This is a genomic window from Paenibacillus sp. Z3-2, from assembly GCF_054161325.1.
The window spans coordinates 5,823,236-5,938,578 of record NZ_CP096397.1 but is presented as its reverse complement, the minus strand read 5'-3'; the positions used below and the strand labels follow the sequence as shown (position 1 = coordinate 5,938,578).

The following is a 115,343-nucleotide window of genomic DNA, read 5'->3' as shown; positions in this document are numbered from 1 at the left end:
TGGATCTGATGATTTATCGTGAGAAGGAAATGTATCTGAAGGCCCGTCGGGATGATCTGCAGAAGCGTGCCAAAAATGTGGAAGCTTCCGTAGAGCGTGCCGAGACCATCGGTTCGCAGATGGGTGTTGTACTCGAGTACCTGTCAGGTGAACTGGGTCAAGTGACCCGGATCATCGAATCCGCCAAAAATCGACAAATGATTGGTTTGAAAATAATTTTGGCCCAGGAAGAAGAGCGGAAACGCATTGCTCGTGAGATTCATGACGGGCCTGCGCAGATGCTAGCCAATCTAGTGCTTAGGACGGAAATTGTAGAAAGAATGCTCATTAAGCAGGATTTTAAGATGGTCCAGGCCGAAATAGTAGATTTGAAAGGCCAGGTTCGTTCCAGTCTTGAAGAAATGAGAAAAGTAATTTTCAATCTGCGTCCTATGGCACTGGATGATCTGGGGCTGATTCCAACGCTTCGGAAGTATGTGCAGGATTTCGAGGTAAAAACGAAAATCCGGTCGCTTTTTGAAACAAGAGGTAAGGAACATCGTTTATCTTCAGCCATGGAGGCTGCGATCTACCGCCTCGTGCAGGAAGGTCTGTCGAATGCTGCAAAGCATGCTTATCCCACATATGTTGTAGTGGAAATTACATATCAGGCTCAGCTCGTCAAAATTGTCGTTCAGGACAATGGGCTTGGGTTCAAACCGGAGCTTCTTGCGAAGAAAAGCAAGGATCATACCCACTTCGGTCTGATTGGGATGAGAGAACGGGTTGAACTGTTAGAAGGAAGAATAGAGATTGAATCCGGAGAAAATCAAGGAACCAAAATAGTAATTCATATCCCGACAAACGTGGATAAGGGGAAGGAGTAGCAGGATGATGGAAAACCGTGATACTGGTAAAGCATCAATTAAAGTTCTTCTGGCTGATGATCATCAGCTGTTCCGTGAGGGACTGAAACGCATTTTAAATATGGAGGATGACATTGAGGTCATCGGCGAATGCGGCGATGGTATCCAAGTGCTCGAATTCTGCAATCAGGATAAACCTGATATCGTATTGATGGATATTAACATGCCGATCGAAAACGGGGTTGAGGCAACGGAGAAATTGCGTGAGCTGTTCCCTGATGTCAAAGTGATAATCTTGTCCATTCATGATGATGAAAGTTATGTATTTGAGACGCTTCGTAAAGGGGCTAACGGATACTTGCTGAAGGATATGGAGGCCGAGTCTCTGATCAATGCGATTCGTTCCGTGCATGAAGGACATGCGTTCATTCATCCGAAAGTAACCGGCAAACTGATCATGCAGCTGCGTCGTATGACGTATCTTAATGAAACAGGGGCAATGAGTGAAGGAGCTTCGAAGGAAGCAGGCGTTAAATTTGTCGCTGGCGACAATAACCCGCTCACACGTCGTGAGGCTGAAGTACTGCGCTTGATGGCAGAAGGTAAGAGCAACAAAATGATTGGTGAATTCCTGTTCATCAGTGAAAAAACGGTAAAAAACCATGTCAGCAGTATTCTGCAGAAGATGGAAGTGGACGACCGTACACAAGCTGTAATCAATTCGATTAAATATGGTTGGGTTACGCTCTAATAGCCTATATGTTCTTAAAGCAGTGTTTTTATCGGAAGTCAGTCCATTGGTTGGTTCAACCTGATGAAGTATAGATTGGTGTACACTCGCGCCCTTTCCAGAATGTTGGATTGGTCTGCGGGTTAATGGACTTTATCGCTGTGAATGAGCAAAGTGTGAAGTTATGCGGAACATATGTTCAAGCTTAGGCGTGAATGAATGACCTGGCCTGTCTTTCTTCGTCCGGTGTCGATCAGAATGGAATATGAGTGATAGGAGTTGCAAGTGTAACCCTTCAGAAAGTACAGCATATACTGCTGTATACAGGGATGTTCGCCATGGGTGAGCATGACCTTCCGAGGAGGTGCAGTTGCCATGGTTGCTCATCTGACTATGATTCTGCTCATATACTTCCTGGCGGCAATGGCCGTTCATGCCATGCACCAGCGCCATCTTTCCCGTCCGGAATCTGAAGGCTTCGAGCAGATCCTGCTCATCCCTTCCAATCAGGCAGGACGGATCGAAGGCACTGTAAGAGCACTTTGCCGGGAATTGTTGTACCGTGGAAAGAGCTTCAGATTAACAGTTGTCGCTGATCGTACAGAAGCGGAAACGATTACGATTATTGAAAAGCTTATGCAAAGGCAAGGAATGGAGACATCTTATCTGCCTGCTGTCCCTGCTGATATTGAACGGGTAGCACAGACCGATCACACGTTTCGCTTGATTGATTTGCGTGAACCAAAGCAATAAATCAGGGTGTGAACGGAAATGGGATGGGCATTTCGCAGATCTACAGTGAAAAGATTACAGCAGAAGCTGTAGTCTTTTTTTGTAATTGTAGCCAAGTCTGCTTTTAAATTAAAAATGGGTTTTTATGCAATCTATGGTTATTGTCTGGATGTGGTGAATTCTTGGTCAAAGAAATAAGCTTTTCGAAGTCAGAACTCTTAATTTAAAAGTATAGACGATGCAGGCTGGAAAAAGTTTCGCATGATAAAGAAAGATTCTGGTTATTAGAAGAATTAGTATGTGTGAACCAGAGATGATAGATCAATTCATAAAATGCACAGCAGACTCTTCCATTATATTGACCTCTGGAATACTAAACCATATAATGACTTAAAATGGATGTTTAGCGCGGGAGAAGTGTGTTTCTGGAAGGGGGTATCTTCTTGAGCATATTGGATATGACGATTCGAACAGAATTTTTACATTACATAGAGGAGAATAAAATCCTTCTGTATCATTTTGCAGAGAAATCTGGCATTAACTCTGGAACGCTAAGCAGAGTGATTAACGGTTCACAGCCTGTATCGGTGAAAATTCTGGATATCATGACAGAATACATGGGATTGGAAGAGGGATATTTTTATGAACAGTATGTAAGTGAGTTGTTTGATGATTATACGATGAACTGGAGAAGACTCCGTCCGTTTATCATGCGGTGCGCTGAGCTTGGGAAAAACGATTGTATTGAACGAACTGTGGATCTAATGATGGAGAATCCTTCGTATATCCAACAACTGTTTGATTGTGCCGAATCATTAAACGCTGAAGGGAGCGCAGCGGCTGCATTAATTATTTATCGTAAAGTGTGTGAAGGGGAACGGTATCAGCATGCCGAACGATTGGCGATTTGTCAGTATCGAATATTCAAACTCTCGATTACTGATGATCAGCAAAAAAATCTGGAATATGCAGTGCAATTCGATCCTTATGTCGTGCGTCTTAATGAGTTGGAGCAACTGGATGCGCTGAAGGATCTGATGAATCTGTACCTTTCATTGCGCCGATGGGATAAGGCGGAGCAACTGGCAACACGAATGGGTAAACTGGCGAGGGTACAATATGAAATCAAACATCAACGGATTAGAAGGGGGAAGAGTTATCAGGAGCCTTCCAAACCTTTGTTTGGTTATATTTTATACTCGGATTTGATTAAAGGGTCCATTGCAGAAGAGCAGAATGATTATAATCAGGCACTACACTATGTCTCAATTTACGAAAATCAGGACTGGATTATGGAGAGTGATCTTGAGGCGGAGCTAACGAAAAAACAGTTTCGGGAGTGGGCAGTAGCCAATAGATATCTCTATCAGATTCTTGCAGGTAAAATAGATGTTTTGGATGAGTATGTGGAGTATTTATCAGTAAGAGAAAACGAGATTCTGCGTGGAATGTTCAAGCTCATTAAAGCAGCCAATACGCATAATATGAATATTGACCATGTGTTGGAGCGTTTTAAAATAAATATATCATCTCATATGTTCACTCAGGAGAACGTGGGCTCTTATACTGACCAGATTATTGATGATCGGTTTGCGATATTTTTAATGGATGTAGGTGATTATTATCTAAAATCCAATCGTGTTCAGATTGGAGTTCAATTTGTCTTGGATAGCTTGTCAATTATTGATCGAATTAACAATGATGCTAACGTGATGAGTCAGTTGTTACGATTCCAGTTGAAACGTCTTCTGTTATAAAAGGAAATCATTTTTTCATCAAATTAATGGCGACTAATATACTTGGTGGAGAGATGGTGGTTAATCTCGTATATTTTTTGTATATCTAATGGAAATCTATGTTTTTACATAAGAGGTTACAATGTTTTATAGAGGTGAAGATGCTATGAAACATGTTGCGAGTGAGCAAGAAATCGAACTGGAACGTGAAAGGGAAAGCTTGTACACATTAACAGCGATTTATGGTTTACAACATCCAATCGTAATTAAGCAATCCGAGATTTTGGATGAGTTGATTAATCGGTATAATCGAATGATTCTCAGGCATCTCCAAACTAAGTAATACATAACCAGTTGCTGGACAATTCAGACCAACATGATTGAAGTAAACGTACATCGTAGAATAAGGTCCATCTCTCTTTATATATAAGTTTCCGGTCATAGGTTGTTAATGAAGTGGTTCATGAGGAGAATGATCTAATGAGACAGCAATACAAAAAGAAAATGATTTTTTTGATAACATTGATCCTGGTATTGAGCCTTAGCTCAAGCAAAGTAATTGCAGAAGGATATAAACAAGATGGAGAAGTCCCCGATATATATGGTACGACACCTGAAACGACATTTACTTTTGAGGTGAATGGTCAGATTCTACAACCTGGCGAGTCGATCTATATTGAGACAGCTCCTGATCAGCAACCTGTAATTCGAGTTGGGAAATAAGCTGTTTTTTGAATGGCTGAATTTGTAGAGTAGCGTTTCAGTTGATATAGTAATAAGTAGATTGATCATACGAAGATTGAATATGGACATGAAGCACATGCTCCGGCGAACAGCCGGGTTGGCATGTGCTTTTTTTGCTTTCGGAAAATGTGCGATGGGGGAGGAGCGTAAATGAAAGTTTTCTTATATGTATGCCGTGTACGGGAAGGGTGGAGCATGATGTTGTCTCTCGATATTCGAGTGGATGTAGCTTGGTGGCTAGAGGGGGGAAGTGGGCGACATGTGCTGCGCTGGTTGTTGTTGGATCCAGCGTTGCCGTTAAGTCAGGCATCTTGGTTGGTTGAACATTTTGAGCTGGAGCGGGGCATGGATCAGTGGGGCGAGCGCGAATGGCAGAGTTATCTTGCGCGGAAGCTGGATGTGTATGAACTGGCCTCGGGGGAAACAGAGGCCAGGAAAGCTACAGCGGGCAAACCGGGGAGTGCCGCTGTGCGTGGTGCTTTGGTAGGCGGGATGCCGGAATCGTATCCCGCCGGGCAGTGGGCTCAGCTGGAGCGGGACGCGGCCCTGCTGGCTGAGCGGATTAGCGGCCGCCAATTACTGGCGGCCGAGGCGGAGGCGTTGCTGGTGGATACCGCCCAGCCGCCAGGGGAATGGCGCGCGGCTGCGCAGCTCGCGCGCTTGCACGGGCGGCTGAGCATCACAGCCGCCCTTGAAGGGCCTGCCACGCGCCGTCGGCACGCGTGGCTTGGACGCGCGCGGAGCGCGCCCCGCTGCCACCGTTGTGGCAGCGAAGCCAGGCAGCGGGTGCCCTGCGCTGCCTGCGGCCTGGCGGCGTGCGCCTACTGCGAGGCTTGCCTCGCGCTGGGGCGCAGCCGTGCCTGTGCGCTGCTGCTACGCAGTGCAGCGCAAGGGGCCGTGCCAGGGCGCGGCGAAGCACCGCGTGGCACGGCCTTGGCCCCCACCGGCGGCGGGCTCGCCCGGTGGGGGCTTAGCGCAGCGCAGAGCGCCGCAGCAGCCGCGGCGCTTGCGTTTTTGGCCCGGCCACCCGCAGGGGATGGGCCGGGGCGGTTTTTGCTGTGGGCCGTGACCGGGGCCGGCAAGACCGAGATGATTTTTCCACTGCTCCAACATACATTGGATCGTGGTGGACGAGCTCTGGTCGCTACGCCACGCAGAGACGTGGTGCTGGAACTGGCTCCGCGTCTGGCGAAGGCTTTCCCGGACACCTCAATCGCTACCCTTTACGGAGGTAGTGACGAACGCTGGAAAGACGCTCAGCTCACGCTCGCGACCACACATCAACTGATGCGTTTTTATCAGGGATTTGATCTCGTCATTATCGATGAACTGGATGCTTTTCCCTATCACAACGATCCCATGCTCGCTCACGCGGCGGCATCCTCTTGTAAACCGGACGGGAATTTTGTTTATCTATCTGCCACACCGCCTGCTCGGCTCCAGAGGGAAGCAGCACAGGGGAAACTCACTCATGCCAAAGTTCCAGTACGTTTCCATCGTCATCCTTTGCCCGTGCCAAGATGGATCAAGATGGCTACCGTTGCTGAATGTATTAAGAAACGAAATCTTCCTTCTGCCTTGAAGACTAACATCCAAATTTCATTGAAGCGCGACGCCCAAATATTTGTTTTTGTAACACGGATTGCCCAGATTGAGGCGTTTGTGAACCTGATGCGTCGTGCCTTTCCCGCAATCCATATCGAAGGAACTTCATCTCAGGACCCCGATCGCGCTAGCAAAGTTACAGCTTTTCGTGAACGCACGATTCGTCTGCTCGTAACGACCACAATTCTGGAGCGTGGCGTGACCATTCCACGCAGTGATGTTTTTATATTGGATGCAGACAATGGTCTCTTTGATGAGGCATCGCTGGTTCAGATGGCGGGTAGAGCAGGGCGTTCCATGGATGATCCGGCGGGTAGAGTGGTCTTTGCATCATCTCGTCGGACACGCTCACAGGTGAAGGCCGTTGCACAGATTCGGAAAATGAACGCTATCGCTCGTCGCAAAGGCTATCTGCATTCGCCATCCCAAACATAATCGTCTTCTACCAAGTTTATATCCTAATTTCACATTACATTCACCAGACTGGAGGTTTGCATCCTAATGTTCAACTGGCTCAGCAACATCACGGATCACGCGCAGTACTTGACTCAGCGCCTTCACCAACTGCTCGCCCCACCGGGAGCGACTTGTCTGACATGTGGCATTCGGGCGATCCTTTCTCCACTCTATCCAGATATATGTCTACGTTGTGTGAAACAGATTCCATGGATTCGTTCCATCCGTTGCCTGCGTTGTGGTCGGGGTGTCGGTTGCCCGGACTGTGCTCGTCCACACATGCAAAACCGTTCTTTTATCTCCAACCGCAGCGCCGTACAATACAACCCTCTTATGAAAGAATGGATAGGCATGTACAAATTCAGAGGCCATGAACGATACGCGCCGCTCTTAACCGCGCTGTTGATTCAAGCTTTTCAAGCGATGAGCGATGAACGAAATTCTGTTTTGGCAAAAGAACCCCCAGCCCCCGTGGCTCGTCCCGCCACGCCTGCTCAACAAAAGAAGCCGCAATGGCGGCCTGACGCGGTCACCTATGTTCCGGTGAGCAGCGAGCGCCTGGCCGAGCGCGGCTTCAATCAGGCGGAGCGGCTTGCAGCAGGACTTGCCGCCGCCTACCGCCTACCCATCGTTGATTTGTTGCAGCGCCAGATCAACACCACCAAACAAAGTTTCAAATCACGCGGTGAGCGTATTGAAACGATGAAGAACGCTTTTTCCATCAACCCGGATGGCATGGAGTTAATTGAAGAACTGTACAGGGAATTTTATCTGCCAACACAGATGAGCATGTCACATGCCAAACCCATACAGTTACTGCTAATCGATGATATATACACAACAGGTAGCACTTTGGACGCTTGTGGGCGGGTTATCCTAAATGCCGGCTTCTCCATGGAGAAGCCGGTCGAGATTTACACACTGACACTGGCAAGATCCTAATTAATAAATGGACTTGTTTACTATTTGTGGAATACTTTACTTCTTAATATAAGAATAATATGCTCAACGGGAGGAGATTGAAGTGTTATTTTAACCAAAGTAGCCATGAGTGGGCTTTCGTATATATGCATCCTGTTCCCTCTTTTGTTTTGCAAATAGACTATGGCTTCATCAGAGAAAATAAGGTAATGTATAGTTATTATCTATTCGGAAATGGAAGTTTGAGAGGGGCGTTTTAGCGATGAATCTAGGTAATTGTCCTCGCTGTGGTAAATTATATGCGTTGAATTTTCGAGATGTATGTTCGAACTGTATTAAGGAAATGGAACAGGAGTATCAGATCTGTGTAGATTATTTGCGTGAAAACAAGGGCACCAACATACAGGAACTATCTGATGCAACAGAAGTTTCGATCAAAACCATTACCAAGTTCATCCGAGAGGGACGGATTTCCATCGAAAACGCCCCGAATATGATGTATCCTTGTGAAGTATGCGGCACATTGATTCGTGAAGGTCATATGTGTGACTCTTGCCGTAATCGTTTGACGAAAGACTTAGCAGGAGCAGCTCGTGAAGTAGGTCAGAAGGATAACGGCAATATAGGCGGACGAACCTACAATGCTCTCGACAAACTGCGCGATTAATAGGAGCGAGGGCTCAAATACATGTTTTGCTATAACAAATGTTTTGAAACGTACCGATAAACTTATTAAAGATTATCGGTTTTTTATATTATCCTAATCATTTTGATAACATAAAGTTAAAGTGAGAAAAACGTATATCGTCGTAAAAACCTAATGTGGAAGGAAGTGCAAGTTAAATGAAAATCAATGAACCGAGTAGGATTGGCGCCATCAATTCATATCAGAGGAACGTTGAAAATCAGCAGGCTGATGCCAAGAAGAGCCGCCGTAAGGACGAAGTATCCATTTCTCCGGAGGCGATGAAGATGCTTGAGGAACAAAGTCGTACACAGGATGCAGGACGCATACAACGGCTACAGGAGCTGAAAGAACAGGTCAGTTCAGGAACGTATCAGGTAGATAGCAGCAAGCTTGCTGACAAGCTGCTGCCGTATTTTAAGTCTTTTGATAAGGAATAGGTGATCACGTAATGGCAGCACTGGACAGATTGATTGCAGTTTTGCAGCAAATGGAACAAAGTCACCGCGATATGCTGGCACTCAGCGAGGTCAAGAGACAGGTCATTGTCAAAAACGATGTGGATGAACTCATTGCCCTCCTCAACAAAGAATCTCGATTCATGAAACAACAGGAGCCATTGGAGATCGAGCGGCAGAGCGCAGTTCACGAACTGCTACAGGAGCGAGGCATCAAGTCCATGCTGAACCTGAATATCACCGAGATCTCGAAGCTGATTTTTGATCCGGCTGACAAACTGCGATTGCTTGAAGTCCAGAAGAAGCTGGCGGGAACACTGCATGAATTAAAAGAAATTAATCAACTGAATCAAAAGCTGATTGAACAATCGTTGATGTTTATTGATTTTTCAATGGATATCTTCGCTTCAAGACCAGAGCAGGATGCCACTTATCAGCATCCTGCCGATAAGAACGGAAATACAGGGCGAATTGGTATGTTTGACACACGTGCCTGATTAATTAGGGGGAAACCAGGTGACATCTACATTTCATTCAATCGAAACGGCTAAACGCAGTTTGTTCACACAGACGACAGCTCTTAGCACAACAGGTCATAACGTAGCGAACGCTAATACGGAAGGCTACTCGCGTCAAAGAGTAAATATGCAAGCAGCTATTCCGATGGAGCCGTTTGCCTTCTTGCATAGCACAACACCGGGACAACTTGGAACAGGGGTAGAATTTGATTCGATCACTCGCGTTCGTGAGAAGTTTCTAGATGATCAATACCGTAATGAGAATACAAACTTCGGAAGTTGGACCATTCAACGTGATACGTTGGAGAAACTGGAAGCTATTGTGAATGAACCATCTAATACTGGTTTTCGGACAGTCATGGATAACTTCTATAAATCCTGGTCAGATCTAAGCAAAAATCCCGAAGATGTCACTGCTCGCCGAATTGTGAAAGAAACCACTCTGGCTCTGACAGATGCAATGAACCAAATAAGCCGTCAACTGGATGCACTCAGCGAGGACTTGGATAGTAACATTGCTGTGAAAAGTAGTGAAATTCAAGGATATCTAAGTAATATTGCGAATTTGAATGGTGCAATTGTTAAGATTGAATCGCTTGGCGACAATGCCAACGATTTGCGAGACCAACGTGACCTCATGGCTGATAAGCTATCCAAAATCATTAATATTACGGTTACAGACTCTCCACAAGGATACGCTGTTCAGATGAATGGACAAGCACTTGTGACAGGTGAAGCTGTTCAGACAGTAGTAGATTCTGCTTTTTTGAATGCCGCATATACGGCAGGTACTTTAACGAACGGTGAGGTTCACGGGATGATTAAATCTCGAGATACCTTGGTAAACGATTATCGGGAACAGATGGACGATCTGGCTAATACGCTTGCCAACGGAGAAATTCAGATTACGCTGCCAGCAGGCTCTGTCCTTCCTAACAATACTGTTCTGAATGGTGTGACTTACACGGGTGCTTCACGCACACTAACTACTGAACTAACCGTTACTGTTAAAGGTTTAAATGGTTTGCACCAACTGGGGTACAGCAAGGATGGAACAACATCTGCTGGATTGCCATTCTTCACATCATCTAATGGAGCTGGAATAATTACAGCGGGGAATATTTCATTAAATGCCGCTATTGTAGAAGATCCGAACAAAATTGCAACTTCTTTGCGAACAACTACTGATACTGCAGGAGCGGAGACCGTAATTACGGGGAATAACACACTTGCTCTTTTGCTTGCTAATCTGAAAGATACACCGATGAAATCAACGGATGGTCTTCGTAATGCGACTATTGGTGCGCAGTTTAGTGCGATTGTAGGTCAGTTAGGTGTTCAATCTCAGGAAACTGCACGTCAAACATCCAATTCGGAGTTTCTTGTTGAACAAGTTGATATGCGTCGTCAGTCGGTTAGTGGCGTATCCCTGGATGAAGAGATGACCAACATGATCAAATTTCAGCATGCCTATAGTGCATCTGCACGATTTATGACGACATATGATCAATTGCTCGATAAATTAATTAATTCCACAGGCGTGGTAGGTCGATAAGTAGAACGGAGGTAGTTTGAACGATGAGAGTCACCAATAACATGCTAAGCTCGCAATTACTGCTTAACCTGAACCGGAACGCACAACAGATGAATAACACACAAGTGCAAATGGCAACAGGCCGTAAAATAAATAAACCATCTGATGACCCGGTGGGTATTACGTATTCCCTTCGTTATCGCGCAGAACTTTCTTCGAATGAACAATATCAAAAAAACGTAGATAGTGCTGTATCGTGGCTGGATTTTAATGAAACAGTCTTGACTCAGGCAGGAGATGTATTACAGCGGGTACGGGAATTGGTTGTACAAGGTTCGACGGGTACCAATCCGCAATCAGCTTTAGACAGTATTAATGAAGAGATGAAGCAGTTAAAAGAGCAAATGGTTGATATCGCCAATAGCAAACTCAACGGGAAATATATTTTCAATGGCGAGACGTACGATACGATGCCTTATAATTTCCCAAAGGATACTGAGGGTCGCTTGGATACAACCGATGCCGGAGACATAGTAACTGACCCAGGCAAAATTAAATTTATTGTTGGTGAATCCGTGCAATTACCCATCAATATTACTGGAAATGAAGTATTTGGTTCTGCTACAGAGGATGATAATATTTTTGTGATGTTTAATACCATTATCGATTCATTAACGGAAGGTGATCAAAAAGAATTGTCTGATCAACTGGACGTTATTGATAGTCGTGTAAGTAAAATCTTAGCTTATCGCGCTGAGATTGGAGCCAAAACGAATCGCGTAGAACTGATGATGAGCCGTCTGGATGACTTGGGCATTAACTTGACTGATTTGCAGTCTAAGGTGGAAGATGCGGACTTTGCCGAGCTTGCCATGCAGTCTAAAATTCAGGAAAACATCTATAATGCTTCTTTATCCACAGGGGCGAAAATAATTAGCCCTACACTGGTTGATTTTCTAAGATAACGAAAGGCAGGGGTAATCATTGAAGACTCTTCCTATCGTTCAGATTCGCACGACGCCGACTGTATTAAATTTTGAAGCGAAGCTAGGGGAGTATTCTATACGTCAGCCGAAGGCAGAGCTTCAGATGCAGACTAAACCTGCTCAGCTAACTGTGGAGAGTTATCCAATTGAGCTGAGTATAGATCAGAGTAGAGCCTTTTCCGCCTATACAGGTGGTACAATGGCTGAAATGAATGATCGGATATATTCCGGGATTCAGCAGCTATTTCTTCAAAATTTGGGTGAACGTGTTGAGCAAGGAAACCAGTTGGCGGCCATTCATAAGCCGGGTAACACAGTTGTCAATATCGTGGGTTCAGATTGGCAGGCGAGACCATTTCCGGAGTCACGTGGACCCGCTTCGTCGGACAATGTTGATGTTCGCTTCACGACCCGTCAGCCTGATCTTCATTATGAGCCAGCCGTTTCCGAACTGAATGTCATCGTGAACAAACCGGAGATTGAATACCATCGAGGAATATTCGATGCTTATGTGAAACAATATGGATCCATACAGTATACCCCACCTGCGATTGACATGGGATTATAGGGTATAATGTTGAGCTATACGGTCTACAAACCGCTATGGCTCTTTTTTCTATCTATCTTATATTAAAAGGAGGCGTTTAATATTCATATTCAGACTGCGTTATGGGGAGAAATCGAGTTACCCGAAGAGGAGATATACCATTTCCCGAAAGGTCTGCCTGGCTTTGAGGAAGAAGATACTTTTGTCATTGTTGCTTGGGAGGACACCCCATTTAACTACTTACAATCGGTGAGGGAGCCTGCATTGGCATTTCTACTCGCTAGCCCGTTTATGTTTGTACCGGATTACAGTTTTGAATTATCGGAAGCAGATAAAGAAGAACTAGAGATACAAGATCAGGTCTCGGTGTACTCCATCGTGACAATCCAAGCGGAAGCTAATAAGTCGACAATGAATTTACTTGCACCAGTTGTTCTCAATCCTGAGAAACGAGTGGGCAAACAAGTAGTTCTCCATCAATCAAGTTACGAAACACGTCATCTCATATGGGCAGCCGATGAAGTCGCATCAGTGAAGGGTGGAATCTAGCATGTTGGTGCTCTCGCGAAAAAAGGGTGAGTCCATCGTTATTCAAGATCATATTGAAGTCACTGTGTTGGCAGTAGAAGGAGATATTGTCAAGTTGGGGATCTCGGCACCAACCCACATTGATATCTTCCGTCAAGAGGTGTACACAGCCATTCAGGAAGCCAATAAGGAATCGGCAACACCACTTGCAGCGAACATTGAAGCCTTTATGGAACGGCTTCGGAATGAGGATAAGAAAAAAAATTAAAAAAATTACATTTTGCTATAAACAGTTGCTCACTTCCAGTCGATATATTATTTAGACGCTGCTTCAGCAGGGCGGCCGACCTTAATGTCGCAGCGTTTACCACAAGGATGTGGAACTAACTTATTTCAGGGAGGAAACACCAAATGATTATCAATCACAATATCACAGCGCTTAACACGCACCGTCAATTATCTGCAAACACTTCTGCTACAAGCAAAAATATCGAGAAACTGTCTTCCGGTCTTCGTATCAACCGTGCCGGTGATGACGCTGCTGGTCTCGCAATCTCCGAAAAAATGCGTGGTCAAATCCGCGGTTTGGACATGGCTTCCAAAAACGCTCAAGATGGTATCTCTCTTATCCAAACAGCTGAAGGCGCACTGAACGAAACACACAGCATTCTGCAACGTGTTCGTGAATTGGCTGTTCAATCTGCGAATGATACGAACACTGCTTCCGACCGTGAAGAACTTCAAAAAGAAGTTCAACAATTGAAAGATGAAGTGGATCGTATTTCGAACAACACTGAGTTCAACACTAAGAAATTGTTGAATGGTGACTTGTCTTCCCAATCCTTCAAAAAAGAGACAGCAGCAGTTGCAAGTAAAACAGGTGACTTTGCTGTAGAAATCACTTCTACTTTGGCGGCTAATGCGTCCGACGCGGCTGTTGTTACTGCAGACGATACTTTTGTTCTTAAAGTAACAGGATATGATGCATCAACTGACACTTATTCTTACAGTGTTACTCCAGAATCAACAGGTGTTGCAACTGACGCTACCTTCACTGCAGCCGGTGCTGCTGCTGATGCAGTAACCATTGGTGGTGTTGACCTTACAGTGGACAGCACAAAGATTAAAGTTGGAGATTCCTTCACAGTGGTAACTCGCCAAATGCAAAATCAAACTGCAGGTGAAACCAATGAAATCAATTTCCAAATCGGTGCTAACTCTAACCAAACCATCAGTGTAGGCGTGGAATCAATGAAAACTGGTGATTTGTTCCTGAAAAATGTAAACATCTCTACACAAACAGGTGCAACTGCAGCAATCTCCACACTGGATGATGCAATCAAAAACGTATCTGCTGAACGTTCTAAACTGGGTGCTGTTCAAAACCGTTTGGAGCACACAATCAACAACTTGGGTACCTCTTCCGAGAATCTGTCAGCTGCCGAGTCCCGTGTGCGTGACGTAGACATGGCAAAAGAAATGATGGAGCAAACCAAGAACAACATCCTTGCTCAAGCTGCTCAAGCGATGCTTGCTCAAGCGAATCAACAACCACAAAGTGTTCTGCAATTGCTTCGTTAATTTTCGTCGGATATATTATTTCGGCAATAGACTCCAGAATTTCCTGGGGTCTATTTTTTTAAGCCTAATTTTAGACATATTTTAAAATATATAGTTGAAATGGAGGGAAATACCTGAATGGTAAAGCAACTATTTAGAAAGTGGACTATTGTCTGCATGGTTATGGTGCTGGTAATGACAACGTCTGTAGCTTATGCAACGGATGTTGTCATTGAGGATCCGACACCTGACTTGACGGCTCCTGCAATTAACAGCATTAGTGTGTCCAGTAATGAATTGACCCCTACAGCACCTGTAAAGGTCATTGCAGATATAACGGATGATCTCTCTGGGTTTAGTGATGGTTATATCACTTATACCAAACCGAACAATCAGCGGTTCAATGTGGCATTTGTATATAATGCAAGTAGCAAGCTGTTTGAAGCTGATATTAGAGCAGCTAGCAATGATGTAGCAGGCTCCTGGAAAGCAACAACAATCTTTCTGAGAGACAAGAAGGACAATACCATTAATCTAAGTCATAATTCTACTCAAACGAATGGACAGAAGATTGATTTTACACCACTGCATTTGAATGTAAGTGGAGTAACACCTACGCCTCAGCCTACGGACAAAGAAGCACCGGTCTTACATTCGATTGAAGTGAATACCAATCAACTAACCGTAGGTGACAAATTACAACTGACTGCTGAAGTGACGGATAACGAATCCGGGGTAGCTTCAGTAGTAGCGTATTACAGAACACCTAGTGGCAAGACGAAATCTATTTCCTTGGCGGCGACTGGGAACAACAAGTTTGTCGGTTCTTATACGATAGGGAAATATGATGACAGCGGGGAATGGGTTCTTGCTTCGGTAACAGCGCGGGATCGAGTGGGTAACTCTAAAACGTATACAAGTTACCAGGACCGAAATAACAAGACAGTTAACTTCAATAACTGTTTGGTTGTGGTCAGTGGCACGACGGTCGACAACGAAGCACCAGTACTTCATGGCATTTCGGTAACTTCCCGCGTGGTGCATCCGAATGAGAAGATTGAAGTACGAGCGGAAGTGACCGATAACGAATCCGGTGTGGGCACAGTAAGAGTAACATACAAGAAACCGGATGGAAGCACAAGCACGATTGATTTGCGCAAGGATGCCACAGGTCAATTCGTCGGATCAGTGACGGTCGGTCAGTATGAAGAACGGGGGCTGCGGACTTTAACCTCGGTATACTTGAGCGACATATTAGGAAATAGTCGTACAATCACTAGTTATACTGACAATAACAACCAGCTGAAGACATTTGAGCATTGCACTGTAGAAGTAACGGGAACAACACCAGACTGGGAAGGTCCTGAATTTACGTCTGGCTCCATTACGGTCAAGCAGATTTCCAATATACAAGCAGAAGTCATCCTGACGGTTGGCGTCGAAGACCTCTTGTCAGGTGTCGCAAATGGGACACTGACAGGACAATATAAGAAGCCAAGTGGCAGAACGATTAACTTGAATTTCACGAAACTTGGTGGAGATAAGTATACAGCTACTGTCCCAATTGACAAGTATGATGAGTTGGGTGAATACGTGCTGGCTAGTCTGACTGTGAGTGATAATGTCGGTAACACCAGTATAGCTAAAGCGCTGGGGGTTTCCCCGTTATCCGAGTTTAATTTTAACGTACTGGGCAAAATTACGATCACACCAGGTACACCGAATAGTATAGCCGTAACGGCTCCAACAGAAATGAATCGCGGGCAAAGTCATCAGTTGAAACCAATCTTGGAATATAGTAATGCCGCGATTGCACCTCTGGATATTACGAACGATCCATTAACCAAGTATACGTCATCTGATACGACATTGCTGACGGTCAGCTCACAAGGGTTCATTCAGGTGCCTGCGAATGCGGGTTCAGGAACTGCAATGATTGAAGTGACTTACGGGAACGTCCGTAAAACCGTAGAAATTAGAGTCAATGGTGGAGCAACAGAATCATATCTGTCAGTGACTCCACTAATGGTAACAATGCACTCCGGCCAAACGGAACAAATTAAAGTTGTCGAAATGAATGATGGTGAACGCAAAGATGTAACTAAATCTTCGAGCGGCATCACCTATACAAGCAGTAATCCCGCTGTAGTTACGGTTACTGCTGACGGATTGATCCAGGCAACTTCGGGCGATCAGCAAGGAACATACTACATTAATATGACTTACAAAGGTTTAAAGGCAACGACAACAGTGAAGTTGTCCAAACCTGTAGTCAAATCTCTTTCAATATCACCAACGGAAGAGACCCTTTCTCTGACCAATAACAAACTTCAATTGGTGCTGAAAGCACTCATGAACGATGGAACAAGCAAAGATGTCACCAAGGAATCAGAAGGGACTAAATACACCTCGTCAGATCCAAAACGCGCTCAAGTAGATGCGAATGGGTTGGTGGTTATTCCGCCAGACGCCATCACCGGTACTGTTACGATCAAAGCTACGAACAGTAACATGGTCGTACAGAGTGTGCTTACCATTGACGGAAATCCGGAACTTACGGGCATCAAGATTACGACGGATAAGCTAAGCGTATTCCCGGGAGAAGGGAAGCAGCTAGCTGTCGTAGCCACATACTCCAACGATACGACAAAAGATATTACTGCAAGCAGCTTAGGGACTACTTATACAAGCAGTAATCCGGCACGTGCCCTGGTGGACACAGAAGGGAAAGTTACGATTCCCAAAGATGCTTCTCTAGGCACAGTGGTTATTACGGTGAATTATGAGACATTCCGTACGACAGCAGTGCTGAATGTAGTTAAGGATATCTCAAACGACATTCTATCCATCGAGGTCGATCCTGCTACGCTATCCTTGATGCCTGAAGATACGCAGCAAGTGAAGGTAACTGCGAAGATGGGGAATGACACGCTGAAGGATATTACGGCAAGTAATGCAGGAACGACATATACAAGTAGTAATTTAGAGCGCGCGCTGGTGAATACGGAAGGGCTAATTGCGATTCCAAAAACAGCAACGGCAGGAACGGTCGTAGTGACGGTCAAAAATGGCTCTTTCCAAAAGTCAGTTGTTTTGACGATTACTAACGATCCCGCGAAAGAACTTAAATCGATATCAATCAAGCCCAATCCCATTACACTGTACGCAGGTAAAGAGCAGCAGGTAACGGTAACAGCATTAATGGGAGATGGCAGTGAGAAGGATGTAACTCACGATGAAAGGATTAACTACACTAGCAGCATCCCGGCTCGAGCAGCAGTTGACGCAGCGGGATTGGTCACTATTCCGACCGATGCTTCTCTAGGGACGGTTGTCATCACGGCTAAGGTTGGAAATGCCCAAGCTTCAGTTACAGTGACTATTGAACCGGATCCATCAACGGTTGTGAAAGGTTTATCGATCACCCCGAATCCATTGACACTTCAAACAGGAGCAACTCAGCAGTTGACCGTAATGAGGGTCATGGGAGATGCAAGTGAAACTGATGTAACAGGGAGTCAAGCAAAAACCGTGTATAGTAGCAGTAGTACAGAACGTGCCGCGGTGAGTGCCGAAGGATTGGTTACAATTCCAGCGTATGCTCCAGCAGGTACAGTGGTCATTACCGCACAAAATGGAACCCAAAAGGCGACCGTGACTATTACGGTAACCCTAAATCCAGCCACTGAGATCAAAAGCTTGGTTATTAATCCGAACCCAATTACAACGTACCCAGGCAAAACGCAGCAACTAGCAGTCGTTGCGAATATGGGAGACGGCAGTGAGAAAGAAATGACTAATTCTAAAGGGGTTGAATACACGAGCAGCAATCCAGCACGTGCATCGGTAGATACAGCGGGGCTAATTACCATACCGACAGATGCATCTCTGGGCACAGTAGTGATCACCGCTAAGATTGGAACCAAGCAAGCTTCGGTTACAGTGACGGTTGAACAAGATCCATCAACTGTCGTAAAAGGTTTATCAATCAATCCGAATCCATTGACACTTCAAACAGGGGAAACCCAGCAGTTGACCATAAAGAGGGTCATGGGAGATGAAAGTGAAACCGATGTAACTGCAAGTCAAGCAGGGACCGTATATAGTAGCAGTAATACGGAGCGTGCTGTAGTGAGTGCAGAAGGACTTGTTACGATTCCGACATATGCATCGGCAGGTACAGTCGTCATCACGGTACAAAATGGAAGCCAAAAGGCCACATTGGTTATTACGGTAACCCTAAACCCAGCCACTGAGATCAAAAGTTTGGTCATTAATCCGAACCCACTTACAATGCATGCAGGTAAAACGCAGCAACTGGCAGTCATTGCGAATATGGGTGACGGCAGTGAGAAAGACATGACAGATTCTGAAGGGATTCAATATACAAGCAGCAACCCAGCACGTGCATCAGTCGATGCAGCGGGGCTGGTTACCATTCCGACAGATGTATCTCTGGGAACGGTAGTGATTACTGCTAAAGTTGGAACCAAGCAAGCTTCGGTTACAGTGACGGTTGAACAAGATCCATCAACTGTCGTAAAAGGTTTATCAATCAATCCGAATCCATTGACACTTCAAACAGGGGAAACCCAGCAGTTGACCATAAAGAGGGTCATGGGAGATGAAAGTGAAACCGATGTAACTGCAAGTCAAGCAGGGACCGTATATAGTAGCAGTAATACGGAGCGTGCTGTAGTGAGTGCAGAAGGACTTGTTACGATTCCGACATATGCATCGGCAGGTACAGTCGTCATCACGGTACAAAATGGAAGCCAAAAGGCCACATTGGTTATTACAGTAACTAAAAATCCAGCCACTGAAATTAAGAGTTTAGCCCTCACTCCGAACCCGATTACCATGCACGCAGGGAAGACGCAGCAATTAACGGTGCTCGCGAACATGGGAGATGGTAGTCAGCAGGACATGACTAGTTCCAAAGATATTCAATATACAAGCAGTATCCCGGCACGTGCAGTAGTTAACGCATCAGGGCAGGTAATGATCCCGAGAGATGCAACACTTGGAACGGTAGTCATCACCGCTAGTATTGGAACTTCCCGAACTTCGGTCACGGTAACCGTTGGGAATGACCCGGCAACGGAAGTCAAGGAATTGTCGATCACGCCAAATCCATTGACCATCCAGACTGGGGAGACGATCCAACTGACCGTGAAAATGATCATGGGAGATGGCAGTGAGAGAGATGCAACCACCAGTGCAGCTGGAACGATATACATGAGCAGTAATACAGATCGTGCTCTGGTGAGTGCGGAAGGATTGGTTACGATTCCAACGTATGCATCAGCAGGCACGGTAGTGATCACTGCTAAGAATGCCAAGCAACAAACGACACTTATAATTACAGTGAAGAAGAACCCGGCGACTGAGATCAAAAGTATGGTCATCAGTCCCGACCCGATCACTATGCACGCAGGCAAAACGCAGCAATTAACGGTGCTCGCGAACATGGGAGACGGTAGCCAACAGGACATGACCAATAATAAAGATATTCAATATACAAGCAGTATCCCGGCACGTGCAGTAGTTGATGCAACAGGGAGAGTAACGATTCCGGGAGATGCCACGCTCGGTACAGTAGTGATTACCGCTAGTATTGGCACTTCCCGAGCTTCTGTTACGGTAACTGTTGGGAATGATCCTGCGACAGAGGTAACTAAACTCGTATTTAACCCTGAATCACTAGCATTGCAGACGGGTAATTCCTATCAGTTAACCGTTAGTGCTGTTATGGGAGATGGAAGTCTAAGAGACATTACTTCCAGTAGTCAAGGAACCGAATATTTCAGTACTAACCTTGCACGAGCAATAGTGAATACGGAAGGGTTCGTTACCATTCCTGCCAGTGCAAGTGCAGGAACAGTAGTGATTACTGCCAAAAACGGCAAGTTGCAAACCACTATTCTTATTACGGTGAGCAAAGACCTATCCTCTGAAGTCAAGGGGATTCATGTTACTCCAAGCAGGGCTACATTAGCCATTGGAGGGAATCTGCAATTAACCGTAATGGGAACGATGGGAGATGGAAGCTTCAAAGACATCACTTCGGGCAATGGCACGCTTTACACAAGCAGCAACGTTGCCCGCGCAATGATTGACGCAGATGGTCGGATTACCATCCCATCTAACGCTACTTTAGGTTCAGCTACAATAACAGTTAGGAACGGAAGTATAACGTCATCAGTAGTGTTAACCATAAGTAAAGACCCAGCTTCGGAGATCATAAGCGTTACGATTACACCAGAGGAAGTTACATTGACCGCTGGCAGTACACAACAGTTGTCATTCAACGCTTTAATGGGGGATGACAGTCTGAAAGATTTAACGAGCAGCTCTACAGGAACCACATATACGAGCAGTAACTCGAGTCGGGCAGCGGTTGATTCCGAAGGAAACATCACGATTCCGGCAAATGCCACGCTTGGAACGGCAACGATTACAGCTAAAAACGGTAAATTTAGCAAATCCGTTGTCATTCGAGTTGTTAAATAGTAGTCATTAAAGCTGGTTTACTGGAAAACAGGGTCTTTCGTATAAGAAAGACCCTGTTTTTATTAGAAAGATTTATTTTCGATCAATAATTTGTCAAAGAAAATCTGTTCTGAACTAAATATAGAAATGGAATTGACCGATATAAAGGATACAATACAAATTTGTCGGGGGTTATCTGAGTGAATATACAATTTTCGTTAACCACAAGCGCGGCAACTAGAGGTACTTCAGAACCAGCACTTTCAGCTGAGTCAGCTTCTTCAGTATACAGTACGGATAAGATTCGCAATCTTAAGGAACTCACAGAAAAAGGACTACAGGGAGTGTCGGTCCCATTTGGTGAAGAGCAGCTGATTCGTAATATTGACAAGGCTCTGAGAACCTTGGAAGGACCAGAGACTACGCTGGACGTCAGCATTCATGATAGGACACATCAAATTATGGTCAAGGTTCTAAATAAGGATACTGGAGAAGTTATTCGAGAGATTCCACCTGAGAAAACGTTGGATATCGTAGCAAACATGATGGAATTGGTAGGAATTATCGTTGATGAAAAAATATAAGGAGGACTAAATATGGTATTAAGAGTAAATGGCTTCTCAGGATTTGACGTTGATGGTACCGTCACTAAACTGATGCAAGCCAAACGAGTCCCGCTGGATAAACTAAACCAACAGAAAACAATCCTCAACTGGCAGCGGGATAGTTACCGTGAAGTAAACAGTAAGCTGTTTAATTTTAAGCAAAACAAGCTGACAGATACATTCAATAAATCAATGGCAATGACTACGCTGCAGTCTACAGTGACTGGCAACACATCTGCTATTAAAGCGGTGGCTACCCCAAACGCATCAACGACTCCTATGACGGTTACGGTTACGAAGCTTGCTACGAAAGCAACTATACAACCCCAAGGTCCCATGGAGGTAACACCTGGAAAGAAAGCTTCGCTCTCGACTAAATTAAACGAACTAAGCGGGAGCGGTAATATTGATGAAACAATGAGCTTGACGATCAACAAAACGGAAATTAAATTTGCCAGTACAGATACCATTTCTACTGTAATTAGCAAAATCAATAGTTCGGCAGCTGGTGTGAATGCCTCTTATGATGAAGTGAGTGGAGAATTCTCACTAAGTGCCAAGGATTTTGGTAGCGCAAATATTGAAATAACACAAAGCAATGCTGACTCTCCAATGCTGCAATTGTTAAAAGTCGATCCTGCTGCTGCAGGGGCAGTCATACCAGCTCAAGAGGCCGAAGTTAGTATAACAACAGTGTCATTAAATGGTACAAAAGTAACAGAAGAATTTACCTCAAAGACGAATTCGTTAACCGTAAATGGAATTACCATGACTTTATTAAGTACTACAGCAGCTACGGATCCATCAATAATAAAGACAACAGCAGATCCTACACAGGCAATTGACACCATTAAAGCTTTTGTTCAAGATTACAATGATTTATTAAGTTTCTTGAACACCAAGGTCGGTGAAGCCAAATATCGTGACTTCCAGCCTCTTACAGATGCACAAAAGGAGTCGATGAAGGAGAGCGATATTACATCCTGGGAGGCCAAAGCGAAGAGCGGTTTGCTAAAAAATGATGGCATCCTTAACTCTGCAATTACTTCCATGCGATCTCTTATTAGTGGTAATATGGGACAGTTAAGTGCGATGGGTATTACCACTGGTGAGTATTCTGAGGGTGGTAAGTTATATGTAGATGAGGATAAGCTGAAGAATATGCTTGAGAATAATCCCCAGCAGGTAATAAACCTGTTTCAGGGAAATTCCGAATCCAAGAGCGATGGATTGTTCAGTAAAATGAGCAGCGCCTTGACAAATACAATGCAGAATCTGGCAAATCGTGCCGGTACGAACAGGTTCAGCGGTGATCTGACCGGTACATTCACACCGAGTAGTGTAATGGGAAGAAGATTAAGAGAATTTGATGCTCAGATCCTCACGCTTACGACTCGATTAAATGATGCAGAGACACGTTATTATAAACAATTTTCAGCTATGGAAACAGCGATTAACAGACTCCAGTCCCAGTCGTCCAGTTTGTTTGGTGCATCGTACTAAAGTAGGTAAAGGGTGAAAGCAATTGATTACATCTCCTTATGAAAAATATCGTCAGTCATCCGTTCAAACTTCTACGCCTGAACAGCTTCTTATTATGCTTTATGATGGGGCTATTCGCTTCATACGTGCAGGGATTGATGGCATGAAGCATCAGGACTTGGAGAAAATAAATCTAAATTTGGGAAAGGCTCAAACCATAGTTAGTGAACTCATGTCTACTCTGGACTCTTCTATTGAAGTTTCCAAAGGACTTTCAGCACTATATGAGTATGTGAACCACCTCCTATCCCAATCGAACGTAAAAAAAGTTCCTGAGCCTGCTGAGGAGGCCTTAGGGTATCTTACAGAGTTGAGAGAGACTTGGGCACAGGCAATCAAGATTGCGGGAAGTCAGGAGAAGGGTCATGGATGAACGTATTGGTGAGCTTGAAACTTTAACCCATCAGATGCTTCTCCAGATTAATCAAGTAAGTTCGGAAGAATTTACAGATTTTATCGAAAAACGTCAAGGGCTAGTTGATGATATCCTTCATATGGTTGAGGAGACGCCGCTAACATCTGAGCAGCAACAGCGTGTAAGAGCGATCCTTGAGCAGGATACACTTCTTCTTGGGAGAATGAATAGTTTGAAGGATGAGGCTGGCAGCTGGCTTATGAATCATGGACAAGCCAAGATGCAGCGGAATGCATACGAAGCAGGATATACCCCTGAGAGTCTATTGGTAGATAAAAGAAAATGAATATACTAGATCCCTATGTGCAGTTGAATACTGAACTGGGGATCTTAATATTTTTATGAAGTGTGAATTCAACTAGTTGGCAGACATCATGTAAGAATTCAAAAAATCATAATCTTCTTATAATTTCCTCGTTGTAAACCACTCTATCTTAATTGGCATTAATTCCTCCCTCTATATTCAACAACCATGACGATCCATTTTCCATCTCCAAAGATATAATACTTTTGTAAAAAGCTAGGTTGTGAGTACTCATAATTATATGGTAATTTCATTGTGATATGATACTAGGGTTCCAAAGAAATTATTAGGATTAACAGTATTTAATAACATCGATATACATAATACCCCACCTTTCAACACAATCACCAATTAACCCACAAAAAATTCCAAGAAAACATTTACGTTTCCAATTGACAATGGATAACTTTGGATGGTATTATCTGAATTGTGGGCAGAGGCTAAGGCCAAAAGCTTCACTTCATTTGATGACGAAGGGAATGTTAGTGCATGCAAGGTAAAGTAAAATGGTTCAACGCAGAAAAAGGTTACGGTTTCATTGAAACTGAAGACGGCGGCGACGTATTCGTACATTTCTCCGCAATTCAATCCGAAGGATTCAAAACTTTGGAAGAAGGTCAATCCGTAGAATTCGACATCGTCGAAGGCGCGCGTGGACCGCAAGCAGCTAACGTAATCAAATTATAATCATCCGGACAATCCGACCTACATATATGGTTAGATGGTTACCAAATTGAATTATCGCTAGCATCAGACTCCGGTACGTTCCGGGGTCTTTTTTTGTTTTGATAGATTCGAGATTTAAGGATCATCCGAGGAACATTATTCTAAAGAATTTGATAGATTTAAGAGATAGATTGAAGTTCATTTTACATAATAGATTGAGTATGCTCGAAATGGGTTAATTACATCATCAAGCGCCTAATAAGACATAGCATGTAAATTTGCGATTATGGCTGAATATGATGAAATATCGCGAAATATGGCGTTATGCCTACGTTGGCAGATGTGGCTTGAACAGATGTCATTATTCGGTCACCGGGAGTTTTTACATGGCGCTTACATTCGTGTTATAATGAAGTGGCAAAGGAAAAAGGAGGAGTGCCCTATGAATTTAAGTATTCGAGGTCAACAAATCGAGGTTACTGATGCTTTGAAGGATTATGTCGACAAAAAGTTGAGTAGACTCGAGAAGTATTTCGATGCACCCCTTAACTCTGACGGTGCTGTTACATTGAGCACGACGAGAGGCTTGCATACGGTAGAGGTGACGATCCCTTTGAAAGGCATTGTGCTCCGCGCTGAGGATGAGAGCGACGATATGTACGCATCCATTGACTCCGTGGTAGACAAGCTGGAACGTCAGATCCGCAAACATAAAACAAAAATTAACCGTAAGTTCCGCCAGGAAGGCAGCCTGAAAACACTCTTCGTTGAAGATCCAACAGGCACTGTAGCTACAGCTGAACTGGATGCGGACACGGATGAAGATGATCTGGAAGTTGTACGGACGAAACGCTTTATGTTGAAACCAATGGACGTGGAAGAGGCAATCCTCCAAATGAACATGGTTGGTCACAATTTCTTCGTATTCTCCAACATTGACAGTGAAGAAGTTAGCGTTGTTTATAAACGGAACGATGGTAAGTACGGGTTGATCGAACAAGGTTAATCTTAACGTACAGGATCATCGGATCGGACTTGCATATGAATATCTAAATTTCAATAATGAACACAGGAAAGGTAGTTTCCTGATTAGACTTAACAAGAGCTTCCATCCCTTAGGGGATGGGGCTCTTTTGTGCGTAAAGGGGCTGGGAAATGACCTTTGGAAATAAAATGGTGAAACTATTCCCTATGCTGCTGCGTCTAATAGATAGTAAGAAGAAGCACAAACTGTGCAATGATACGACCAGATTCAGATGGTTACGAAAATATTCGTACACATGCATTCGAGAACTGGATATTGAGATTTCCATCCAAATTTACCATAAAAATTCGTTGGCAGGGCAGTCTACCGTGCAAAATCAAACATGGCAATCGATGGCTTCGGCTAACGACTATGATTTTTTGCACTTAAACTCGATTTGAGATCCTTCAGAAGTTCAAAGAAGTGTGCCGTGGCGTGTTGCGGCGACCCTTACAAACTGTTACAATTTATGCAAAGAGAATCATTGTCCTGATGGAGAATTGTCAACGAATGATCGCTAATCATAATCAATGACAGGCACAGCACCATGAACATGATTCGCAAGGCTCGGGCTTCGGCTAGTTTTTAATAACCGAATCCGTTTGAATACCGAATCAGCTTCATGAGGAACCCTTGGCAAGCCTGAAGTTGATTCATCATATTACTTATTAGCATATGATTTGAATTTGATTTTTACACGGATGACGAAGAGGGCAGAAATGACCTGTAGAAGCGAAGCGTTCGCCTTTATCCCCGGATTTAACCCTCTGAGAAGAGAGTTTAAAAGAAATCAGGGGATAACAGCGATCGAAAGGACATTCTGGCAACTGAGTTGACGAAGTGTAACCTTCATTAAGCTCAAATCATATTGTTTGTCACCCCCGGGCAAGTGGATGCAACATCCATCCGATGGTGTCGCGTGGCGGCAACAGGGGGTCTATTCTGTTTTGCACGAAAGGGGTATACCATGCTAGGACTTGTCAAAAAGATCTTCGGCGACATGAACGAACGTGATGTTAAACGTCTGATGAAGACGGTCGATGTGATCAATAAACTGGAACCACAATTTCAGGCGTTGTCTGATGAACAACTGAAAGGTAAAACGGACGAATACCGTGCTCGTATTGAAAAGGGAGAAACGACAGATGAACTTCTTCCAGAGGCATTTGCAACTGTACGTGAGGCATCACGCCGTGTACTGGGCAAACGTCACTACGATGTACAGATGCTGGGCGGTATCGCTCTGCATGAAGGCCGTATTTCCGAGATGAAAACGGGTGAAGGTAAAACGCTGGTAGGAACACTGCCGGTATATCTGAACGCATTGATGTCCAAAGGTGTACACGTGGTCACGGTCAATGACTATTTGGCACAGCGGGATAGCCAGGAAATGGGACAAATCTATGAATTCATGGGCATGACGGTAGGGGTTAACCTGAGCGGTATGGACCATGCTTTGAAACAACATGCCTATGCATGTGATATTACGTACGGAACGAACAACGAATTTGGCTTTGACTATCTGCGTGACAACATGGTGCTGTACAAAGAGCAAATGGTACAACGTCCATTGTTCTTCTGTATCATTGATGAAGTGGACTCCATCTTGGTCGATGAGGCGCGTACGCCACTCATTATCTCTGGACAAGCTCAGAAATCGACGGACATGTACTATTCAGCAGACCGTTTTGTGAAGCGACTTGTTCCTGAAGAAGACTTTACGGTAGACATCAAGGTGAAATCCGTAGCGTTGACTGAGGCGGGCGTAGCAAAAGCAGAGAAAGCATTTGGTATCGAGAACTTGTATGATCATGCCAACGTTACACTTAACCATCACATCGTACAGGGGTTGAAAGCCAACGTTATCATGCGTCGCGACGTGGATTATGTGGTGAGTGATGAGGAAGTCATGATCGTCGATGAATTCACAGGTCGTCTGATGTCCGGACGTCGTTACAGTGATGGATTGCACCAGGCGATTGAAGCTAAAGAAGGCATTGAAGTACAGAACGAGAGCATGACACTTGCTACGATTACGTTCCAGAACTATTTCCGGATGTACCGTAAACTGGCGGGTATGACGGGTACAGCGAAAACCGAGGAAGAAGAGTTCAAAAAAATCTACGGTCTCGAAGTACTGCAAATTCCAACCAACCGTCCGAACAAACGGGATGACATGGCAGATGTCGTGTACAAGAGCATCGATGGCAAGTTCAATGCCGTTGTGGAAGAGATCGTGGCACGCCACAGTAAGAACCAGCCGATTCTGGTAGGTACAGTGTCCATCGAGAACTCGGAGCGCCTGTCTGACATGCTCAAACGTCGTGGTGTAAAGCACCAGGTGCTGAACGCCAAGTACCACGCTGAAGAAGCAGAGATCATCACAGGAGCTGGACAAGCAGGTGCAGTAACGATTGCAACCAACATGGCTGGACGGGGTACGGATATTATCTTGGGTGAAGGTGTAGCTGAAGTAGGCGGCCTTCATATCATCGGTACAGAGCGTCACGAATCACGCCGGATTGATAATCAGCTGCGTGGTCGTGCGGGACGTCAGGGTGACCCGGGTTCAACACAATTCTACTTGTCACTCGGTGATGAATTGATGAGACGTTTCGGTGCAGACAATGTATTGAACATGATGGAGCGCCTTGGTTTTGAAGAAGACCAACCGATCGAGAGCCGGATGATTACCCGTGCAGTAGAATCGGCGCAGAAACGTGTTGAGGGTAACAACTTTGACGTACGTAAAGTCGTTCTCCAATATGATGATGTAATGAACCAACAACGTGAAATTATATATAAACAGCGCCGCGAGGTACTGGAATCCGAGAATATCAAACAGATCGTTATGGATATGATCAAGCCATCCATTGAACGTATCGTTGGGGCACATTGCAGTGACGATATTCCGGAGAACTGGGAGCTACAGGAAGTTGCCGATTACATGAACAGCAAATTGCTGGATGACAATTCGGTAACGAAAGATGATCTGTGGGGCAAGGAAGCAGAAGAGATTATCGAGTACCTGTTTGAGAAAGTTCAGAACAAGTACAATGCACGTGAAGAGCGAATTGGCGAAGAGATGGTTCGTGAGTTCGAGAAAGTGGTTGTGCTCCGTGCAGTAGACAGCAAGTGGATGGATCATATTGATGCGATGGATCAGTTGCGTCAAGGTATCCACCTTCGTGCCTACGGTGGTACAGATCCACTGCGTGAGTACCAGTTCGAAGGCTTCGAGATGTTCCATCAGATGATTGCTTCGATTCAGGAAGAAGTAGCAACATATGTGATGAGAGCACAGATCGAGAGCAATCAGGAGCGTCAAGCGGTTGTTGAGGAAAGTCAGATCTCGACAAGCGGTGAGCCTGCTGAGAAACGTCCAGTGAAGGTTTCTGACCAAATCGGACGTAACGATCCATGCCCATGCGGTAGTGGCAAGAAATTCAAACACTGCCACGGTCAAGAGTAGTTAAAGGTTTTTATATACACTATAGTGTAAAAAGTTGAACCTTGATTTTACACCATAACGGAGAGTGCAGAAGCAATCTGAAGAAGCGGAGCGTTCGCCTTTATCCTCGGATTTTACCCTTTTGTAAGGGAATTAAGAAAATCTGGGGATAAGAGCGATCGGAAGATGCTACTGCAATCGGAGTGATATGGTGTAAAGAATGCTGGCTCAACTTAAATAGCATGACATGAACGGCTCCTCGCAGCCGGGTATTCCATAGGATGAAGTGAAGGATGCAAAACCGGTTAATGGTGCATAGTTATAATAATATGACCATGATCATGGAGAAGAGATATACTGATACACCAGTAATCTCAACACCAGGTGGCGCATCGGATACTTGATCTGGAGGAATGCCCTGGATGCGGGGAGCTTATCTTAATGAAAAGAGGAATTGCACATGATCGATCCAAACGTGAAGCATGACCTGCGTGAAATAGGCAAGAAACTAACAAACCTTAGGGGGTCTCTTTGACTTAGATCTGAAGCAAGAGATGATCGGAAACTTCGAAGTGAAGATGTCTGCCCCGGATTTCTGGGACGACAGTGACAAGGCACAATCCGTAATCGCTGAGCTAAACGCGGTGAAAGGGTCTGTGGATCAATACACCAAACTTCAACAGGATTATGATGATGCAGTGATGATGATAGAGCTGGCGGACGAAGAAGGTGACGAAGACCTCGCAGTCGAGATTGGTAACAGTATTACAGCGATCGTGAACAAGGTTGCAGAGTTCGAACTTCAACTGCTCCTGAATCAGCCGTACGACAAGATGAATGCGATTCTGGAGCTTCACCCGGGTGCGGGTGGCACTGAGTCCCAAGACTGGGGACAGATGCTTCTCCGGATGTATACACGTTGGTCCGAAAAGCGTGGATTCAAGGTTGAGGTACTGGATTATCTGCCAGGTGATGAGGCTGGGATCAAGAGTGTTACGTTGTCGATCAAAGGACATAACGCTTATGGGTATCTGAAAGCCGAGAAGGGTGTACACCGATTGGTGCGGATCTCTCCTTTTGACTCATCGGGCCGTAGACATACGTCCTTCGTATCCTGTGATGTGGTACCGGAGATTGATGATACGATTGAATTGGACATCCGCACAGAGGATCTCAAGATCGATACGTATCGGGCAAGTGGCGCGGGTGGACAGCATATCAATACCACCGACTCTGCCGTGCGGATTACTCACCTTCCGTCAGGTGTGGTTGTAACGTGTCAGAATGAGCGTTCACAGATCAAGAACCGTGAGCGTGCGATGACGATGCTCCGTTCGAAATTGTATGAGCGTAAAATTGAAGAGCAAAAACAACAGCTGGATGAAATCCGAGGAGATCAATCGGATATTTCATGGGGTAGCCAGATTCGCTCCTATGTGTTCCATCCCTATAGTATGGTAAAGGATCACCGTACAAGTGTAGAGACTGGAAACACAGGAGCAGTAATGGACGGCGACCTCGATGCATTCATCGATGGTTATTTGCGCAGCCAGATTAAAGTGGAAACCGACTAATATAAGTTCCTGTATGGACCCATACGTGTAGGCGTATGCTGGTGTGTACAGGAGCTTTTTTTGAGTTTACAGACAAAAGGAGAGCAAGATGACATGCAACAACGATCACAACTTCACAATAACCGCAAAAAGAGGATAACTAGCCTTATTCCACTCAATGGCCCATGGAGGAACGTAGTGGATACGGTATCCATCATTGTAGGTTCGTTTTTAATCGCAGTGGCCTTTAATTTATTTTTATTACCGAATCAGATCGCTTCGGGTGGGGTGTCCGGGTTATCCATCCTGGGCAAAGAGTGGCTCAATCTGGAGCCGGCATACACCCAATGGGCGATTAACATTCCACTTCTGATCGCGGGTTTCCTGCTCATTGGGAAGCAGTACGGTGTTCGTTCAGTACTGGGAAGTATTGTCCTGCCACTGTTAGTCTATCTTACGAAAGATTGGGCGATTCCAACAACGAATCCGTTACTTGGTTCACTATATGGGGGAATTGGAGTCGGTCTTGGGATCGGAATTGTATATCGAGGTAGAGGATCAACAGGTGGCATGAGCATTCTTGCCAGAATCGTGCAGAAATACAGTGGACTTAGTTACTCTCTCTGCGTTGTGATTATGGATGCCACTGTTATTATTATGGCTGCTTTTGTATTATCGTTGGAACAGTCTCTCTATGCGCTGATTGGGTTGTATGTTACCGGTAAAGTGATCGATGCCGTTGAGATGGGGCTAGGCTTTTCCAAGGTGGCTTATATTATCTCCAACCAGACGGAAGCGATTAGCAAAGTGATTCTGGATGACTTGGATCGCGGATTGACGAAACTGGAAGCCAAAGGCGGTTACACCGACGATCAACGAACAGTACTGATGGTAGTGGTTGGGCAAAATGAGGTTCCTAGACTCAAAGCGTTAATCCGGTCTGTGGACCCGGGAGCTTTTGTCATTATCAGTAACGCGCACGAAGTGCTCGGCGAAGGCTTTAAGCGGGGAGAACATGTGTGACAACGTAAGAAAATAGCGAGTGAGCCGTGTAGGCTCATAAGTTTGGAAGTTCAAGACAAGTAAAAAAACAGGCACATCCTCTCCGAAATGACGGGAGAGGATGTGCCTGTTTTTTTTACTATTACAGAATCGGAGACAGCAGACGGGAAATCGCTTCTTTGAAGCGGATGATCAGACTGCGTTTCTTGTATTCCTCAAGCGTCATCTCCCGCGATACATGCAGGTCGTGCTCAAAGGTATGTACAAGTGCTGTCGCAATCGTCTCATCGTACATAAAAGCATTAACCTCAAAGTTCAACCGGAAACTGCGGTAGTCAATATTGGCAGTTCCCACGGATGCAACCAAGCTGTCAATGATAAGCGTTTTGGCATGAATGAAACCATTGTCGTATATAAATACTTTTGCGCCAACCTTTAACAACTCACCAATATAAGATAGCGTAGCCCAATATACGAAAGCGTGGTCGGGTTTATTTGGAATCATGATCCGAACATCAATGCCGGACAGACACGCGAGACGAATAGCTTCGAATACACTGGCATCCGGGATAAAATAAGGCGTTTGAATCAGAATCGAGTGTTTGGCCCCGTTAATCATCTTAAGATAACTGTTCTTGATATGCTCGATCTCTGCATCCGGTCCACTGGAGACAATCTGCATGGCAATCTTTCCTGTGCCCTCGATATGAGGGAAATGCGCGGGAACATAAGGTGTGTCGTGTTGCTTGGACGCTTCATTCCAATCCAGGAGAAAACGGGTCTGCAGCGCATGAACGGCGTTCCCTTGAATACGCAGATGTGTGTCACGCCAGTAACCGAATTTCGAGTTCAAGCCGAGATACTCATCTCCAACATTAAACCCGCCCGTGTATCCAAGGTTACCATCGATAATGACAATCTTCCGGTGGTTCCGGTAGTTCATACGCAAGTTGATCAGACTGAATTTGGATGGGAAAAAGACTTCAACCAAACCGCCTGCTTCGCGTAATTCTTTGAAAAAGCGTTTCGATACCCGCCGTGATCCTAGCGCGTCATACAGTAATCGGACTTTGATGCCTTCCCGCGCTTTGCGGATAAGTGCATCCCGGATTCTTTTGCCCAGACGATCGCCTCTATAAATGTAGTATTGTACGTGCACGTGATCCTGAGCCGCTTCGATGTCGTCCAAGAGCCGCTGGAATTTGTCCGTTCCGTCTGTAATAATCTCGACCGCATTATCCTCGGTTAACAGAGCGCCGTTCTGCTTCAGATTCATATAGATCATATCCTGACTGCTCTCGGTGGCCTGGTTGCGGAAAGGCGTACGGTTATCTTGCAACTGCGCAAGCTGGTTCTCGATACGTTCCTCAAGCCCGAGTTTCTTGCGTTCTTTCCACTGGAAAAGCCGATATCGGGTCAGATTCTGACCGGTTAATAGATAAAGTACAAACCCAAACACCGGAATAAAGTTCAAGACGAGCAGCCAAGCCCAGGAAGCGCTAGCATCCTTCCGTTCGAAGAAAACGACTGCTGCGGCAAAAATAATATTCAGGCCCAGGAGTACAATAAGTAAAATGGATTCGATATGCACTATAGTCCCCCACGTCTCATAATGACCATCATGAATCTATTCATATGTCCTTGATTAGCAGGTTAGTTATGAATGAGACCCTGATTGTAATGTTTCCTACTAATACGTATTTTAACAGATGTATACCTATTCGTCCCGGATGTTAGAAAGATATGTCGGAATGGATGGAAATCCATGTGAAATTGATGATAGAGTGTTGTATTTATATAACCAGAGTCGTATAATAATACACAAATATGCATATAAGCGACGGAATTGCTGTGTTCGGACCTTATTAAGGGATGGCATAGCACAAGTAGCGCATACATCGAGATTGGGGGAGCGAGAGTGAATAACAAATTAAAAGTGGCAATCGTCGGTTCCACCGGCTACGGCGGGGTGGAGCTGATTCGTTTTTTCCAGAACCATCCGCTGGTTGAAATCACATCGGTGATCTCATCATCGAGCAGTGGTGAGTCCATCGCAGATGGGTTTCCGCATTTGACGGACGTGATTTGCAGGCCACTCGACGGCGTCGATTCGGCTGAAATTGCGAGTCGTGCGGATCTGGTATTCACAGCGACCCCGTCTGGCGTAAGTGCAAAGCTCGTACCAAGCCTGCTGGCAGCAGGGCTTAAGGTCATTGATCTGTCTGGTGATTTCAGACTGAAAGATGGGGCAGTGTACGAAGAGTGGTATAAACATCCGGCACCCCCAGCGGATTTGCTGGAACAGGCGGTATATGGCATGGCTGAGGTGTATGGCGAAGAGGTGAAGGGACAGAATTTTATATCCAACCCGGGCTGTTATCCAACGGCTACACTTCTCGGACTGATTCCTGCAGTAGAGGCAGGCTGGATTGATCCTTCTACCATCATTATTGATGCCAAATCAGGTGTGTCCGGAGCGGGACGCGGAACAAGTCTGACGAACCATTATGCAGAGATGAATGAGAATTTCAAAGCCTATAAACTGAACAAACACCAACATATTCCCGAGATCGAACAAGTGCTTGGCAATATAACGGGAACGCCTGTAACGGTTACCTTTACAACACATCTGGTGCCAATGACACGTGGAATCATGAGCACGATGTATGCAAGTCTCGTTGGGGAACACAGTGACCGCGAGATCGTGGATTTGTACCGCAAATATTATGAAAATAAACCTTTCGTACGTGTACGTGAACCAGGCATCTGGCCTTCGACCAAGGAAGTGTACGGATCGAACTATTGTGATATCGGATTTGCGGTGGATCCTCGCACAGGACGATTAACGATTATTTCGGTCATTGACAACCTGGTGAAGGGTGCTTCCGGGCAAGCGATTCAAAATATGAACCTGATGATGGGATGGGAGGAGAACCTCGGGCTGAACATGACACCGGTATATCCATAAGGAATGGAATTCATGAGGGTACTGGAACATTCGATGTAAAAGTGCATTCTCGGAGTCACTTAGGGAGATCGGACCAGGTTAAGCAGGCGATCATCAGCATATAGCTGAACGCATACGGGGGATATGATATGGGAACGAATGTGGAGCAACAGACTTTTACCGTGGTTGAGAATGGAACAATTATAACTCCTGCGGGATTCACTACGGGTGGACTTCACTGCGGGTTGAAAAAAACATCACGCAATGACATTGGAGCGATCCGCTGTGATGTACCAGCTACAGCTGCAGCTGTGTATACAACGAACGTGTTTCAGGCGGCGCCACTCAAAGTAACGCGCGAAAGCTTGAGCAATGGACGCCTTCAGGCTGTTATCGTTAATAGCGGCAATGCCAATGCATGTACAGGGCAACAAGGTGAAGAAGATGCTTATGCAATGCGTTCGGCCGCTGCGCGTGAGTTGGGTGTGGCAGAAGAGGACGTTGCTGTGGCTTCTACGGGTGTCATTGGGGAATTGCTCAAAATGGATGCTGTGCATTCAGGCATCAAGGCGCTTCCGGAGCAACTGGGCAAGGAGTCGAATGAAGCGGAGCAATTTTCACAAGCGATTCTGACAACGGATTTGGTGAAAAAGGAAGCCTGCGTCTCCGTTATGGTTAACGGCAAGACGGTTACGATTGCGGGTGCCGCCAAAGGCTCGGGTATGATTCATCCGAATATGGCGACAATGCTCGCTTTCATGACCTCTGACGCGGTCATTGGTGCAGAAGCGTTGCAGCGCCTGCTGCGCCAGGCAACGAATCATACATTCAACATGATTACCGTCGATGGGGATACGAGTACGAACGACATGTTGGTAGCCATGTCCAGTGGATATGCAGGCAATGAAGAGCTGACGGTGGATCACCCGGATTGGGACGCATTTGCAGCTGGATTCACCTATGTATGCCAAGTGCTGGCCAAAGCCATTGCTCGCGATGGCGAAGGAGCAACCAAACTGGTTGAGGTAGAAGTTACCGGTGCGGTAAGTGATGAGTCCGCACAAGCGATTGCCAAAACCGTCATCGGGTCCAGCTTGGTGAAATCCGCCATGTTCGGCGCGGACGCCAACTGGGGACGGATTATTGCAGCCGTAGGGCGTGCAGGACAGCCGGTGAACCCGGATACGGTGGATATCCGTTTGGGAGAGATCTCGGTACTCGCGCAGTCCCGTCCAGTCGTATTCGACGAAGAAGAAGCACTGGCCTATTTGCAGACTGATACAGTTCGCATTGTGGTGGATCTGCACCACGGCGAAGGAACGGCTACAGCCTGGGGCTGTGACCTAACGTATGACTACGTACGAATTAACGCGGCATACCGCACGTAATAGTTTGTATTTAGTTTTAATAATCTAGCAGCTTCATGATTGAAAAGCTGCTTTGCAAAAATATGTATAACATCTATAAGGATTAAACTTTTTGAGTTAGATCCTTAACGGGGATAGTGAAAAAGTCGGAATCGATTCTGAAGAAGCGAAGCGTGCGCCTTTGTCTCCGGGTTTTCCCTTTAAAAAGGGAATCAAAAAAACCTGGAGACAACAGCGATCAAAAGAACGATCCGAATTTGTAACGGCTAGACCCGTCTAACATGGATTTATTAAGTGTTAAGCCTTTTAGAATATTTGAACGAAAGGAGTTGCTCTCTTGAATTCAACATTGCCAAATGATAGTACCGCAACGGAAGCGGGCACTGAGAAGCAGATGTTTGTCATGAAATGTGGAGGCAGTACGCTTGCAGCATTGCCAGAATCGTTCTTTGCGGATTTGCGTGATTTGCAGTCTCAAGGTACGCAGCCAGTTATCGTACATGGTGGAGGTCCTGCAATCTCGGATAACCTGGCGAAGCTTGGTATCGAAACCGAATTCGTTAACGGCCTACGCAAGACGACTGAACCTGTGTTGGACGTAGTAGAGATGGTCCTGGCAGGCAGCATCAACAAGCAGATCGTGCGTTTGATTCAACGTGTTGGTGGTCATGCACTAGGCGTATCCGGCGTGGACGGTGGTCTGATTCAGGCGAAGCCCGTATCGAACCACGCAGAGATCGGTTGGGTAGGCGATGTCACTGGTGTGAACGCAGAGATGATCCAAGGCATCGTGAACATGGGGTACATGCCGGTTATTGCACCAGTTGGTGTAGACGCAACTGGACAACGCTATAACATCAACGCAGATACAGCTGCGGGTGCAGTAGCGTCTCATCTCGGAGTCAGACGTATGATTGTTGTGACTGACGTTCCTGGCATCATGAAGAACGTAGGTGGCGAGAAAAAAGTACTGCCATCCGTATCTGTACAAGAGATTGAGGACATGATCCAGACCGGAGAAATCTATGGCGGCATGATTCCTAAAGTGCGTGCAGCAATCGCTTGTATCCATGGTCAAGTACGTGAGGTCGTCATCGTAGACGGCAGCGAACCCCAAATCCTGAGCCGCGTACTTGGCGGAGAAATCATCGGGACAAGAATCATCCGTATGCAATAATTTGCTCTCGATGCGCTAGGGTCTTAATAGCCTTATATTATATATAAAAATATGTGCCCGGCTTTTTTTATAAGAAATCTAATATTACACGATAACGTAGAGTGCAGAATCAATCTGATGAAACAAACAGGCGAGAACGGAGAGGACAGAAATAACCTGAAGAAGCGGAGCGTTCGCCTTTATCACTGGATTTCAACCTTTAAACAATTAATTAAAGAAATCTGGAGATAACAGCGATCAGAAGGTTGTTCTGTCATCGAAGTGGAAGTATGCATACGTTCGAAGATGGTTCTGCAATCGGAGTGTTCTGGTGTAAATAAGGGCTCTTATATGATTGTCAGGGCACCAACAAATAAGGAGTGATATGGTGATGGCAAAAGGCAACGAACAGCCAGGTTCTGGCACAGCGGTAGCGGGCGTAACAGCAACAGGTGCAGCGGTGCAGACGGAAAGCTCGCTTTTCCAAACGTATGCACGTTATCCAATCAGTCTGGTCAAAGGTAAAGGCAGTTGGCTATGGGATGACCAAGGTAATCGCTATCTCGATTTCATGTGCGGACTCGCTGTAACTAGCCTGGGCCATGCACCGGAGAAAGTCGGAGCCAAGCTGAAAGCTCAGATTGATGAGTTGTGGCATGTGTCCAACCTGTTCCAGATTCCGGGTCAGGAAAAGGCAGCAGCATTGCTGACAGCCAATACATGCGCTGACGCGGTGTTCTTCTGTAACAGTGGTGCCGAAGCGAACGAAGCAGCTATCAAAGTTGCACGTCGTTATCACCAGAAGGTGAAAGGCACGGATCGGTATGAAGTAATTACCTTTGCCCAGTCTTTCCATGGACGGACGCTTGCAACACTGACAGCAACTGGACAGGATAAGGTGAAAGAAGGATTTTTGCCATTGCCAGCCGGATTTGTAACTGTACCTTTGCATGATATTCCTGCACTTGAAGCAGCGATCGGACCGAATACAGCAGCTATTATGCTGGAGATGGTTCAGGCCGAGGGTGGTGTATATCCGGTCGAACCGGAATTCGTCAAACATGTACGGAAATTGTGTGACGAGCACGGATTGCTGCTGATTGTCGACGAAGTACAGACTGGAATGGGACGTACAGGCAAACTGTTTGCGCACGAGCACTACGGCATTGAGCCAGATGTGTTCACTGTTGCCAAAGGCATCGGCAGTGGTTTCCCTGTGGGAGCAATGCTGGGTAAAGGTTTCTTGCGGGATGCGTTCACGCCAGGCAGCCATGCGACAACATTTGGTGGAACACCACTTGCTTCATCCGTTGTGATTGCAACAATCGAGACGATGCTGGAAGATCGTTTGCCAGAGCGTGCAGCGGAGATGGGTGAATACCTGATGAACTCCCTGCGGAATCGTTTGGCGGGTAATTCCTTTGTGAAGGAAGTTCGTGGCCTGGGATTGCTGGTCGGCATCGAATGTGCTGAGCCGGTAGGCGATATTGTACTTGCTGGGCAAAAACGCGGTATCTTGTTTGTCTCCGCAGGACCGAATGTGATTCGCTTGCTTCCGAACCTGTACGTGAGCAAAGAAGAGATCGACGAGGCGGTATCCTTGGTAGCCACATTGATCGAAGAGCACGTAGCTGCGAAAGCCTAACATAAAATGAGAACCTTTCTGTCTCGGGGCCATTACCGGCCTCGAAGCAGAATGAGATGATGAATCCCTGTAGCCGCGCGGTGAACTTGCGGAAGATAAACTTGAGAAGCACTAAGACAAGATGAGAATACTGCTCTCTCTTCTGCCCATGCGGGTGCAGGGAACCGGAAATAAGGAGGACGTTATAGATGACAGCACAACAGACGGAAAAGATTCAAAAGATTGATCTGAGAGGCCGGGACTTTATCGAATTCACGGACTACACAGCCGAGGAGATTCGTTATCTGCTTGATCTCGCGATTGAGATTAAAGGCAAGCAAAAAAGCGGTGTGCCCTTTCAACCATTGAAAGGCAAAACGATCGGACTTATTTTTGAAAAATCATCCACACGTACACGTGTATCCTTTGAAGTGGGCATGTTCCAATTGGGTGGACACGCACTTTTCCTGAGCAAAAATGATATCCAGCTGGGTCGCGGGGAAACAACACATGATACTGCCAAAGTATTGTCCCGCTACCTGGACGGCATCATGATCCGTACCTTTGGACACCATAATGTAACTGAACTGGCAGAGCATGCTGATGTTCCAGTCATTAACGGCCTGAGCGATGCGGCGCATCCTTGCCAGGTACTGGCGGACTTCCAAACGGTGCTGGAGCACAAAGGCAAGCTGGCAGGTCTGAAAATGGCCTACATCGGAGATGGCAACAATATGGCGCACTCCCTGATGCTCGGTGCAGCGAAGATGGGTATGCATGTTGCTGTAGCAACGCCAGAAGGCTATGAGCCGGATAGCGCAGTTGTGGAGCAGGCGCGCATCATTGCACAGGAGAGCGGTTCTGAAGTGACTGTAACGTACAGTGCACAAGAAGCAGCGAAAGATGCAGATATCGTGTATACGGATGTATGGGCGAGCATGGGCTTTGAGGAAGAGCAGAAGATTCGTGAGCAGGCATTTGCGGCATATCAAGTGGACGAGGAATTGATGAAAGGCGCGAAGCCGGACTACATGTTCTTGCACTGTTTGCCAGCACACCGCGGCGAAGAAGTGAGTGCTGGTGTAATCGACGGACCGAACTCCCTGATCTTTGATCAGGCGGAGAATCGCTTGCATGCACAGAAAGCATTAATGGCTGCGTTAATGAGCGAATAGATGCTGTTTGCCTTTATGGGTTGATTTTAGGCACAGATTTCGCGATGATAGATAAAAGTTTATAGCAACTGATCTTGGGGAGGACCACCACACATGGCTAAGGAAAAAATTGTACTCGCGTATTCAGGCGGGTTGGACACATCTGTAATTTTGAAATGGTTGAAAGAAACGTATGATGCAGAGATTATCGCATTCACAGCGGATATTGGACAAAAGGATGAATTGGACGGTTTGGAGGAAAAAGCACTGGCAACAGGCGCTTCCAAAGTATACATCGACGATCTGCGCGATGAATTCGCAAAAGATTTCATCTATCCGATGTTCCAGGCGGGTGCCCTCTATGAAGGACAATACCTGCTCGGTACAAGTATCGCTCGCCCACTGATCGCTAAACGCATGGTGGATATCGCTCGTGCAGAAGGCGCTACAGCCATCGCTCACGGCGCTACAGGTAAAGGAAATGACCAAGTTCGCTTTGAATTGAACGCGGCTGCACTGACACCAGACATTAACGTAATTGCACCTTGGCGTCTGGAGGAATTCCGTAACCAATTCCCGGGACGTGCCGAGATGATTGCTTACGCTGAGAAACATGGCATTCCGGTAACCGCATCTGCAGCTAAACCATACTCGACAGACCGTAACCTGCTGCATATCAGCTATGAGAGTGGTGTGCTCGAAGATCCTTGGTTCGATCCAAGTGCGGACGAGAACAAAGACATGTTCCTGCTGAGCAGTGCACCTGAAGATGCACCAGATCAAGCAGAATATGTTGAACTGGAGTTCGAACAAGGCGACTGTGTTGCACTTAACGGTGAGCGCTTGAGCCCGCTGCAAGTGATGGAGCAACTGAACGAGTTGGGTGGCAAACATGGTATCGGCCGTGTAGATATGGTTGAGAACCGTTTTGTTGGTATGAAGAGCCGTGGCGTGTACGAAACACCAGGTGGAACAATCCTGTTCACTGCACATCGCAAAATGGAATCCATCACGATGGACCGTGAAGTGATGAACCTGCGTGATAGCCTGATCACACGTTACAGCACACTGGTATACAACGGATTCTGGTTCGCACCGGAACGTCTGGCGCTGCAAGCGCTGGTGAGCGAAAGTCAGAAGAACGTTACAGGTACGGTTCGTGTGAAACTGTATAAAGGCAACATCATCGGCGCAGGCGTGAAAAGTCCTGTCAGCCTCTACAATCCGGACATCGCAACGATGGAAGCTGATCCAACGCAAGCCTACGATCAAGGCGATGCAACAGGCTTTATCCGCCTGAATGCACTGCGTTTGAAAGTAAACTCTGGCGTGGAGCAAAACAAGAACTAATTTTAACCTGCATCATAGAGCTACACCAATATAAATGATAAGGCAGGCCGTTCTTGCACATCTGGCAGGAGCGGCTTTGTCCATGAGCGAAAGGGGAGTACTCACCGTGAGCAAGCTGTGGGGAGGACGTTTTACGAAACAAACCAATCATTTGGTTGAGGAATATACGGCATCGATCAATTTTGACAAAGCTTTGGCTGAAGAAGACATTCAGGGCAGTCTGGCCCATGTGACGATGCTGGGCAAATGCGGCATTCTTCCGGCTGAAGATGTAGAGACCATCAAAGAAGGTCTGATCACCGTTTTGCACAAAATCCGTGCGGGTGAAGTGGAATTCTCCGTATCGGACGAAGACATCCACATGAATATTGAGAAAAACCTGATCGAGACGATCGGCCCTGTAGGCGGTAAATTACATACAGGCCGTAGCCGGAACGATCAAGTTGCAACGGATATGCACTTGTACCTGCGCGAGCGCGTGGTTGGATTCGTGGGCATGTTGCATTCCTTGCAGGAAGCACTGATCGGACAAGCGAAAGATAACCTCGATACAATTGTACCGGGTTATACGCATCTTCAACGGGCACAGCCAATTCTGTTCGCCCATCACTTGATGGCGTATGTATCCATGTTCCAACGGGATGCGGAGCGTCTAATGGACAGCTATAAACGCATTAACATCTTGCCGCTGGGTGCAGGTGCACTTGCGGGGACAACTTTCCCGATTGATCGTCATTTTGTGGCGGAACAACTGGGCTTCGATGGCTTGTACGAGAACAGTCTGGACGCAGTAAGTGACCGTGACTTCATCGTCGAGTTCCTGGCAGCGGCTTCTCTTATCATGACTCACTTGTCCCGTTTGAGCGAAGAGTTGGTACTGTGGAGCAGCACGGAGTTTGGTTTTGTTGAACTGGATGACGCATTCTGCACAGGCAGCAGCATCATGCCTCAGAAGAAAAATCCGGACGTTCCCGAACTTGTTCGTGGTAAAACAGGACGTGTGTACGGTAACCTGATCGGCTTGCTGACGGTACTGAAATCTCTTCCACTGGCTTATAACAAGGATATGCAGGAAGACAAAGAAGGCATGTTCGACACGGTAGCGACGCTGGAGGGTGCATTGCAACTATTCGCTCCAATGATCGCTACAATGACTGTGAACAAGGATCGGATGCGTCAAGCGGTCAATCAGGATTTCTCCAACGCTACGGATATTGCCGATTTCCTCGTGGGCGAAGGCTTGCCTTTCCGTCAAGCGCATGAAGTAATTGGTAAAACGGTGCTGTACTGCATCCAGAACAGCAAGTATTTACTGGATCTGACGATTGATGAGTTCCGTCAATTCTCACCACTGTTTGATGACCGGATCTATGATGTGCTTCAACCGGAAGCGGTAGTGAACGCTCGTAATGTATACGGCGGAACAGCCTCCGGTCAAGTTGCTGAAGCCATCGGACGCAGTGAGAAGGTACTGGAAATTACTGAGCAATGGATTACAAACCGCGGTTAATACCACTGCTATTATAGGTATCCTTACAGATACGACAGTACAACAAAGAAGCAGGCCAGAGAACTTCGTTCTCAACGCCTGCTTTTTCTGTATTACAGCGATCTAGATACATTCAATTCAACAGCAAGCGGAAGGTTGTTCTGTCATCGGAGTATTATCCGCAGTAGCTCCCAATGCTCCACTAGTCCCGCTTGGGCAAAGGCAACCATCTCAATACATCCTGAATCTTCGCATCCCAATAACCCCAATCATGCCCACCTGGTTCTTCCTCGTATGTCAGTTCGAATTCCGTCTGTTCACAGGCTTGGCGGAAGGTTTGATTATCCTCATACAGGAAATCTTCCGTTCCGCAACATTGGTAGAGCAGAGGCTGCTGGCCATGGCTTTCTTTTAACAAATGAATCAGATCATTCTCAGTGGCAGCCACTTGCGGTCCGAAAATCCGTTGTAACTCAGTCTGTTGCAATGCTGAGGATGCGTTTCTATCCATATGTGCAGACATGTCGAGTGCTCCAGACAAACTGGCAGCTGCAGCATATTGATCTGGTTTACGAAGGGCCAGCTTAAACGCGCCATAGCCACCCATGGATAATCCTGCAACGAAATTGTCCTCCCGTTGATCTGACAGCGGGAAGAAAGAACGAGCAAGTGCGGGCAGTTCTTCACTGATAAAGCTCCAGTAACGTCCGCCTTCTACCATATCTGTATAGAAGCTGCGATGTACCTGTGGCATAACAACAGCGATCCCGAGGTTGGCCACATAACGTTCAATGGAAGTCCGGCGCAGCCAGATGGAATCATCATCAGACAGACCGTGCAACAGGTACAGGGTTGGGTGCAGTCCTTTGCCGGTCACATTCTTCATGCCGATCTGATTGTGGGTTTGTTGCGGTAGAATGACATGCATGCTGGTACTTAATCCAAGCGTATCAGAATAAAAATCACATTTAATTAGTGCCATGAGTATAAGAAACCCCTTTCATAAGTTCGTTAACTACGTGTTCTGACATGAGACGATGGGATGAAGTTCGGATGTCTAGAACTCCAAAGTGTTTATATGTAACAGGTTATACGCATTGCTCTTCCATTGCAATAACAAGATCAGTTTACAACGTAACAATGTTATGTTACACTCGTTTCAATAAAAAGGGGGACCATATATGACGGATGATTTGATCTCCAAGAAAGAATTGTTGGACCTGACAGGAATCTCATACGGCCAGTTATACCGCTGGAAGCGGAAAAATCTCATTCCAGAAGAATGGTTCATTCGGAAGTCTTCCTACACCGGACAAGAGACCTTTTTTCCCAAACAACAGATTTTACTGCGCATTGACAAGATTCTCAATATGAAAGACGGATTATCGCTGGATGAGCTGGCAGACGTGTTCTCACCTACGTTGGGTGAAGTGGAGATGTCTACAGAGCAATTATTAGAGCGAAACATTATTTCGCAAATCTCGCTGGATCTGTTAAAAGAAGCAGGTCGAGAACCACCGCTGTATGCATTGGAGCGGATTATGATGCTCTACGTCCTTGATAAGCTGTTAATGAGCGGAGATATTACTCGGCAAGAGGGTGCTTTGCTGATCGAAGTGATGTCCGAACATTATTACCGTTTTACAGGCAAACCCAGCGAACTCGTGCTTATTCGTAAGATGGGTGTTCCTTCATTCATGCTGGTAACAGCAGGAACGGAGTTTTATTTTGACAATGGTGTGAAGGTAGTTCTTAGGCAGCCCATGGGAACATTTATGGAAGAATTAAAACTCAAATTGGGATAAGGAGAGGTTCATCTATGGTAGAACGTAATAAGCGAAATGATCTGAACGTGGCGGGCATAAGTCAAACGGCAGGCGGGGAGTTTCACCGTGTATCTATTGATGGCATGGCTAAGATGAATGGTAACCTGGACTGCACCTCTATGGAAGTAAATGGAACATTGAAAATGCACGGCGCTTTGAGCTCCGAGAGTGCAACGATTAACGGGATGTGCACGTTGAATGGCCCTTTGACCAGCTCTCGTGTTCGTGTGGATGGCATGACTACGATTAACGGAGATCTCCATAGCCCTGAGCTTGAAGTGAACGGGAAGTGTACTGTACGCGGAAGAGTGGATGGGGAGCGAATTGATATTGGCGGTGTGATCGATATTGAGGGAGATGTTCAATGCGAGTCCCTGAATGTACAGGGCAATATGAAGATCAGCGGCTTTCTGAATGCAGGAACGGTGGAGATCAGGCTGCATACCTCTTCTTCGGCCAAAGAGATTGGCGGAGAGCGTATTGATATTCGTCGTAAGGAACAACAGAATGGTTTTTGGAAAAGTATTGGTCTGGGTGGTACCCCTTCATTCAAGACATCCTTAATTGAGGGAGATGAGATTGTACTGGAAGACACCGAGGCTGATATTGTTCGGGGAAGCAACATTCATATCGGTCGTGGCTGCAACATCAAGCTGGTCGAATATTCAGGTGAACTTGAGGTTGATCGGGATGCCAAGGTGGGCAGCAGTCAGCGGATTTAAAGTTTGATTTGGAGAGTAAGGGATGAGATGGACATGATAATAATCATGAGTGTTCATAGGATAAAAAAATGGATATCAGCATCGTTGGGGATGCGTCCTTCAACGACGATCTATATTGTGATCGTTTCAAATGTACGGGTACATCGGTCATATACGGATCACTTGAATCCACAGATATTAAAATCACGGGAACTCTTACCCTGACAGAGCGAGCGCAAAGCAATCGGTCCTTGGACTGATTAACGAAAACTTCTTTTCGGACATACTAATGCAGTCATATGAATAGAGCGTGAATGGAGAGATTGAGTACAATGGTTGCACGTAAAAACAGTATTGGATTGGTGCTGGCAGGGCTACTGCTCAGCATACTCATGGCTTCGATGGATAATACCATTGTGGCCACGGCGATGGGGGATATCGTCGGGAAACTGGGCGGACTCGACAAGTTCGTCTGGGTGACTTCCGCGTACATGGTGGCTGAGATGGCGGGAATGCCGATCTTCGGTAAGTTATCGGATATGTATGGCCGGAAGAAGTTTTTTGTATTTGGTATTATTGTGTTTATGCTTGGCTCGGCACTGTGCGGAACGGCAACGTCTATTGTGGAATTGACGATGTACAGAGCGATTCAAGGTATTGGTGCAGGTGCCCTGGTGCCGATTGCATTTACGATTATGTTTGATGTTGTTGCACCAGAATCACGCGGCAAATTGGGTGGATTGTTTGGAGCCGTCTTTGGGCTGTCCAGCGTATTTGGACCCCTGCTCGGTGCTTACATTACCCAGTATGCAACATGGGAATGGGTATTTTATATCAACCTGCCACTCGGCTTGATTGCATTTGTGTTTATCGCATTCTTCTACAAGGAGTCTCATCAGCATCAATCCCAACAGATCGACTGGCTGGGTGCTGTAACGCTGATCGGTGCTGTTGTGTGCCTGATCTTTGGTCTGGAACTGGGCGGCAAGACGTTTGCCTGGGGTTCCTGGCAGATTCTTGGCTTGTTTGCCGGATTTGTAGCACTAGCGCTGCTGTTCCTGTTTGCAGAAACAAGAGCCAAGGAACCGATCATCTCCTTCGGCATGTTCCGCAACCGGGTCTACTGGTCCAGTAACGTTATTGGTATGTTCAGTGGTGCGGCGTTCATTACAGCATCCGTGTACATTCCGATCTTCATACAGGGAGTACTTGGTGGTAAAGCGACCAACTCCGGTCTCGTACTTTTGCCGATGATGCTAGGGTCTGTTGTGACGGCGTCCTTGGGCGGGGTGTTGATGACCAAAATCAAGTATCGCAATATCATGATCCCTACGTTGGCCTTGCTTGTCATTGGACTTGGATTGCTGACTACGCTGGATGAGAATTCTTCCCTTTGGACGATACGCATATACATGGTGATGGTTGGTCTTGGTGTCGGTGCTTCGTTCTCCGTACTTAGCAATGCAGCCATGAATGCGTTTGAACCGCAAAGACGCGGAGCAGCAAGCTCCACACTTAACTTTTTGCGTTCCCTCGGTATGACGATGGGCATTACGGTCTTTGGTATCGTACAGAGTCAGGTATTTACACGCAAAATGAATGATGCCCTCGCCGGTTCAGCTGCGGAAGCAGGCGGTGCTTCAGCGGGCGGTATGCCTCAGGGAGTGAATCTGACCGATCCACATGCGTTGCTCTCACCAGAACTCAGACAGGCGATTCCGCCTCAGGTGCTGGATACCATCACACATGCACTGTCTTCTTCCATCGTGCAGTTATTTGCCTGGGCAACGATCCCGGCTGCCCTCGCATTGATTGCGTCCTTCTTCATGGGGAAAGAGAAGATGGTCGTAGGGGAAGAGCAGGGCGAATACACAGGAGGTCACTGAGCCTTTATTTAGCAAACTGTAAGTTACGGTACAGCGGCTAATCGTAGTTTATGACAACTCGAATAACCTATCTTAAACCATAAAAAGACACACTTCTGGCGTATCCTCAAAAGGGATGGGAAGTGTGTCTTTTTGTTTTCGGTAGGATCAGCTTATCCTTGAGTGACTGAATTATGGATTGAGCCTAAGGCTGTTTCGTATCGCTAATGCCGTCCTCGACGACAGAAGGTCCTTGTGGATCAGGTAAGCTGCTATGACCAGAGCGGGCAATCAGACGATCCTGGGCTTTGTACGTATCCCGTGTAATCGTTTTGGATTCGACCACTTTGCCGTCTACACTCTTGGTTCGTACCGTCTCAACAATATATCCAGGCTGTCCGTCTTGCAGTACCTGCTGTGCACCATCAGGCAGTACATTACTGGATACATACTTTACTGGAATACTTAATGTTTCAATGGTGCGAGATTCAAGGGCATAGCTGACGTTTTCCGGGAATGTGCCGAAAAATTTCACCATCAAACTTCGGTTTTTCACTTCGGCATGGATCAGCAAAGACTTGCCTGTATTGTTTTTGAAGCGAAAATTAATGGCTCCTGAGGCAAAGGTGGCATCCAATCCTTTCGGCAAGTATTTGACGGGCAGGGAGTGGTTGCGACGCTCAACAATATCGAGACCCGTCAACAGTGCTGCGTTATACACCGTACTGGATACCTGGCAGATTCCACCCCCAATCCCGGGGGTCAGTCTTCCGTTCATAATGACCGGGGCCTCACGAAACCCATAATCCTTTTCAGCTTGACGGACGACCTTCTCATAATCGAACACGGCATCCGGGGGCAAAATCATACCGTTAATCGCTTCCGCGGCTGCGCTGACATTATGTATGCGGCCTTCACTACTATTGCCAAGACCCGTGGAGAACTGGATGATCTTCCGGTCAATGCCTTCCTGGCGCAGGGATTTAAGGGTTACTTCGGGTTTCAGCGTATACAGCGGTATCTGGATCAGCAGTGGGGCGGGTTTCTCATCCGGGTTCAGTACGCTGAAATCCCGATGCAGCTCCGTCTGAATGAGACTTGTAAGTGTATCCCAATCAATCCGGCGGACGCCCTTTTCCGGGATATACTGGACTTGATCACTTGCGGTAATGCGGCGAACAGCGTTCGCAGGTGTACCGAAGGTTTCTTTTTCCCAGGCAGGGCTGAGATGTTCTTGCAGTGGTCGTAAGTTGTAGGTCATATCCAGAGAGAACTCTTTCGCAAAATGATATCGTGCATATGCACGTTCCCATATATCACCTTCCTCAAGCTGCTGTATTGCGGACTCAAAGCGGTTAACGTTGTAGCTCACTCCCACCTGGGCTGTGGTATACGTCATAGTCTTGTGGTCTGGGTCAGTTAATTCAAGGGTGACAGGCCAGTCCTCCAGCTTTTGGATCCGTTCATCGAGTGCATGCAAAACCTCCTTACGGTCCTTCCCTTCTACCGCCCAGCCACCAACATGGACGTCTTTGGGCATGGCAGGCTGATTCACATACATATACAACAATCCATAGGACGCGGAGCCGATCAAGAGCATGGAGAATAGAATAATGACCGTCAGATGTATTTTTTTCATAACCGTACGCTCCTTTATACTTCAGTTGTTCCCGACTTTGTAACACTTTCTATATATATGATCCAATGCAGGAAAACTTTCGGGTACTCAATAGGTAACAAATTTGTTACAATAAACTTCATATGAATCCATGCTTCACCATCAAAACAGGGACGACGTGGATTTTTTCCTGATGAAATTCAGGTCTTTTTAAAGGAAATGCCGGGATTGTGTCGAAATGATAATGGCTAACTATGCGAGCAGGAAGTGATGATGTGATAGAAATGCAGGACGTGTGGAAGACCTACGCCAATGGGACCCACGCATTACAAGGGGTGTCGGTGAAGATCGACCGCAATGAATTTGTCTATATCGTTGGTCCGTCCGGCGCAGGCAAATCGACATTTATGAAATTGATGTACAGAGAAGAAGTTCCGACCAAAGGACAAATATCCATTAACGGATTTAATATTGGTAAGTTGAAGCCAAGAAAGATTCCTTATGTTCGCCGTAATATCGGTGTTGTGTTCCAGGATTTTCGCCTGCTGCCACGGATGACAGCATTTGAGAATGTGGCATTTGCGATGGAAGTTATTGAAGCGCCGAAGCGTCATATCAAAAAACGGGTGATGGAAGTGCTCGATTTGGTGGGACTGCGGAGTAAGGCAAATCGCGAACCTTCACAGCTCTCGGGTGGAGAACAGCAACGTATTGCCATTGCACGGGCTATCGTCAACAACCCATCGGTTATTATCGCGGATGAGCCTACAGGTAACCTTGATCCAGAGACGTCATGGGGCATTATGCAACTGCTGGATGAGATTAATTTCAGGGGGACAACCATTGTTATGGCGACCCACAACAAAGATATCGTAAACACGATGCGTAAACGGGTAATCGCCATTGAACGTGGACAGATTGTACGGGATCAGATGAGAGGGGAATACGGTTATGAATTTTAGCACTCTCTTGCGCCATCTGCGGGAGGGATTCAAAAACGTATTCCGCAACGGCTGGATGTCTGTAGCCTCCATCATGTCCATTATTGTGTCGCTGTTGATTCTTGGCGTGTTCATGTTGCTGGTGCTCAATGTAAATTCCATGGCGAACCAGGTTGATAGCCAGGTGGAGATCAGCACATTCCTCGAACTGAATGTGGACGATAACCTGCGTAACACACTGGAGGAAGAAATCAGCGCGATGCCAGAAGTAAGTGAGATCCGTTTTGTTTCCAAGGAAGAAGGACTCAAGGAGTTCCGTGAACGTCTTGGAGAGAGTGCAGATAACGTGCTTAGCGGTTTCGATGTGGATAACAATCCACTGCCGGAGACCATTGAAGTTGAGGTCATTGAACCGGAAACCGTGACTTTTGTGGCGCAAAAAATCGAAGCCTTGAACGAAAAGCACCCGGAGAAGCCGATCATGAAAGTGAACTACGGCAAGGAAACGGTGGAAGTATTGTTCAAATTTACGAAACTAGTCCGTAATATCGGATTTATTTTTGTCGGGGGACTCGGTCTGATGTCCATGTTCCTGATCTCGAATACGATTCGCGTAACGATTCTGGCCCGTCGCCGGGAGATCGGCATTATGAAGCTGGTTGGCGCAACCAATACCTTTATTCGTTGGCCTTTCTTTATTGAAGGTGCACTCATTGGATTTATTGGCTCGGTCATTACGGTTGGGGTGCTGTTCGTTGGATACAGCCAGTTGATGGCCACGTTTGGTCAGGATGTATTCATGCAGATGCTTAACTTGATTCCGCTCGGCGAAATCTGGCTACTGTTTGGAACATTGTTGATCGGACTCGGTGTGCTGGTAGGTATTTTGGGAAGTACACTGTCCATTCGGAAATCACTCAACGTTTAAACTTGTTTTCAACGATCGAATTGCAGAATATGTCGAAAAGAATGGTAAAGCAGGTTCATTCATGGACGCTGTTTGACGATATGTAGGAAAGACGGAGTCGTTTAAGATTGAAGAAAGCAAAGAACATGCTGTTCACCACCTGTGCAGGTTGCTTTCTTGTGAAATCATAGGATGGGGGATCATCATTTTGAAAAAAACCGCTTCGCTGCTGGCCTTTACGTTATTGGCCGGTATGACGCTTCAACCTTCTGACGGATATGCCAAGAGTAGCATCAGTGATATTGACCAGCAGATTCAGCAACTGGAGAACAAGGCAGCTACTGCCAAGCAAGAGCAGAAAAAAGCCGCTTCCAACAAAAAGGAAGCTCAGCATTACAAGAACAAAACCAATGCTTATCTGAAGGTTGTCATGGAACAGATCAATGTCGTTAGTGATGAACTGGCCAGCGTATCCTTGCAGATCGAGAACACGGAGGAAGATCTCCGTACAACCAAGAAAGACCTTCAAGCGGCAGAAGAACGTATTGTTGCAAGGGAGAAACTTTTGGAGTCACGTGTGCGTCTAATGTATACGGACGGTGCTGTATCGTATCTGGATGTATTGTTGTCCTCCACCAGCTTCACTGACTTTCTGACCCGTGCGGATTCACTCAAAACGATCGTGGATCAGGATCAGCATCTGCTGGATGAACATAAAGCGGACAAGCAACTGGTTGTGGACAAAAAGGCAGAACTGGATGTGCAATATGCAGAAGCCAAGAGTCTGTATGCACAGAAGAAACAGCGCAAGTCCCAATTGAATGAAAAAGAAGCGGAAAAGCAAGTGCTTCTCGCTTCATATGATGCTAAGATTGAAGAATCAGAAGAGCTGACACAAGAGCAGGAAGATGTATTGATGCAGATTGCCAGCAAACGTTCGGCACTTCTTCAAGAGAAAAATAAATTGCGTGAACAACAGGCAGCCGCCGCAGCCAAAGCAAAAGCAGCAGCCGCCGCTCGGGCGAAAGCTGCAGCGAAGACGCCAACCAGAGTCAGCTCGGATAGCAGCAGTGAGGTCACCTATTCATCCGGGAACGGTATCTTCTCAAGACCGGTATCTGGAGGACGCATTTCTTCTCCATTCGGTCCCCGTACCCATCCAATTACGGGGGTAGTGGGTAAGATGCATAACGGTGTTGATTTCGCTGTTCCAACGGGAAGCTCAGTTTATGCTGCTTCTGGCGGCATCGTAATTATGGCTGAATGGTATAGCGGCTATGGCTATACGGTTATTGTGGACCATGGCGGCGGGTTATGGACGTTATATGGTCACTTGCGCGAAGGTGGATTTAAAGTCAGCAAGGGTGACACCGTGAGCAAGGGTGATACCATTGCTGAGTCAGGAAACACAGGGAACTCTACTGGACCTCACTTGCACTTTGAAGTACGAGACAATGGTACAGCAGTCAATCCAATGAATTATCTGTAAATTCCTTGTCCCCAGACCGAATGGAAAAAACATATTCCGTACAAGCTAGACATATACTAAGCTGGCATGTTTAGGGAATGGATTCCGGCAACAATGGAATCTGACACGCTTCAAAACTAAAGGCGGTGACAAACGGATGATGAAGAAAAGATCGGCGCTACTGCTTGTCATTGTGGGTCTCCTTGGCGGTAGTATGCTAACCCTGGTATTGATGACTTATCCAGGAATAGCGAGCCAGACTACAGCGGGCGAAGGTTTGCTGGCCAGTGTAACCGGCAATACGCAGCAGAAGAACGATATGAAGAAGATTGAAACCGCGATGGATTTGATCTCAAGCAACTATTATAAAGACGTGGATCAGACCAAATTGGTTGACGGTGCGATCAACGGCATGATGGAATCCCTTGGTGATCCATACTCCAACTATATGGGGCAGGAAACGGCTGCCCAGTTTGAAGAGTCGATCGAAGGTTCATTTACCGGTATTGGCGCAGAGGTATCCTCACAGGACGGAAACGTCGTTGTTGTTTCCCCGATCAAAGGATCACCTGCCGAGAAAGCGGGTATTCGTGCGAAAGACATGATTATGTCTATAAACGGAGAATCCCTGCAAGGTTTGGAACTGAACAAGGCTGTTAACAAAATCAGAGGTCCAAAGGGCAGTGAAGCGAAGGTACAAGTCAAACGTGCTGGATCTTCAGAACTGATTGAATTTGTTATTGTACGGGATGACATTGATCTGGAGACCGTATATGCGCACATGGAGGATGGCGGAATTGGCGTTATTGCGATTACCCAATTCTCTCTCAATACAGGTGATCGCTTCAAGGAAGAATTGGCGAAGCTTGAGAAGCAGAACATGAAAGGTCTGCTCATCGATGTACGTAATGACCCAGGCGGTGTACTGCAAGTCGTCATTGATATTGCTGAACAGTTCGTTCCTAAAGGCAAGGTTATTGTGCAAGTTGAAGACAAGAACGGCAAAAAGGAACAAAGTAAATCGAATGGATCAGCCAAAGCATATCCAATCACAGTCCTGATGAACAAAGGTAGCGCGAGTGCGTCGGAAATTTTGGCTGGTGCATTGCAACAGTCAGCAGGCGCTAAGTTGATCGGTGAAAATTCCTTTGGTAAAGGAACCGTACAGACGAGTTATGACAAGCAAATGGGTGACGGCAGCTTGCTGAAAATTACCATTGCCAAGTGGCTCACTCCGAACGGGGACTGGATTCATGAAAAAGGAATCAAACCGGATATTGCGGTAGACCAACCGGATTACTTCTCGGTGGCACCGATTAACAAAGAGAAGTTACCACTTAAATATGATAGCAATAGCACGGATGTGAAAAGTGCGCAGACGATGCTGAGAGGACTCGATTTCAAACCGGATCGTGTGGACGGATACTATGACCAGAAGACAGAAGAAGCGGTCAAGGCATTCCAGAAGCAAAAAGGCATTCAGGCTACAGGCCAGATTGATGAGAAAACCGCTGAATCACTCGAAGCGGCTCTGATTGAACGTATTGCCAATCCTCAATATGATGCACAGCTGAAACGCGCGATCGAAAATGTCTCAAAGGATATTTCGTCCGCAGTGTCGAAGCCATAAAGAAGGCTGATTTTCAGCCTTCTTTTTTTCTGAACCGGCTGAAGGAGAGGGGTGACCGACCACAATGGAATGGGTATGGCCGTGGTTAACTACATTAGGGGAAGCTTTGTTGCAGTTGTTTATTCAGCCGTTTTATTATATTGCGGTGATCCTGATTGCGCTGATCTATCATCGTCAGTTACTGCAGGAGCGTAAATTGTTTCATGTCCGTTTGCAAAGCTCAATAACACAGACGATTCGTGCGGTACTCGGAGGCATACTCATCGGTACCATTGTCTCGATCGTGTCCCTATTTCTCGGTGCACATCTTACACTGGGAAGTCTCATATGCATATGGGCTGCAACGCTAGTTCTGTCCTTGTTCCGTATCCGATATCTGTGCTTTGCCTATGCGGCCGGGTTGCTGGGTGTGTTGCAATTTGGTTTGAATCTGGCTTCAGGCTGGCAACCATCGGGTTGGTTGGGCAGTATCACGGAGACGCTACGTTCTCTGGATATGCCTGCACTGCTTGTCTTGGCGGCTCTTCTACATATGGGTGAAGCCATGCTGGTACGCATGCAGGGGGTATCGATGGCATCACCGCTTCTCTTCGAGGGAAAACGCGGGAAACTGGTTGGCGGATATCAACTGCAACAGTTCTGGGCCATTCCCCTACTGATTCTTGTTCCGGTCACAGGAGGTGGCGCAGAGCTGGCATGGAATCCGCTTATGAATGCAGGACATAGTTACATGCTGGTTGCGCTGCCGATCATGCTCGGATTTGGTGAGGTAACGCAGAGTATGCTTCCAGGCCAGAAGGTGCAGATCTCGTCAAAACGATTGATGCTCTATGGGACAACCTTGCTCGTGTTCAGTTTGCTTGCTGCATGGTGGTCTCCACTCATGGTGGTTGCAGCGCTGATTGCATTTGTTGGACATGAATTTCTGGTATGGTACAGCGCGTTTGAAGAGCAAAATCGCAGTCCGATATTTGTTCATCCGCAGCACGGGTTGAAAGTATTGGCTGTTATTCCGGAGAGTCCTGCTGCAGATTTGGGGATTGAAGCCGGAGAGACGTTGTACAAGGTGAATGGTAAGTTGGTTCATTCGCCGGAAGAGTTGCATCGTGCACTGCGGATGAACCCGGCTTTTTGCAAACTTGAGGTGCGCAATCACCAAGGAGAAAGCAAGTTCATGCAACGAGCGATCTATGAAGGGGAGCATCACCAGCTTGGGGTCATTATGGCACCGGACAATCACGAGGTCTGGGCGATTCGGTTACGTCCACTGACACTGTTCCATATCATTAATCTCAAGTTGTTTGCCCGCCTGAAAAAACCACAAAGGGACGAAGCTCCATTGGCGTTACCGCCAGCCCCTGTGGCCAGTGATAAAGGGTCCATAGAGATGTAACTAAGCATACGTGATGAAGTATGTTGCATAAATCAAGCAATGAAAAAAGGTATTTCCGAGCGCCGTCGCAGGCAAGGGAAATACCTTTTTGTTAGTTTTTTAACATAAAAATGGCGATTTGGGTCCGATCACGCAAGCTCAGCTTACCGAGAATATCCGTGACATAGTTTTTGACCGTGCCTTCACTGAGGAACAGTTTGGCTGCAATTTCTTTATTGGATAGTCCTTCCGATATGGCCTCGGCAACCGCCAGCTCCATACGTGTCAGTCCATAGGCTTCGATTGGATGATGTGTCGGGGAAGTTGGAGAAGGACGAAGAAGGCCTGTGAGCTTGCGGGCAATATCCGGATGAATTAACATATCGCCATTATGTACGGTCTTGATGCCTTGAATGATCCGCTCAGGGGGGACATTTTTGAGTAAATAACCACTTGCTCCATTCTGCAATGCCTGAATAATATACTCATCGTCGTCAAACGTAGTCAGCATTAGCACCTGGATTTCAGGAAATCGTACCTTTATGCGATATGTACCTTCGACTCCGTCACATTCCGGCATCCGGATATCCATTAAGACCACGTCCGCAGGCGTACCTGCCTCAAGCAATGCCAACGCTTCCTGTCCATTTGAGGCTGTGCCTGTAACGCTAATGCCTGAGTCGAGTCCTAGCAGCACTTTAAGGCTCTCGCGAATGAAGTAGTCATCGTCGGCAAGAATCAGCCGAATAAGTGGGGGCTGGGCTGAATCATTCTTTACGTTCACATCATTCTGTTCGGGCATGAGAACATTCACATCCTTTTTTCAAAGTATATGCATTTGGTTGGTTATTGGAATGCGTGTAATCACCGTATATGGATAAGCCGATTGAATCTCGAGGGCCCCTCCCACCATTTGTGTGCGCAGAAGCATGCCTTCCTGTCCTATGCCATTTCGCTTGGAAGAATGGGGATTAATTTTGCCATCATTACTTACACTCATACACACTTCTTGGTCCCCGAATACCAACTCCACAGTGATCGAAGAAGCATTTCCATGTCGCAGTGCATTGGTCAGGGCTTCTTTGGCATTTTTGTACAAAACAATCTGTATGCTGGGATACAGCACATGAGAAGGGCCATGAACTTCATAATTTGTCTTCACGCCGGTATCTCTGCCCACTTCTTCAAGGAGACGATCCAGTGCGTAGGTAGTGGAGACATAGGAATCCGGTTGCAGTTTGTGCAGGGTGCTGCGCATATCATCCATACTTTCGGCCAATTGATCGCGAATCTGTCTCACCATTTCCGTTCCTTGTTCCCTATTTCGAGGGAGGGTCAGGAGGGCGGCTTCTGACATCATTTTGGTGCGAATCAGTCGATGCCCGATATCGTCATGAAGTTGTCTTGAGATACGGGTTCGTTCCTCTGCCTGAGCCGCTCCTTCAAGTTGCTTTGTAAATAGTAGCAGTTGCGCACGCGCTTCCTGTAGCTCGTAATGTTTGCTGCGAAGCTCGTCGTAGACTTGTTCCAGTTGTCCGCGGCTGCTCGCCGTTCTTGATCCCTGCCAGGACAGAGCCGCTATGATGAGCAAAAGCAGGTTGCCAAGAACCATCGCTGTTGTCTCTGCGGAGAATAGAGTATCGGCGTTTGTATACAGTGTGGCTAACCCTGGCTGCAATGTTTGTGGATCAGAATAATGCCAATGCAATGCCACATTGCTTGCCACAAGCTGACTTCCAAACATCAACCACCGCTGACTCCCCTCCAGTCTGTACATATACACGTATAGCACGGATAGAGAGAGGAATACCATAAATTGTCCATACGAAGCAATCAGCCAGCAGTTCCAGAGTATTTGGGCCAGAAACAGCAGCCACTGCTGTGTACTTGAACGGGTAAAATCTTTCCACACGGAGAGTCCAAGCGCGATGATGACATACAGGGTGTAGACGGCTTCATTTTCCAAGGGGAGCATCAACAGGTACAGCACTGCTGGAACGATAATTAATCCGTATTGCAGGAACCGCATCGGCATATGTAAGTGACATCCTTTATATAAAAATTGGAATAGAAATCTCTCGGTAATGCGCCCTTGATTATACCATAAGCAGCATTCGAATCAGCAGATGACTTAAGTCACCTTCGATTCATGACTTTTCGTACCTTCGCCATAGACGGCGATCCGTTACAATAAAATTATGAAATCCAGCGGCGGAAGTCGAACCGGAAAAGGGGCGTAAAAGAGATGGGCATACTTGAAGTGGATCGTGTTGTGAAACGATACGGCAGCAGGCTGTCAGTGGATCATTTGAATCTTAGTGTGGGCAAAGGCGAGATTTTTGGATTGCTCGGTCCCAATGGAGCAGGGAAAAGTACCACCATCAGCATGATCGCAGGTCTCCTGAATATGGATCAGGGTGAAATCAGATTAGATGGTATATCGGTCAAGGAGAGACCGCTTGAAGTGAAGCGCAAGATCGGACTGGTTCCACAGGATCTGGCTTTATACGAAACCATGTCTGCTGCGGAGAATGTGACCTTTTTTGCCAGACTGTATGGACTGCGTGGAAAATTGCTTAAGGAAAGAGTGCAAGAGTCTCTTGAATTTGTAGGGTTACAAGATAAAGCAAAGGATACCCCCTCGACCTTCTCTGGCGGTATGAAACGCAGGTTAAACATCGCATGTGCGATTACACATCGCCCGGATCTAATGATTATGGATGAACCGACAGTCGGCATTGATCCGCAATCTCGGAATCATATCCTTGAATCGGTACGCACACTCAACAAGATGGGTTCAACGATCATATATACAAGTCATTACATGGAGGAAGTGGCTGCGATTAGTCACCGGGTCGCGATTATGGATCAGGGGCGAATCATTGCCTGTGGCACTGAATCAGAGCTGAGAGAACGGGTAGCATCGGAGGAAAAGGTAGTGCTCTCCACTTCCGGTATCGGTCCCGACGTCGTGGAAGAACTGAAACTTCACCCTCGCGTGCGAATGGTAGACGTTTCAGAGAATACACTGATCATTACGCTACCTTCGGCACAGCAGGATCTACAGGATCTGCTCTTCATTTGCAGCAAACATGAAATATCCATTCAGTCCCTCAAGGTTGAAGAGCCTGATCTGGAAACATTGTTCCTCAATCTGACCGGGCGTACGCTTCGGGACTAGGGGGAGCAAAAGATGAATATATGGCATATTTGCATCTTTGAGTTAAGACGTATTCTTAAGATTCGATCTGTAGTGTTGAACTTGTTCATCCTGCCGTTGTTACTGATTTTTATATTGGGTACGGCCCTTTCCAGTACGATGAGTACGGCGGAAGATGTCATTCCGGATTCAGTACGTGTAGGGATAATCCATATGAATTCGGAATCAGGCGGAGGATCAGATACAGTTAGTCAAGCGTTGGATTCATTTGTGAATGCTCCATCGGTAGCCGAGAGGGTCAAGGTACAGAACATTACGACAGAAGAAGTGGCTGTCCATTTGCTGCGCACTGGCAAGCTCGACTTTGCGGTAATGATTCCTTCAGATTTTGAACAGAACGTGATGATGGGAAAAGAGGCTCGGTTGCAATGGATACGTGGAAAGGACAGCATGCTCAATACCTTGGGCGAAACCTTGTTCACACGTTTTACGGATGAATGGAATCGACAGATGGCGATTAGCAAAGTGCTGGGTCCGGAAGTGACTACTGCCATGACCTCTGGCTTGGATTCTAATGGAGCGAACTCGACTTCCATTACTGTCATTAATCCTGGAAAAACAGGGACGTCCTACAGCGCCTCCCAATACTATGCAGCATCCATGCTGGCGATGTTCATGTTGTACTCGGGAATGACAACAAGTACCAGCCTTTTTGGAGAGCGTGATAACCGAACGCTGATCCGCCTTCAGGCTGCGCCGATAGGTAACGGAGTGATCTTTGCCGGGAAAGTTGCCGGCAATAGTCTGCTCGCTTTTTTACAGGCAACGACGATCATCCTTATGACATATTGGTTCTACGGTGTAGATTGGGGAACGTATCCTGGGTATATTGTGCTAACTTGTGTTCTCATCACTTTGGCATCCATGACCCTCGGCATTATTGTATCCCTGGTATGCAAAAGCACGGCATCGGCCGGTGCAACCTTGCAAGGCATCATTATTGTCATGACATTCATCAGTGGTGGGTTCAGACCCATTCCGGTTGATTTGGTGCAACGTCTTAGCGAATTTACGGTTAACCACTGGGCGCTCCAAAGTTTTCTGAGAATGATGCTGGATGCACCTGTAGGAGAGATAGTATATAACATACTGATGCTAGGCGTGGTATGCGCTGTTTTACTGGCCATCTCAGGATTGATCTATAGAAAGGCAGGATATCGATATGAATAGTCTGCACATAGCCTGGTTGATGATCAGACGTACACTTGGCCGTAAAATGGGCTTCATTACGTTTCTAATTCTGCCTTGCCTGGTGGTTACAGGTGCGGTAGCTCTTTTTGGAAGTGAGCAGAGTATACGCACGGTCATTCCCTACGTCAATGAGGATACAGGGGTGGCAGGGACATGGATGATTCATGAACTTGCTGGCAAAGAGGAATATCTGCTCAAGCCAATGAACGACGAAGCCGAAGTGAAGGAAGCGATCGCTCAGCAAAAAGGAAGTTCTGGCATCATCATTCCGGCACATTATACGGAGGATCTGTTACAAGGTAAGGCAACCGAAATTCAACTGGTGGAACTGCGTATAAGCGAAGGTTCTTATACACTGCGAGCAGCTGTCGAAGGTTTGACGAGAGGCCTGCAACAATCTGCTTCAGCTGTTACGGTGGCGGCAGGTAGAGTCTCAAGTGAGATGGACGTACGGGAGAGCATACAGAAGCCGTTTAAACTGTTATTACAGGAGATAGGAAAGCAACAGGTTGCTGGTGAAGTCACCGATCTGCGGATCTATCCCAAGCCAGGCCTGAACAATGTGACTGGATTTACAATTATGTTTATGATGGGTCTGCTGACCAGTGCAGTAGCTGTGATTATGGAAGATCGCAGGAAACGGACGATGGCTAGAGTGTACACGGCACCCGTACACGCATATGAGATTGCGCTTGGCAATTTCCTGGGGAGCTTTGTCATTGGTATGATTCAGATAGTGATGGTTTTGGGAGTCAGCAGATGGCTGCTGCATTATGATGCCGGTATTCCTTTTGGAATTCATTTCATGATATTGGCGGCATTCATGCTGGTCTCCATGGGAATCGCAAGTACGGTTGCAGGATTGATCCGGAATTCCAAAAATGCGAATATGTTAAATTCACTTATCATTATGCCAACATGTATGATAGGTGGTTGTTTTTGGCCGATCAGTTTCATGCCGGACTATATGCAGAAGCTCGCTAACGTTGTTCCGCAGAAATGGGCCATTCAGGCGGTGGAAAGGATCTCCGCTGGCGGTACGTTATCGGATATTACAATGCCGCTATTGATTTTGTTTGGTATGGCTGTCATTTTGCTGACCATAGGCTCTGCGATTCTGCGTCCAAGTCAGCCAGGGGTAGATGGATAACTGGAATAACGAATATATGAGTTCCAATTTGCTAAATAGCTGACATAAAAAAGCACGTTCTGTCTGAATCGAATTCAGTAGGAACGTGCTTTTTCTTATAAATTATGATGTATTATGCGAAATGGCGAAGATCAAGGTTGGAGTTGGCGCAGTACGGTAATTTCCACCCGACGGTTCTTTTGTCTGCCAGCCGCTGTAGTGTTGTCACCCGTTGGGCGAGTATCCGCATATCCGGCATACTGGAACCCGTCAGGGTTGAGATTTTCTGTATCCAGGAAAAATCGCAATACCGACAGTGCACGTTCGCCAGAAAGTTCCCAGTTGTCTTTATACGTGGAGTTGGCCCCGACCGGAATATTATCCGTATGTCCTTCGATACTGACAACGGTATTCAGGTCCCGAAACAGACTCGCCAGCTTGGTTAGTGTGGGTGCAGCATCCCCTTTGAGGGCAGCTTGCCCCTGGTCAAACAGGAATCGGTCACTGAGTGTAATGGAGAGGCCCTGCGGCTTGTCCGCAACAAAAATCTGGTTTTCCAGTTTATTATCCTCGATATATTGGGTAATCACATTGAACAGATTTTGCAATTCCTGCTCCTGTGATCTGAACTGTTCTTCCCGTTCTGTGAGTGGCTTGTTGTCATCTTCTGGTGCTGCTGTCCCGGAATCGGAAGGGGTTCCTTCACCATTTGCAGGGTCTTCACCCTGCACCTCGGATGGTGGAGTCTCTGTAAGCGTCTGTCCGGGCTTCTCACCAAGCCCCTCACCAAGCTCAAGTATAGAGTCAGACTCGTTGAATGTATTTTGTAACGATTGAGTAACGACGTCATATTTACCGGAATCCAGATTGCTCATGGCATACATGATGACAAAAAATATCAAGAGCAGGGTAATGAGATCGGCATAGGTAATCATCCAGCGATCCCGATAGTCGACCGTTTCACGTTTTCCGCGCCGTTTACTGCGCCGACTCATCCAATCCCTCCTTTGCTAGGGGGCGTATAGACTGACGATGCGTGAGCGTGAAGGACTCCAGTCTTTTGCGTACAAGCTGGGGATTCTCACCGTTCTGAATGGCAAGTACACCTTCGAGAAGCATTTCCATGGTCTGAACTTCATCAGCACCTCTGGATTTGATCTTGGAGGCAATGGGCAAAAAGATAAGGTTGGCACTGGCGACCCCATACAGGGTTGCGGTAAAAGCAACAGCAATGGCAGGTCCGAGTCCGGTTGGGTCGGTCAAACTGCCAAGGACCTGAATGAGTCCCATCACTGTTCCGATGATGCCCATGGTTGGGGCGTAACCACCAGCAGATTCGAATATTTTGGCGTAGCCCTCATGTTTTTGTTCAATCGAGTTAATCTCCATCTCCAGAATCTGGCGAACCACATCCTGATCCGTACCATCGACAACCATCTGAATACCATCTTGCAAAAATGGATGCGGATGATCCATGACTTTGCGTTCCAATGCAAGCACACCTGAGCGGCGCGCGATCGAAGACATCTCGACCAATTCTTCAACCCATAAACCGGATTCATTATTGTTACGTCCAAAAGCCATACGCAGAGCAGCCGGAATCGTACGCAGGCGATGTGCAGGGAAACTGGCAACCACAGCAGCAATCGTTCCACCGAATACAATTAAAGCAGCCGTTTTTTGCATGAGACCGGACAGTTGACCACCTTCCCACAAAAAACCGCTAATGACTGCGGCAATTCCGGCAATAATACCGATAAGTGTCGCAAGATCCATAAATTAACCCACTCCTATCTTCATTTCACGTTTGCATCACTAAAACGAACAAGGTATAATTGAACGGGAACAAATATTCCTATTACTATAAGTTTTCCCATATGAAAATTCGGGGAACTTCGACAATATATTGTGACTATTATTTTAGACGATAGGGTGAGATACGGCAATGAGCGATATTATAATGAGCGACAAAACGTTCGAAATCGAGTCAGAGTTTACTCCCCAAGGTGATCAGCCTGCAGCCATTAAAGAACTGGTGAAGGGTGTTCAAGAGGGGAAAAGGTATCAGACACTGCTGGGTGCAACGGGTACGGGTAAGACATTCACCATTGCACAGACCATAGCCCAGCTGCAACGGCCAACGCTGGTTATTGCGCACAACAAAACGCTGGCAGCACAGCTTGCAAGTGAGTTCAAAGATTTCTTTCCTAACAACATGGTTGAGTATTTCGTCAGTTATTATGATTATTTTCAGCCAGAAGCATATATCCCGTCTTCCGATACGTATATCGAGAAGGATTCAAGTATTAATGAAGAGATAGACAAACTGCGTCACGCAGCGACCAGTTCGTTGTTTGAGCGCAGGGATGTCATCATTGTAGCGAGTGTATCCTGTATTTATGGTTTGGGTTCACCGCATTCGTATTCCAGCATGTTGCTGTCACTCCGGGTAGGCATGGAGAAACCGCGTAATCAGATTTTGTCCCGACTGGTGGAGATTCAGTATCAGCGGAATGACATTAACTTTGTACGGGGGACATTCCGTGTCCGTGGGGATGTCGTAGAGATCTTCCCTGCCTCCAAGGGAGAACACGCAATTCGGGTTGAATTGTTCGGTGATGAGATCGAGAAAATTACGGAGATTGACGTGTTAACCGGTGAATTGATTGGCGAACGTGAACATATTGCCATCTTCCCGGCATCTCACTTCGTAACGCAAGAAGAGACGATGAAGGTTGCGCTGGTGAACATCGAGCGTGAACTGGAAGAACGTCTTGAAGTGTTGCGTGAACAAGGGAAGTTGCTGGAGGCTCAGCGACTGGAACAGCGCACACGATACGATATTGAGATGATGAAGGAAGTCGGCTTCTGTTCGGGGATTGAGAACTATTCCGGCCCGCTGACTTTCCGCGAACGCGGCGATACGCCATACACACTGATGGATTATTTCCCGGATGACATGTTGATTGTGGTCGATGAGTCTCATGTGACCCTGCCACAGATCCGTGCGATGTACAATGGTGACCAAGCGCGGAAGACGGTATTGGTTGAGCATGGTTTCCGTCTGCCGTCAGCATTGGATAATCGTCCGCTCAAATTCGATGAGTTCGAAGGCAAGATGGATCAGATTATCTATGTATCGGCCACACCAGGTCCATATGAGATAGAGCATACGGATACGATGGTGCAACAGATTATCCGTCCAACCGGTCTGCTTGATCCTATCATTGAACTGCGTCCAACGAAGGGACAGATCGATGACTTGATCGGTGAGATTAACGACCGGATTGCCAAAGACGAGCGTGTGTTAATTACAACATTAACGAAGAAGATGTCTGAGGATCTGACGGATTATCTGAAGGAGATTGGAATCAAGGTACGTTATCTGCATTCCGAGATCAAGACGTTGGAACGGATGGCGATTTTACGTGATCTAAGACTGGGCGTTTTCCATGTCCTAATCGGAATCAACTTGCTCCGGGAAGGTCTCGATCTGCCCGAAGTATCCTTGGTAGCCATATTGGATGCCGATAAGGAAGGATTCCTGCGTTCCGAACGTTCACTAATCCAAACGATTGGTCGTGCCGCGCGGAACAGCGAGGGTCGCGTTATTCTATACGGTGACAAAGTGACTGATTCGATGGATAAGGCGATAAAAGAAACCGAACGTCGTCGTGCGATTCAGATCGAGTACAACGAGAAACATGGCATTACACCACAGACGATTCGCAAAAAAGTACGTGATGTTATTGAGGCAACCAAGGTTGCCGAATCCAAGAAAGACTATCTCACAGGCGCTGCCGAGAAGATGTCGAAGAAAGATCGCCAGGCGCTTATCCAGCGCCTGGAGGTAGAGATGAAAGATGCAGCCAAAAACCTGCAGTTTGAGCGTGCTGCCGAGCTTCGCGATGCGTTGCTGGAACTTCGCGCTGAATAAGACACTGCTCATTCATATGATCCAGTAAAGAGAGATCGGTAACAAGAGAACGGCCAATTGGCCGTTCTCTTGTTGAGTAAGGAAATCGCCCATATCTACCGATAATAAGAGATGTTGAAATCTTGAAATCAGGTCTATACTGATAGAAAAGTTGAAATTGGTTAAAAGGTTTATAGAAAGCATTTGGGAGTCGTGTCCCTCTGGGAGTCCAGAACGCCTCAGTACTGAACTTGGAGCCGAGCCAAAGGCAATGGCGACCTAGTCGCGAGCAGGCGAAGCCGAGAGCGTCCCGGTGTTGAACTTGGAGCCGAGCCGAAGGCAATGGCGACCTGCCGCGACCAAGGCGAAGCCGAGAGCGTCCCCGGTGTTGACTTGGAGCCGAGCCAAAGGCAATGGCGACCTAGTCGCGAACAGGGCGAAGCCGAGAGCGTTCACGGTGTTGACCTTGGAGCCGAGCCGAAGGCAATGGCGACCTAGCCGCGAACGTGGTGAAGCCGAGAGAGTCCCGGTGTTGACCTTGGAGCCGAGCCGAAGACAATGGCGACCTAGCCGCGAACAGGGCGAAGCCGAGAGCGTCACCTCGCAGTAGAGCGGTCCTCTAAGGTTCCGGCAATAGGCCGGAACCTTAGAGGAAACCGCGGGCACACGACAACCCTTCACATAGCAAGACCCGACCCCTCACCATGGCACCGCTTGTTTCGGGTGTCCAGAGGGCTGAGCCCCTCTGGGGCCCTCCCTTGGAAGGGAGGGTTTGGGAGGGATCGAAATGCCTTTTAAAAGGTTTGGATTAGTAAATTTGAGAGGATGAGTACTATTGGCGAGCGATAATATTGTCATTAAAGGTGCACGAGCGCATAACCTGAAGAACATCGACATCACCATCCCGCGCGACCGCTTTGTTGTATTGACCGGCCTGAGTGGCTCAGGTAAGTCCTCACTGGCTTTTGACACCATCTATGCCGAAGGACAACGGCGTTATGTAGAATCATTGTCAGCTTATGCACGGCAGTTTTTGGGACAGATGGAGAAGCCAGATGTCGATTCCATTGAAGGGTTGTCTCCTGCCATTTCAATAGATCAGAAAACAACAAGCCGTAACCCGCGTTCCACGGTTGGAACCGTGACGGAAATCTATGATTACTTGCGTCTGTTATTTGCACGTGTGGGTCATCCGCATTGTCCGGATCATGGCGTGGAGATCAGCTCTCAGACCGTAGAACAAATGGTTGACCGCATTATGCAATACCCAGAGCGTACCCGGTTGCAGATTTTGGCACCCATTATCTCGGGCCGTAAGGGCGAGCATAAAAGTGTATTTGCCGATGTGTCCAAGCAGGGCTTTGTCCGTGTACGAGTGAACGGGGAGCTGCGTGACCTGTCAGAAGATATTCAATTGGAGAAAAACAAGAAGCATACGATTGAAGTGGTCGTTGACCGGATCGTTGTTAAGGATGATGTACAGGCACGTCTGGCCGACTCCATTGAAACAGCCCTTAATTTATCCGGAGGACAACTCTTGGTGGATATTATGGGTGAAGAAGAGCTTCGCTTCAGTTCCAACTTTGCCTGCCCGGTGTGCGGATTCAGTATTGAAGAGCTTGCACCACGGATGTTCTCTTTTAACAGTCCCTTCGGCGCTTGCCCGGATTGTGATGGTTTGGGTGTCAAAATGATCGTTGACCCGGATCTGCTCGTACCGGATCGGACTAAGACCATTGAAGATGGCGCTTTTGATGCATGGACAGGTGGAACATCGACCTATTATCCGCAGTTTCTGAAGTCGGTATGTGAACACTTCAACATTCCGCAGAATGTGCCTGTCGAAGATCTGCCAGCTGAACAGATGAATAAGTTGTTGCAGGGTACAGGCACGGAGAAAATCCGTTTCCGGTATGAGAATGATTTTGGACAACGCAAGGAAGCATTGGTTACCTTTGAAGGTATCGTGAATAATCTGGAGCGTCGTTACCGGGATACAGCATCTGAAGGTATCCGTGAGTTCATCGAAGGTTACATGAGTGCGAAGCCTTGTGGTACGTGTAAAGGTCAGCGTCTGAAACGTGAAAGTCTCGCGGTTACGATCAATGATCACAACATGGCGTATGTGACTAGTCTGTCCATTGGTGAAGCTGGCCGATTCTTCGACTCGCTGGAATTGACGGAGAAAGAGCAGACAATTGCCAAACTGATTTTGAAAGAAATCAACAGCCGTCTCGGCTTCCTGGTGAATGTTGGTCTGGATTACCTTACACTGAGTCGTGCTGCCGGAACATTGTCCGGTGGGGAGGCACAGCGGATCAGACTGGCTACACAGATTGGTTCCAGCCTGATGGGTGTACTCTACATTCTGGATGAGCCGAGTATCGGTCTGCATCAACGGGATAATGACCGTCTAATCTCAACCCTTGCGCACATGCGAGACATTGGTAATACTCTGATCGTGGTCGAACATGATGAGGATACGATGATGGCTGCCGACTACATTATTGATATTGGCCCTGGTGCAGGTATCCACGGAGGTACCATCATGTCACAGGGTACACCGGAAGAGATCATGAACGATGAGAACTCATTAACCGGTCAATATCTGAGTGGTCGCAAATTCATTCCGATTCGTACAGAACGTAGAAGTGTAGGAGACCGCTGGTTGGAAGTACGCGGAGCCAAAGAAAATAACCTGAAGAATCTGAATGTGAAGATTCCTGTAGGTGTATTTACCGCGGTAACGGGCGTATCTGGATCTGGTAAATCCACATTGATCAATGAGATCCTGTACAAAACACTGGCACGTGATCTGAACCGTGCACGGGTACGTCCGGGTCAGCATAAAGAAATCCGTGGTCTGGAGCATATCGATAAAGTCATCGATATTGACCAATCACCGATCGGGCGGACACCACGTTCCAACCCGGCTACGTACACCGGTGTCTTTGATGATATTCGGGATCTGTTCGCTCAGACGAATGAAGCCAAAGTACGTGGATACAAGAAAGGCCGGTTCAGCTTCAACATTAAAGGCGGACGTTGTGAAGCCTGCCGTGGAGACGGCATTATCAAAATCGAGATGCACTTCTTGCCTGACGTTTATGTCCCTTGTGAAGTCTGCAAAGGCAAACGATACAACCGGGAAACGCTTGAAGTGAAATATAAAAACAGAAATATTTCCGATGTGTTGGAAATGACGGTTGAAGATGCAACCCAATTCTTCGAGAACATTCCGAAGATCCATCGCAAAATGCAGACACTGATGGATGTGGGTCTGGGTTATATCAATCTGGGACAACCTGCAACCACATTATCTGGTGGTGAAGCCCAGCGTGTGAAGCTTGCTTCCGAGCTGTATCGCCGCAGTACGGGGAAAACCATCTACATCCTCGATGAGCCGACTACCGGTTTGCATGTCGATGATATCGACCGCTTGCTGAACGTACTACACCGTTTGGTTGATTCCGGGGAATCAGTGCTAGTGATCGAGCATAACCTGGATGTGATCAAAACGGCAGACTATGTTGTTGATCTGGGTCCAGAAGGCGGTAGCGGTGGAGGAACCATTGTTGCAACTGGAACACCTGAGGATATCATTAAAGTGGAAGCTTCCTATACAGGCAAGTACTTGAAGCCGGTTCTGGAGCGTGATACCGAGCGGAGCAAGGCACTGCAATTGGTGGACTAAGGCCCTGTAGTCAGAGATTATTGAACGAAGAACGATAGTTAACAAGCCCTTCTTTTCGAGAAGTGTGAGACATTGGATTATGATCTGATGTGCTCTGCTTGCGAAAGGAAGGGTTTTATTCTTGGAATATGTAGAGTCTTTCCTTGTACTATATTGTTTTCGTGAAAGTGTTTACATATATGTAGGGGCAAGCATTGCAGGGATATCCAGCCAAATTGGATTTTTTTCATTTTTATGGATGATAGGGCTTGCATTACTAGCAGGGTACAGATAACATAGAGGAAGATATTAGGGTATGCGTTAGCTGTTCAACTATGGTGAGGAGGTCTGTCTATCCATGCTGTTTGCAGAAGCTGCCACGGCGAGTACATCGAATTTTAATGCATTTGATATTTTTGTCATCTTATTTACGATCCTGATTTTCATCGGAGTCGTTCGCCTCCTTCGGGCACCGAAGAAGAATCTGTTTGCGATCGGATTTGCAGTAGTCAGTCTGCTGGTATTTCTGATGACGGATTATGCGATGATAACCGGTTGGTTTGGTGAGTAGGAATGCCATTGAAGTGAATGGAATAACCTCTACAAGAAGTACAGACGAACACTTTCCATGAGACATGGAGGGTGTTTTTTTCATTTATACTGAACGATTGAATAGGATTCTATCTTCTCTACTAAAATAGGGACTTAAAACAATTGTATATCCAGATTTTGTATGATACATTGAAGGATACCGGTATTGCAGATGAGAGAAAAAGAGAATAGATTCAGCAATGAATCCGATGTCGAGTCGCGCAAGAAGGATGTATAGAGAGGGTCAGGTGAGAATATGAGTGTGTTGGGTAAAAAGGGGATAGCCATACTGATGGCTGCTGTACTCTCGATTAGTGTGGCGGCAACGGCTGGTGCGGCTGAATCCAAAGCGGGAATGCAAGCTAAAGTGGTAGAGGGTCAAGTCTATGTGAACACCAAGGATCTGGTTAAGACATTTGGTGGAAGTGGACAATATGATGCCAAATCCGGAACGTATACGTACAAAGGAAATGAAGCCATTCCCAAAGTGATCGAAAAGGTGTCTCCTTCGGTCGTAGGCATTATTGGGAAATCTACCGAAGTGCAGGAAGGTACGTCATCAGACCGTTACAATCTTGCACATGGTACAGGTGTCATTATCCGGTCCAATGGATGGATCGTGACGAATGCTCACGTAATCGAAGGATTAACAGATCCGGTTGTTGTAACGACGGATGGCAATACATACAAAATTACAAAAACATATAGTGATGTACTAAGTGATCTCGCGCTGATCAAAATCAATGCCAAGTCACTTAAACCGGCGAGCTTCGCCAAAGCCACACAAACTTCTGTTGGCGAGACGGTGATCGCCATAGGTACGCCGATTTCTTTTTCCTTGCGCAACTCGGCAACGGTAGGGGTAATCAGCGGCTTGAATCGTGGTGTAGAGGAGACCTACCGGTTGATTCAGACCGACACGGCCATTAACCCAGGAAATAGCGGAGGACCACTGGTCAACCTGAAGGGTGAGGTCGTTGGTATTAACTCCATGAAATTTTCTGCGGTCGGTATAGAAAGCTTGGGATTTTCGATTCCGGTGGATACCGTTCAATATGTCATCAATCAGTTTTTTGAATACGGCAAAATAAAACGTGCGAGTCTGGGACTACAGCTGGAAGAAAGCTGGTCTGCCATCGTGGGTCTGCCTACAGATGATCCATTAACGATCACGGGTGTACTGTCTCCTGAAGCAAAAAAAGCCAAAATCAAAGAGGGCGATGTCATCTATAGTGTGGCGGGCACACGTGTGTCCTCTGTCGTGGATATCAATGAGTTGCTCAAAAAGTATCTGCCCGGGCAAAAGGTAAAGCTGTTGATGCAGACGGATGGTGATATTGTCACTCGTACGTTGGTGCTTGCTGATCGCGCAGACATTCAGGACGAGGCAGAAGAGGGCTTCCTTGCAGATGAAGAACAATAAAGCCCGGCAATCAACCCGGATGGAGAGAGGACGAAAGAGCGGAATGAAAAAGTCATGGATACGTGTGCTGAGCACAGGTGTATTAACCGGGATGCTGACCATTGGTGCGGCATTCCCTGCATGGGCATCTGATCTGACGACAAGTGAAATGCGAATCAAAGCAGGTAGCACGAGCGCCTACATCAACGGCGATAAACAGGCCATAGCCAAACCGTACAAGGTCAAGGGTGTTACGATGGTGCCTGTCGGCGTATTCAAGAAAGCATTTGGCAGTGAAATCCGGCTGGAGAAAAATGATGTCGTCAAAATCAAGGAAGGTCCTCACACGGTTACTCTAACGATTGGCAGTTCGATTGCTTGGGTGGATGGTGTGAAACATGAGATGGTTGTCGCTCCCAAGATGGTGAATGGCGTACTCATGGTTCCACTTCGTCCGGTTGCTGCCGGTATCGGAGCGACGCTTGCTCCAAGCAGTTCCGGTGAAATGGTGATTCGTCTATTGCAAACTGATGATTCGGCGGACGATGAGGGTGGCCTTCATCCGGATGAAGGCAAAACAAGAATCGGGAACAGTTTTTACGGCTGGTCTATTAACTATCCTGCGGATCTCATGGTTTTCCAGAGCGGTGAGCAGGAGCGCATGATGACTTTCGGTGCAGCGGACAACAGTTATTATCTTGAAGTGTACGTCAGCGACCAGGATGTGGCTCTGGATTCGGATGATTTGTTGCAACAACTCGTACAGGAAGCCAAACAATCGGGAGATACCGTGCTGGATCGTGAAGCGGTGTCAAAAGGCAAAACGCCATATGCACGGATTATTGTAAAAGATGCTGACGGCATGTTGTGGGAGATGCGCCAGTATCTCAATGAAGGTCGTCAATATGATGTATACCTCGCTGATTATCAAGCCTTGAATTACAAAGATCTGGGCAAACGTGCTGCGCTGCTCAATTCATTCCAGCCAACCTATGCGGAGTCGGATCGAACCATCAAGGATCTGTCCACCGTAGATAATGGCATGCGCTCCGCGTGGAATGATGACTATGGCATTGAATTGAAGATTCCTGCCGGCTGGTCGATGGACAACAATCAGATGATCTATGAAGCCAAGGATGGTGCGTATCTGCAATGGCGTATCACTTCGGCGAAGGCCGGTACAACGGTAAAAGACTGGAGCGGTCAACTGGATAAGTGGATGCGTGAGACATTTACGCTAGAGAGTTACGAGCCGGTTGGCTCATATACGATGGATATCTCGGGAGAGACTGCCGAGGTGAATGAATTCCGTTATAACTTTGGCGGGGGCTGGCAGACCGAGTTTGATGTTCTTTTGCAGAAGAATGGGTATCGTTATTATGCAGAATACACATTCCCGGAGGAGCAGGCTGCAGATCGGGCATGGTTTGAACGGATCATGAAGAGTGTAGAGATTGATTTTGATACGGTTGCCGATAACTTCGGTCAGCTGGGCGAAGATCCCTATTTAACAGACAAAACGAAGACAATCACACGCACGTCCAAACGTTATCATTACAGTGTGGATATTCCGCGGTACTGGACGCCGTATAGTGATCAATTCGAATACTCACCTGTGGTGTACACCTTCACGGGCGGGGAGTTCTCCATTGCGGCGAGCGAGGACAAGTCCATCGAGATGACAGTCAGTCAACTGAGAGAGGCATATGCCGAAGCTACCAAAACGCGTAAGAACTTCAAGCTGCTTCGCAGTGAGGAGCTAACGTTTGCGGGTGTGCCTGCATTTTCCTTTACGTATCATGAACTGGATAACGGTGTGCCGTATGCGGGTCGTCAGATTGTGTTTGAAAAGGACGGTACCACCTATACGATTACAAGTGGTCTGAATGATGCCAACAAGACAGAAGTCCAGGCAGCGGCATTGGAGAAAGCAGTGAACTCATTTACTTTTATTAAATAATAGTGATGCATGCCGGAGGGTCAAAGACCTTCCGGTTTTTTTTTTATAAGATTATGTGAACATTTACACTGGGACGAAGAGTGCAGAACCGATCTGAAGAAGCGAAGCGTGCGCGTTTATCACCAGATTTTTCCCTTTAGAATAGGAAATTAAAAAAATCTGGGGATAACAGCGATCAAAAGATGGTACTGCAATCGGAGTGTCTAGTGTAAATCTTGATGGAAATGAAAATGGTAAACGGTTTTTTCAGGAAAGCGTAGAAGAGTCGGTGCAGAAGTGGTACACTATACTAGTTCAGGAGTTATGACTGCTGATCTGATGAATATGGATGACTGTAAGCTTGGAGTTCAGGCAATACAGACATAATGTATAGATATAGCAATTCAATGACAATGCAGGTGTACCGGATAAGGTACAGGCTTAAGCTTGACGTGTTCAGGATTTAAAGGATATAGGGATGAAATCCGGCGGATAGTCGGTTATGGGGAGGATCTACATGAAAACAGCAACAATACGAAGAGAAGACGTTGAACTTCTGGCACCCGCTGGTGACTGGGATTGTATGCGTTCGGCGGTAGCCAATGGCGCAGATGCAATTTTCTTCGGAGTCGAAAAGTTTAATGCACGGGCACGGGCGAACAATTTCCGCATGGACGAGCTGCCAGAGATTATGGCGTTTTTGCACAGTTATGGCGTAAAAGGGTTTTTGACCTTTAATATATTGATTTTTGAAAATGAACTGACGGATGCCAAAGAACTGATTGATGCATGTGTCGATGCTGGTGTGGACGCTGTAATTGTTCAGGATTTGGGTTTGGTGAAGATGATCCGTGAGATTTCGCCGGATTTCCCGATTCACGGTTCAACACAGATGACAATTACGTCACCGGAAGCGGTCGAGTTTACGAAGCCGTTTGATATGGAACGTGTCGTTCTGGGACGGGAGAACAACCTGAAGCAGATTCAAAAGATCGGTGAGCAGGCGAAACTTCCAATGGAAGTATTCGTTCATGGTGCGCTGTGTGTATCTTACTCGGGGCAGTGTCTTACTTCCGAAATGTGGGGAGGACGTTCGGCGAACCGTGGGGAGTGCGCACAAGCTTGTCGTCTTCCATATGACCTGATGGTGGATGGGGTGCACAAACCGATGGGTGATGTAGCTTATCTGTTGTCTCCGAAGGATCTGGCAGCGATTGACCTAATGCCGGAACTGATTGAAGCAGGAGTGACTTCGTTCAAAATTGAAGGACGTCTCAAAACGCCGGAATACGTAGCGAACGTAGTAAGCAAATACCGCAAAGCGATTGACCGTTATTTTGATGGAGATAACACGCCGCCAAGCAAGGAAGAAGTTCGCGAATTGCAGCAAAGCTTCTCCCGTGGATTCACGCATGGTTTCTTGAGCGGTACAAACAACAAAGAACTGGTGGATGGAACGTTCCCGAAAAGCCGTGGTGTCTACCTCGGTCGTGTAGATCAAGTGTTGCGCGATGGTGTGGTCCTGAAGCTGGACGCACCCGTGAAACGTGGAGACGGGATTGTATTTGACGCCGGAGACCCGACTCAGAAAGAAGAGGGCGGACGTGTATACGATGTACGTCGCAAAGGCGTAAAACTCGAAGGCGAAGCCGAGGAAGGTTGGATCGTTGATGTCGTGCCAGGCCGCAGTGACGTGGATCTGCGACGCGTGAAGGTTGGCGACAAAGTGTGGAAAACGAATGACCCGGCGCTGGACAAACGTCTTCGTCAAAGCTTCGAGACCGAGAAGCCATACCGCGTATTCCCGGTGAAGGTGAAAGTCATCGGCAGCCCGGGGCAGCCGCTTAGCACGTGGTGGACAGACGTGCAGAAGGGCACGACCGTCCGGATTGATTCCGAGATGGAACTGGACATCGCGCAGAAGCGTCCAATGACGCATGAATTGCTCGAAGAGCAGTTCGGACGTCTGGGAGGCACCGTGTTCCAGTTGGAAGGAATGGACGTCAACCTGCACGGTGACGTTATCATCCCGATGCGCGAGTTGAATAACATTCGCCGTCAGGCGGTAGAACAACTCGCAGGCGAGCGTCCTAAACCGCCCGTCTACGTGAAACGGGCGGTAGATGTGTACGGCGATTCAGTTAAACCAGCATCGCCAGTCGCTCGCGGTCAAGCAGAATTGACCGCGCTCTGCCGAAGCCTGCCACAAGTGGAGGCAGCGATTGAAGCGGGAATCGGCATGATCTATGCCGACTTCGAGTTTATCAAGCAGTTCCCCGCAGCCGTGGAAGCTGTGCATGCTGCTGGTCGCAAGATCGCGCTGGCAACGCCGCGTATTCACATGCCTGGGGAGAACGGATATCATAACAACATCCTGCGTCTGAAGCCAGATGCGGTATTGGTACGTAATACAGGTGCATTGTACTTCTACCTTCGCCACCGGATGGAAAACCCGGATGCGAAGCACCCTGAACTGATCGGCGACTTCTCATTGAACATCGCCAATCACAAAGCAGTTGAATTGTTCCTGGAAGCAGGCTGTGACTGGATTACGCCATCCTATGACCTGAACATTCAACAAATGGTTGATTTGCTGGGCCACTCCCGTACAAGTCAGACCGAAGTGGTTATCCATCAGCATCTGCCGATGTTCCACACCGAGCACTGTGTGTACTGTACGTTCATGAGTGAAGGAACAGACTTTACGAACTGTGGACGTCCTTGTGAGGAACAGCGTGCATCATTGCAAGACCGGATCGGTATGTCTCACCCGGTACGTGTGGATGAAGGCTGTCGTAATACGGTATACAATGCAGTGGAGCAGTCAGGTGCCGAGTATCTGACCAACTTTATGGATCTGGGTGTATCCCGTTACCGTGTGGAATTCCTGGAAGAGACGCCGGAGCAGGTACGCGAAGTTATCGATCTGTACAACCGAGCACTGCGCGGCGAGATCAGTGGTACACAAGTTTGGAAAACACTCAAAGCAACGAACCAACTGGGCGTTACACGTGGTCAATTGGTGAAATAAACAGCAACCCCAAACTCTGCTTTAAGGAGCTCTTGGGGTTTTTTTACATCATGGCACAGGAGGCGAAGAAGCGTGGCGCCATTCACAATCATGGATATTAAATTGCTGTGCGGAGTCACGGCATTTAAGCGTGGAGAAGATTATAACCAATCTGGCCGGGTGACTAATCTGGTGGTCAGTGAGGATCAGCTTCATTATGAAGCACAGGTACGTGGAACGGAGCGTTACCAGGTGACGGTGGATGTGGATGGAGCAGGAGAGATTGTGGCAGGCTGCAGTTGTCCGGGTGACGGCAGACATTATGACTATTGCAAACATGTGGCTGCCGTCCTGCTGGCTATTCACGAATGGGGAGAGCAGCAGGAGCGCAATGCAGCTAATGCTTCTGGGAAGCCCTCTCCGTCTTCTACAGGCCAAGGAGCCAATACCTCCAGCACAGGTTCCAAGTCCAGAGTCGGAACGCTAGTCGAAGAGAACATGTGGGAGCGACCACAGTCTCCTTCACAACCAGAGCACTTCAATGATGCTCCAGAGCGTCCACCCGTTCACTTTGCCCAGGCAGGTCGCCCAAGCTCAGCTTCAGGTTGGGGCCGTTCGGCAGATAAACCTTCATATCGTACGGCGGATCAGATTCTGTCCATGTTTGCCAAGGATCGCCGACCGCTGCATGGAAATGACCGAAAATACACGGCCCCTGTCAGCCGATCCACCCTGCGGGAAGAATTGCAGGTCCAGTTTATATGCAAGCTGGTACAGGTTCACAAGGGTGGTGGGAAACTCGCTCTTGAATTGAAAGTGGGTAACAAACGTCTGTATGTGGTGCAGAAAGTGAAGCAATTCCTGAACTGCATCGAGAAGGGCGAGCCAATGTCATTTACCAAACTGTTCCACTATGATCCATTAATGCATGTTTTCACTCCGCAGGATCAGGCTATTCTCTCGATGCTTATTCGAATGAGACAGAGTGAGGAGGCCTACCGCCAATCCATCTCCGGTTATCTGGGAGCTTCGGACGGACGGGATATACTGATTGCTCCGCTCGTATGGAAGCCATTGCTGGAATTGCTGCTACAGGCTGACAGCCGGATGGAGGGCACGGGATTTGCCAATGGACCACTCACACTGGGTGAGGGGGTACTTCCTTTATTTTACCGGATCGCCCAGGGAGCGAATGAAGGATATCAGCTTGAAATTTCCGGACTGCGTGAGCTGATTCTTCTCCCTGCTTATGATGCTGCTGTGGTGGAAGGACAGTTGCATATGTTGGAGCCGATGCAGATGCGAAGTCTGGAGGACTTGAGTGGGGCGCTCACCTCGTATGGGATCAAGGAAAGTATTGATATTTCGACCCAGCAGGTGGATGAGTTCGTACAGCATGTCGTGCCAGAACTGCGTACGCTCGGCCATCTGTCCATTGATTCACAGGTGCGTGAACAGATCGCGGAACCGGAACTCTCACCAAAGCTGTACATCGACTTCTATCGTGAGCGTATTACAGCGCGTCTGGAATTCGACTATGAGGTCATGGTTATTAATCCGCTTGCAGAGTATTTAATAGATGAAGAAGAGAAAAAGGTTATTTTGGTGCGTGATCGATACAAAGAACGGAATCTGATTGAACGGCTCGATCGTTCTTTTCTGGAACGTGATGGTAGCGTCTGGGCGAGTGAACGGGAAGATGCGATCTATGATGTTATGTACCATCTGTTGCCTGAGCTTGAGAAGCAGGTTGATATTTACATGCCGAACGCTGTGAAGGCCATGGTGCAATCCTATCCGACACCGCCGAAAGTCCGGGCAGACTTGGGTAGAGGGTTGGACTGGCTGGAGATTTCATTCGAGATGGAAGGTGTGGACGAGCAGGAGCTTCAGGAACTCATGCGTCGTATTGTGGAAAAGAAACCGTACTTCCGTCTCAAGAGCGGAGTCTTTCTCTCGCTTGAAAATGAAGGTGCAGATAGTTTCGCTCACATGGCCGATTCACTCGGACTGGGAGCAGATGACATCAAAGGCAGCCATATCCGGCTACCAGCTGTTCGGGCGTTACAATTGCCAGGCAGGGATGAGGTTTCCGGACATGTGAAATGGGGAGGCTCCCTGAAACGTTTCCTTGATGATCTGCGTGATCCTGAACGGATGGATTTTGCATTGCCAGAGGCACTGACTCCCATTCTGCGGGATTATCAGAACAGTGGATACCAGTGGCTTCGTACCCTCGCTTATTATCGTTTTGGCGGCATTCTGGCGGATGATATGGGACTTGGGAAAACATTGCAAAGCATCGCCTATATTACAGCGGTGCTTCAGGAAAAGCCCGAGTACAATATGGACAATACGGACGTTAATAAATACCGGGAGAGCGGATCGCTATGGGGCGGTACAACGGAGGCTACTGCCGGCATCGACCCCGAAACGGGTCTCCCATTGGATAAGATGGCTTCAGAGAATACGGATGGCCTTTGGTCCACGATGCAGCAGGATGGACTGACGATCCGAACGAGGGTCATTCATCCTCCGGTACTTGTCGTGGCGCCTGCTTCGCTAACCTATAACTGGGCTAATGAGTTTGCGCGGTTCGCCCCGCATCTGAAAGTTCTGATCGCTGCCGGTCAGAAAGAAGAACGAGCCAGCATGCTTTCAGGTATGGATGAGGCAGATGTGATTGTGACGTCCTATCCTTTGTTACGCCGGGATCTAGACACTTACCTTGGCCGAACATTCCATACGCTCATTCTGGATGAAGCTCAGGCGATTAAAAATGCTTCTTCCCAGACCGCGCAGGCAGTGAAACAAATTCAGGCACCGCGCCGTTTTGCACTCACAGGTACACCTGTGGAGAATTCGCTGGATGAATTGTGGTCCATTTTTGAAGCGGTATTCCCTGGGTTGTTTCCAAGTTACAGAAGATTCCGTGATCTTCCTCCGGAACGAATCTCGCGGATGGTACGTCCGTTTATTCTGCGCCGCCTGAAGAAGGATGTGCTGGAAGAATTGCCTGATCGAATTGAAACGGTACAGCGATCAGAGCTTACGGTTGAACAGAAAAGATTGTACACTGCATACCTCTCCCAGCTTCAGGATGAAGCATCAAAGGACATGGAGGATAACGGATTCCAGAAGAATCGTATCAAAATTCTGGCGGGCATCACGCGCTTGCGTCAGTTGTGTTGTCATCCGGCCCTCTTTGTCGAAGACTATCAAGGCGATTCCGGGAAAATGGAACAGTTGCTTGAAACGGTCGAGGATTGTTTGGCCGCAGGCAAACGTATTCTTATTTTCTCTCAATTTGCGAGCATGTTGAACCTGATTCGCCAGACGCTCACGGCACAGGGAAGAAACCTGTTTTACCTCGATGGTCAGACCCCTGCACAGAGCCGTGTCGAGATGTGCCGCAGATTTAATGAGGGCGAAGCTGAACTGTTCCTGATCTCCCTGAAGGCCGGAGGTACCGGACTAAACTTAACGGGTGCAGATACCGTTATATTATATGATCTGTGGTGGAATCCTGCGGTGGAAGAACAGGCCATTGGGCGAGCCCATCGTATGGGACAGAAACAAGTGGTGCAAGTCATCCGTCTGGTTACCGAAGGTACGATCGAAGAGAAGATTCTGGAACTCCAGCAGCGGAAGAAAGACTTGATTGCCGAAGTGATCGAACCAGGAGACGGAGGATCGACGACCTTATCGGAACAAGATATCCGCGAATTGTTGATGGTATAATGGAGTCCAAGCATCGTAGCGCTTAGAATCATTAAATATATGAAAATATGTATCTAGCAAAAGGAGTGGGTTCGTGTGCGTATTCGCAAAGCGATAATTCCAGCAGCGGGGCTGGGTACCCGGTTTTTGCCTGCAACCAAGGCGATGCCTAAGGAAATGCTGCCGATCGTGGACAAGCCAACGATTCAGTACATTATTGAAGAAGCCGTAGCTTCAGGCATTGAAGATATCATTATTGTGACAGGTAAAGGGAAGCGCGCCATTGAAGATCACTTCGACTACTCTTTTGAGCTGGAGCAGAATCTAGCGGATAAACAGAAATGGGACTTGCTGAACGAAGTCCGCAAACCCTCCGAGATGGCAGACATCCATTATATTCGTCAAAAGGAACCGAAGGGACTTGGTCACGCCATCTGGTGCGCACGCAAATTTATCGGTAATGAGCCTTTTGCCGTCCTGTTAGGGGATGACATTGTGGAAGCGGACCATCCCTGCCTGAAGCAGATGATCGAAGTCTACGATGAGCTGCAGTCTCCAATCGTTGGTGTACAGCCTGTTGATTGGAGCGAGGTGTCGCGCTACGGGATTGTGGACGGAGAGTTACTGACCCGTACCGATGAACGTGTCTTTCGCGCTCGCCGCCTAATCGAGAAACCGAAGATGGAAGATTCGCCATCAAACTTGGCCATTATGGGACGTTATATTCTTACGCCGGATATTTTTGAGATCCTGGGTCAACAGTCTGCTGGCGTTGGGGGAGAAATCCAACTCACGGATGCCTTGTCCCGATTGAATGAACAACGGCAGATTCTCGCATATCACTTTGATGGATTGCGTCATGATGTCGGTGAGAAGTTAGGTTTTATTGAGACATCGATTCATTATGCGTTGCAACGCCCGGATCTGAGGGAGGATTTGTTGAAGTATTTGGAACAGGTCGTAAAAAATCAATAAATACATTATACGTTTGCCCCAAAGCCCAGCCGAAGAATGATATCGGCTGGGCTTTGATTTATTTTATGGAAGATCAAATATAAGGGTTATACAGGCCAATGAACAAACACTTGCCTGACACTTTACATATACATAGTCAATATGAAGAAATGATGTCAACAGCAAAACGGAGGGATATCATTGAAGGTAATTCCGCTGTTTATGGATGGCGCAGCCATATTGGAACCCAAGGTATATGGTGATCACCGTGGATATTTTATGGAGAGTTATAATGAGCAGGTTCTGCATGAAAAGGGAATACAACACGTTTTTATTCAGGACAATCAATCCTTGTCAGCTGAAGCAGGAGTTCTGCGTGGGCTTCATTATCAGCTTCATCCCAAAGCACAGACTAAACTGGTGAGGGTTATATCTGGGGCTATATATGATGTGATTGTGGATGTGCGGAAATCTTCCCCAACCTTTGGACAATGGAAAAGTTTCATTCTAAGTGAGTACAACCAGCGGCAACTGCTTGTTCCTCAGGGATTTGCTCATGGATTCTGCACCTTGGTGCCTCATTCCCAGGTAACTTATAAGGTAGACGCCTATTATTCGCCTGAACATGACCGTGGAATTCTATGGAATGATCCGGCGCTCGCCATTGATTGGCCTGTGACGAAACCTATATTATCGGAGAAGGACCAGAAGCATCCTTTACTGAAAGATGCCGAACTGAACTTCGACTAATTAAACAGACTTTTCAGATACTTTGTATCTGGAGGCAGAGGGAGAGAGACAGCATGAAACTACTGGTTACGGGTGGGGCCGGATTTATCGGCAGCAACTTTGTACTATATATGCTCCGTGAACATCCGAGTTATGAAATTATCAATGTGGATGCATTAACGTATGCAGGGAATTTGGAGAATTTGCATACGGTAGAGTCGAATCCTCAATATACATTCATCAAAGCAGATATTGCAGATGTACAGCAGATGGAAGCTATTTTTTCCCAAGGCATCGATGTGGTTGTGAATTTCGCTGCTGAATCTCATGTGGATCGCAGTATTCTTTCCCCGGATATCTTTGTGCTTACCAATGTGATGGGTACTCAGGTACTGCTGGATGCGGCAAAGAAGTATCAAGTAACCAAATTTGTTCAGGTATCGACGGATGAGGTGTATGGGTCACTAGGTGCAACAGGTTTATTTACTGAAGATACATCTTTGATGCCAAACAGTCCTTACTCTGCTAGTAAAGCTGGCGGGGATTTGCTCGTAAGAGCCTATCATGAAACCTTTGGACTTCCTGTAAATATTACACGCTGCTCTAATAACTATGGACCTTTTCAATTCCCGGAGAAACTGATTCCGCTGATTATATCCCGTGCATTGAATGATGAGGCCATTCCAGTATATGGTGACGGGCTCAATATTCGTGACTGGCTTTATGTCGAGGATCACTGTAGCGCGATTGATCTTGTGATTCACAATGGACAATCGGGGGAGGTATATAACATTGGCGGTAATAACGAACGTACTAATATGTATATTGTGCAGACTGTTTTGGAGCAACTGGGCAAACCAGCGAGTTTGATCAAACATGTACAGGACCGCTTGGGACATGATCGACGATACGGTATAGATCCAACCAAAATACGTACAGAGCTCGGTTGGCAACCTGCACATAACTTTGAGACAGGGATCAGAGAGACAATCCAATGGTATCTGAAGCATCAAGACTGGTGGACGAGAATTCAATCAGGCGCGTATCAGGATTATGTCCAGCTTCAGTACGGTAAGCGGATGGGTGATTCGTCCCAATGAACTATAGAGTTATGGTGACTGGCTCGGCGGGACAGCTGGGTTTTGATGTGGTGAAAACCTTCCAAGCAGAGGGGCATCAAGTACTGGCCTGTGATAGAAATCAGATGGATATTACCGATCAACAGCAGTGCACAGATATGATTACGACGTTCCAGCCTCACATCATTATTCACTGTGCTGCTTACACGGCGGTCGATCAGGCTGAGGTGGATGAGGATGCAGCATACGCTGTGAATGTGTCAGGTACTAGAAATATTGCGGTTGCTGCTGAGAGTGTGAATGCGAAACTCGTGTATATCAGTACCGATTATGTATTTGATGGGAGCGGGAGTTCACCTTACCGAGAGTACGATGTAACGAATCCACAAAGTGTGTATGGCAAGTCCAAGCTCGCCGGGGAACAGGTTGTTCAGAGTTTAAGTACGCAATGGTTTATCATTCGAACATCATGGGTGTTTGGCGTATTTGGCAGTAATTTTGTCAAAACGATGCTGGAACTTATGGAGAAGCGTCCACAACTGCAAGTCGTTCATGATCAACAAGGTTCGCCCACCTATACCGTAGATCTTGCCCGATTCATTCATACCCTCTCTACGAGCGCAAAATATGGTATCTATCATGCTTCCAATTCGGGAACTTGCACATGGTATGAGTTTGCACAGGCCATTAGTGAAGAAGCGAATAAGCAGGGTGGATTCAAACCAACAGCTGAACTTAATCCATGCACAACTGATCAGTTTCCACGTCCAGCCCCGCGTCCTGCATACTCGGTTATGGATCATCTGGCGATTCGAACGAACGGTCTGAAACCTCTGAGACCTTGGCGTGAGGCGTTGATTGCATTTTTGTATGAGTTGAGTGTGCAAAAAACAGACTGAGCATTAACGTACGTTATTAATTTCCATAGTCTATCCCACCATTTAACAGCCGCCTCCGGGCGGCTATTTTGTTTTGCACCTCCTCAATTCGGGTAGTTAGCTATAAGAAAAACGTCTATCGACGTACTCTCACAGAAGACAGACCGCGTTTAGCTGAAGTTTTTCTTGCGATAATCGAATTGTTCAGCTCCGCTGAAAACGTATAAATTCTATTTCTTCAAAAAGGTACTGAGGATGTGAATGCTATATGAAACGCATTGCCGCCGTTTTAACATTATTAATCGTTACCGTAGGTACACTCCTTTTTGCCTATGAAAGCCAGAGTGAAGAACAACGGGACGGATTTACCGCTTATAGATTAATAGCCCATGCCATGGGTAGCATTCGTGATCAGCCTTACACTAACGCCTATGAGGCGATGATTGCCAATTACGAGAAAGGCACTCGTGTATTTGAGATTGACTTTATGCTGACCTCGGATCGTAAAGCCGTAGCCAGACATGAATGGACCGCTAATATGAGCAAAATGCTAGGACAAGACGAAGAGCTTCCGGAGGATAAACAGGCTGGGGCGCTGACACATGATGAATTCATGGATACGCCAATCTTGGGCATGTATCAACCTATGGATGCCCACGGCATCATAGATGTACTGGCTCAGTACCCGGATATGTATATCGTAACCGACACCAAGGAACAGAAGGACGAGGACATTCAGCAGGTGTTACAATCCCTGGTGGATGCAGCCAAAGAACATGATCCCTCCGTGTTGGATCGGGTGGTGGTACAGATCTATAACGAACCGATGCTTGAAACGGTAAAAGAAGTCTATGCATTCCCTTCCATTATCTATACGTTATATGCAACACAGGATACAGAAGCTCAGGTTGTTGATTTTGTGCAAAAGAATGATATTGATGCTGTAACCATGCCGGAATATAAAGTAAACCAGAATTTCGTAGCCAAGCTAAATAGTGCAGGTTCCGTCACCTACGTGCACACCATCAACGACACTGAACAAGTGGCTAACTATGAGAAATGGGGCGTGTACGGGGTATACTCAGACGTGCTGACAGAGCAGGAGCTGGATGAGATGAATACACGTTTTGCTTGGAAACCGTAAAAAATCCTACTTTTCTGTTCCCCTTTTTATACGAACATTGACACTCACTGTCTGCTGACTTAGACTTAGTTTACAAGCTTTCTATGATGCAGAAGAACCTCTGGAGGAATGTTCGTTGATAGACATGATTAAGCAGTGGAGACATGTATTTAAGCTTGACCCGGACCGGGAAATTACGGATGAAGAACTCGATCTGGTCTGCATGTCGGGGACCGATGCAATTATCATCGGCGGATCTTCCGGAATTACCTATGATAATACGGTAGACCTGATGTCCCGCGTGCGTCGCTATGAATTGCCCTGTGTGCTTGAAGTATCTGACCTGGAGGCCGTTGTTCCCGGGTTTGACGGATATCTGATCCCGATGGTCCTGAATGCAACGGATAGCAAATGGATGATTGGGCACCACCAGCAGGCCATAGAGCGTTATGGTTATTTCATTCCATGGGATCTGCTTATTGCCGAGGGCTATATTGTGCTTAATGGGAACTCCACGGTAGCTCGGTTGACTGGTGCGGATACGGAACTGACGACAGGAGCTGCCGTGGCATATGCCCAAGCTGCGGAGCGTCTGCTCAATCTTCCCATTGTATATATGGAGTACAGCGGAACGTTCGGAGATATGGAGCTCGTTGGTGAGATACACAGACAACTGGATCGGGCACATCTTATCTATGGCGGCGGAATTGATGATCCGGAGAAAGCCTCGCAAGCTGCCCAGGTGTCAGACACCGTCGTGGTAGGTAACATTGTGTATAGTGATTTGAATAAGGCACTTGAGACGGTGTTGGCCGTGAAAGGAACCGTTTAATCGGTTTAGTTTACCAATCCCCCATTTTCCCCTTATGATCTGTTAAAATAGAACTTTGCCCTTACTAATTAAAGAAGTTATATGAGCGTAATGTCGTTTACACGAAAATGAAGAGGATAGAAGTAAGCTGGAGAAACGAAGCGTTCGTTAAAAGCTTTCTGTTAGAAAGCTAAATCCTAAGCATACTCTTACTACCTGATATTGTTCTTTTACTAAGAGATTCGTATACAGGAACTATTTTTACACAGAAACGGAGAGTGCAGAAGCAATCTGAAGAAACGAAGTGTTCGTATTTATCACCGGATTTTCCCTTTGATAAAGGGAATCAAAAAATCTGGGGATAACGACGATCGGAAGATGTTGCTGCAATCGAAGTCCAAGTGTAATGGTAGATCAGTTATACCGACCAACCAACGAAAGGAGCATGCATGCATGCAACCTGTAAATATACATGATGCCGTTGCACGACTTAACACCCCTCAACGGCAAGCCGTCGAGGCGACGGATGGCCCGCTGCTGATTATGGCCGGAGCGGGCTCCGGCAAGACCCGGGTGCTGACACACCGGATTGCCTACCTCATTGCAACACGGAAGGCACCCCCGTGGGGCATTTTAGCGATTACATTTACGAACAAAGCCGCCCGTGAGATGCAGGACCGGGTATCCCAACTCGTAGGTGGATCTCAGGGCCGCGACATATGGGTATCCACGTTCCACTCCATGTGCGTGCGAATTCTGCGCCGTGACATTGAACGTATTGGCTTTACCTCCAACTTCAGCATTTTGGACTCATCGGACCAACTATCTGTTATTCGCAGCTGTATGAAAGACCAGAATATCGATACCAAGAAGTTTGAACCTAAGGCAGTTCAATCGATGATGAGCACGGCCAAGAATGAACTGATCAGTCCGGAGCAATATGAGAAGCAGTCGGGAGACTATTTCGAAGGTATTGTGGCGAAGGTATATAAGATGTACCAGAAACGGTTAAGAGCCAACAACTCGCTTGATTTCGACGATCTCATTATGCAGACCATTCAACTGTTCAAGGAAGTGCCTGAGGTCCTCGACTTTTACCAAAAGAAATTCCAGTACATTCACGTCGATGAGTACCAGGATACGAACCGTGCACAGTACATGCTGTGCCGCATGCTTGCTGACAGTCACCACCGCATCTGCGTTGTAGGGGATAGTGACCAGTCGATTTATCGCTGGCGCGGGGCGGATATCAGCAATATCCTGAACTTCGAGAAAGATTACCCTGAAGCAAATACGATTTTGCTGGAGCAGAACTACCGTTCTACTTCCAATATCCTGAATGCAGCGAATGAAGTGATCGGCCTGAATACAGGACGTAAACCGAAAAAACTGTGGACGGACAAAGAGGGTGGTTCGAAGATCAAGGTGTACCGTGCGGATTCCGAACATGATGAGGGGTATTTTGTCACCTCCGAGATTAGTAAAAATGTGCAGAACGGCAAATCCTATCAGAACCATGCTATTTTGTACCGTACCAACGCACAGTCCCGGGTAATAGAGGAAATTCTGATCAAGTCTGATATTCCGTATCAGATTGTCGGCGGCATCAAGTTCTATGATCGTAAAGAGATCAAGGATATTCTGGCGTATTTGCGCCTGTTATCCAATCCCGACGATGATATCAGTCTCACCCGGATCATTAATGTACCGAAACGTAGTATCGGGGATACAACGGTAGCGAAGCTCGCGGCTGCGGCAGGAGAGCGTGGAATTTCTATTTTCCGAGTGCTTCAGGTCGTGGACGATCTTGGTTTTGCTGGCCGTACGCGTAATGCGCTTGTGGAGTTCTATGACATGATCGCTGCGTTGCATCAGATGGTAGAGTATCTGTCTGTAACTGAACTGACCGAGAAGATTCTTGAGATGAGTCAATACCGTCTTGAGATGCAAAATGAAAACACACTCGAATCTCGTGCACGGCTGGAGAACATTGATGAGTTCCTGTCGGTAACCATGGAATTTGAGAAAAATAATGAAGACAAAACGCTCGTAGCCTTCCTCACCGATCTTGCATTGATTGCTGACATCGACAGTATGAACGATGATGAAGAGGATCAGAGCGACGCTGTTACCTTGATGACCATGCACAGCGCCAAAGGTCTGGAGTTCCCGGTTGTCTTTATCGTGGGTATGGAAGAAGGGGTCTTCCCGCATAGCCGTGCCTTTATGGACAATGAAGAGCTGGAGGAAGAGCGCCGACTTGCTTATGTGGGGATTACTCGTGCAGAAGAGCAACTCTTCCTGTCCTGTGCGCAGATGCGTACCTTGTTTGGACGTACCACAGCGAATCCACCTTCCCGCTTCCTGGATGAAATTCCGGACGAGCTGAAGGAAGACACCTCGATGGCTCGTGATCGTTACCGCCGCGGCAGTAGCGGAGGCGGCTCGTATGGTGGACGTGGACTGGGTTCCAGTGGGGGAAGTAACTTTGGTGGTGGCACCAAGCTGTTCGATCACCAAAGCAAGAGCGGTTCATCTGCTACTTCATCCACGCCAACTTCGCGTGTGACTACAAGTGTCTCCCGCCCAACATATGCTACGCCATCATCTGCTTCCAAGCCTGTAGCTTCTAATGGCGAAGCAGGGTTTAAGGCAGGAGACAAAGTGCAGCATGGCAAATGGGGGACAGGCACGATTGTTGCAGTCAAAGGTACAGGGAATGATACCGAACTGCAGATTGCATTCCCGGCTCCGGTTGGCGTGAAACGTTTGCTTGCCGGTTTCGCCCCTATTACCAAAGTAGAATAATTTCTGAACGAAACTTCCTTTTGCATGATAACGGAGAGAACAGAAATAACTTGAAGAAGCAAAGCGTTCGCCCTAGGGGTAACACCACTTGAAAGATTATTCTGTTCTACGAGTTCAAGTGCAATAGGAGTGTTCGTTCTACATATATGATCAAATTAACGGAGGGATGGCCCTGTATGGACCCGATGCACCGGATGGAGCAACTCGTTACCGAGCTGAATCAGCATAATTATCAGTACTACACGATGGATCAGCCACAGATCAGCGATAAGGAGTATGACCTTCTGTACGATGAACTGGTTACGCTGGAACAGGAAAGCGGCATGGTTCTGCCTGATTCTCCAACCCAGCGTGTGGGTGGCGAATTGCTCAAGGGGTTTACCCCACATCGCCATTTATCCTCATTGTGGAGTCTGGACAAAGCGCAGAATATTGAGCAGCTACGGAGCTGGAATACCCGTGTACTGAAACTGATTAATGACTATAACAGTAAAAATCCGGATACGCCGTTACCGGAACCGGGTTATGTCATCGAGTTGAAGTTTGACGGATTGACGTTGAACCTGACTTACACCAACGGTGAGTTGGTACAAGCCTCTACGCGTGGTAACGGTACGGTGGGCGAAGGGATTTTGGCACAGGTTAGAACGATCCGATCCGTTCCGCTCAAAATTCCTTACACGAGCGGTACGATTGAAGTACAGGGTGAGGGCATCATGAATCTTTCTGTCCTGGACCGATACAATGAGACGGCGGCAGAGCCACTCAAGAATGCGCGGAATGCAGCAGCGGGAGCGCTCCGCAACCTCAATCCGAAGGCGACGGCTGAGCGTAGGCTGAATGCTTATTTTTATAATGTAGGTTATTCGGATGACATTCAGTTTGCCAATCATCAGCAGATGATGGATTTCCTGCGTGAGAACCGCTTCAAAGTGAATCCATCCATCACGTATTTCCATGAGTTTGATGATGTAATGGAACAACTGGCAGCCATTCAGGAGAACCGGGGTCAACTGGACTATCTGATCGATGGAGCTGTTATCAAAATTACGGACATGCGCACACGCGAGGTGCTGGGTTATACCGATAAGTTCCCTCGCTGGGCGGTGGCATATAAATTCGAGGCAGAAGAGACCACGACGGTTCTTAACGCTGTGGTATGGAATGTAGGGCGTACCGGCAAAGTAACTCCGCTGGCACGGGTAGAACCGGTTGAACTTGCCGGGGTAACGGTACAGAACTGTACTCTTAACAATGTCGGCGATATTGAGCGCAAAAATCTGAAGTTCGCTCTGGGCACACGGGTCTTTATCCGTCGCTCCAATGACGTCATTCCTGAGATTCTGGGTAAAGTGACTGAGGAGAGTGATGGCGAGGAGATCGTCTTCCCTGAGCAGTGTCCTGCATGTGGATTCCCGCTGGAGCAACGCGGAGCGCATCTATTCTGTAACAATAGACTTGCGTGTAAGCCGCAAACGGTGGCACGTATTTCCCATTTTGCTTCCCGTGATGCGATGGACATCGAGACATTCAGTGAGAAAACGGCGATTCAGCTGTATGATGAATTGAACGTACGTGAGCCTGCCGACCTGTATACGTTACAGTTTGATGATCTGGTGAAGCTGGAACGGTTTGGCGAAAAGAAAGCAAATAACCTTATCGCTGCGCTGGAACTCAGTAAGGATCGTGATCTGGCTTCGTTCTTATACTCACTGGGTATTCCGAACACAGGTAAATCTACCACGCGCATGCTCGCTGATCATTACCGGGATCTGCACGCCATTATGAATGCAACCGTGGAAGAACTGGTTGAACTACCAGACGTGGGTGGTATCGTGGCTGAGAGCATCGTAAACTTTTTTGCAGATCCGTTTACACAGGCTGCGATTGAGAAAATGCTCAACTTGGGCGTGAAAGCTCAGGCACCTGAGGCACCAGCCGTTGTTGTTGTGGAAGATTCCTTCTTCAGTGGGAAAACGGTCGTCTTGACCGGAACACTGCACCAATTGACGCGGGAAGAGGCGACGCAAAGACTGGAAGCACTCGGAGCGAAGGTAACTGGCAGTGTGTCGAAAAAGACAGATTTGGTTATTGCCGGAGAGAAGGCAGGTAGTAAACTTACCAAAGCCCATGATCTTGGCATTCCTACGATTGAGGAGGAGGACGAACTTGTACGTCTTTTGAATCCCTAGGGTTAAAGGTTTTATCAGAGAGTTCATAATGGCGACACCAGAAGCCCCCGAAGACACGAATACGTGATCGGGGGCTTCTGCTATTTATCTAGATTATTATTACAACGAGTGCACAGTCACCAATCTTAACTGATCAGGATCCACTAATGTTATTAGGGATGCGCTGAGATGCGCCTGTAAGCCATGCATCCTTGTCATATCCTCGTTCTTCCCAGTAACCGATATGTTCACTGTCGATGAGTTCAATGCGATTTAACCATTTTACCGATTTATAGGCATACATCTGAGGAATGACGAGCCGTACCGGACCACCAAGATCAGCAGGGATAGGTTTGCCATCATGCATGACAGCGACCATAATATCCTCCATCTGCGCTTGATCCATCGTAATGGCATCCGTATACACACCATCACCAGAATAAAATTTCACACTATGAGCTTCCGGCTTTACTCCGGCTTGTTTCAAAAGCTGTGCAAGAGAAATGCCTTCCCACGTATTCTTATACACAGACCATCCCGTTACACAGTGGAAATCACTAACCTGTACGGTACGCGCCAGCTTCACAAATTGTTCCCAGTTCCATACCTGTGCCCGTTCAACCAGCCCATCGATTCGGAAAGACCAGTTAGCATTGGAGAAGGACGGTATAGGCGTAACTGTATATACGCGGAAATGACCTTCAGCCCCGCCTCCGATGGGAGGTGAAGAGGCAGACAGCGGTTGTGGCAGAGGAACCATACGGTTAGGATCGTTCTCCAGCATGCTATCAATACTATTATCTATCTTGAGATTTCGTCCTACCCAGGATATAAAAGTAGGACCAAGAGTCACGGTGAGACCAACCACCACAGCAGAACGAATGAAAGCTCGTCGTGTATAAACTGGTTGTGGTCGCTCTTCTGGCTTGAGGGAATCTCTCTCGGAATTGCGATCAAACTGGGAAGATGATATAGCAGCGGTAGTTTCGCTTTCTTCCGATGTTGAGACAGATGGATCAGCTTGATTTTGAGCTCGTGTTGAAGTTGCAGTGGTTTTCACTGCACGACGTGCAGGATCCTTTAACCATTTGGTTCGAGTGATGGAGTGGTAAATAATATAAGGCAAGCCTACCCAAGTTAGCAGGTCATGGATCAGAAGTGCAGCATTTGACCAACGTGGTCCAGCCAGCTTGAACTGCCATAATACAATACCCGAGAGGAGCCATCCCACCAACAGGGCGAGAACGATAATAGTATTTACCCTCTGCCATGGCCTGTTACGGAGTTGTTTCCAGTGCTTTCCGGCCAAAATCAAGTAATATACCACCGGAGCAAGCATAGCTAGCCCGACGACGATATGTAGCCATTTTAACCATACACGTCCAATTCCGAGTATCTCACGCCAAAAGCCACCAACCAGCATAAGTCCCGAGATTGCAAGGATTACAACGATCCAGGCATTCCAAGCGTGGATGGAAACCAGTTTTTTGCCGTAACCTTTGCGTACATTTTTTAACCATTCATTCAAGCGCGATCACCCCAAGTAGGTTAGTAATGAGTTTATTCTAATCTTTGATATGTAATAGCCAACTTTGATTGGAGTGCGTGTTATCCAAGTAAGGTTCATACGAGATGATTAACGGTTGTTCATAGAGCTAACCATATGAAAAAGTGCGTTCGATTGCTTATCCCTATATCTATATACCTTATTATAGAGTTTTTGGATCACATTCTCCAAACTAAGAGGAGTGCACGGACCGTTATCCTGATCGGGACTCAGCTCAACCTCATCTAGATCCTTAATTCCTTATAGTTAGAAGTCGTATTTATAGTAATGCTCTGTTTCTTTTATATATAATACACTTTAAGGGTAGCCGATCATGGGTTCAGAGAATGTGCTAATCTGTCGAATACAGGTTGGAGACAAGGTGCCGTTAATAAAGATTTTTGAGATATCAGAAGGTTCATTAAAAATGCTTGCTAAATAAATCGCAACGTGATATATTATTTCTTGTCGCCTCAAACGAATGGTTGTCATAATCACTTGAACGGTGACGAAAACAAAGTGTTGACAGCAAGTTAGTTAACATGATATGATAAGATTCCTGTCCGGTTGACAAACATCAACATAAACGGACATACAAGTTCTTTGAAAACTGAACAAATGGATAGTAACTTTTGATTCACAATGAATCGTCAGATTCAAAATGAGCTTATCGCTCTTTTCAAATATTTGAGATGATTTTCATAGCGTTTAATCGCGCTACTGGGATTCATCTTTATTGGAGAGTTTGATCCTGGCTCAGGACGAACGCTGGCGGCATGCCTAATACATGCAAGTCGAGCGGAGTTGATAGGAAGCTTGCTTCCTTGATACTTAGCGGCGGACGGGTGAGTAACACGTAGGCAACCTGCCCTCAAGTTTGGGACAACTACCGGAAACGGTAGCTAATACCGAATAGTTGTTTTCTTCGCCTGAAGAGAACTGGAAAGACGGAGCAATCTGTCACTTGGGGATGGGCCTGCGGCGCATTAGCTAGTTGGTGAGGTAACGGCTCACCAAGGCGACGATGCGTAGCCGACCTGAGAGGGTGATCGGCCACACTGGGACTGAGACACGGCCCAGACTCCTACGGGAGGCAGCAGTAGGGAATCTTCCGCAATGGGCGAAAGCCTGACGGAGCAATGCCGCGTGAGTGATGAAGGTTTTCGGATCGTAAAGCTCTGTTGCCAGGGAAGAACGCTTGGGAGAGTAACTGCTCTCAAGGTGACGGTACCTGAGAAGAAAGCCCCGGCTAACTACGTGCCAGCAGCCGCGGTAATACGTAGGGGGCAAGCGTTGTCCGGAATTATTGGGCGTAAAGCGCGCGCAGGCGGTCATTTAAGTCTGGTGTTTAATCCCGGGGCTCAACCCCGGATCGCACTGGAAACTGGGTGACTTGAGTGCAGAAGAGGAGAGTGGAATTCCACGTGTAGCGGTGAAATGCGTAGATATGTGGAGGAACACCAGTGGCGAAGGCGACTCTCTGGGCTGTAACTGACGCTGAGGCGCGAAAGCGTGGGGAGCAAACAGGATTAGATACCCTGGTAGTCCACGCCGTAAACGATGAGTGCTAGGTGTTAGGGGTTTCGATACCCTTGGTGCCGAAGTTAACACATTAAGCACTCCGCCTGGGGAGTACGGTCGCAAGACTGAAACTCAAAGGAATTGACGGGGACCCGCACAAGCAGTGGAGTATGTGGTTTAATTCGAAGCAACGCGAAGAACCTTACCAGGTCTTGACATCCCTCTGACCGGTACAGAGATGTACCTTTCCTTCGGGACAGAGGAGACAGGTGGTGCATGGTTGTCGTCAGCTCGTGTCGTGAGATGTTGGGTTAAGTCCCGCAACGAGCGCAACCCTTATATTTAGTTGCCAGCACTTCGGGTGGGCACTCTAGATAGACTGCCGGTGACAAACCGGAGGAAGGTGGGGATGACGTCAAATCATCATGCCCCTTATGACCTGGGCTACACACGTACTACAATGGCCGGTACAACGGGCTGCGAAATCGCGAGATGGAGCCAATCCCAACAAAGCCGGTCTCAGTTCGGATTGCAGGCTGCAACTCGCCTGCATGAAGTCGGAATTGCTAGTAATCGCGGATCAGCATGCCGCGGTGAATACGTTCCCGGGTCTTGTACACACCGCCCGTCACACCACGAGAGTTTATAACACCCGAAGTCGGTGGGGTAACCGCAAGGAGCCAGCCGCCGAAGGTGGGATAGATGATTGGGGTGAAGTCGTAACAAGGTAGCCGTATCGGAAGGTGCGGCTGGATCACCTCCTTTCTATGGAGAATCGTTTCCTGTAACGGAAACATTCAAATAAGCAGGTTCACTGAACCTGCGACAGCGATTCATCTCGGTTCATCACTTAATGTGTGGATGAAATGAATTGCAGCAACACCGTTACTTATCCATTTGTTCAGTTTTGATGGAATTTGAGGGGCCATAGCTCAGCTGGGAGAGCGCCTGCCTTGCAAGCAGGAGGTCAGCGGTTCGATCCCGCTTGGCTCCACCAAACAATTCTGTCTATTTTGCTTGTTCTTTGAAAACTAGATATCGAAACGAAAGTAATGCGAATTAGAACATTCCTTTTTAGCTGAACTTGTGTAAACAAGTTTCAATAAAAACGGTAGTTAATTGCTTTTGCGATGGTATCGGGTGGGAGCGACTTTTGGATTTGGACGCAGTCCAAACCAAGGGAAGCGAGCGACCGAAACCGGAGCAAAATGGTTAAGCTACTAAGAGCACACGGAGGATGCCTAGGCGCTAGGAGCCGATGAAGGACGTGGCGAACAACGAAACTGCCTCGGGGAGCTGTAAGCAAGCTTTGATCCGGGGGTGTCCGAATGGGGAAACCCAGCTGGGGTAATTTCCAGTTACTCACAACTGAATACATAGGTTGTGTAGAGGCATACCAGGGGAACTGAAACATCTAAGTACCCTGAGGAAGAGAAAACAATAGTGATTCCGTCAGTAGCGGCGAGCGAACGCGGAGAAGCCCAAACCAGAGAGCTTGCTCTTTGGGGTTGTGGGACGTCTCACATGGAGTTACAAAGGAACCGGTTAAGCGAAGAGGTCTGGAAAGGCCCGCCAAAGAAGGTAAAAGCCCTGTAATTGAAAGTTGGTTCCCTCCGAGACGGATCCCGAGTAGTGCGGGGCACGTGAAACCCCGTATGAATCCGGCAGGACCATCTGCCAAGGCTAAATACTTCCTAGCGACCGATAGTGAAGCAGTACCGTGAGGGAAAGGTGAAAAGCACCCCGGAAGGGGAGTGAAATAGAACCTGAAACCGTGTGCTTACAAAAAGTCAGAGCCCGTTTTAGGGGTGATGGCGTGCCTTTTGTAGAATGAACCGGCGAGTTACGTTCCCGTGCAAGGTTAAGGTGAAGAGCCGGAGCCGTAGCGAAAGCGAGTCTGAATAGGGCGAATTAGTACGTGGACGTAGACCCGAAACCGGGTGATCTACCCCTGTCCAGGGTGAAGGTGCGGTAACACGCACTGGAGGCCCGAACCCACGCATGTTGAAAAATGCGGGGATGAGGTGGGGGTAGCGGAGAAATTCCAATCGAACTCGGAGATAGCTGGTTCTCCCCGAAATAGCTTTAGGGCTAGCCTCGGAAAACAGAGTCGTGGAGGTAGAGCACTGATTGGGTGCGGGGCCCGCAAGGGTTACCAAGCTCAGTCAAACTCCGAATGCCATAGACTTACTTCCGGGAGTCAGACAGTGAGTGCTAAGATCCATTGTCAAAAGGGAAACAGCCCAGACCATCAGCTAAGGTCCCCAAGTGTGTGTTAAGTGGGAAAGGATGTGGAGTTGCACAGACAACCAGGATGTTGGCTTAGAAGCAGCCATCATTTAAAGAGTGCGTAATAGCTCACTGGTCGAGTGACTCTGCGCCGAAAATGTAACGGGGCTAAACACACCACCGAAGCTATGGCTTGATGCTTTGCATCAGGGGTAGGGGAGCGTTGTATAAGGGTTGAAGGTGTACCGTAAGGAGCGCTGGACATTATACAAGTGAGAATGCCGGTATGAGTAACGAAAAGATCAGTGAGAATCTGATCCGCCGAAAGCCTAAGGGTTCCTGAGGAAGGCTCGTCCGCTCAGGGTAAGTCGGGACCTAAGGCGAGGCCGAAAGGCGTAGTCGAAGGACAACAGGTCGAAATTCCTGTACCACCGTAAGCCGTTATGAGCAATGGGGGGACGCAGTAGGGTAGTGACGCGGACTGATGGATGTCCGTCTAAGCAGTAAGGCTGATGTGTAGGCAAATCCGCACATCGTAAGGCTGAGCTGTGATGGGGAGTGAAAATTACAGTAGCGAAGGTCATGATCTCACACTGCCAAGAAAAGCCTCTAGCCAGGTGATGGTGCCCGTACCGCAAACCGACACAGGTAGGCGAGAAGAGTATTCTAAGGCGCGCGGAAGAACTCTCGTTAAGGAACTCGGCAAAATGACCCCGTAACTTCGGGAGAAGGGGTGCCCCGGTAGTGTGAATAGCACGAGGGGGCCGCAGTGAAAAGGCCCAAGCGACTGTTTAGCAAAAACACAGGTCTGTGCGAAGCCGTAAGGCGAAGTATACGGGCTGACGCCTGCCCGGTGCTGGAAGGTTAAGGGGAGTGGTTAGGGAGCAATCCCGAAGCTGTGAACCGAAGCCCCAGTAAACGGCGGCCGTAACTATAACGGTCCTAAGGTAGCGAAATTCCTTGTCAGGTAAATTCTGACCCGCACGAATGGCGTAACGACTTGGGCGCTGTCTCAACGAGAGATCCGGTGAAATTTTAATACCTGTGAAGATGCAGGTTACCCGCGACAAGACGGAAAGACCCCATGGAGCTTTACTGCAGCTTGATATTGAATTTGGGTACGATCTGTACAGGATAGGTGGGAGCCTTTGAAACGTGAGCGCCAGCTTGCGTGGAGGCAACGTTGGGATACCACCCTGATCGTATCTAGGTTCTAACCTGGTACCGTAATCCGGTGCGGGGACAGTGTCAGGTGGGCAGTTTGACTGGGGCGGTCGCCTCCTAAAGAGTAACGGAGGCGCCCAAAGGTTCCCTCAGAATGGTTGGAAATCATTCGAAGAGTGCAAAGGCATAAGGGAGCTTGACTGCGAGACCTACAAGTCGAGCAGGGACGAAAGTCGGGCTTAGTGATCCGGTGGTACCGCATGGAAGGGCCATCGCTCAACGGATAAAAGCTACCCTGGGGATAACAGGCTTATCTCCCCCAAGAGTCCACATCGACGGGGAGGTTTGGCACCTCGATGTCGGCTCATCGCATCCTGGGGCTGAAGTAGGTCCCAAGGGTTGGGCTGTTCGCCCATTAAAGCGGTACGCGAGCTGGGTTCAGAACGTCGTGAGACAGTTCGGTCCCTATCTGTCGTGGGCGTAGGAAATTTGAGAGGAGCTGTCCTTAGTACGAGAGGACCGGGATGGACGTACCGCTGGTGTACCAGTTGTTCCGCCAGGAGCACCGCTGGGTAGCTATGTACGGAAGGGATAAACGCTGAAAGCATCTAAGCGTGAAGCCCCCCTCAAGATGAGATTTCCCAGTATGTAAGACCCCTTGAAGACGACGAGGTAGATAGGCTGGGGGTGGAAGTGCAGCAATGCATGGAGCTGACCAGTACTAATCGGTCGAGGGCTTATCCAATAGCAAGTTCTAATCGCAACTTTCGTTTCGAATCTAGTTTTCAGAGAACAATCTCTGAAATGAAAATCGGTACATCACAGAACGTGTGTATGATTTTCAGTTCCATATCTGATTTCAAGAAGCTATGCTTCGACAAATCGCGTTTGGTGGCGATGGCGGAGGGGTTCCACACGTACCCATCCCGAACACGACCGTTAAGCCCTCTAGCGCCGATGGTACTTGGACCGCAGGGTCCTGGGAGAGTAGGACGCCGCCAAGCAAAGAACCACTGCCGATGTTATTCGGTGGTGGTTTTTATTTGTTTATTTTAGGGGATGCAAAAGCATCTCTTATTTGACTTTGCAGGAATCCTCTGACACACTCATAGTGGATACATAGATTGCGTATCAGACTTTCATATGAAAATGATCTGAACATTCTAGTGAACGGGGTGCAGGATGAGATGGAAATTCAGAAATTGACGGTAAATGATTTTGAACCAGCGATGGCACTCTCCGAATATGCTTTTCAAATGGTAATGAGTGAAGAACAAAAAGAAAAGCGGCGGAGTCAGTTTTCGTCACAGGATATATGGGGGGTATACGAGGAAGGGCAACTAGGAGCCAAACTTCACATTATCCCTTTTCAAACCTATATTCATGGTAGATCCTTCGAGATGGGTGGTATTGCTGGTGTAGCCACCTGGCCAGAGTATAGACGCAAAGGTTGGGTAGCGGGTCTGCTGAAGCATGCATTGGAAGAAATGAACCGTAACAAACAAAGTATATCGTTCTTGCATCCTTTCTCTTTTGCTTTCTATCGGAAGTATGGATGGGAGACCTATGTTGAGTTTAAACGATATAAAGTGCCTACAGCGCATTTGCCTTCGAAAAAAGCGACAACTGGAACGATTCGGCGTGGCGATCCGGGTCTTAGCATATTAAATCAAGTATATAGCGCTTATGCTGAGCGTTATAACGGAACCTTGGTCCGGGATGATGCACGGTGGGAGAATTCAGTTCTTGTTAATGGGGCCAGCCAGAAGGCTGTATATTACGATGAAAATGATGAAGCACAAGGTTATCTTCTATATGAGGTGAAAGAAAGTAAATTTACCATCAAAGAGATCATCTATCTGAATGAAGAGGCTAGGCAAGGGCTATGGACCTTTATTGCCAATCATGATTCCATGATCCAGGAAGTGAGGTTACAGGCGCCAGCAAGTGATACGCTTGCTTTCCAATTGGATAACCCACGGATTCAACAGGAGATTGTACCTTATTTTATGGCACGCATCGTTAGTGTTGAGCAGTTTATATCCCAGTATCCATTTGCAAACCAGGACTCACCGCTGCAGATTATTCTTCAGGTAGAAGATGCCCACGCTCCGTGGAATGAGGGGGTATGGCAATTAAACGTCGCAATGAACGGAACGGCTTCCATATGGAAAACATCCGAGCCGATCTCTGATGATCAGACCATTAAGGTGGATATTCAATCCCTTACCGCAGTGTTGATGGGATATCGCAGACCGACGGAAATGGCACGGATCGGAAGAATTCAAGGACCAGAAGCAGCAATCAAGGCATTGGAACAAGCGATTCCTGAAAGGGAAACCTACTTGCTTGATTTCTTTTAATTATCATTTCCTCTTCGCCATTTGGCTTGATTATCTTATATAGAAATACAGCGTTATTGAAAGACAAATGGACTTCTCCGGCAATTTTGGGGAGGTTTTTTTGTGTCTGGCGAATATTTCGTGTAAAATCGTAAAAAATGAATAGTGACCCCACTTGGCAAACCCACAAAATATGCTATAATGTATACAAAGTCAAAGAAAGTCAAAGTCAACTAAAGGTTTAAATACTTAAGTAGCTTTCTTTCTGCAATCTGATGGATGAGCGCCAATACACGGGATTCATTTCATCGGAGGATCAAGGGAATATTAAAGGACCTTCGTGCTTCCTTCGCTCTCCTGTTGACGTCTGTGGAAGCAAGATTCGCTGTTTCCCTGATTGGTTAAATGGGTAGAGAAGGTGTACTCTGTGGGGGCGTGTGGGTCCTTATTGACTTAACGTTTCAGACAGTGGAGGATGATTGGATGCGTAATATCTCTGATATTATCGAACGATATCTGAAGAGTATTTTGCATGAAAGTCCCGAAGGAATGGTTGAAATTCAGCGTAATGATCTGGCAGATCAATTTTCATGTGTACCTTCCCAGATCAATTATGTCATCAGCACACGTTTTACCCTCGAGAAGGGATACCTGGTAGAGAGTAAACGCGGCGGTGGTGGTTATGTTCGCATACAGCGCATTGAATTACCGGCCCAATCAGCTCTGCATAATCATTTGCACCATAGTATTGGTGATGAGATCGGGCAGACTGCTGCCGAAGGTCTGATCTATCAACTGGAAGAAGCACGCTTCTTGAGTAAGCGGGAAGCCGGGTTGATGCGAGCTGCTGTATCTAGAGAGGTTATATTGGTCAAACTTCCTTACCGGGATCAAATTCGTGCCAGAATGTTGAAGGCGATGTTAATATCTTTGCTCGGTAAATGAAAACTATCGGGGTCAAAGGAGGTACATCATTATGCTGTGCCAAGAATGCAATAAACGTCCGGCGACACTTCATTTTACGAAGATCGTGAATGGAGAGAAGACGGAATTCCATATTTGTGAGTCATGTGCCCGTGAAAAAGGGGAGATGATCCCTGGAACATCTAATGGATTTTCCATTCACAACCTCTTGTCCGGGTTGCTCGATTTTGATCCAGCCGGCAAAAGTGGATCTGCTGGAACACCACCGGCAAAAGCACTTCAGTGTGAAGAATGCGGTATGACATACTCACAATTCAGTAAAATTGGTCGATTCGGCTGCAGTTCATGTTATAAATATTTCGACAGCCGCCTAGACCCATTATTCAAGCGAGTTCATGGCAGTACGTCCCATGTAGGCAAAGTGCCCGCACGAGCTGGTGGTCGCATCAAGGTGAAGCGACAAATTGCCGATCTGAAGCGTGAACTCCAGGAGAGCATCGCCCAAGAGGAATTTGAAGAGGCAGCTCAGATCCGTGACCAGATCAGGGAACTTGAAAAAGGAATAGCTCAGGAGTAAAGTTTTTCATGAGTAGGAGGGATGCGTAATGCCTAATCTGCGCTTTACAGAGAAGGCGCTCAGCGACTGGATGCGCAGTGATGCGGCTGATTCCGAAATCGTCATTAGCAGCCGTGTCCGGATCGCACGCAACCTTCAGCATGTTCCCTTTCCGATGCTGGCTTCCAATAAGCAATCGGAAGAGGTGCTGAATAAGCTGAGCGAAGTACTTCAATACGATGAAGTTCATGCCTTTGGAGATTTTCATACGCTGAATCTGACCGATATTGGCGAACTCGACAAACGGGTGCTGGTGGAGAAACATCTCATCAGTCCAAGTCTTGCGAATGAATCCAGAAATGGTGCGGTTATTCTCAGTGAGGATGAATCAGTCAGTATTATGATTAATGAGGAAGATCATCTTCGTATCCAGTGCCTCTATCCGGGGTTCCAGGTGAAAGAAGCCTGGGAAAAAGCTTCCGCAATAGACGATGCGTTTGAAGCGCACGTGGATTACGCTTTTGATGATCGTAGAGGATACTTAACCAGCTGCCCTACCAATGTAGGCACAGGTGTTAGGGCGTCTGTTATGATGCACCTGCCTGCTCTGGTGATGACGCAGCAGATAGGTCGTATATTAACAGCAGTATCCCAAGTGGGATTGACTGTAAGAGGAATTTACGGCGAAGGCAGCGAAGCAATGGGTAACCTGTTCCAGATCTCTAACCAGATTACATTGGGGCAGACCGAACAGGAAGTTATCGAAAACCTGCACGGTGTTGTGTTACAGATGATTGGTCATGAGCGTACAGCCAGAGAACGGTTGATGACCGACTCCAAACTTCGAATTACGGATCGTGTCATGCGTTCTTACGGCATATTGTCCCACGCATCCATAGTTGATTCAAAGGAAGCTGCGCAGCGCTTATCGGATGTACGCCTTGGCGTAGATCTCGGTTTACTGGATGGACTGTCCATCACGGTAATGAATGAGCTGAATGTAATGACTCAACCGGGATTTTTGCAGAAAACATTCGGGGAAGATATGCGCACAGATGAGCGTGACATCTATCGTGCTCAATTGATTCGTGATACGATCAATGCAGCGAAGCAGTCCTAGCTTAGCCTGATATTGTATTGATTATGGTTTCATGCCGCATCGCGGCTTTTATATAATAAGGCATATATTCATGCCAGATGATTTTATTCGCAGCACGGCTGCAAACAAAAATGATATGAAGAATACGACGGGTATTGTTTGAATCCCCTCGTTTTATCCAAAACCATGGAGGTGCAGGAGATATGATGTTTGGAAGATTTACGGAACGGGCCCAAAAGGTGCTCGCACTCGCGCAGGAAGAAGCTGTCCGTCTCGGTCATAATAACATCGGTACTGAGCATATTTTGCTCGGCCTCATTCGTGAAGGCGAAGGCATCGCAGCCAAAGCACTGATCGGCCTGGGACTCGGATTGGAAAAAATTCAGGATGAAGTAGAAACGCTGATTGGCCGTGGCCAGGAGCAACCTACTAACATTGCATATACGCCACGTGCGAAAAAAGTAATTGAACTGTCTATGGACGAAGCTCGTAAATTGGGTCACACTTATGTAGGCACAGAGCATATCTTGCTCGGATTGATTCGTGAAGGCGAGGGTGTTGCAGCACGTGTGCTCAACAACCTGGGTATTAGCCTGAACAAAGCACGTCAACAAGTGCTGCAATTGCTTGGCAGCAGTGAAGCTGTATCCAGTCATAATGGAACACCTGCCAATGTAAGCACACCAACGCTGGATAGTCTGGCACGTGACCTCACGGCTTATGCCAGAGAGAACAACCTGGACCCGGTTATTGGACGTAGCAAAGAAATTGAGCGTGTCATTCAGGTACTCAGCCGTCGTACCAAGAACAACCCGGTATTGATCGGTGAACCAGGTGTAGGTAAAACAGCGATTGCTGAAGGCCTTGCACAAAAAATCATTGCGAATGAGATTCCGGAAACATTGCGCGACAAACGTGTAATGACCCTGGATATGGGTTCAGTAGTAGCTGGAACCAAATATCGTGGTGAGTTCGAAGATCGTCTGAAAAAAATCATGGATGAGATTCGCCAAGCAGGTAACATTGTCCTGTTTATCGACGAATTGCATACCTTGATTGGTGCAGGCGGAGCTGAAGGTGCCATCGATGCTTCTAACATTTTGAAACCGGCTCTGGCTCGTGGAGAATTGCAGTGCATTGGTGCAACAACGCTGGATGAGTATCGTAAATACATCGAGAAGGATGCAGCGCTTGAGCGTCGTTTCCAACCGATTACTGTAGATCAACCTTCGCCGGAAGAAGCCATTCAAATCTTGCACGGTTTGCGTGACCGCTATGAGGCGCATCACCGCGTGAAAATTACGGATGAAGCGATTGTACAGGCGGTTAAACTGTCTGACCGTTATATTACAGACCGGTTCTTGCCAGACAAAGCGATTGACCTGATCGATGAAGCGGGTTCCAAAGTAAGATTGAACTCTTACACGATCCCACCAAACCTGAAACAATTGGAAAGCCGTCTGGAAGATATCCGTAAGGAAAAAGACGCTGCGGTTCAAAGCCAGGAGTTCGAAAAAGCAGCTGCTCTGCGTGATACGGAACAAAAAATCCGTGAAGAGCTGGATGTAACGAAGAACCAATGGAAAGAAAAACAAGGTCGCACGGATTCCGAAGTAACACCTGAGGATATCGCACAAGTGGTAGCCAACTGGACAGGAATTCCGGTGAACAAGCTGAAAGAAGAAGAGACACAACGTCTGATGAATCTGGAATCGATTCTGCATGAACGTGTCATTGGCCAGGATGAGGCTGTGAAGTCTGTCAGCCGTGCAGTTCGTCGTGCGCGTGCTGGATTGAAAGATCCAAAACGTCCGATGGGTTCATTCATTTTCCTCGGTCCTACAGGGGTAGGTAAAACAGAACTTGCTCGTGCTCTGGCTGAGGCGATGTTCGGCGATGAAAATGCAGTGATCCGTATCGATATGTCCGAGTATGGCGAGAAGCATTCGACTTCCCGACTCGTCGGAGCGCCTCCAGGATATGTTGGATACGAAGAAGGTGGCCAGCTGACAGAGAAAGTTCGTCGCAAACCCTATTCCGTAGTCTTGCTCGATGAGATCGAGAAAGCACATCCGGAAGTATTCAATATCTTGCTGCAAGTGCTTGAGGATGGTCGTCTGACGGATTCCAAAGGTCGCGTGGTTGACTTCCGGAATACGCTGATTATTCTGACATCCAACGTGGGTGCCGAAGCAATCAAACGTAACTCAACACTCGGCTTCACAGCGGTTGTGGATGCAGGTGCGGATTACGATAACATGAAGGGTAAAGTCATGGATGAGCTGAAGAAAAGCTTCCGTCCAGAGTTCCTCAACCGGATTGATGAAATTATCGTATTCCACTCTCTGGAACAGAAACACATTGCAGAGATTGTTACCCTCATGAGCGAGGAGCTTCGGAAACGTCTAAATGAATACGAGGTTGATTTCGAGCTCACCGACAATGCCAAGGATTTCCTTGCCAAAGCCGGCTTCGATCCAGCTTACGGTGCGCGTCCGCTTCGTCGGGCGATCCAGAAGCATATCGAAGACAAATTGTCTGAGGAGTTGCTCACAGGTAATGTAACCAAAGGAGATTCGTTGCTCATTGACGAAGAGAACGGTGCACTGTCTGTAACGAAAAAAGACGTGGTTGTTCCTTCTAATGAGGAAATCGAAACCAAATAATATATAGCAAGCTTTGGAGTTAAGCTCCAGCTTGTAGTGATCCTTAATCCTTCTCGGCTTCCGCCGGGGAGGATTTTTTGCATTTTGGACAGAAGACGGACATGATTATGTCAGGAACATGTGTAAAGTTTGCGATAATCCTTTACGAAAAATCTCAAACAATGGTAAACTTTTAGTAACCCTGCACGTCAGGGAGTTTAGGCAAAATTCGTCGAATAATGCAAAATGCTGTTATAAAACTAATTATAGGAGTGCTGAAGTGGCCAAAGTTAAAACCAAGTTTCAATGTACGGAATGCGGCTATGAAGCCCCCAAATGGTACGGTAAGTGTCCGGGTTGTCAGTCATGGAATTCAATGGTGGAAGAAACAGAGACGGTAGTCAAAACACAAGGAAGAAATTCTCCCCTGTTTGACAGTAAAGATAAACCGCTTCCTATCATAGATATAGATAGCGGTCAGGAACCGCGTGTACAGACTGGAATCGGAGAGTTGAACCGGGTATTGGGTGGGGGAATCGTTCCAGGTTCACTCGTTCTGGTGGGTGGAGATCCGGGTATCGGTAAATCGACGTTGATGTTGCAGACGTCCCATGCTTTAACGCATTCGGGTTTGCGTGTGTTATATGTTTCCGGTGAGGAATCAGTCAAGCAAACCAAATTGCGGGCGGATCGTCTCGGGGCACTATCTGCCGAGTTGTACGTACTGTGTGAAACCAATATGGAACGTGTAGAGGAAGCGGTGGATCAGATCCAGCCGCATTTTCTTGTCATCGACTCCATTCAGACGGTATATCTTCCCGAAGTTACCAGTGCGCCTGGTAGTGTAGCACAGGTAAGGGAATGTACGTCAAGGTTCATGCGGATTGCGAAAGGCAGGGGCATTGCAACGGTTCTTGTGGGGCATGTTACCAAAGAAGGTGCCATTGCCGGTCCACGTATGTTAGAACATATGGTGGATTGTGTGCTTTATTTTGAAGGAGAGCGGCACCATACGTATCGCCTACTACGTGCGGTGAAGAACCGTTTTGGTTCAACCAATGAAATTGGCATTTTTGAAATGGGCGAAGATGGGCTTCGTGAAGTGGGCAATCCGTCTGAACTCTTCTTGTCGGAACGCCCACTGGGCGTAGCGGGTTCTACGGTAGTTGCAAGTATGGAGGGGACACGTCCCTTGCTTGTGGAATTGCAGGCATTGATCTCAACCACCCATTTCCCTTCTCCCCGGCGTATGGCAACAGGGGTAGATCTGCATCGGTTAAATCTGATCATTGCAGTGCTGGAGAAACGAATGGGCATGTTTTTACAGACCCAGGATGCATATCTGAATGTAGCTGGAGGAGTAAGGCTGGATGAGCCCGCTGTAGACTTGGCAGTCGCCGTCTGCATTGCATCCAGTTTGAGAGATGTACCGACCAAGCCGGACGACGTCATCTTTGGCGAGATCGGTCTGACAGGTGAAGTTCGAGCCGTATCACGGGCCGAACAACGAGTGAAGGAAGCTGCAAAGCTGGGCTTCAAGCGAGTCATTTTACCGGAAAAAAGCTTAAAGGGCTGGAAACATCCTCGCGGGATACAACTGATCGGTGTGAATACCGTGGCAGATGCACTAGCGGTTGCTTTAGATTAGGGGGCATAACAAGATGAAAGATTCGAGCCAACTGGATAATATGAATGAATTGTTAAGGCTGATCGCACCAGGTACACCTTTCCGCGAAGGTCTGGAAAATGTGCTGCGCGCCAAGACGGGCGCACTGCTTGTTGTAGGATACAGCCCTGAAGTAATGGAAGTGGTGGATGGGGGATTCTCGATTAACTGTGATTTCTCCCCGAACTATCTGTACGAACTCGCCAAGATGGATGGTGCGATTATTCTTAGCGAGGATTTGAAGCGTATTCTTTACGCCAATACCCAGTTAATCCCGGACTCATCTATCTCTTCTTCAGAGACAGGGATTCGTCACCGGACGGCAGAGCGTGTAGCGAAGCAGACGGGTAAATTGGTCGTATCCATATCACAGCGCCGGAATATCATTACCTTGTATCAGGGAACACTCCGGTATTCCCTCAAGGAAATCGGGGTTATTTTGACCAAAGCGAATCAAGCGATTCAAACACTGGAGAAATACAAAGCGGTATTAACACAGTCCCTTACGAATCTGAGTGCTTCGGAATTTGAGGAATTGGTAACGATTCCTGAAGTGGTCAATGTGATTCAGCGTACCGAAATGGTGATGCGGATCAAAACCGAAATCAAACGATACATTCATGAGTTGGGGAATGAGGGACGACTCATCTCCATGCAAATGGAAGAACTTGTGGGTACAACGGAAGAAGAAGCTTGGTTGCTGTATAAAGACTATGCCCGTGACGACAGTGATGACAAAATCCGTGAAATTATCGTGGGACTGAAAAGATTGTCAGACGATGAATTGCTGGATGCACATCATATTGTCCGTCTGCTCGGCTATCCTTCCTCAGCAGCTACTTCTGAGGATTCGGTTGCACCGCGCGGATTCCGGGTATTAAATAAGATCCCCCGCCTGCCCAATGTCATTATCCATAACCTGGTGGATCAATTCGAGCAATTGCCTCATGTGATTATGGCTACAATAGAAGAACTGGACGAAGTGGACGGTATCGGTGAAGTTCGTGCCCGGACCATTAAGGAAGGCCTCAAACGTTTGCAGGAGCAGATGTTTATCGATAGACAGATGTAAGGTTTGCCTATATAAAGGCTTGAAATGGATGAGGTGAAACAACGATGCTAACCAGATTCATTCCGAATCTCTTTACCCTGGGTAATCTGTTTCTTGGAATGATGGCAATTTTGCTTGCGATTGATGGAAACTACAGTTTGGCTGCCATTATGGTCATTGTAGCGATGCTGCTGGATGGTTTGGATGGCCGAGTGGCACGTGCGCTCAATGCCCAAAGCGAATTCGGCAAGGAACTGGATTCCTTGTCTGACATGGTTTCCTTTGGTGCAGCACCGGCACTGATCATATTTATGGTGTCGTTTCAAGATTCAATGCCGATCCTCGCTTGGGTCGCAACAGCTGCTTTTCCGATCTGTGGAGCCATTCGTCTTGCGCGGTTTAACGTTCGTCCGGGAATTCCCGGATACTTCACAGGTCTGCCGATTCCGGCAGCCGGCGGGGTGTTGGCCACACTGTCCTTGTTCAACAAGGATATCGGTCCGGTCAGCATGATGATTGCTACGTTACTGTTGTCGTACCTGATGGTGAGTTCGCTTAAATATCCCAATTTCAAAAAGGTGGGTTTGCCACGCAAGGCAATCTGGATCGCACCATGGGTTGTGTTATTTGCGATAGCTGTAGCTGTTATTTTCCCGGAGCAGTTATCCAAATTGATCTTTATTCCGCTGGTGTTATACGCTTTGTATGGCATGAAGCACAATGTGCGAACAGCGGCCTCGCGTAGTCGAGCCAAGAAGCGCAAGGATGAGAAATCTTCCCGTCCTTCCGATCGTTAAGTATGGAGCACAGACAGTATACAAAGAAAGCACGTACTCTCCCGAACAGGAGAATGCGTGCTTTTTGCTTATTCAGATCTATTTACGTAAAAGAAACCCTTACGAACGACATACATATCTTCTTACGACAGATTAAACATCCCTAACGTCGAACACTTCTGTGATTCGTGATTCACGACCTCTTCCATGTTGATGTCCAGCAGATTGCAGAGAGCCGACATGTAGAACAGGTTTCGCCCCAGTTCAGAGCTGATTACCTCTCTGCAGTTCTCACACAATTCACCTTCCACATGCGTTTCTAGCAGGCCTTTCGTTTGAGCGATATCGCTCTCGGGGGCATATTTCTGCTTGGTGGCGTGCAGCTCGATGCAGCCGCATTCGGTAATGGCCTTGGACACCGCACGGTTAACAGACGCTCCGGCTTGTCCTGTTTTGGACAGTACATCAATCAGACTGCGATGACGCAGCAACAGTTCAGAAACTTGATCCTGGAAAGCCTGTAAACTTAGCGTACTCATTTTGCCACTCACCTCGGGATATGAATTGAATTCATTATATGCCAATAATTTACCTACTTTCAACTGACGATTGCAACATTTCCAAAAAGTTCTTTCGGATGGGATTAGCAATTCAGGAATTGGATCATACTGGATATAAAGATCAAGATACATTGAAGGAGGTGCAGGGACTAATGTGGAAAAAAGGCATTTTAACTTTTACAGGATTGTGCGGTGCATGGTTCGGCTACACGGCATATCATCTGGCAGGAAAATCGGTCCCATGGATGGCTGAGTGGATTCAGTCAGCAGGATTACTGGGAGCTGGTATATCGACGCTGCTGGGTGCTGTAATGTTTATGGCTGTATGTAACATTGGTGGTACGTTGATGGCAGACAGGCTGCATAGTGGAATTGATTCATTGGCAAAAGTACCTATGAACGAACTGGCTGCAGGTGCCACAGGTACTGTGGCAGGATTGCTGGTGGCCTTGTTGCTCTACCCTATTGTGGGATGGATGGGGACGGCAGGAGATGTACTGCAAGTGGTGCTGACGGTGATTAGTGCCTATTCCGGCTACACCCTTGCCATGGCGAAGAAAGACGATCTGGGGGCCTTCTGGATGTCTGGGCGATGGGGTCATCCGGAGGTAGACGAGGATAGACGGATCGAAGAGCATAAAATTCTGGATACCAGCGTCATTATCGATGGTCGTATTGCCGATATATGCAAAACCGGATTCATTGAAGGTACGATCGTAATTCCGGAATTCGTTCTGGAGGAACTGCAGCATATTGCGGATTCATCGGATCTGCTCAAGCGGAACAGAGGACGGCGTGGACTGGACATTTTGAACAAAATCCAGAAGGAACTCGATGTAAAAGTCCTGATCTATGAAGGGGATTTCGAGGAAATCTCCGAGGTGGACAGCAAACTGGTTAAGCTGGCTAAAGTGCTTCAGGGCAAAGTGGTCACCAATGACTTTAACCTGAATAAAGTGTGTGAACTCCAGGGTGTATCTGTGCTGAACATTAATGATCTTGCCAATGCGGTCAAGCCGGTTGTTCTGCCAGGCGAGGAGATCATGGTACAGATCATCAAGGACGGCAAGGAGCACGGTCAAGGTGTGGCCTATCTGGATGATGGAACAATGATCGTTGTGGAAGGCGGACGCGAGTATATCGGCATGATGATGGAAGTGCTGGTGACCAGTGTGCTGCAGACTTCAGCGGGAAGAATGATTTTTGCCAAGCCGAAACTGTTGGAAAAAGCCCAATAAAGCGGTATGATGGGTAGTGTATCGTTGAATGATATTGTATATCTTTGGACGATAAACTGACAGACAAGGCAGGGATTGCGGCATGAATAAAGGGTGGGGCGTTGTCATTGTGGCAGCAGGTCGCGGAACCCGGATGGGGACGACCGAGAGCAAGCAGTTTCTGTTGCTGCAGGACAAGCCCGTTTTCATACATACGCTTGAGGTATTTGCTGCGCTGGACGAGATCCGTGAGATGGTGCTGGTCGCAGGAGCTGCAGATGTTGAACGCTGCCAGGATTGGGTAAAAGAATACCAATTGGATTCACGTGTCCGTGTTATCCCCGGAGGGAAAGAGAGACAACATTCTGTCCATAAAGGCCTTGAGGCACTTGGGACGGATTGGGTTCTCGTTCACGACGGGGTACGTCCTTTTGTGAACCATGAGCAGATCAAGGGATGCATGGAGGCCGCCATATCCGGTGGAGCAGCTGTACTGGCCGTCCCAGTGAAGGATACGATTAAACAAGTGAATGCGGAAGGAGTCGTTACGGCGACGCCAGACCGCAGCAGTCTGTGGAGCATTCAAACCCCGCAGGCTTTTCGTCTTTCTTCCCTGCTCTCCGCCTACGCATCAGCCGAGCAGGACGGATTTCTGGGGACAGATGACGCCATGCTGGCTGAACGTCAGGGAATGTCGGTCAAGGTTGTGGAAGGCAATTATACCAATATCAAATTAACGACGCCGGAAGATTTGGAATACGCCGCGTTTTTGCTGGGGGGAGAGAAGAAGCGATGATACGAGTAGGACAGGGATTTGATGTACATCAGCTGGTGGAAGGACGTCCGTGCATTATTGGTGGAGTAACGATTCCTTATGAAAAAGGACTGTTGGGTCACTCGGACGCAGATGTGCTGTTGCACGCGATTAGTGATGCCATTTTGGGTGCGCTGGCACTTGGGGATATCGGCAAGCACTTCCCGGATACCGATCAAGAATTCAAGGATGCCGACAGTCTGAAATTGCTGGAGCATGTATGGCAGCTTGTGAAGGATCGCGGATACCGGTTAGGGAATATAGATTCAACGATTATTGCTCAAAAGCCAAAGATGGCTCCTTACATCCCACAGATGGCTGAGGTTATTGCCAAGGCACTGGAAGCGGATGTAACGCAGGTGAACGTGAAAGCAACAACTACAGAGCAACTGGGATTCCCGGGACGGGGAGAGGGCATTGCTGCTCAATCCGTTGTTTGCCTTGTTCGAGTGTGATATCATCAACCAATTAGTGACGGAGGGGATCATATGAGCACGGAAATTCGTGTGCGTTACGCGCCGAGCCCAACGGGACACCTGCATATCGGGAATGCCCGTACGGCGCTGTTTAACTATCTATATGCCAAACATAATAACGGTAAATTCATTATTCGTATTGAAGATACAGACGTGAAACGGAATATTGCCGGTGGTGAAGAAAGCCAGCTGAAATACCTGAAATGGCTCGGAATCGAGTGGGATGAAAGTATTGATGTGGGCGGAGAATACGGACCATACCGTCAAACGGAACGTCTGGATCTCTATCGTAAATATACGCAGGAATTGCTGGATAAAGGTCTGGCATACCGTTGCTTCTGCACGGAAGAAGAATTGGAGCAAGAGCGCGAGGAACAGTCAGCTCGTGGAGAAACGCCGCGTTATTCTGGCAAACACCGTGAGCTTACTTCAGAGCAAATCAGTGCATTTGAAGCGGAAGGCCGCGTAGCAAGTATTCGTTTCCGTGTGCCGGAAGAGCGCACATATACGTTTGATGACATGGTTAAAGGCACAATCTCGTTCAACAGCAAGGAATCCGGTGACTTCGTCATTGTGAAAAAGGACGGCATTCCCACATACAACTATGCCGTTGCTGTGGATGATCATTTGATGAAGATCTCCCACGTTCTGCGTGGGGAAGATCACATCTCGAACACGCCGCGTCAACTGATGATCTATGAAGCGCTCGGCTGGGAGCCGCCGCAATTTGGTCATATGACGCTGATCGTGAATGAAAACCACAAGAAGCTGAGTAAACGGGATGAGTCTGTTATTCAGTTTATTGAGCAGTATGACCAACTCGGCTATTTGCCTGAAGCGATGTTTAACTTCATTTCCCTGCTCGGCTGGTCGCCAGAAGGGGAAGAAGAGATCTTCTCGCAAGAGCAACTGATCTCCATTTTTGATACGAAACGTCTGTCCAAGAGCCCGGCGGTATTTGACACGCACAAGCTGGCTCACTTGAACAACCACTATATCAAACATGCTGACCCGGAACGTATTGCCGAAATGGCCATTCCGCATCTGCAAAAGGCTGGACGGATTCCTTCCGAGCTGTCTGCTGAACAAAAAGAATGGGTATATACTTTGGTACATCTCTACCAGGAGCAGATGAATTCTGCCTCTGATATCGTGGAATTGTCAGAAGTGTTCTTCCGTTCCAATCTGGAGCTGGAAAGTGAAGGAGAAGCTGTACTTGCTGAGGAGCAAGTGCCAACGGTGCTGAAGGCATTTGCGGATAAAGTGCAGGCTAGCGAAGAATTCACGCCAAGCAAAATGGCTGCATTGATCAAGGAAGTGCAGAAAGAGACCAGCTTAAAGGGCAAACAGCTCTTTATGCCAATCCGTGTTGCTTTGACTGGACAGACGCATGGACGGGATCTGAATCAAACGATCGTCCTGCTAGGCCGTGATACGGTGATCGAACGTTTGCTTGCACAAGTAAAGGGTGCTTAATCAAGAACTCCCGGTTATTTGGATCTGAACAGAGTTTATTTTCCATGGATACGAAGGAAGGTTATTGTCAGTCTCAGGCCTTTTCGCTATAATAACAACACAACGATTAAATGATATGATTTATCTAATAGAACAGCAAAGATCGGGAGGAGTAGACTGACCCGGACAGATTCAGAGAGGATGGTCCCGCAGCAAAGAGAGATTTCTTTGTTTGCGGTGGCTGTGAGCCATCCACTGTCCAGCAGTCGAAATGCGCCCGTGAGCTGCATAGCCGAATCCAGCCCCGCCTTTGTCGATCATGATAAGGAAAACGTTAGGATAGGTTGTGACGATTGGTTTCCGTTACCAAACCGCTTGAGGGCTCATTCTATTAAGAATGGACCGAGCAGAGTGGGACCGCGATAAACGCCTCTGCAGCTGAAATAGCTGCAGAGGCGTTTTTTTGTTTAGGCGAGTGTGCAGTACACTACCAAGGAACGCGCCGTCCGGTAAGCCGGAGGACGGGAACCTGAACAAGAGGGGAACGAGCATGTTCAAGAAGATCAGATCAGATATCCAGGCGGTGTTCGAAAACGATCCGGCAGCTCGGGGATGGTTTGAAGTGGTATTTACCTACTCAGGGCTGCATGCGATATGGGCCCACAGGATCGCTCACTTTTTATACAAGCGAAGATGGTTCTCGTTTGCCCGGTTCATTTCGCAGGTGAGTCGTTTTATGACAGGAATTGAGATACACCCTGGAGCTACGATCGGAAATCGGTTGTTTATTGACCATGGAATGGGCGTCGTTATTGGAGAAACATGTGAGATTGGCGATGATGTCGTTATCTATCAGGGGGTTACCCTTGGCGGAACAGGGAAAGAAAAAGGAAAGAGACATCCGACCATTGGTAATAATGTGGTTATCTCATCCGGAGCTAAAGTGCTGGGTTCATTTAGCGTGGGGGATCAATGTAACATTGGTGCCAACTCCGTTGTGCTCAAGGAAGTCCCTTCCAACAGTACAGTAGTGGGTATACCGGGCAGAATTGTTAAACAGGACGGTCGACGTGTAGATCGCCTCAGTCAACAGTTGCCCGATCCGGTCGTTGACTCCTTGCGCAGCATGCAACAAGAACTCGAACGATTGCAGAAAGAAGTACGTACACTGCAGAATACCCGCGAAAATGAGACTGTACGTGATAGGTGATACAATTAATAAAGGCAGTATAGGATGAAAGGATAAGTGACCATGACGCTTCAGATTTATAATACGATGAGTCGTACAAAAGAGGATTTTGTTCCCCAAGAGCCAGGGAAAGTAAAAATGTATGTGTGCGGACCCACGGTATATGACTACATTCATATCGGGAATGCACGACCCGTTATCTTTTTCGACACGGTTCGTGGATACCTGGAACAGACAGGACATGAAGTGAACTATGTGGTGAACTTCACCGATGTAGATGACAAACTGATCCGCAAAGCAGAACAACTTGGGACAGATGTTCCTCACGTGGCGGAGAAGTTTATCGCTGCCTATTATGAAGACCTTGAGGGGTTGGGTATTCCCAAGGCAAGCAGCAACCCGAGAGTAACGGAAAACATGCCGCTGATTATTGATTTCATCCGTGAACTGGTAGAAAAAGGATTTGCGTATGAAAATGGCGGTGACGTCTATTATCGTACAGGCAAATTCAGCGAATACGGCAAACTTTCGAAACAAAACCTGCAGGAACTGCAATTCGGAATCCGTGTGGGAGTGGATGAACGCAAGGAACATCCGGAAGATTTCGTACTTTGGAAGGCAGCCAAACCAGGTGAGATCTATTGGTCCAGCCCTTGGGGCGATGGTCGACCAGGCTGGCATATCGAATGCTCCGCCATGGCTAGGGAGTACCTCGGGGATACGCTGGATATCCATGGGGGTGGACAGGATTTACAGTTCCCACACCATGAGTGCGAATGCGCACAGTCTGAAGTATTGACGGGTAAGCCACTAGCTAACTATTGGATGCATAATGGCTTTATCCGTATCGATAACGAGAAAATGTCGAAATCACTCGGCAATGGTGTTCTCGTTAAAGACTTGCGGAATCAATATAAACGCGAAGCTATTCGTTATTTCATGTTGTCCACCCACTATCGCAACCCATTGAACTTCACGGATGATACGATGGAGCAGGCACAAAACAGTGTGGATCGGATTGCCAATGCCGTGGGTAACCTGAACCATCGTCTGAATGCGGTATCCGTAGATCAGGATATCTCAGCAGATTTTGCGGCAAGACTCGACCAAATCCGTCAGCAGTATCACGAGAAGATGCAGGACGATTTCAATACACCTGATGCAATCACAGCTATGTTTGAGTGGACTGGGGAAGCCAACCAACTGTTGCAGAAAGAAGTAGTTAATGCGGCTGACATTCGTGCACTCCTCGAATTGTTCAACGAACTGAATGCTGTACTGCGCATCTATACTGACGCAGAGCCAGAACTGTTGGATGAAGAAGTGGAGCGTCTGATTGAAGAACGTGTGGAAGCACGCAAGTCCAAAAACTGGGCAAGAGCGGATGAAATTCGCGATGAATTGTCTGCGCGTGGCATCCTGCTTGAGGATACTGCCCAGGGGATGAGATGGCGGCGCAAATGAGCGAGGGCCATTCGAATACACCAAAACAACAGGAGCAGGGTACAGAAGGAGGATGGTTCCCATATCCCCCTTCCAGACCTGCGAGGTTGATTCCTCCTATTGCGCTGGCCTATATTGGTGATGCGGTATATGAGGTGGCAGTTCGTCAGTATCTGTTGTCAAAGGCTAACATGCGTCCCAATCATCTGCACCGTAGTGCAACCGGATTGGTATCAGCGAAGGCACAGAGCCGCATACTTTCAAGTATTGAGGCTGAACTGACGGAAGAAGAACGGGATATCGTCCGGCAAGGAAGGAATGCCAAGTCCGGTAGTATCCCCAAAAATGCAGATGTTTTAGAATACAGACATGCCACGGCATTTGAGTGCCTCATTGGTTATCTCTACAGTAGTGGTTGTCATGAACGCATGATTGAACTGATCGGGCTTGGCATTGAGCAAGCGGAACAACAATCGCCATCACCGACAAAAAAATAGAAATTTCAACAAAACAACGCATTATAGAGAGGATCGAACAACGATGGAAGAAGAATGGATCGCCGGTAAACACTCCGTGACGGAGGCGCTGCGTTCAGGCCGGACCATTAATAAAATATGGATTGCGGATACAGCACAGAAACATCTGACTCAACCTATTATCTCGGAAGCTAAAAAACTCGGTATTGTCATTCAACACGTGGACAAGCGTAAATTGGATCAAACCGTACCAGGCATTCAGCATCAGGGGGTAGTCGCACAAGCGGCACCTTACGCTTATGTGGAGGTAGAAGACATTCTTGCCGCAGCGAAAGCGAAAAATGAGCATCCTTTCCTGATCCTGTTGGATGAGATTGAAGATCCTCATAATCTGGGGTCCATTTTGCGGACAGCAGACTGCACAGGAGCGCATGGTGTTATTGTACCCAAACGTCGCTCTGCAGCGGTAACAGTGACGGTATCCAAAACGTCAGCAGGCGCCGTGGAGTATGTACCTGTGGCTCGTGTAAGTAATCTCGGCCAGACCATTGATCGCCTCAAAGAGGAAGGTGTATGGGTTGTGGGGACAGATGTCACTGCTCATGAAGGCGTCTTTGGTAACAGCGTCTTTACCGGTCCTGTCGCACTGGTAATCGGCAATGAAAACAAGGGAATGGGACGACTCATTCGCGAGAAATGCGATGTGCTGATCAAATTACCGATGCAAGGTCAGATTAATTCCCTGAATGCTTCCGTGGCAGCGGGGGTTGTCATGTATGAAGTGCTCCGGTCACGT

85 protein-coding genes, 1 tRNA gene and 3 rRNA genes (2 of these 89 running past the window's edge) are annotated in these 115,343 nt (G+C 47.3%); 80 read left to right on the top strand and 9 right to left on the bottom strand.

Annotated features, from left to right (window positions below; translation table 11 throughout):
* The 27 genes from M1D71_RS26595 to M1D71_RS26465 all read left to right on the top strand — a co-directional run.
* Window positions 1–866: the 3' portion of a sensor histidine kinase gene (locus tag M1D71_RS26595; RefSeq protein ID WP_074092506.1), read on the top strand. The gene continues 295 nt to the left of window position 1, outside the view; the window shows 866 of its 1,161 coding nt (coding positions 296–1,161); its start codon lies beyond the left edge, outside the window; it ends in the stop codon at window positions 864–866.
* A gap of 7 nt (window positions 867–873) precedes the next feature.
* On the top strand, window positions 874–1,596 hold the full coding sequence (locus tag M1D71_RS26590) for a response regulator transcription factor (protein WP_026081439.1): 723 nt from the start codon (window positions 874–876) through the stop codon (window positions 1,594–1,596).
* A 354-nt stretch (window positions 1,597–1,950) separates the two neighbouring features.
* A complete protein-coding gene (locus M1D71_RS26585) occupies window positions 1,951–2,328 on the top strand; it encodes a hypothetical protein (protein WP_336762423.1) in 378 nt (125 codons plus the stop codon).
* Window positions 2,329–2,750: 422 nt separating this feature from the next.
* A complete protein-coding gene (locus M1D71_RS26580; RefSeq protein ID WP_458124309.1) occupies window positions 2,751–4,064 on the top strand; it encodes a helix-turn-helix domain-containing protein in 1,314 nt (437 codons plus the stop codon).
* 145 nt (window positions 4,065–4,209) lie between these two features.
* Window positions 4,210–4,386: an aspartyl-phosphate phosphatase Spo0E family protein gene (locus M1D71_RS26575; RefSeq protein ID WP_458124308.1), complete on the top strand. Its 177-nt coding sequence runs from the start codon at window positions 4,210–4,212 to the stop codon at window positions 4,384–4,386.
* A 137-nt stretch (window positions 4,387–4,523) separates the two neighbouring features.
* Window positions 4,524–4,766 (top strand): hypothetical protein, encoded by a 243-nt coding sequence (locus tag M1D71_RS26570; RefSeq protein WP_458124307.1) that lies wholly within the window; start codon window positions 4,524–4,526, stop codon window positions 4,764–4,766.
* 171 nt (window positions 4,767–4,937) lie between these two features.
* On the top strand, window positions 4,938–6,827 hold the full coding sequence (locus tag M1D71_RS26565) for a helicase-related protein (RefSeq protein ID WP_458124306.1): 1,890 nt from the start codon (window positions 4,938–4,940) through the stop codon (window positions 6,825–6,827).
* A 66-nt stretch (window positions 6,828–6,893) separates the two neighbouring features.
* Window positions 6,894–7,790: a ComF family protein gene (locus M1D71_RS26560; protein WP_458124305.1), complete on the top strand. Its 897-nt coding sequence runs from the start codon at window positions 6,894–6,896 to the stop codon at window positions 7,788–7,790.
* A 241-nt stretch (window positions 7,791–8,031) separates the two neighbouring features.
* Complete coding sequence (locus M1D71_RS26555; RefSeq protein ID WP_458124304.1) at window positions 8,032–8,436, top strand: TIGR03826 family flagellar region protein; 405 nt, start codon at window positions 8,032–8,034, stop codon at window positions 8,434–8,436.
* A 176-nt stretch (window positions 8,437–8,612) separates the two neighbouring features.
* Window positions 8,613–8,894 carry a flagellar biosynthesis anti-sigma factor FlgM gene (gene flgM / locus M1D71_RS26550; RefSeq protein WP_458124303.1) on the top strand — a complete coding sequence of 94 codons (282 nt, stop codon included), beginning with the start codon at window positions 8,613–8,615 and terminating at the stop codon, window positions 8,892–8,894.
* Between the two features lie 11 nt (window positions 8,895–8,905).
* Window positions 8,906–9,409: a flagellar protein FlgN gene (locus M1D71_RS26545; RefSeq protein WP_458124302.1), complete on the top strand. Its 504-nt coding sequence runs from the start codon at window positions 8,906–8,908 to the stop codon at window positions 9,407–9,409.
* A 19-nt stretch (window positions 9,410–9,428) separates the two neighbouring features.
* A complete protein-coding gene (flgK, locus tag M1D71_RS26540) occupies window positions 9,429–10,985 on the top strand; it encodes a flagellar hook-associated protein FlgK (protein WP_458124301.1) in 1,557 nt (518 codons plus the stop codon).
* A gap of 23 nt (window positions 10,986–11,008) precedes the next feature.
* Entirely contained in the window at window positions 11,009–11,929 is a 921-nt protein-coding gene (gene flgL / locus M1D71_RS26535; RefSeq protein WP_458124300.1) for a flagellar hook-associated protein FlgL, read from the top strand.
* Window positions 11,930–11,948: 19 nt separating this feature from the next.
* The gene (locus M1D71_RS26530; RefSeq protein ID WP_458124299.1) at window positions 11,949–12,518 is read left to right on the top strand and encodes a DUF6470 family protein; all 570 of its coding nucleotides are present in this window, start codon (window positions 11,949–11,951) and stop codon (window positions 12,516–12,518) included.
* An 81-nt stretch (window positions 12,519–12,599) separates the two neighbouring features.
* Window positions 12,600–13,046 (top strand): flagellar assembly protein FliW, encoded by a 447-nt coding sequence (fliW, locus tag M1D71_RS26525; protein WP_458127359.1) that lies wholly within the window; start codon window positions 12,600–12,602, stop codon window positions 13,044–13,046.
* 1 nt (window position 13,047) lies between these two features.
* Window positions 13,048–13,293, top strand: coding sequence for a carbon storage regulator CsrA (gene csrA, locus M1D71_RS26520; protein WP_458124298.1), 246 nt, complete (start codon window positions 13,048–13,050; stop codon window positions 13,291–13,293).
* 143 nt (window positions 13,294–13,436) lie between these two features.
* Window positions 13,437–14,606: a flagellin N-terminal helical domain-containing protein gene (locus M1D71_RS26515; RefSeq protein WP_458124297.1), complete on the top strand. Its 1,170-nt coding sequence runs from the start codon at window positions 13,437–13,439 to the stop codon at window positions 14,604–14,606.
* Window positions 14,607–14,723: 117 nt separating this feature from the next.
* A complete protein-coding gene (locus M1D71_RS26510; protein WP_458124296.1) occupies window positions 14,724–21,098 on the top strand; it encodes a beta strand repeat-containing protein in 6,375 nt (2,124 codons plus the stop codon).
* Window positions 21,099–21,277: 179 nt separating this feature from the next.
* The gene (locus tag M1D71_RS26505; RefSeq protein ID WP_418039490.1) at window positions 21,278–21,661 is read left to right on the top strand and encodes a flagellar protein FlaG; all 384 of its coding nucleotides are present in this window, start codon (window positions 21,278–21,280) and stop codon (window positions 21,659–21,661) included.
* Between the two features lie 12 nt (window positions 21,662–21,673).
* On the top strand, window positions 21,674–23,185 hold the full coding sequence (gene fliD, locus M1D71_RS26500; RefSeq protein ID WP_458124295.1) for a flagellar filament capping protein FliD: 1,512 nt from the start codon (window positions 21,674–21,676) through the stop codon (window positions 23,183–23,185).
* 22 nt (window positions 23,186–23,207) lie between these two features.
* Window positions 23,208–23,597: a flagellar export chaperone FliS gene (gene fliS / locus M1D71_RS26495; RefSeq protein WP_458124294.1), complete on the top strand. Its 390-nt coding sequence runs from the start codon at window positions 23,208–23,210 to the stop codon at window positions 23,595–23,597.
* A complete protein-coding gene (locus M1D71_RS26490; RefSeq protein WP_458124293.1) occupies window positions 23,590–23,925 on the top strand; it encodes a hypothetical protein in 336 nt (111 codons plus the stop codon). The genes fliS and M1D71_RS26490 overlap by 8 nt, the downstream gene beginning before the upstream one ends.
* Before the next feature lie 507 nt (window positions 23,926–24,432).
* Window positions 24,433–24,630 (top strand): cold shock domain-containing protein, encoded by a 198-nt coding sequence (locus tag M1D71_RS26485; RefSeq protein ID WP_024631599.1) that lies wholly within the window; start codon window positions 24,433–24,435, stop codon window positions 24,628–24,630.
* A 421-nt stretch (window positions 24,631–25,051) separates the two neighbouring features.
* Window positions 25,052–25,615: a ribosome hibernation-promoting factor, HPF/YfiA family gene (hpf, locus tag M1D71_RS26480; RefSeq protein ID WP_124116500.1), complete on the top strand. Its 564-nt coding sequence runs from the start codon at window positions 25,052–25,054 to the stop codon at window positions 25,613–25,615.
* A gap of 985 nt (window positions 25,616–26,600) precedes the next feature.
* Window positions 26,601–29,105: a preprotein translocase subunit SecA gene (gene secA / locus M1D71_RS26475; RefSeq protein WP_458124292.1), complete on the top strand. Its 2,505-nt coding sequence runs from the start codon at window positions 26,601–26,603 to the stop codon at window positions 29,103–29,105.
* Between the two features lie 439 nt (window positions 29,106–29,544).
* Window positions 29,545–30,658, top strand: a protein-coding gene (gene prfB / locus M1D71_RS26470; RefSeq protein WP_458124291.1) for a peptide chain release factor 2 whose coding sequence is annotated in 2 segments (ribosomal slippage) — window positions 29,545–29,616 and window positions 29,618–30,658 — 1,113 coding nt in all. Because the reading frame shifts where the segments join, the coding sequence is not laid out codon by codon here.
* Between the two features lie 93 nt (window positions 30,659–30,751).
* Window positions 30,752–31,660: a YitT family protein gene (locus M1D71_RS26465; RefSeq protein WP_145324344.1), complete on the top strand. Its 909-nt coding sequence runs from the start codon at window positions 30,752–30,754 to the stop codon at window positions 31,658–31,660.
* Window positions 31,661–31,781: 121 nt separating this feature from the next.
* Here M1D71_RS26465 and cls read toward each other — a convergent pair whose 3' ends face one another.
* On the bottom strand, window positions 31,782–33,230 hold the full coding sequence (gene cls, locus M1D71_RS26460) for a cardiolipin synthase (protein WP_458124290.1): 1,449 nt from the start codon (window positions 33,228–33,230) through the stop codon (window positions 31,782–31,784).
* A gap of 327 nt (window positions 33,231–33,557) precedes the next feature.
* Here cls and argC point away from each other — a divergent pair, with 327 nt between their 5' ends.
* The 7 genes from argC to argH all read left to right on the top strand — a co-directional run bounded on the left by argC (window position 33,558) and on the right by argH (window position 42,747).
* On the top strand, window positions 33,558–34,607 hold the full coding sequence (gene argC / locus M1D71_RS26455; RefSeq protein ID WP_458124289.1) for an N-acetyl-gamma-glutamyl-phosphate reductase: 1,050 nt from the start codon (window positions 33,558–33,560) through the stop codon (window positions 34,605–34,607).
* A 128-nt stretch (window positions 34,608–34,735) separates the two neighbouring features.
* On the top strand, window positions 34,736–35,974 hold the full coding sequence (argJ, locus tag M1D71_RS26450; RefSeq protein WP_458124288.1) for a bifunctional glutamate N-acetyltransferase/amino-acid acetyltransferase ArgJ: 1,239 nt from the start codon (window positions 34,736–34,738) through the stop codon (window positions 35,972–35,974).
* A 373-nt stretch (window positions 35,975–36,347) separates the two neighbouring features.
* On the top strand, window positions 36,348–37,130 hold the full coding sequence (gene argB, locus M1D71_RS26445) for an acetylglutamate kinase (RefSeq protein ID WP_458127358.1): 783 nt from the start codon (window positions 36,348–36,350) through the stop codon (window positions 37,128–37,130).
* 370 nt (window positions 37,131–37,500) lie between these two features.
* Window positions 37,501–38,754 carry an acetylornithine transaminase gene (locus M1D71_RS26440; protein ID WP_458124287.1) on the top strand — a complete coding sequence of 418 codons (1,254 nt, stop codon included), beginning with the start codon at window positions 37,501–37,503 and terminating at the stop codon, window positions 38,752–38,754.
* 188 nt (window positions 38,755–38,942) lie between these two features.
* Complete coding sequence (gene argF / locus M1D71_RS26435) at window positions 38,943–39,908, top strand: ornithine carbamoyltransferase (protein ID WP_047840650.1); 966 nt, start codon at window positions 38,943–38,945, stop codon at window positions 39,906–39,908.
* Between the two features lie 93 nt (window positions 39,909–40,001).
* Window positions 40,002–41,237, top strand: a complete 1,236-nt coding sequence (locus M1D71_RS26430; RefSeq protein ID WP_091013058.1) for an argininosuccinate synthase — start codon at window positions 40,002–40,004, stop codon at window positions 41,235–41,237.
* Window positions 41,238–41,343: 106 nt separating this feature from the next.
* On the top strand, window positions 41,344–42,747 hold the full coding sequence (gene argH, locus M1D71_RS26425) for an argininosuccinate lyase (RefSeq protein ID WP_458127357.1): 1,404 nt from the start codon (window positions 41,344–41,346) through the stop codon (window positions 42,745–42,747).
* A gap of 181 nt (window positions 42,748–42,928) precedes the next feature.
* Here argH and M1D71_RS26420 read toward each other — a convergent pair whose 3' ends face one another.
* Complete coding sequence (locus tag M1D71_RS26420) at window positions 42,929–43,708, bottom strand: alpha/beta hydrolase (protein ID WP_458124286.1); 780 nt, start codon at window positions 43,706–43,708, stop codon at window positions 42,929–42,931.
* Between the two features lie 199 nt (window positions 43,709–43,907).
* Between M1D71_RS26420 and M1D71_RS26415 the strand changes: the two genes are divergently transcribed.
* The 3 genes from M1D71_RS26415 (at window position 43,908) to M1D71_RS26405 (ending at window position 47,139) form a co-directional block, all read left to right on the top strand.
* Window positions 43,908–44,531 (top strand): YhbD family protein, encoded by a 624-nt coding sequence (locus M1D71_RS26415; RefSeq protein WP_458124285.1) that lies wholly within the window; start codon window positions 43,908–43,910, stop codon window positions 44,529–44,531.
* 14 nt (window positions 44,532–44,545) lie between these two features.
* Window positions 44,546–45,274: a polymer-forming cytoskeletal protein gene (locus tag M1D71_RS26410; protein ID WP_458124284.1), complete on the top strand. Its 729-nt coding sequence runs from the start codon at window positions 44,546–44,548 to the stop codon at window positions 45,272–45,274.
* 311 nt (window positions 45,275–45,585) lie between these two features.
* Window positions 45,586–47,139 (top strand): MDR family MFS transporter, encoded by a 1,554-nt coding sequence (locus M1D71_RS26405; protein WP_458124283.1) that lies wholly within the window; start codon window positions 45,586–45,588, stop codon window positions 47,137–47,139.
* 184 nt (window positions 47,140–47,323) lie between these two features.
* Here the strand turns inward: M1D71_RS26405 and M1D71_RS26400 are convergent, their stop codons facing one another.
* Window positions 47,324–48,757 (bottom strand): VanW family protein, encoded by a 1,434-nt coding sequence (locus M1D71_RS26400; RefSeq protein WP_458124282.1) that lies wholly within the window; start codon window positions 48,755–48,757, stop codon window positions 47,324–47,326.
* Window positions 48,758–49,011: 254 nt separating this feature from the next.
* On the opposite strand from M1D71_RS26400, the gene ftsE reads away from it, so the two are divergent.
* From ftsE to M1D71_RS26375, 5 genes are all read left to right on the top strand, one after another.
* Entirely contained in the window at window positions 49,012–49,698 is a 687-nt protein-coding gene (ftsE, locus tag M1D71_RS26395; protein WP_024631580.1) for a cell division ATP-binding protein FtsE, read from the top strand.
* Window positions 49,688–50,605: a permease-like cell division protein FtsX gene (ftsX, locus tag M1D71_RS26390; RefSeq protein WP_458124281.1), complete on the top strand. Its 918-nt coding sequence runs from the start codon at window positions 49,688–49,690 to the stop codon at window positions 50,603–50,605. Before ftsE ends, ftsX begins: the two co-directional genes overlap by 11 nt.
* Window positions 50,606–50,792: 187 nt before the next feature.
* Window positions 50,793–52,073 carry a murein hydrolase activator EnvC family protein gene (locus M1D71_RS26385; RefSeq protein WP_458124280.1) on the top strand — a complete coding sequence of 427 codons (1,281 nt, stop codon included), beginning with the start codon at window positions 50,793–50,795 and terminating at the stop codon, window positions 52,071–52,073.
* Between the two features lie 136 nt (window positions 52,074–52,209).
* The gene (locus tag M1D71_RS26380; protein ID WP_458124279.1) at window positions 52,210–53,682 is read left to right on the top strand and encodes a S41 family peptidase; all 1,473 of its coding nucleotides are present in this window, start codon (window positions 52,210–52,212) and stop codon (window positions 53,680–53,682) included.
* 64 nt (window positions 53,683–53,746) lie between these two features.
* On the top strand, window positions 53,747–55,075 hold the full coding sequence (locus M1D71_RS26375; protein WP_458124278.1) for a PDZ domain-containing protein: 1,329 nt from the start codon (window positions 53,747–53,749) through the stop codon (window positions 55,073–55,075).
* 91 nt (window positions 55,076–55,166) lie between these two features.
* Here the strand turns inward: M1D71_RS26375 and M1D71_RS26370 are convergent, their stop codons facing one another.
* Window positions 55,167–55,856 carry a response regulator transcription factor gene (locus tag M1D71_RS26370; protein WP_458124277.1) on the bottom strand — a complete coding sequence of 230 codons (690 nt, stop codon included), beginning with the start codon at window positions 55,854–55,856 and terminating at the stop codon, window positions 55,167–55,169.
* A 21-nt stretch (window positions 55,857–55,877) separates the two neighbouring features.
* Complete coding sequence (locus tag M1D71_RS26365) at window positions 55,878–57,089, bottom strand: sensor histidine kinase (protein ID WP_458124276.1); 1,212 nt, start codon at window positions 57,087–57,089, stop codon at window positions 55,878–55,880.
* A 210-nt stretch (window positions 57,090–57,299) separates the two neighbouring features.
* On the opposite strand from M1D71_RS26365, the gene M1D71_RS26360 reads away from it, so the two are divergent.
* Genes M1D71_RS26360 through M1D71_RS26350 form a run of 3 tightly spaced genes read left to right on the top strand, consistent with a single transcriptional unit; the run spans window position 57,300 to window position 60,615 of the window.
* Entirely contained in the window at window positions 57,300–58,235 is a 936-nt protein-coding gene (locus M1D71_RS26360; protein WP_458124275.1) for an ABC transporter ATP-binding protein, read from the top strand.
* Window positions 58,236–58,247: 12 nt separating this feature from the next.
* Complete coding sequence (locus M1D71_RS26355; protein ID WP_458124274.1) at window positions 58,248–59,444, top strand: ABC transporter permease; 1,197 nt, start codon at window positions 58,248–58,250, stop codon at window positions 59,442–59,444.
* Window positions 59,437–60,615 carry an ABC transporter permease gene (locus M1D71_RS26350; protein ID WP_458124273.1) on the top strand — a complete coding sequence of 393 codons (1,179 nt, stop codon included), beginning with the start codon at window positions 59,437–59,439 and terminating at the stop codon, window positions 60,613–60,615. Before M1D71_RS26355 ends, M1D71_RS26350 begins: the two co-directional genes overlap by 8 nt.
* Window positions 60,616–60,746: 131 nt before the next feature.
* Here the strand turns inward: M1D71_RS26350 and M1D71_RS26345 are convergent, their stop codons facing one another.
* Together M1D71_RS26345 and M1D71_RS26340 are read right to left on the bottom strand one after the other, a co-directional pair.
* Window positions 60,747–61,589 (bottom strand): flagellar motor protein MotB, encoded by an 843-nt coding sequence (locus tag M1D71_RS26345; RefSeq protein ID WP_458124272.1) that lies wholly within the window; start codon window positions 61,587–61,589, stop codon window positions 60,747–60,749.
* On the bottom strand, window positions 61,573–62,370 hold the full coding sequence (locus tag M1D71_RS26340; protein WP_458124271.1) for a flagellar motor protein: 798 nt from the start codon (window positions 62,368–62,370) through the stop codon (window positions 61,573–61,575). The genes M1D71_RS26345 and M1D71_RS26340 overlap by 17 nt, the downstream gene beginning before the upstream one ends.
* A 169-nt stretch (window positions 62,371–62,539) precedes the next feature.
* On the opposite strand from M1D71_RS26340, the gene uvrB reads away from it, so the two are divergent.
* From uvrB to ligA, 15 genes are all read left to right on the top strand, one after another.
* Window positions 62,540–64,531 (top strand): excinuclease ABC subunit UvrB, encoded by a 1,992-nt coding sequence (gene uvrB, locus M1D71_RS26335; protein ID WP_458124270.1) that lies wholly within the window; start codon window positions 62,540–62,542, stop codon window positions 64,529–64,531.
* A gap of 814 nt (window positions 64,532–65,345) precedes the next feature.
* On the top strand, window positions 65,346–68,204 hold the full coding sequence (uvrA, locus tag M1D71_RS26330) for an excinuclease ABC subunit UvrA (RefSeq protein ID WP_405170811.1): 2,859 nt from the start codon (window positions 65,346–65,348) through the stop codon (window positions 68,202–68,204).
* Window positions 68,205–68,541: 337 nt separating this feature from the next.
* A complete protein-coding gene (locus M1D71_RS26325) occupies window positions 68,542–68,754 on the top strand; it encodes a hypothetical protein (protein ID WP_215074381.1) in 213 nt (70 codons plus the stop codon).
* Window positions 68,755–69,030: 276 nt separating this feature from the next.
* Window positions 69,031–70,197 (top strand): S1C family serine protease, encoded by a 1,167-nt coding sequence (locus tag M1D71_RS26320; RefSeq protein WP_458124269.1) that lies wholly within the window; start codon window positions 69,031–69,033, stop codon window positions 70,195–70,197.
* Complete coding sequence (locus M1D71_RS26315; protein ID WP_458124268.1) at window positions 70,184–72,136, top strand: stalk domain-containing protein; 1,953 nt, start codon at window positions 70,184–70,186, stop codon at window positions 72,134–72,136. Before M1D71_RS26320 ends, M1D71_RS26315 begins: the two co-directional genes overlap by 14 nt.
* A 496-nt stretch (window positions 72,137–72,632) precedes the next feature.
* Window positions 72,633–75,146 carry a U32 family peptidase gene (locus M1D71_RS26310; RefSeq protein ID WP_017692029.1) on the top strand — a complete coding sequence of 838 codons (2,514 nt, stop codon included), beginning with the start codon at window positions 72,633–72,635 and terminating at the stop codon, window positions 75,144–75,146.
* Between the two features lie 72 nt (window positions 75,147–75,218).
* Entirely contained in the window at window positions 75,219–78,866 is a 3,648-nt protein-coding gene (locus M1D71_RS26305) for a DEAD/DEAH box helicase (RefSeq protein ID WP_458124267.1), read from the top strand.
* Window positions 78,867–78,941: 75 nt separating this feature from the next.
* Complete coding sequence (gene galU, locus M1D71_RS26300) at window positions 78,942–79,820, top strand: UTP--glucose-1-phosphate uridylyltransferase GalU (RefSeq protein ID WP_458124266.1); 879 nt, start codon at window positions 78,942–78,944, stop codon at window positions 79,818–79,820.
* Between the two features lie 180 nt (window positions 79,821–80,000).
* Window positions 80,001–80,549 carry a dTDP-4-dehydrorhamnose 3,5-epimerase gene (gene rfbC, locus M1D71_RS26295; protein ID WP_458124265.1) on the top strand — a complete coding sequence of 183 codons (549 nt, stop codon included), beginning with the start codon at window positions 80,001–80,003 and terminating at the stop codon, window positions 80,547–80,549.
* A gap of 53 nt (window positions 80,550–80,602) precedes the next feature.
* On the top strand, window positions 80,603–81,628 hold the full coding sequence (gene rfbB / locus M1D71_RS26290) for a dTDP-glucose 4,6-dehydratase (RefSeq protein WP_458124264.1): 1,026 nt from the start codon (window positions 80,603–80,605) through the stop codon (window positions 81,626–81,628).
* Window positions 81,625–82,506, top strand: a complete 882-nt coding sequence (rfbD, locus tag M1D71_RS26285; protein ID WP_458124263.1) for a dTDP-4-dehydrorhamnose reductase — start codon at window positions 81,625–81,627, stop codon at window positions 82,504–82,506. The genes rfbB and rfbD overlap by 4 nt, the downstream gene beginning before the upstream one ends.
* 247 nt (window positions 82,507–82,753) lie before the next feature.
* Window positions 82,754–83,629 (top strand): phosphatidylinositol-specific phospholipase C/glycerophosphodiester phosphodiesterase family protein, encoded by an 876-nt coding sequence (locus tag M1D71_RS26280; RefSeq protein ID WP_458124262.1) that lies wholly within the window; start codon window positions 82,754–82,756, stop codon window positions 83,627–83,629.
* 115 nt (window positions 83,630–83,744) lie between these two features.
* Window positions 83,745–84,440 (top strand): heptaprenylglyceryl phosphate synthase, encoded by a 696-nt coding sequence (gene pcrB, locus M1D71_RS26275; RefSeq protein ID WP_458124261.1) that lies wholly within the window; start codon window positions 83,745–83,747, stop codon window positions 84,438–84,440.
* A gap of 432 nt (window positions 84,441–84,872) precedes the next feature.
* The gene (gene pcrA, locus M1D71_RS26270; RefSeq protein WP_458124260.1) at window positions 84,873–87,227 is read left to right on the top strand and encodes a DNA helicase PcrA; all 2,355 of its coding nucleotides are present in this window, start codon (window positions 84,873–84,875) and stop codon (window positions 87,225–87,227) included.
* Window positions 87,228–87,403: 176 nt separating this feature from the next.
* Window positions 87,404–89,419: an NAD-dependent DNA ligase LigA gene (ligA, locus tag M1D71_RS26265; RefSeq protein WP_458124259.1), complete on the top strand. Its 2,016-nt coding sequence runs from the start codon at window positions 87,404–87,406 to the stop codon at window positions 89,417–89,419.
* A 133-nt stretch (window positions 89,420–89,552) separates the two neighbouring features.
* On the opposite strand, the gene M1D71_RS26260 is transcribed toward ligA, so the two are convergent.
* Entirely contained in the window at window positions 89,553–90,926 is a 1,374-nt protein-coding gene (locus M1D71_RS26260; RefSeq protein ID WP_458124258.1) for a molybdopterin-dependent oxidoreductase, read from the bottom strand.
* A gap of 751 nt (window positions 90,927–91,677) precedes the next feature.
* On the opposite strand from M1D71_RS26260, the gene M1D71_RS26255 reads away from it, so the two are divergent.
* From M1D71_RS26255 to pssA, 12 genes are all read left to right on the top strand, one after another.
* Window positions 91,678–93,230, top strand: a 16S ribosomal RNA gene (locus tag M1D71_RS26255).
* Between the two features lie 156 nt (window positions 93,231–93,386).
* Window positions 93,387–93,462, top strand: a tRNA-Ala gene (locus M1D71_RS26250).
* 213 nt (window positions 93,463–93,675) lie between these two features.
* A 23S ribosomal RNA gene (locus tag M1D71_RS26245) occupies window positions 93,676–96,603 on the top strand.
* A 142-nt stretch (window positions 96,604–96,745) separates the two neighbouring features.
* Window positions 96,746–96,862: ribosomal RNA gene (rrf, locus tag M1D71_RS26240) — 5S ribosomal RNA — on the top strand.
* Together the 16S, 23S and 5S rRNA genes with 1 tRNA gene alongside form the textbook arrangement of a ribosomal RNA operon.
* Window positions 96,863–96,982: 120 nt before the next feature.
* Entirely contained in the window at window positions 96,983–98,221 is a 1,239-nt protein-coding gene (locus tag M1D71_RS26235) for a GNAT family N-acetyltransferase (protein ID WP_458124257.1), read from the top strand.
* A 462-nt stretch (window positions 98,222–98,683) separates the two neighbouring features.
* Window positions 98,684–99,145, top strand: coding sequence for a CtsR family transcriptional regulator (locus M1D71_RS26230; RefSeq protein ID WP_062836165.1), 462 nt, complete (start codon window positions 98,684–98,686; stop codon window positions 99,143–99,145).
* Between the two features lie 31 nt (window positions 99,146–99,176).
* Window positions 99,177–99,701, top strand: a complete 525-nt coding sequence (locus tag M1D71_RS26225; protein WP_458124256.1) for a UvrB/UvrC motif-containing protein — start codon at window positions 99,177–99,179, stop codon at window positions 99,699–99,701.
* Between the two features lie 28 nt (window positions 99,702–99,729).
* Window positions 99,730–100,800 (top strand): protein arginine kinase, encoded by a 1,071-nt coding sequence (locus M1D71_RS26220; RefSeq protein WP_458124255.1) that lies wholly within the window; start codon window positions 99,730–99,732, stop codon window positions 100,798–100,800.
* A 182-nt stretch (window positions 100,801–100,982) separates the two neighbouring features.
* Window positions 100,983–103,445, top strand: coding sequence for an ATP-dependent Clp protease ATP-binding subunit (locus tag M1D71_RS26215; protein WP_458124254.1), 2,463 nt, complete (start codon window positions 100,983–100,985; stop codon window positions 103,443–103,445).
* Between the two features lie 259 nt (window positions 103,446–103,704).
* The gene (gene radA / locus M1D71_RS26210) at window positions 103,705–105,072 is read left to right on the top strand and encodes a DNA repair protein RadA (RefSeq protein WP_413407089.1); all 1,368 of its coding nucleotides are present in this window, start codon (window positions 103,705–103,707) and stop codon (window positions 105,070–105,072) included.
* 13 nt (window positions 105,073–105,085) lie between these two features.
* On the top strand, window positions 105,086–106,162 hold the full coding sequence (gene disA / locus M1D71_RS26205) for a DNA integrity scanning diadenylate cyclase DisA (protein ID WP_062836168.1): 1,077 nt from the start codon (window positions 105,086–105,088) through the stop codon (window positions 106,160–106,162).
* A gap of 44 nt (window positions 106,163–106,206) precedes the next feature.
* On the top strand, window positions 106,207–106,938 hold the full coding sequence (gene pssA, locus M1D71_RS26200; protein ID WP_145326580.1) for a CDP-diacylglycerol--serine O-phosphatidyltransferase: 732 nt from the start codon (window positions 106,207–106,209) through the stop codon (window positions 106,936–106,938).
* A gap of 122 nt (window positions 106,939–107,060) precedes the next feature.
* Here pssA and M1D71_RS26195 read toward each other — a convergent pair whose 3' ends face one another.
* Window positions 107,061–107,456 (bottom strand): nucleoside triphosphate pyrophosphohydrolase family protein, encoded by a 396-nt coding sequence (locus M1D71_RS26195; protein WP_017692049.1) that lies wholly within the window; start codon window positions 107,454–107,456, stop codon window positions 107,061–107,063.
* A 173-nt stretch (window positions 107,457–107,629) separates the two neighbouring features.
* Between M1D71_RS26195 and M1D71_RS26190 the strand changes: the two genes are divergently transcribed.
* The 8 genes from M1D71_RS26190 to rlmB all read left to right on the top strand — a co-directional run.
* The gene (locus M1D71_RS26190; protein WP_458124253.1) at window positions 107,630–108,715 is read left to right on the top strand and encodes a PIN domain-containing protein; all 1,086 of its coding nucleotides are present in this window, start codon (window positions 107,630–107,632) and stop codon (window positions 108,713–108,715) included.
* An 82-nt stretch (window positions 108,716–108,797) separates the two neighbouring features.
* A complete protein-coding gene (gene ispD / locus M1D71_RS26185; RefSeq protein ID WP_458124252.1) occupies window positions 108,798–109,490 on the top strand; it encodes a 2-C-methyl-D-erythritol 4-phosphate cytidylyltransferase in 693 nt (230 codons plus the stop codon).
* Window positions 109,487–109,963, top strand: a complete 477-nt coding sequence (gene ispF / locus M1D71_RS26180; RefSeq protein WP_458124251.1) for a 2-C-methyl-D-erythritol 2,4-cyclodiphosphate synthase — start codon at window positions 109,487–109,489, stop codon at window positions 109,961–109,963. The genes ispD and ispF overlap by 4 nt, the downstream gene beginning before the upstream one ends.
* A 33-nt stretch (window positions 109,964–109,996) precedes the next feature.
* Window positions 109,997–111,460 (top strand): glutamate--tRNA ligase, encoded by a 1,464-nt coding sequence (gene gltX / locus M1D71_RS26175; protein ID WP_458124250.1) that lies wholly within the window; start codon window positions 109,997–109,999, stop codon window positions 111,458–111,460.
* Window positions 111,461–111,989: 529 nt separating this feature from the next.
* Window positions 111,990–112,649, top strand: a complete 660-nt coding sequence (gene cysE, locus M1D71_RS26170; RefSeq protein WP_458124249.1) for a serine O-acetyltransferase — start codon at window positions 111,990–111,992, stop codon at window positions 112,647–112,649.
* Window positions 112,650–112,691: 42 nt separating this feature from the next.
* On the top strand, window positions 112,692–114,092 hold the full coding sequence (gene cysS, locus M1D71_RS26165) for a cysteine--tRNA ligase (RefSeq protein ID WP_458124248.1): 1,401 nt from the start codon (window positions 112,692–112,694) through the stop codon (window positions 114,090–114,092).
* The gene (locus tag M1D71_RS26160; RefSeq protein WP_458124247.1) at window positions 114,089–114,568 is read left to right on the top strand and encodes a Mini-ribonuclease 3; all 480 of its coding nucleotides are present in this window, start codon (window positions 114,089–114,091) and stop codon (window positions 114,566–114,568) included. Before cysS ends, M1D71_RS26160 begins: the two co-directional genes overlap by 4 nt.
* A gap of 43 nt (window positions 114,569–114,611) precedes the next feature.
* Window positions 114,612–115,343, top strand: partial view of a 23S rRNA (guanosine(2251)-2'-O)-methyltransferase RlmB gene (rlmB, locus tag M1D71_RS26155; RefSeq protein ID WP_458124246.1) — the 5' portion only. It continues 15 nt past the right edge of the window; the window shows 732 of its 747 coding nt (coding positions 1–732); the start codon lies at window positions 114,612–114,614; its stop codon lies off the right edge, out of view.

Coding starts and splice junctions, on each gene's coding strand:
- M1D71_RS26160 (WP_458124247.1), top strand. CDS start 114,089: ATGAGCGAGGGCCATTCGAATACACCAAAACAACAGGAGCAGGGTACA.
- fliD (WP_458124295.1), top strand. CDS start 21,674: ATGGTATTAAGAGTAAATGGCTTCTCAGGATTTGACGTTGATGGTACC.
- M1D71_RS26280 (WP_458124262.1), top strand. CDS start 82,754: ATGAAACGCATTGCCGCCGTTTTAACATTATTAATCGTTACCGTAGGT.
- M1D71_RS26565 (WP_458124306.1), top strand. CDS start 4,938: ATGAAAGTTTTCTTATATGTATGCCGTGTACGGGAAGGGTGGAGCATG.
- M1D71_RS26340 (WP_458124271.1), bottom strand. CDS start 62,370: ATGGATCTTGCGACACTTATCGGTATTATTGCCGGAATTGCCGCAGTC.
- M1D71_RS26485 (WP_024631599.1), top strand. CDS start 24,433: ATGCAAGGTAAAGTAAAATGGTTCAACGCAGAAAAAGGTTACGGTTTC.
- pcrA (WP_458124260.1), top strand. CDS start 84,873: ATGCAACCTGTAAATATACATGATGCCGTTGCACGACTTAACACCCCT.
- M1D71_RS26320 (WP_458124269.1), top strand. CDS start 69,031: ATGAGTGTGTTGGGTAAAAAGGGGATAGCCATACTGATGGCTGCTGTA.
- M1D71_RS26345 (WP_458124272.1), bottom strand. CDS start 61,589: ATGAGTCGGCGCAGTAAACGGCGCGGAAAACGTGAAACGGTCGACTAT.
- M1D71_RS26350 (WP_458124273.1), top strand. CDS start 59,437: ATGAATAGTCTGCACATAGCCTGGTTGATGATCAGACGTACACTTGGC.
- argJ (WP_458124288.1), top strand. CDS start 34,736: ATGGGAACGAATGTGGAGCAACAGACTTTTACCGTGGTTGAGAATGGA.
- M1D71_RS26545 (WP_458124302.1), top strand. CDS start 8,906: ATGGCAGCACTGGACAGATTGATTGCAGTTTTGCAGCAAATGGAACAA.
- M1D71_RS26400 (WP_458124282.1), bottom strand. CDS start 48,757: ATGAAAAAAATACATCTGACGGTCATTATTCTATTCTCCATGCTCTTG.
- M1D71_RS26215 (WP_458124254.1), top strand. CDS start 100,983: ATGATGTTTGGAAGATTTACGGAACGGGCCCAAAAGGTGCTCGCACTC.
- argF (WP_047840650.1), top strand. CDS start 38,943: ATGACAGCACAACAGACGGAAAAGATTCAAAAGATTGATCTGAGAGGC.
- M1D71_RS26430 (WP_091013058.1), top strand. CDS start 40,002: ATGGCTAAGGAAAAAATTGTACTCGCGTATTCAGGCGGGTTGGACACA.
- M1D71_RS26310 (WP_017692029.1), top strand. CDS start 72,633: ATGAAAACAGCAACAATACGAAGAGAAGACGTTGAACTTCTGGCACCC.
- ispD (WP_458124252.1), top strand. CDS start 108,798: ATGAATAAAGGGTGGGGCGTTGTCATTGTGGCAGCAGGTCGCGGAACC.
- M1D71_RS26510 (WP_458124296.1), top strand. CDS start 14,724: ATGGTAAAGCAACTATTTAGAAAGTGGACTATTGTCTGCATGGTTATG.
- M1D71_RS26355 (WP_458124274.1), top strand. CDS start 58,248: ATGAATATATGGCATATTTGCATCTTTGAGTTAAGACGTATTCTTAAG.
- M1D71_RS26440 (WP_458124287.1), top strand. CDS start 37,501: ATGGCAAAAGGCAACGAACAGCCAGGTTCTGGCACAGCGGTAGCGGGC.
- M1D71_RS26575 (WP_458124308.1), top strand. CDS start 4,210: ATGAAACATGTTGCGAGTGAGCAAGAAATCGAACTGGAACGTGAAAGG.
- M1D71_RS26365 (WP_458124276.1), bottom strand. CDS start 57,089: ATGCCGATGCGGTTCCTGCAATACGGATTAATTATCGTTCCAGCAGTG.
- M1D71_RS26465 (WP_145324344.1), top strand. CDS start 30,752: ATGCAACAACGATCACAACTTCACAATAACCGCAAAAAGAGGATAACT.
- M1D71_RS26420 (WP_458124286.1), bottom strand. CDS start 43,708: ATGGCACTAATTAAATGTGATTTTTATTCTGATACGCTTGGATTAAGT.
- uvrB (WP_458124270.1), top strand. CDS start 62,540: ATGAGCGATATTATAATGAGCGACAAAACGTTCGAAATCGAGTCAGAG.
- rfbD (WP_458124263.1), top strand. CDS start 81,625: ATGAACTATAGAGTTATGGTGACTGGCTCGGCGGGACAGCTGGGTTTT.
- M1D71_RS26380 (WP_458124279.1), top strand. CDS start 52,210: ATGATGAAGAAAAGATCGGCGCTACTGCTTGTCATTGTGGGTCTCCTT.
- ispF (WP_458124251.1), top strand. CDS start 109,487: ATGATACGAGTAGGACAGGGATTTGATGTACATCAGCTGGTGGAAGGA.
- secA (WP_458124292.1), top strand. CDS start 26,601: ATGCTAGGACTTGTCAAAAAGATCTTCGGCGACATGAACGAACGTGAT.
- M1D71_RS26190 (WP_458124253.1), top strand. CDS start 107,630: ATGTGGAAAAAAGGCATTTTAACTTTTACAGGATTGTGCGGTGCATGG.
- flgL (WP_458124300.1), top strand. CDS start 11,009: ATGAGAGTCACCAATAACATGCTAAGCTCGCAATTACTGCTTAACCTG.
- M1D71_RS26405 (WP_458124283.1), top strand. CDS start 45,586: ATGGTTGCACGTAAAAACAGTATTGGATTGGTGCTGGCAGGGCTACTG.
- pssA (WP_145326580.1), top strand. CDS start 106,207: ATGCTAACCAGATTCATTCCGAATCTCTTTACCCTGGGTAATCTGTTT.
- ligA (WP_458124259.1), top strand. CDS start 87,404: ATGGACCCGATGCACCGGATGGAGCAACTCGTTACCGAGCTGAATCAG.
- hpf (WP_124116500.1), top strand. CDS start 25,052: ATGAATTTAAGTATTCGAGGTCAACAAATCGAGGTTACTGATGCTTTG.
- M1D71_RS26590 (WP_026081439.1), top strand. CDS start 874: ATGGAAAACCGTGATACTGGTAAAGCATCAATTAAAGTTCTTCTGGCT.
- M1D71_RS26560 (WP_458124305.1), top strand. CDS start 6,894: ATGTTCAACTGGCTCAGCAACATCACGGATCACGCGCAGTACTTGACT.
- gltX (WP_458124250.1), top strand. CDS start 109,997: ATGAGCACGGAAATTCGTGTGCGTTACGCGCCGAGCCCAACGGGACAC.
- csrA (WP_458124298.1), top strand. CDS start 13,048: ATGTTGGTGCTCTCGCGAAAAAAGGGTGAGTCCATCGTTATTCAAGAT.
- disA (WP_062836168.1), top strand. CDS start 105,086: ATGAAAGATTCGAGCCAACTGGATAATATGAATGAATTGTTAAGGCTG.
- M1D71_RS26555 (WP_458124304.1), top strand. CDS start 8,032: ATGAATCTAGGTAATTGTCCTCGCTGTGGTAAATTATATGCGTTGAAT.
- M1D71_RS26415 (WP_458124285.1), top strand. CDS start 43,908: ATGACGGATGATTTGATCTCCAAGAAAGAATTGTTGGACCTGACAGGA.
- argB (WP_458127358.1), top strand. CDS start 36,348: ATGTTTGTCATGAAATGTGGAGGCAGTACGCTTGCAGCATTGCCAGAA.
- M1D71_RS26230 (WP_062836165.1), top strand. CDS start 98,684: ATGCGTAATATCTCTGATATTATCGAACGATATCTGAAGAGTATTTTG.
- M1D71_RS26515 (WP_458124297.1), top strand. CDS start 13,437: ATGATTATCAATCACAATATCACAGCGCTTAACACGCACCGTCAATTA.
- M1D71_RS26195 (WP_017692049.1), bottom strand. CDS start 107,456: ATGAGTACGCTAAGTTTACAGGCTTTCCAGGATCAAGTTTCTGAACTG.
- ftsX (WP_458124281.1), top strand. CDS start 49,688: ATGAATTTTAGCACTCTCTTGCGCCATCTGCGGGAGGGATTCAAAAAC.
- flgM (WP_458124303.1), top strand. CDS start 8,613: ATGAAAATCAATGAACCGAGTAGGATTGGCGCCATCAATTCATATCAG.
- cysE (WP_458124249.1), top strand. CDS start 111,990: ATGTTCAAGAAGATCAGATCAGATATCCAGGCGGTGTTCGAAAACGAT.
- M1D71_RS26585 (WP_336762423.1), top strand. CDS start 1,951: ATGGTTGCTCATCTGACTATGATTCTGCTCATATACTTCCTGGCGGCA.
- M1D71_RS26370 (WP_458124277.1), bottom strand. CDS start 55,856: ATGCCCGAACAGAATGATGTGAACGTAAAGAATGATTCAGCCCAGCCC.
- M1D71_RS26315 (WP_458124268.1), top strand. CDS start 70,184: ATGAAGAACAATAAAGCCCGGCAATCAACCCGGATGGAGAGAGGACGA.
- M1D71_RS26490 (WP_458124293.1), top strand. CDS start 23,590: ATGGATGAACGTATTGGTGAGCTTGAAACTTTAACCCATCAGATGCTT.
- M1D71_RS26360 (WP_458124275.1), top strand. CDS start 57,300: ATGGGCATACTTGAAGTGGATCGTGTTGTGAAACGATACGGCAGCAGG.
- rfbB (WP_458124264.1), top strand. CDS start 80,603: ATGAAACTACTGGTTACGGGTGGGGCCGGATTTATCGGCAGCAACTTT.
- cysS (WP_458124248.1), top strand. CDS start 112,692: ATGACGCTTCAGATTTATAATACGATGAGTCGTACAAAAGAGGATTTT.
- M1D71_RS26225 (WP_458124256.1), top strand. CDS start 99,177: ATGCTGTGCCAAGAATGCAATAAACGTCCGGCGACACTTCATTTTACG.
- M1D71_RS26325 (WP_215074381.1), top strand. CDS start 68,542: ATGCTGTTTGCAGAAGCTGCCACGGCGAGTACATCGAATTTTAATGCA.
- M1D71_RS26410 (WP_458124284.1), top strand. CDS start 44,546: ATGGTAGAACGTAATAAGCGAAATGATCTGAACGTGGCGGGCATAAGT.
- M1D71_RS26220 (WP_458124255.1), top strand. CDS start 99,730: ATGCCTAATCTGCGCTTTACAGAGAAGGCGCTCAGCGACTGGATGCGC.
- M1D71_RS26570 (WP_458124307.1), top strand. CDS start 4,524: ATGAGACAGCAATACAAAAAGAAAATGATTTTTTTGATAACATTGATC.
- M1D71_RS26375 (WP_458124278.1), top strand. CDS start 53,747: ATGGAATGGGTATGGCCGTGGTTAACTACATTAGGGGAAGCTTTGTTG.